This window comes from Cupriavidus sp. H19C3 (assembly GCF_049393815.1).
Taxonomy (GTDB): Bacteria; Pseudomonadota; Gammaproteobacteria; order Burkholderiales; family Burkholderiaceae; genus Cupriavidus.
The window spans coordinates 3,487,210-3,601,165 of record NZ_CP184985.1; the positions used below are offsets into that span (position 1 = coordinate 3,487,210).

The 113,956-nt window shown below is 66.4% G+C and carries 96 protein-coding genes, 3 tRNA genes and 3 rRNA genes (2 of these 102 running past the window's edge); 63 read left to right on the forward strand and 39 right to left on the reverse strand.

Annotation, left to right across the window (positions count from 1 at the left end):
* On the forward strand, window positions 1-500 hold the final stretch of the coding sequence (locus tag DFLDMN_RS16160) for a DUF4401 domain-containing protein (protein WP_423195890.1). The gene continues 619 nt to the left of window position 1, outside the view; 500 of the gene's 1,119 nt are visible here — the last part of the coding sequence; the start codon falls outside the window, past its left edge; it ends in the stop codon at window positions 498-500.
* Window positions 497-997 (forward strand): GDYXXLXY domain-containing protein, encoded by a 501-nt coding sequence (locus DFLDMN_RS16165; protein WP_423195891.1) that lies wholly within the window; start codon window positions 497-499, stop codon window positions 995-997. The genes DFLDMN_RS16160 and DFLDMN_RS16165 overlap by 4 nt, the downstream gene beginning before the upstream one ends.
* 122 nt (window positions 998-1,119) lie before the next feature.
* Here the strand turns inward: DFLDMN_RS16165 and ychF are convergent, their stop codons facing one another.
* The gene (ychF, locus tag DFLDMN_RS16170; RefSeq protein WP_423195892.1) at window positions 1,120-2,211 is read right to left on the reverse strand and encodes a redox-regulated ATPase YchF; all 1,092 of its coding nucleotides are present in this window, start codon (window positions 2,209-2,211) and stop codon (window positions 1,120-1,122) included.
* 149 nt (window positions 2,212-2,360) lie between these two features.
* On the opposite strand from ychF, the gene DFLDMN_RS16175 reads away from it, so the two are divergent.
* The 5 genes from DFLDMN_RS16175 to DFLDMN_RS16195 all read left to right on the forward strand — a co-directional run bounded on the left by DFLDMN_RS16175 (window position 2,361) and on the right by DFLDMN_RS16195 (window position 10,066).
* Window positions 2,361-3,641, forward strand: coding sequence for a UbiH/UbiF family hydroxylase (locus DFLDMN_RS16175; protein ID WP_423195893.1), 1,281 nt, complete (start codon window positions 2,361-2,363; stop codon window positions 3,639-3,641).
* Between the two features lie 129 nt (window positions 3,642-3,770).
* Window positions 3,771-4,529 (forward strand): DsbC family protein, encoded by a 759-nt coding sequence (locus DFLDMN_RS16180; protein WP_423195894.1) that lies wholly within the window; start codon window positions 3,771-3,773, stop codon window positions 4,527-4,529.
* 89 nt (window positions 4,530-4,618) lie between these two features.
* Window positions 4,619-5,620 carry an MDR family oxidoreductase gene (locus DFLDMN_RS16185; protein WP_423195895.1) on the forward strand — a complete coding sequence of 334 codons (1,002 nt, stop codon included), beginning with the start codon at window positions 4,619-4,621 and terminating at the stop codon, window positions 5,618-5,620.
* A gap of 123 nt (window positions 5,621-5,743) precedes the next feature.
* Window positions 5,744-7,549 (forward strand): M61 family metallopeptidase, encoded by a 1,806-nt coding sequence (locus tag DFLDMN_RS16190; protein ID WP_423195896.1) that lies wholly within the window; start codon window positions 5,744-5,746, stop codon window positions 7,547-7,549.
* A 30-nt stretch (window positions 7,550-7,579) separates the two neighbouring features.
* The gene (locus DFLDMN_RS16195) at window positions 7,580-10,066 is read left to right on the forward strand and encodes an FUSC family membrane protein (protein ID WP_423195897.1); all 2,487 of its coding nucleotides are present in this window, start codon (window positions 7,580-7,582) and stop codon (window positions 10,064-10,066) included.
* 159 nt (window positions 10,067-10,225) lie between these two features.
* Here the strand turns inward: DFLDMN_RS16195 and DFLDMN_RS16200 are convergent, their stop codons facing one another.
* Window positions 10,226-11,578 (reverse strand): nitrate/sulfonate/bicarbonate ABC transporter ATP-binding protein, encoded by a 1,353-nt coding sequence (locus DFLDMN_RS16200; RefSeq protein WP_423195898.1) that lies wholly within the window; start codon window positions 11,576-11,578, stop codon window positions 10,226-10,228.
* Window positions 11,579-11,597: 19 nt separating this feature from the next.
* Window positions 11,598-13,364 (reverse strand): ABC transporter permease, encoded by a 1,767-nt coding sequence (locus DFLDMN_RS16205; RefSeq protein ID WP_423195899.1) that lies wholly within the window; start codon window positions 13,362-13,364, stop codon window positions 11,598-11,600.
* 148 nt (window positions 13,365-13,512) lie between these two features.
* On the opposite strand from DFLDMN_RS16205, the gene DFLDMN_RS16210 reads away from it, so the two are divergent.
* Complete coding sequence (locus tag DFLDMN_RS16210) at window positions 13,513-13,791, forward strand: acylphosphatase (RefSeq protein WP_423195900.1); 279 nt, start codon at window positions 13,513-13,515, stop codon at window positions 13,789-13,791.
* 166 nt (window positions 13,792-13,957) lie between these two features.
* On the opposite strand, the gene DFLDMN_RS16215 is transcribed toward DFLDMN_RS16210, so the two are convergent.
* The 8 genes from DFLDMN_RS16215 to rpe all read right to left on the reverse strand — a co-directional run bounded on the left by DFLDMN_RS16215 (window position 13,958) and on the right by rpe (window position 21,722).
* Window positions 13,958-14,734, reverse strand: coding sequence for a uracil-DNA glycosylase (locus DFLDMN_RS16215; RefSeq protein ID WP_423195901.1), 777 nt, complete (start codon window positions 14,732-14,734; stop codon window positions 13,958-13,960).
* Between the two features lie 190 nt (window positions 14,735-14,924).
* Window positions 14,925-15,545, reverse strand: a complete 621-nt coding sequence (locus tag DFLDMN_RS16220; RefSeq protein ID WP_423195902.1) for a CYTH domain-containing protein — start codon at window positions 15,543-15,545, stop codon at window positions 14,925-14,927.
* An 18-nt stretch (window positions 15,546-15,563) separates the two neighbouring features.
* Window positions 15,564-16,367 carry an indole-3-glycerol phosphate synthase TrpC gene (trpC, locus tag DFLDMN_RS16225; RefSeq protein ID WP_423195903.1) on the reverse strand — a complete coding sequence of 268 codons (804 nt, stop codon included), beginning with the start codon at window positions 16,365-16,367 and terminating at the stop codon, window positions 15,564-15,566.
* Window positions 16,368-16,470: 103 nt separating this feature from the next.
* Window positions 16,471-17,499 carry an anthranilate phosphoribosyltransferase gene (gene trpD / locus DFLDMN_RS16230; RefSeq protein ID WP_423195904.1) on the reverse strand — a complete coding sequence of 343 codons (1,029 nt, stop codon included), beginning with the start codon at window positions 17,497-17,499 and terminating at the stop codon, window positions 16,471-16,473.
* Window positions 17,500-17,594: 95 nt separating this feature from the next.
* Window positions 17,595-18,188, reverse strand: coding sequence for an aminodeoxychorismate/anthranilate synthase component II (locus DFLDMN_RS16235; protein WP_423195905.1), 594 nt, complete (start codon window positions 18,186-18,188; stop codon window positions 17,595-17,597).
* 20 nt (window positions 18,189-18,208) lie between these two features.
* A complete protein-coding gene (locus tag DFLDMN_RS16240) occupies window positions 18,209-19,756 on the reverse strand; it encodes an anthranilate synthase component I family protein (RefSeq protein WP_423195906.1) in 1,548 nt (515 codons plus the stop codon).
* Window positions 19,757-20,283: 527 nt separating this feature from the next.
* The gene (gph, locus tag DFLDMN_RS16245; RefSeq protein ID WP_423195907.1) at window positions 20,284-21,012 is read right to left on the reverse strand and encodes a phosphoglycolate phosphatase; all 729 of its coding nucleotides are present in this window, start codon (window positions 21,010-21,012) and stop codon (window positions 20,284-20,286) included.
* Window positions 21,013-21,026: 14 nt separating this feature from the next.
* A complete protein-coding gene (gene rpe, locus DFLDMN_RS16250) occupies window positions 21,027-21,722 on the reverse strand; it encodes a ribulose-phosphate 3-epimerase (RefSeq protein WP_423195908.1) in 696 nt (231 codons plus the stop codon).
* A gap of 244 nt (window positions 21,723-21,966) precedes the next feature.
* Between rpe and apaG the strand changes: the two genes are divergently transcribed.
* Window positions 21,967-22,341 carry a Co2+/Mg2+ efflux protein ApaG gene (gene apaG / locus DFLDMN_RS16255; protein WP_423195909.1) on the forward strand — a complete coding sequence of 125 codons (375 nt, stop codon included), beginning with the start codon at window positions 21,967-21,969 and terminating at the stop codon, window positions 22,339-22,341.
* A 70-nt stretch (window positions 22,342-22,411) separates the two neighbouring features.
* Here the strand turns inward: apaG and DFLDMN_RS16260 are convergent, their stop codons facing one another.
* Complete coding sequence (locus tag DFLDMN_RS16260; protein ID WP_423195910.1) at window positions 22,412-22,609, reverse strand: hypothetical protein; 198 nt, start codon at window positions 22,607-22,609, stop codon at window positions 22,412-22,414.
* A gap of 89 nt (window positions 22,610-22,698) precedes the next feature.
* Here DFLDMN_RS16260 and DFLDMN_RS16265 point away from each other — a divergent pair, with 89 nt between their 5' ends.
* A complete protein-coding gene (locus DFLDMN_RS16265) occupies window positions 22,699-23,877 on the forward strand; it encodes a murein transglycosylase A (RefSeq protein WP_423195911.1) in 1,179 nt (392 codons plus the stop codon).
* Between the two features lie 14 nt (window positions 23,878-23,891).
* Here the strand turns inward: DFLDMN_RS16265 and paaK are convergent, their stop codons facing one another.
* The 4 genes from paaK to DFLDMN_RS16285 form a co-directional block, all read right to left on the reverse strand.
* On the reverse strand, window positions 23,892-25,196 hold the full coding sequence (gene paaK, locus DFLDMN_RS16270) for a phenylacetate--CoA ligase PaaK (RefSeq protein ID WP_423195912.1): 1,305 nt from the start codon (window positions 25,194-25,196) through the stop codon (window positions 23,892-23,894).
* Between the two features lie 21 nt (window positions 25,197-25,217).
* On the reverse strand, window positions 25,218-25,670 hold the full coding sequence (gene paaI / locus DFLDMN_RS16275) for a hydroxyphenylacetyl-CoA thioesterase PaaI (protein WP_423195913.1): 453 nt from the start codon (window positions 25,668-25,670) through the stop codon (window positions 25,218-25,220).
* A gap of 11 nt (window positions 25,671-25,681) precedes the next feature.
* The gene (gene paaG / locus DFLDMN_RS16280; protein WP_423195914.1) at window positions 25,682-26,515 is read right to left on the reverse strand and encodes a 2-(1,2-epoxy-1,2-dihydrophenyl)acetyl-CoA isomerase PaaG; all 834 of its coding nucleotides are present in this window, start codon (window positions 26,513-26,515) and stop codon (window positions 25,682-25,684) included.
* Window positions 26,516-26,637: 122 nt separating this feature from the next.
* Entirely contained in the window at window positions 26,638-26,892 is a 255-nt protein-coding gene (locus DFLDMN_RS16285; protein WP_423195915.1) for an RNA-binding protein, read from the reverse strand.
* 129 nt (window positions 26,893-27,021) lie between these two features.
* Here DFLDMN_RS16285 and DFLDMN_RS16290 point away from each other — a divergent pair, with 129 nt between their 5' ends.
* The gene (locus DFLDMN_RS16290) at window positions 27,022-27,798 is read left to right on the forward strand and encodes an enoyl-CoA hydratase (protein WP_423195916.1); all 777 of its coding nucleotides are present in this window, start codon (window positions 27,022-27,024) and stop codon (window positions 27,796-27,798) included.
* 182 nt (window positions 27,799-27,980) lie between these two features.
* On the opposite strand, the gene DFLDMN_RS16295 is transcribed toward DFLDMN_RS16290, so the two are convergent.
* A complete protein-coding gene (locus DFLDMN_RS16295; protein WP_423195917.1) occupies window positions 27,981-28,199 on the reverse strand; it encodes a hypothetical protein in 219 nt (72 codons plus the stop codon).
* 119 nt (window positions 28,200-28,318) lie between these two features.
* On the opposite strand from DFLDMN_RS16295, the gene DFLDMN_RS16300 reads away from it, so the two are divergent.
* From DFLDMN_RS16300 to DFLDMN_RS16325, 6 genes are all read left to right on the forward strand, one after another.
* Window positions 28,319-29,850, forward strand: a 16S ribosomal RNA gene (locus tag DFLDMN_RS16300).
* A gap of 63 nt (window positions 29,851-29,913) precedes the next feature.
* Window positions 29,914-29,990: transfer RNA gene (locus tag DFLDMN_RS16305), tRNA-Ile, on the forward strand.
* 10 nt (window positions 29,991-30,000) lie between these two features.
* Window positions 30,001-30,076: transfer RNA gene (locus DFLDMN_RS16310), tRNA-Ala, on the forward strand.
* Between the two features lie 296 nt (window positions 30,077-30,372).
* Window positions 30,373-33,251: ribosomal RNA gene (locus DFLDMN_RS16315) — 23S ribosomal RNA — on the forward strand.
* A gap of 149 nt (window positions 33,252-33,400) precedes the next feature.
* Window positions 33,401-33,514 (forward strand): 5S ribosomal RNA (rrf, locus tag DFLDMN_RS16320).
* Together the 16S, 23S and 5S rRNA genes with 2 tRNA genes alongside form the textbook arrangement of a ribosomal RNA operon.
* A gap of 209 nt (window positions 33,515-33,723) precedes the next feature.
* Window positions 33,724-34,764: a DUF3047 domain-containing protein gene (locus DFLDMN_RS16325; RefSeq protein WP_423195918.1), complete on the forward strand. Its 1,041-nt coding sequence runs from the start codon at window positions 33,724-33,726 to the stop codon at window positions 34,762-34,764.
* Between the two features lie 45 nt (window positions 34,765-34,809).
* Here the strand turns inward: DFLDMN_RS16325 and DFLDMN_RS16330 are convergent, their stop codons facing one another.
* Together DFLDMN_RS16330 and DFLDMN_RS16335 are read right to left on the reverse strand one after the other, a co-directional pair.
* Complete coding sequence (locus tag DFLDMN_RS16330) at window positions 34,810-35,850, reverse strand: DUF2891 domain-containing protein (protein WP_423195919.1); 1,041 nt, start codon at window positions 35,848-35,850, stop codon at window positions 34,810-34,812.
* 24 nt (window positions 35,851-35,874) lie between these two features.
* Window positions 35,875-37,068, reverse strand: a complete 1,194-nt coding sequence (locus tag DFLDMN_RS16335; protein WP_423198446.1) for a M20 aminoacylase family protein — start codon at window positions 37,066-37,068, stop codon at window positions 35,875-35,877.
* Window positions 37,069-37,506: 438 nt separating this feature from the next.
* Here DFLDMN_RS16335 and DFLDMN_RS16340 point away from each other — a divergent pair, with 438 nt between their 5' ends.
* From DFLDMN_RS16340 to DFLDMN_RS16360, 5 genes are all read left to right on the forward strand, one after another.
* Window positions 37,507-39,099: an ABC transporter substrate-binding protein gene (locus DFLDMN_RS16340; protein ID WP_423195920.1), complete on the forward strand. Its 1,593-nt coding sequence runs from the start codon at window positions 37,507-37,509 to the stop codon at window positions 39,097-39,099.
* 256 nt (window positions 39,100-39,355) lie between these two features.
* Complete coding sequence (locus DFLDMN_RS16345; RefSeq protein WP_423195921.1) at window positions 39,356-40,333, forward strand: ABC transporter permease; 978 nt, start codon at window positions 39,356-39,358, stop codon at window positions 40,331-40,333.
* 4 nt (window positions 40,334-40,337) lie between these two features.
* Window positions 40,338-41,282 (forward strand): ABC transporter permease, encoded by a 945-nt coding sequence (locus DFLDMN_RS16350; RefSeq protein WP_423195922.1) that lies wholly within the window; start codon window positions 40,338-40,340, stop codon window positions 41,280-41,282.
* A 16-nt stretch (window positions 41,283-41,298) separates the two neighbouring features.
* On the forward strand, window positions 41,299-42,297 hold the full coding sequence (locus tag DFLDMN_RS16355; protein WP_423195923.1) for an ABC transporter ATP-binding protein: 999 nt from the start codon (window positions 41,299-41,301) through the stop codon (window positions 42,295-42,297).
* Entirely contained in the window at window positions 42,294-43,358 is a 1,065-nt protein-coding gene (locus tag DFLDMN_RS16360; protein WP_423195924.1) for an ABC transporter ATP-binding protein, read from the forward strand. The genes DFLDMN_RS16355 and DFLDMN_RS16360 overlap by 4 nt, the downstream gene beginning before the upstream one ends.
* Before the next feature lie 78 nt (window positions 43,359-43,436).
* Here the strand turns inward: DFLDMN_RS16360 and DFLDMN_RS16365 are convergent, their stop codons facing one another.
* Window positions 43,437-44,633 carry an ABC transporter substrate-binding protein gene (locus DFLDMN_RS16365; RefSeq protein WP_423195925.1) on the reverse strand — a complete coding sequence of 399 codons (1,197 nt, stop codon included), beginning with the start codon at window positions 44,631-44,633 and terminating at the stop codon, window positions 43,437-43,439.
* Window positions 44,634-44,929: 296 nt separating this feature from the next.
* Between DFLDMN_RS16365 and DFLDMN_RS16370 the strand changes: the two genes are divergently transcribed.
* The 4 genes from DFLDMN_RS16370 (at window position 44,930) to DFLDMN_RS16385 (ending at window position 50,959) form a co-directional block, all read left to right on the forward strand.
* A complete protein-coding gene (locus DFLDMN_RS16370) occupies window positions 44,930-47,068 on the forward strand; it encodes a molybdopterin-containing oxidoreductase family protein (protein WP_423195926.1) in 2,139 nt (712 codons plus the stop codon).
* Entirely contained in the window at window positions 47,065-48,360 is a 1,296-nt protein-coding gene (locus tag DFLDMN_RS16375; RefSeq protein WP_423195927.1) for an aminopeptidase, read from the forward strand. The genes DFLDMN_RS16370 and DFLDMN_RS16375 overlap by 4 nt, the downstream gene beginning before the upstream one ends.
* 54 nt (window positions 48,361-48,414) lie before the next feature.
* Window positions 48,415-49,119 carry a TetR/AcrR family transcriptional regulator gene (locus DFLDMN_RS16380; protein WP_423195928.1) on the forward strand — a complete coding sequence of 235 codons (705 nt, stop codon included), beginning with the start codon at window positions 48,415-48,417 and terminating at the stop codon, window positions 49,117-49,119.
* 157 nt (window positions 49,120-49,276) lie between these two features.
* Complete coding sequence (locus DFLDMN_RS16385) at window positions 49,277-50,959, forward strand: long-chain fatty acid--CoA ligase (protein ID WP_423195929.1); 1,683 nt, start codon at window positions 49,277-49,279, stop codon at window positions 50,957-50,959.
* Window positions 50,960-50,975: 16 nt separating this feature from the next.
* On the opposite strand, the gene DFLDMN_RS16390 is transcribed toward DFLDMN_RS16385, so the two are convergent.
* From DFLDMN_RS16390 to DFLDMN_RS16405, 4 genes are all read right to left on the reverse strand, one after another.
* Window positions 50,976-51,470, reverse strand: a complete 495-nt coding sequence (locus DFLDMN_RS16390) for a hypothetical protein (protein ID WP_423195930.1) — start codon at window positions 51,468-51,470, stop codon at window positions 50,976-50,978.
* Entirely contained in the window at window positions 51,467-51,976 is a 510-nt protein-coding gene (locus tag DFLDMN_RS16395; RefSeq protein WP_423195931.1) for a MarR family winged helix-turn-helix transcriptional regulator, read from the reverse strand. The genes DFLDMN_RS16390 and DFLDMN_RS16395 overlap by 4 nt, the downstream gene beginning before the upstream one ends.
* 110 nt (window positions 51,977-52,086) lie before the next feature.
* On the reverse strand, window positions 52,087-53,094 hold the full coding sequence (locus DFLDMN_RS16400; protein WP_423195932.1) for a Bug family tripartite tricarboxylate transporter substrate binding protein: 1,008 nt from the start codon (window positions 53,092-53,094) through the stop codon (window positions 52,087-52,089).
* A gap of 192 nt (window positions 53,095-53,286) precedes the next feature.
* A complete protein-coding gene (locus DFLDMN_RS16405) occupies window positions 53,287-54,429 on the reverse strand; it encodes a porin (RefSeq protein WP_423195933.1) in 1,143 nt (380 codons plus the stop codon).
* 488 nt (window positions 54,430-54,917) lie between these two features.
* Here DFLDMN_RS16405 and coq7 point away from each other — a divergent pair, with 488 nt between their 5' ends.
* From coq7 to lpxC, 18 genes are all read left to right on the forward strand, one after another.
* Window positions 54,918-55,541 (forward strand): 2-polyprenyl-3-methyl-6-methoxy-1,4-benzoquinone monooxygenase, encoded by a 624-nt coding sequence (gene coq7 / locus DFLDMN_RS16410; protein WP_423195934.1) that lies wholly within the window; start codon window positions 54,918-54,920, stop codon window positions 55,539-55,541.
* A gap of 511 nt (window positions 55,542-56,052) precedes the next feature.
* The gene (mraZ, locus tag DFLDMN_RS16415; RefSeq protein WP_423195935.1) at window positions 56,053-56,481 is read left to right on the forward strand and encodes a division/cell wall cluster transcriptional repressor MraZ; all 429 of its coding nucleotides are present in this window, start codon (window positions 56,053-56,055) and stop codon (window positions 56,479-56,481) included.
* Window positions 56,482-56,488: 7 nt separating this feature from the next.
* Entirely contained in the window at window positions 56,489-57,472 is a 984-nt protein-coding gene (rsmH, locus tag DFLDMN_RS16420; RefSeq protein ID WP_423195936.1) for a 16S rRNA (cytosine(1402)-N(4))-methyltransferase, read from the forward strand.
* Window positions 57,469-57,792, forward strand: a complete 324-nt coding sequence (ftsL, locus tag DFLDMN_RS16425; RefSeq protein ID WP_423195937.1) for a cell division protein FtsL — start codon at window positions 57,469-57,471, stop codon at window positions 57,790-57,792. The genes rsmH and ftsL overlap by 4 nt, the downstream gene beginning before the upstream one ends.
* On the forward strand, window positions 57,789-59,612 hold the full coding sequence (locus DFLDMN_RS16430) for a peptidoglycan D,D-transpeptidase FtsI family protein (protein WP_423195938.1): 1,824 nt from the start codon (window positions 57,789-57,791) through the stop codon (window positions 59,610-59,612). The genes ftsL and DFLDMN_RS16430 overlap by 4 nt, the downstream gene beginning before the upstream one ends.
* A complete protein-coding gene (locus DFLDMN_RS16435; RefSeq protein ID WP_423198447.1) occupies window positions 59,609-61,168 on the forward strand; it encodes a UDP-N-acetylmuramoyl-L-alanyl-D-glutamate--2,6-diaminopimelate ligase in 1,560 nt (519 codons plus the stop codon). The genes DFLDMN_RS16430 and DFLDMN_RS16435 overlap by 4 nt, the downstream gene beginning before the upstream one ends.
* Entirely contained in the window at window positions 61,165-62,595 is a 1,431-nt protein-coding gene (locus DFLDMN_RS16440; protein WP_423195939.1) for a UDP-N-acetylmuramoyl-tripeptide--D-alanyl-D-alanine ligase, read from the forward strand. Before DFLDMN_RS16435 ends, DFLDMN_RS16440 begins: the two co-directional genes overlap by 4 nt.
* 14 nt (window positions 62,596-62,609) lie before the next feature.
* Window positions 62,610-63,779, forward strand: a complete 1,170-nt coding sequence (gene mraY / locus DFLDMN_RS16445) for a phospho-N-acetylmuramoyl-pentapeptide-transferase (protein ID WP_423195940.1) — start codon at window positions 62,610-62,612, stop codon at window positions 63,777-63,779.
* A 58-nt stretch (window positions 63,780-63,837) separates the two neighbouring features.
* Window positions 63,838-65,349: a UDP-N-acetylmuramoyl-L-alanine--D-glutamate ligase gene (murD, locus tag DFLDMN_RS16450; RefSeq protein ID WP_423195942.1), complete on the forward strand. Its 1,512-nt coding sequence runs from the start codon at window positions 63,838-63,840 to the stop codon at window positions 65,347-65,349.
* Entirely contained in the window at window positions 65,346-66,587 is a 1,242-nt protein-coding gene (ftsW, locus tag DFLDMN_RS16455) for a putative lipid II flippase FtsW (protein WP_423195943.1), read from the forward strand. Before murD ends, ftsW begins: the two co-directional genes overlap by 4 nt.
* 109 nt (window positions 66,588-66,696) lie before the next feature.
* Window positions 66,697-67,767 carry an undecaprenyldiphospho-muramoylpentapeptide beta-N-acetylglucosaminyltransferase gene (murG, locus tag DFLDMN_RS16460; protein WP_423195944.1) on the forward strand — a complete coding sequence of 357 codons (1,071 nt, stop codon included), beginning with the start codon at window positions 66,697-66,699 and terminating at the stop codon, window positions 67,765-67,767.
* A 13-nt stretch (window positions 67,768-67,780) separates the two neighbouring features.
* Window positions 67,781-69,202: a UDP-N-acetylmuramate--L-alanine ligase gene (gene murC / locus DFLDMN_RS16465; RefSeq protein ID WP_423195945.1), complete on the forward strand. Its 1,422-nt coding sequence runs from the start codon at window positions 67,781-67,783 to the stop codon at window positions 69,200-69,202.
* Window positions 69,199-70,182, forward strand: coding sequence for a D-alanine--D-alanine ligase (locus DFLDMN_RS16470; protein WP_423195946.1), 984 nt, complete (start codon window positions 69,199-69,201; stop codon window positions 70,180-70,182). The genes murC and DFLDMN_RS16470 overlap by 4 nt, the downstream gene beginning before the upstream one ends.
* A 21-nt stretch (window positions 70,183-70,203) precedes the next feature.
* Window positions 70,204-71,121, forward strand: a complete 918-nt coding sequence (locus tag DFLDMN_RS16475) for a cell division protein FtsQ/DivIB (protein WP_423195947.1) — start codon at window positions 70,204-70,206, stop codon at window positions 71,119-71,121.
* Window positions 71,118-72,350 (forward strand): cell division protein FtsA, encoded by a 1,233-nt coding sequence (gene ftsA / locus DFLDMN_RS16480; protein WP_017227546.1) that lies wholly within the window; start codon window positions 71,118-71,120, stop codon window positions 72,348-72,350. The genes DFLDMN_RS16475 and ftsA overlap by 4 nt, the downstream gene beginning before the upstream one ends.
* 194 nt (window positions 72,351-72,544) lie before the next feature.
* Window positions 72,545-73,738, forward strand: a complete 1,194-nt coding sequence (gene ftsZ / locus DFLDMN_RS16485) for a cell division protein FtsZ (protein WP_423195948.1) — start codon at window positions 72,545-72,547, stop codon at window positions 73,736-73,738.
* A gap of 389 nt (window positions 73,739-74,127) precedes the next feature.
* A complete protein-coding gene (locus DFLDMN_RS16490; protein WP_423195949.1) occupies window positions 74,128-74,634 on the forward strand; it encodes a peroxiredoxin in 507 nt (168 codons plus the stop codon).
* 154 nt (window positions 74,635-74,788) lie between these two features.
* On the forward strand, window positions 74,789-75,706 hold the full coding sequence (gene lpxC, locus DFLDMN_RS16495; RefSeq protein WP_423195950.1) for a UDP-3-O-acyl-N-acetylglucosamine deacetylase: 918 nt from the start codon (window positions 74,789-74,791) through the stop codon (window positions 75,704-75,706).
* 163 nt (window positions 75,707-75,869) lie between these two features.
* Here lpxC and DFLDMN_RS16500 read toward each other — a convergent pair whose 3' ends face one another.
* Window positions 75,870-76,376, reverse strand: a complete 507-nt coding sequence (locus tag DFLDMN_RS16500; protein WP_423195951.1) for a DciA family protein — start codon at window positions 76,374-76,376, stop codon at window positions 75,870-75,872.
* A gap of 110 nt (window positions 76,377-76,486) precedes the next feature.
* On the opposite strand from DFLDMN_RS16500, the gene DFLDMN_RS16505 reads away from it, so the two are divergent.
* The 6 genes from DFLDMN_RS16505 (at window position 76,487) to DFLDMN_RS16530 (ending at window position 85,467) form a co-directional block, all read left to right on the forward strand.
* A complete protein-coding gene (locus DFLDMN_RS16505; RefSeq protein WP_423195952.1) occupies window positions 76,487-77,458 on the forward strand; it encodes a M23 family metallopeptidase in 972 nt (323 codons plus the stop codon).
* 241 nt (window positions 77,459-77,699) lie between these two features.
* Window positions 77,700-80,492, forward strand: coding sequence for a preprotein translocase subunit SecA (gene secA / locus DFLDMN_RS16510; RefSeq protein WP_423195953.1), 2,793 nt, complete (start codon window positions 77,700-77,702; stop codon window positions 80,490-80,492).
* Between the two features lie 140 nt (window positions 80,493-80,632).
* Window positions 80,633-81,859, forward strand: coding sequence for a bifunctional glutamate N-acetyltransferase/amino-acid acetyltransferase ArgJ (gene argJ / locus DFLDMN_RS16515; RefSeq protein ID WP_423195954.1), 1,227 nt, complete (start codon window positions 80,633-80,635; stop codon window positions 81,857-81,859).
* 130 nt (window positions 81,860-81,989) lie between these two features.
* A complete protein-coding gene (locus DFLDMN_RS16520; protein WP_423195955.1) occupies window positions 81,990-82,892 on the forward strand; it encodes an ATP-binding protein in 903 nt (300 codons plus the stop codon).
* On the forward strand, window positions 82,889-83,338 hold the full coding sequence (locus DFLDMN_RS16525) for an NUDIX domain-containing protein (RefSeq protein ID WP_423195956.1): 450 nt from the start codon (window positions 82,889-82,891) through the stop codon (window positions 83,336-83,338). The genes DFLDMN_RS16520 and DFLDMN_RS16525 overlap by 4 nt, the downstream gene beginning before the upstream one ends.
* Before the next feature lie 47 nt (window positions 83,339-83,385).
* On the forward strand, window positions 83,386-85,467 hold the full coding sequence (locus DFLDMN_RS16530; RefSeq protein WP_423195957.1) for an OPT family oligopeptide transporter: 2,082 nt from the start codon (window positions 83,386-83,388) through the stop codon (window positions 85,465-85,467).
* Between the two features lie 85 nt (window positions 85,468-85,552).
* Here DFLDMN_RS16530 and DFLDMN_RS16535 read toward each other — a convergent pair whose 3' ends face one another.
* The 9 genes from DFLDMN_RS16535 to ltrA all read right to left on the reverse strand — a co-directional run bounded on the left by DFLDMN_RS16535 (window position 85,553) and on the right by ltrA (window position 94,866).
* Complete coding sequence (locus tag DFLDMN_RS16535) at window positions 85,553-85,747, reverse strand: DNA gyrase inhibitor YacG (RefSeq protein ID WP_423195958.1); 195 nt, start codon at window positions 85,745-85,747, stop codon at window positions 85,553-85,555.
* A gap of 31 nt (window positions 85,748-85,778) precedes the next feature.
* Window positions 85,779-86,537 carry a cell division protein ZapD gene (gene zapD / locus DFLDMN_RS16540; RefSeq protein ID WP_423195959.1) on the reverse strand — a complete coding sequence of 253 codons (759 nt, stop codon included), beginning with the start codon at window positions 86,535-86,537 and terminating at the stop codon, window positions 85,779-85,781.
* Between the two features lie 430 nt (window positions 86,538-86,967).
* Window positions 86,968-87,591 carry a dephospho-CoA kinase gene (gene coaE / locus DFLDMN_RS16545; RefSeq protein WP_423195960.1) on the reverse strand — a complete coding sequence of 208 codons (624 nt, stop codon included), beginning with the start codon at window positions 87,589-87,591 and terminating at the stop codon, window positions 86,968-86,970.
* A 76-nt stretch (window positions 87,592-87,667) separates the two neighbouring features.
* Window positions 87,668-88,534, reverse strand: a complete 867-nt coding sequence (locus DFLDMN_RS16550; RefSeq protein ID WP_423195961.1) for a prepilin peptidase — start codon at window positions 88,532-88,534, stop codon at window positions 87,668-87,670.
* A gap of 3 nt (window positions 88,535-88,537) precedes the next feature.
* Complete coding sequence (locus DFLDMN_RS16555; protein WP_423195962.1) at window positions 88,538-89,806, reverse strand: type II secretion system F family protein; 1,269 nt, start codon at window positions 89,804-89,806, stop codon at window positions 88,538-88,540.
* Window positions 89,807-89,833: 27 nt separating this feature from the next.
* Window positions 89,834-91,558: a type IV-A pilus assembly ATPase PilB gene (pilB, locus tag DFLDMN_RS16560; protein ID WP_423195963.1), complete on the reverse strand. Its 1,725-nt coding sequence runs from the start codon at window positions 91,556-91,558 to the stop codon at window positions 89,834-89,836.
* A gap of 325 nt (window positions 91,559-91,883) precedes the next feature.
* A tRNA-Pro gene (locus tag DFLDMN_RS16565) sits at window positions 91,884-91,960 on the reverse strand.
* 114 nt (window positions 91,961-92,074) lie between these two features.
* Entirely contained in the window at window positions 92,075-93,004 is a 930-nt protein-coding gene (ispB, locus tag DFLDMN_RS16570; protein WP_423198448.1) for an octaprenyl diphosphate synthase, read from the reverse strand.
* Window positions 93,005-93,165: 161 nt separating this feature from the next.
* On the reverse strand, window positions 93,166-94,866 hold the full coding sequence (gene ltrA / locus DFLDMN_RS16575; protein WP_150979519.1) for a group II intron reverse transcriptase/maturase: 1,701 nt from the start codon (window positions 94,864-94,866) through the stop codon (window positions 93,166-93,168).
* A gap of 1,661 nt (window positions 94,867-96,527) precedes the next feature.
* On the opposite strand from ltrA, the gene rplU reads away from it, so the two are divergent.
* The 4 genes from rplU (at window position 96,528) to proB (ending at window position 99,507) form a co-directional block, all read left to right on the forward strand.
* The gene (rplU, locus tag DFLDMN_RS16580) at window positions 96,528-96,839 is read left to right on the forward strand and encodes a 50S ribosomal protein L21 (RefSeq protein WP_109580057.1); all 312 of its coding nucleotides are present in this window, start codon (window positions 96,528-96,530) and stop codon (window positions 96,837-96,839) included.
* A 30-nt stretch (window positions 96,840-96,869) separates the two neighbouring features.
* Entirely contained in the window at window positions 96,870-97,130 is a 261-nt protein-coding gene (gene rpmA, locus DFLDMN_RS16585) for a 50S ribosomal protein L27 (RefSeq protein WP_019449572.1), read from the forward strand.
* A gap of 134 nt (window positions 97,131-97,264) precedes the next feature.
* Window positions 97,265-98,362, forward strand: a complete 1,098-nt coding sequence (gene obgE, locus DFLDMN_RS16590) for a GTPase ObgE (protein ID WP_423195964.1) — start codon at window positions 97,265-97,267, stop codon at window positions 98,360-98,362.
* 26 nt (window positions 98,363-98,388) lie between these two features.
* A complete protein-coding gene (gene proB / locus DFLDMN_RS16595) occupies window positions 98,389-99,507 on the forward strand; it encodes a glutamate 5-kinase (protein WP_423195965.1) in 1,119 nt (372 codons plus the stop codon).
* A 126-nt stretch (window positions 99,508-99,633) separates the two neighbouring features.
* Here the strand turns inward: proB and DFLDMN_RS16600 are convergent, their stop codons facing one another.
* Window positions 99,634-100,200: a CNP1-like family protein gene (locus tag DFLDMN_RS16600; RefSeq protein WP_423195966.1), complete on the reverse strand. Its 567-nt coding sequence runs from the start codon at window positions 100,198-100,200 to the stop codon at window positions 99,634-99,636.
* Window positions 100,200-100,871, reverse strand: coding sequence for an RNA pyrophosphohydrolase (locus DFLDMN_RS16605; protein ID WP_423195967.1), 672 nt, complete (start codon window positions 100,869-100,871; stop codon window positions 100,200-100,202). Before DFLDMN_RS16605 ends, DFLDMN_RS16600 begins: the two co-directional genes overlap by 1 nt.
* 162 nt (window positions 100,872-101,033) lie before the next feature.
* Between DFLDMN_RS16605 and DFLDMN_RS16610 the strand changes: the two genes are divergently transcribed.
* From DFLDMN_RS16610 to DFLDMN_RS16620, 3 genes are read left to right on the forward strand one after another with little or no spacing between them, the layout of a single operon-like run.
* Window positions 101,034-102,755, forward strand: a complete 1,722-nt coding sequence (locus DFLDMN_RS16610) for a proline--tRNA ligase (RefSeq protein WP_423195968.1) — start codon at window positions 101,034-101,036, stop codon at window positions 102,753-102,755.
* A gap of 5 nt (window positions 102,756-102,760) precedes the next feature.
* On the forward strand, window positions 102,761-103,498 hold the full coding sequence (locus DFLDMN_RS16615; RefSeq protein ID WP_423195969.1) for a lytic transglycosylase domain-containing protein: 738 nt from the start codon (window positions 102,761-102,763) through the stop codon (window positions 103,496-103,498).
* Window positions 103,495-104,385: a 2OG-Fe(II) oxygenase gene (locus DFLDMN_RS16620; protein WP_423195970.1), complete on the forward strand. Its 891-nt coding sequence runs from the start codon at window positions 103,495-103,497 to the stop codon at window positions 104,383-104,385. Before DFLDMN_RS16615 ends, DFLDMN_RS16620 begins: the two co-directional genes overlap by 4 nt.
* 127 nt (window positions 104,386-104,512) lie before the next feature.
* On the opposite strand, the gene DFLDMN_RS16625 is transcribed toward DFLDMN_RS16620, so the two are convergent.
* Complete coding sequence (locus tag DFLDMN_RS16625; protein ID WP_423195971.1) at window positions 104,513-105,415, reverse strand: SDR family NAD(P)-dependent oxidoreductase; 903 nt, start codon at window positions 105,413-105,415, stop codon at window positions 104,513-104,515.
* Between the two features lie 269 nt (window positions 105,416-105,684).
* On the opposite strand from DFLDMN_RS16625, the gene DFLDMN_RS16630 reads away from it, so the two are divergent.
* Entirely contained in the window at window positions 105,685-106,302 is a 618-nt protein-coding gene (locus DFLDMN_RS16630) for a LysE family translocator (protein ID WP_423195972.1), read from the forward strand.
* A 47-nt stretch (window positions 106,303-106,349) separates the two neighbouring features.
* Here the strand turns inward: DFLDMN_RS16630 and DFLDMN_RS16635 are convergent, their stop codons facing one another.
* The gene (locus tag DFLDMN_RS16635) at window positions 106,350-106,892 is read right to left on the reverse strand and encodes a hypoxanthine-guanine phosphoribosyltransferase (protein WP_423195973.1); all 543 of its coding nucleotides are present in this window, start codon (window positions 106,890-106,892) and stop codon (window positions 106,350-106,352) included.
* A 57-nt stretch (window positions 106,893-106,949) separates the two neighbouring features.
* The gene (gene ffh, locus DFLDMN_RS16640) at window positions 106,950-108,344 is read right to left on the reverse strand and encodes a signal recognition particle protein (protein WP_423195974.1); all 1,395 of its coding nucleotides are present in this window, start codon (window positions 108,342-108,344) and stop codon (window positions 106,950-106,952) included.
* Window positions 108,345-108,496: 152 nt separating this feature from the next.
* Here ffh and DFLDMN_RS16645 point away from each other — a divergent pair, with 152 nt between their 5' ends.
* The 5 genes in view from DFLDMN_RS16645 to ampD are tightly spaced (at most 51 nt apart) and all read left to right on the forward strand, a layout consistent with a single transcriptional unit that may run on beyond the window.
* Entirely contained in the window at window positions 108,497-109,465 is a 969-nt protein-coding gene (locus DFLDMN_RS16645) for a cytochrome C assembly family protein (RefSeq protein ID WP_423195975.1), read from the forward strand.
* A 20-nt stretch (window positions 109,466-109,485) separates the two neighbouring features.
* Window positions 109,486-109,761, forward strand: a complete 276-nt coding sequence (locus tag DFLDMN_RS16650) for a PP0621 family protein (protein WP_423195976.1) — start codon at window positions 109,486-109,488, stop codon at window positions 109,759-109,761.
* Window positions 109,758-111,866: an ATP-binding protein gene (locus tag DFLDMN_RS16655; RefSeq protein WP_423195977.1), complete on the forward strand. Its 2,109-nt coding sequence runs from the start codon at window positions 109,758-109,760 to the stop codon at window positions 111,864-111,866. Before DFLDMN_RS16650 ends, DFLDMN_RS16655 begins: the two co-directional genes overlap by 4 nt.
* A 51-nt stretch (window positions 111,867-111,917) precedes the next feature.
* On the forward strand, window positions 111,918-113,597 hold the full coding sequence (locus DFLDMN_RS16660; RefSeq protein ID WP_423195978.1) for a sigma-54-dependent transcriptional regulator: 1,680 nt from the start codon (window positions 111,918-111,920) through the stop codon (window positions 113,595-113,597).
* Window positions 113,590-113,956, forward strand: the 5' portion of a protein-coding gene (gene ampD / locus DFLDMN_RS16665; RefSeq protein ID WP_423195979.1) for a 1,6-anhydro-N-acetylmuramyl-L-alanine amidase AmpD. Its footprint extends 251 nt past the window's final position; only the first 367 of its 618 coding nucleotides appear in the window; its start codon is at window positions 113,590-113,592; its stop codon lies beyond the right edge, outside the window. The genes DFLDMN_RS16660 and ampD overlap by 8 nt, the downstream gene beginning before the upstream one ends.

A 113,956-nucleotide genomic window follows, 5' to 3' on the forward strand; every position in this document is an offset into this window, starting at 1 on the left:
CGTCCGGCCGGCATGGCATGTGGGCGCCGGCGGCCGACGCCTCGCTGCTGTTTGGCCTGGGCGCCGCGTTGACGGTGACCGGCATCGCGCATCCCGCCGCGATCCTGCTCGGCCCCGGCAACCCCTGGCCGGTGCCCGGGGCATGGACCGCAGGCGCGCTGCTCGGCGTCACGCTGGTGGCCTGCGCCGCGCTCGAATGCCGGCGCCTGGCCGTCACGGCCACAGCGACCATCGCGGTGCTCGCGGTGGCGGCCGCGTTCAGCGTGCTGATGATGCTCGCCCCCGCCGTCACCGCGGGCGTGCTGGCACTCGCCTATGCGTTGCGGCGCGGCTCCGCACCCTGGCTTGGACTCGCGATCACGACGTTGCTGCTGGGCTTCGCGTGGTACTACAGCACGCTGCAATGGACGTTGCTGGCCAAGTCCATCACGCTCGCCGTCGCCGGCGTGGTACTGCTCGCCGCGCGCAAGGCGCTGCCACGCGCAAGGAGGCTGCCATGAAGCGCTGGATCCTGGTGGGATGGCTGCTGACCCTCGCTATCGCCGCGGCGGTCATCGTCGGCAAGGAGCGCGTGCTGCGGCATGGCGACGTGCTGTACCTGCGCCTGGCGCCGGTGGACCCGCGCTCGCTGATGCAGGGCGACTACATGGCGCTGAACTTCAGCATCGGCATCGACATTACCGCCGCCCAACGCGTGCAACCGACCCGGGCGCGCCGCGAGGAAGTGGTCGTCGTCCGCCGCGACGCCAACCAGGAAGGCCACTTCGTGCGCCTGTACGACGGCAAGCCCCTGGCGCCGGACGAACACCTGCTACGCGTCCAGCACGTGCCCACGCGCTGGGGCAGCAACGCAGTGCAGGTCTCCACCGACGCCTGGTTCTTCCAGGAAGGGCAGGCCCAACGCTATGCCCGCGCGCAGTATGGCGAATTCCGCGTCGATGCGGACGGGCGCGCGTTGCTGGTGGGCATGCGGGGAGAGGGAATGACGCCGATGTGAGTGGCGCCGCCGCGGCGCCGACCGCATGCATGGTGCGGATCGATCAACAAAAAGGGCTTCCCACCGGAAGCCCTTTTTGTTTTGCCGCGGCAACCAGCCGGTGGCGCAGTGCGTCAGCCTGGTCAGACGTTGAACAGGAAGTTCATCACATCCCCGTCCTTCACCACGTATTCCTTGCCTTCCGCGCGCATCTTGCCCGCTTCCTTCGCGCCCTGTTCGCCCTTGTACGCGATGTAGTCCTCGTAGGCGATGGTCTGGGCGCGGATGAAGCCGCGTTCGAAGTCGGTGTGGATCACGCCGGCCGCCTTGGGTGCGGTGTCGCCCACGTGGATGGTCCAGGCGCGGACTTCCTTCACGCCGGCGGTGAAGTACGTCTGCAGGCCCAGCAGCTTGAAGCCGGCGCGGATCACACGGTCGAGACCCGGTTCTTCCATGCCGAGGTCGGCCAGGAATTCGGCCTTGTCGGCATCGTCCAGATCGGCAATCTCGGCCTCGATGGCGGCGCACACCGCGACCACGGGCGAATTGGTGGTGGCCGCGTAGCCGCGCACCGCATCGAGGTGCGGGTTGTTTTCGAAGCCAGTGTCCAGCACGTTGGCCACGTACATGGTCGGCTTGGCGGTGATCAGGCAGAACGGGCGCAGCGCGTCCCACTCCTCGGGCGACAGGTCGAGCGTGCGCACGGCCTTGGCCTGGTCGAGCACCGCCTGGGCTTTCTCCAGCACGGCCACCAGGCGTTGTGCTTCCTTGTCGCCGGCGCGGGCCGGCTTGACGTAGCGCGCGAGCGCCTTCTCGACCGTGGCCAGGTCGGCCAGCGCGAGTTCGGTGTTGATGACTTCGATATCCGACAGCGGATCGACCTTGCCGGCCACGTGGATCACGTTGGGATCTTCGAAGCAGCGCACCACGTGCGTAATGGCATCGGTCTCGCGGATATTGGCGAGGAACTGGTTACCCAGGCCTTCGCCCTTGGACGCGCCCGCCACCAGACCGGCGATATCGACGAACTCGACCGTCGCCGGCAGCACGCGCTCGGGTTTGACGATCTCGGCCAGCTTCGCGAGCCTCGGATCCGGCACTTCCACCACGCCCACATTGGGCTCGATGGTGCAGAACGGATAGTTTTCGGCGGCGATGCCGGCTTTCGTCAGGGCATTGAACAGCGTGGACTTGCCGACGTTGGGCAGGCCGACGATGCCGCATTTGAGGCTCATGGTGTCAGGCTGGAAATAGCAAAACCCGTATTCTAGCGGATGCCCGGCGCGCCCTTCGGCCACGGGACTCCGCCCGCCGGAAGCGTCCGCGTCACGTGGCTATAATCCCGACCATGACCAGACCCGCCCGGCCCACGTCGTCAACCTCCATGTCGTCAACCCGCATGTCGTCAGCCTCTGCCCCCTCTCGTTTCCAGATTGCCGTGGTCGGTGGCGGTATCGTCGGCAAGGCGTGTGCGTTGCTGCTGGCGCAGCAGGGCATGCAGGTGGCGCTGATCGCGCCGCGGCCGGCCAGCGACACGGCGCGTACGGGCGAGGACGACTGGGATAGCCGCATCTATGCGTTCTCCGCCAGTTCCCAGGCATTGCTGGAGCGGCTGCGCGTGTGGGAGGCACTGGACCCGGCGCGCATGCAGCCGGTGCGCGACATGCGCGTGTTCGGCGACGTGAGCGCCTGCGAGACCGATCCCTCGCCCCATGGCGACCTGCATTTCTCGGCTTATGCGGCCGCGGTGCCGCAGCTCGCGTGGATCATCGAGTCGGGCCATGTCGAGCGCGTGCTCGACACCGCGTTGCGCTTCCAGCATCAAGTGCAGTGGTTCGACGATACCGGCGAGACGCTGGAGCGCGATCTCGATGGCGTCACGATCGGGCTCGCCGGCGGTACCCGCGTGCGCACAGGCTGCGTGGTGGGCGCCGATGGCGCGCGCTCGTGGGTGCGCCAGCAATGCCATATCTCGACCACCACGCGTCGCTATCGCCAGCTTGGGGTGGTCGCCAATTTCCGTTGCGAGCTGCCGCACCAGGACACCGCCTGGCAATGGTTCCTCGGCTGCCCGGAAAAACTGATGGCCGACGAGGAACCCGCCAACGGCGAGATCCTCGCGATGCTGCCGCTGCCTGGCAACCGCGTCTCGATGGTGTGGTCGGCGGACGAGGCGCATGCGCGCGAGCTCGCGGCACTGTCGCCGGAGGCGCTGGCCCTGACCGTGATGCAGGCCGCCACCGGCGCAGTCGGCGCCCGCTTCGGCACATTGCGCTGCATCACCCCGGCGCAAGCCTTCCCGCTGGTCCTGCAGCGCGCCGAGCATTTCGTGCAGCCGCATGTGGTGCTGGTGGGCGATGCCGCGCATGTGGTGCACCCGCTCGCAGGCCAGGGCATGAACCTGGGCTTGCGCGATGTTGCGGAACTTGGCCGTGTGATGGCCGACAAAGAAGCGTTCCGCGCCGAGGGCGACCTGCGCCTGCTGCGCCGCTACGAGCGTGCCCGCGCCACCGACCTGTTGTCGCTGACGGCGGCGACCGATGGCCTGCACCGGCTGTTCTCGCTGCCGGGCAGTCCGGCCCGCGTGGTGCGCAATCTCGGCATGCGCGCGGTCGGCCGGCAAGCGCTGCTCAAGCAATTCCTGATTGGCCGCGCGCTGGGCTGAGCGCAGAATCCAGGCGCAGAATTCTCCCAACCAGGAATTCTCCCAGCCAGGAATTCTCCGAACCCAGACTTCCCCGAACCTCATTACCCGATCCGGAAGGGCGAGCGCCCACCGACACCTGGAGTCACAATGTTGCAAATGTTCCGCCTGAAATCGGTCCGCGCGACCGCGGCAATCGCCCTCGCCGGTGGCGTGGCCGCGGCGGGCTATGCCCTGCACGCGCTGGCCGCCGATGAGCCGGGCACCGATCGCATCCGGGCAACGATCGAGAAAATGGTCGGCGGCCGCGCCGAAGTGCGCAGCGTTACCAAGACGCCGATTCCGGGCCTGTACGAGGTCGCCGTCGGCAGCCAGGTGGTCTATACCGATGCCACCGGCCGCTACATCCTCAATGGCGAACTGCTCGACACCAAGACCAGCACGAACCTGACCGAGGAGCGCGTGGCCGAGCTGAACCGCATCAAGTGGTCGGACCTGCCGCTCGCGCGCGCCGTCAAATGGAGCAAGGGCGATGGCAGCCGCACCGTGGCGGTGTTCTCCGACCCCAATTGCCCCTACTGCAAGCGCATCGAGCAGACCTTCCAGCAGATGGACAACATCACGGTCTACACCTTCCTGTACCCGGTGCTGTCGCCCGATTCCACCACCAAGTCGAAGCAGATCTGGTGCGCGAGCGACCGTTCCAAGGCGTGGCGCGACTGGATGCTGAATCATGTGGCCCTGACCGGCAACGGCAACTGCAAGACGCCGATCGACGACAACCTCAAGCTCGGCCAGAGCATGAACGTCACCGGCACGCCGGCCATCTTCTTCACCGACGGCTCGCGCATTCCCGGCGCCGCCGATGTGGCCACGCTGGAGCGCAAGTTCGCCAGCCTGAAGAAATAATCGATCCCGCGGCGAGGGCGCCCGGCCTGCCGCACGGCAGCGGGCGCACACCGCGCGGCTGAACGGCCAGACCCGAACGAGGAGACACCATGACGTTCAAGGCGTTGCTGCTGACCCAGGCCGATGGCAAGACGCAGGCGGAAATCGCCGCGCTGGAAGACGACCAGTTGCCGCAGGACGGCGATGTACTGGTCGCCATCGACTACTCCACGATCAACTTCAAGGACGGCCTCGCCATCACGGGCCGCGCGCCGGTGGTGCGCAAGTGGCCGATGGTGGCCGGCATCGATGGTGCCGGCACGGTGGTGTCGTCGACCGATGCCAGATGGCAGGCCGGCGACAAGGTGGTGCTCAACGGCTTTGGCGTGGGCGAGACCCATTGGGGTTGTCTGGCCCAGCGCGCGCGCCTCAAGGGCGACTGGCTGGTGCGGCTGCCCGCAGCGTTCACCACGCGGCAGGCCATGGCCATCGGCACCGCCGGCTATACGGCGATGCTGTCGGTGCTCGCGTTGGAGCGCGGCGGCGTCGACGGTCCGGTCAAGCCGGGCGATGGCGACATCCTGGTGACCGGCGCCTCGGGCGGGGTCGGCTCGGTCGCGATTGCACTGCTGTCGAAGCTTGGCTATCGCGTGACGGCGTCCACCGGCAAGACCGCCGAGGCGGACTTCCTGCGCGCCCTGGGCGCGGCCGACATCATCGATCGCGCCGAACTGGGTGCACCGGGCAAGCCGCTGCAGAAGGAACGCTGGGCCGCGGTGATCGACTCGGTCGGCTCCCATACGCTGGTCAACGCCTGCGCCCAGGTGCGCTACGGTGGCGTGGTAACCGCGTGCGGCCTGGCGCAAGGCATGGATTTTCCGGCGTCGATGGCACCCTTTATCCTGCGCGGCGTCACGCTGGCCGGGGTGGACAGCGTGATGGCGGCCATGCCGTTGCGCGAACGGGCCTGGCAGCGGCTGGCGCAGGATCTCGCCCCCGACCGCCTGCAGGCCATTACGCGCGAGATCAAGCTGGCCGAGGCGATCGAGGCGGGACACCGCATCGTCGCAGGCGGCATGCGTGGCCGCGTCGTGGTCGACGTGAATGGCTGATGCGGCTGATGCCGCCGATGCTGCTGATGCCGCTGTTGCGGATGCGGACATCGCCGAGGCAGACCCGGGCGCACACGCGGCCGTCAGCACGCGGCGCGCCGGCGTAACGCTACAATCGTGCCCATGACGCCGATCCGCTACGCCATTGCCCCTCTCCATCCGGAAGCGCATCTCTTCGCCGTGACCGTCACGGTGGACGCACCGGATCCCGAAGGCCAGACCTTCTCGTTGCCTGCCTGGATTCCGGGCAGCTACATGATTCGCGAATTCGCGCGCAATATCGTCCGCATCCGTGCCGACGACGCGCGCGGCGAGGTCGCGCTGACCAAGCTCGACAAGCAAACCTGGCAGGCCGCGCCGTGCGACGGGCCGCTGGTGCTGCGCTACGAAGTCTATGCATGGGACTTGTCGGTGCGCAGCGCGCACCTCGATACCACGCACGGTTTCTTTAACGGCAGTTCGGTGTTCCTGCGCGTGGATGGCCAGGACGATCGCGCCTGTACCGTCGATATCGCGCCGCCCGCCGGCGAGGCCTATCGCAACTGGCGCGTCGCCACCGCGATGCCCGAGGCGCGCGGGCGCGAAGGCGCGCGCCGCTACGGCTTTGGCCGCTATCAGGTGGCCGACTACGACGAGCTGGTCGATCATCCCGTCGAAATGGGCGAGTTCGCGCTCGCGAGCTTCCGGGCCTGCGGCGCGCAGCACGACGTGGTGTTCACCGGCCGCGTACCCGGCCTGGACCTGCAGCGCGTCTGCCGCGACCTCAAGCAGATCTGCGAGGCGCAGATCCGCCTGTTCGAACCGCGCGCGGCGCGTGCGCCGTTCCTCGACAGCAACCGCCGCTATGTGTTCATGACGATGGTCACGACCGATGGCTACGGCGGCCTCGAACATCGCGCGAGTACCGCGCTGATGTGCGCGCGCGGCGATCTGCCGGTGCGTGGCGACAGCGAGACCAGCGAAGGTTACCGGACCTTCCTGGGGCTGTGCAGTCACGAGTATTTCCATACCTGGAACGTCAAGCGCATCAAGCCCGCGGCGTTCGTGCCGTACCGGCTCGGCGAGGAAACCTATACGCCGCTGCTGTGGCTGTTCGAAGGGTTCACGAGCTACTACGACGACCTGGTGCTCGCGCGCACCGGGCTGATCACGAGCAAGCAGTACATCGAGCTGATCACCAAGACGTGGAACGGCGTGCTGCGCGGCAATGGCCGCACCAAGCAGAGCGTCGCGGCCAGCTCGTTCGATGCCTGGACCAAGTACTACCGCCAGGACGAGAACGCGCCCAATGCCATCGTCAGTTACTACACCAAGGGGTCGCTGGTCGCGCTCGCGCTCGACCTGACGATTCGCGAGAAGACGGCCGGCCGCCGTTCGCTCGACGACATCATGCGCGCGCTGTGGCAACGCTATGGCCGGGACTTCTATGCGTCCGGTAGCGTCCAGCGTGGCGTGACCGAGGCCGAGGTCTACGCATTGTTCGATGAGGTGACCGGCCTGCGGCTCGGCAACCTGTTACCTACGCTGACCGAGGGGACTGGCGATATCGCGCTGGCGCCGCTGCTGCGCGCGTTCGGCGTCAAGGCCGAGGCACAGAAGCCGGGCAACGGCGCCGCGCTCGCTATCAAGACGCGCACCGAGGATGGCTGGATACGTGTCACGCAGGTGCTCGACGGTGGTGCGGGCCAGGCCGCCGGCGTGTCCGCGGGCGACCTGCTGGTGGCGCTCGACGGCCTGCGCCTCGCGCCCGGCCAGCTGGACAAGCTGCTGGCACGCTACCGCGCCGGCGATCGCGCCGAGCTGCACGTATTTCGCCGCGATGAGCTGCAGGTGCTGCCCGTGAAGCTCGGCCGCGAGCCCGCCACGCAGTACCGCGTCGCGCTGGAAGAAGGCCGGCACGCGCTGCGCGCACGCTGGCTCGGACAGTAAGGGGCCTGCCGCCGCCGATCGCCTCGTCCCATGGAATACGCGCACGACCCTCGCACGTTTCTCTTTTCGCACTACATTTATCGTGGCCTGCGGTCGGCCACGGGCGTGATCGGCGCCACGCTGCTGGCCATGCAGGTGATGGACCTGCCCAGCGCGATGGTGGTATCGATGGGCGCGCTGTGCACGAGCCTGATGGACCTGCCGAGCCCGTTGAACCACAAGTTCAACGAGATGCTGGCCAGCGTGCTGCTATGCACGGCGGTGACGCTGCTGGTGGCCATGGCCACGCCGTTCCCGCGCGTGATGCCGTTCGTGCTGGTGGCCGTCACGTTCTTTGCCGGCATGCTCACCGTGTACGGCAACAAGACCATGTCGCTGCAGTTCTCGGCGCTGTTCGTCATGACGCTGACGATCAACGAGGACTTCGTGGTGCGGCGCGCCCTGGAGCACGCCGCGCTGTTCGGCGCCGGCGCCACCGCCTACATGGTCTATGCGATGGCGGTCAGCTGGGTCATGGAGCGCCGCACGCGTCAGCAGATCCTGGCCGAGTCGTTGTACGAACTGGCCGGCTATCTCGAGATCAAGGCCGCGTTCTACGACGCCGGCAACGACTACGAGGAACAGTTCAACCATCTCGTACGCCAGCAGATCGTGGTGGCCGAGCGGCAGCAGGCCGCGCGCGACCTCGTGCTGCGCGGCAACCGGACCATGCACGACGGGCTGCTGGTGCAGGTGCACCTGCGCATGCTCGACCTGTACGAGTATGTGCTGTCGACCAACACCGATTACCAGATGCTGCGCCAGACCTTTGGCAGCACGCCGGTGCTCGACAATTTGCGCGACCTCGTGCGCAAGATGTCGCAGGACGTGGAAGAGATCGCGTTCGACGTGACGCGCGGCCGGCCGTCGTACGCAACGGTGGACTACGCGCCGGTCATCGCCGCGGTGGAGCGCGAGATCGCGCAGCTCAAGCACCACCATATTCCGGCGACCGCGATGACGGCGCTGGCCGACACGCTGGAAATGATCCGCGGCGCCATTGCGCTGATCGGCCAGGTGCACGAAGCCTCGCGCACGCCGGTGGAGCCGGCCAAGGTGCTGCCCGGCACGGACATGACGCCGTTCCTGACGCGGCAGAAGTACGAGTTCGGCGTGATCCGCGACAACCTCAGGTGGCGCTCGCCCGCGTTCCGCTTTGCGCTGCGCATCACGATGGCGGTGGCGGTCGGGCTCTGGATCGGCGAGCACCTGCCGTACGCCTCGCATGGCTACTGGATCCTGCTGACCATCATCGTCATCCTGAAACCGAACTACAGCATGACCAAGCAGCGCTACAACGATCGTCTGATCGGCACGCTGATCGGCTGCATCATCAGCGTGGCGGTGCTGCGCTTTGTTCACGAGCCGTTGCTGCTGCTGGGCGTGCTGTTCGTGGCGCTGGTGGCGAGCGCGGCCTTTGTCACCATCAAGTATCGCTATACGGCCATCGCGGCGTGCGTGCAGGTGCTGATCCAGATCAACCTGCTGGCACCGGGGAGCCAGACCGTGGTGGGCGAGCGCCTGATCGATACGGTGATCGGCGGCGTGGTGGCGTCGATCTTCAGCTTTGTGCTGCCGAGCTGGGAATATCGTGCCATTCCCAAGCTGGTGGAAGGCGTGCTGCTGGCCAATCGCCGCTATATCGCGGCCACGCGTGACCTGCTGTTGCGCAGGACCACCGACGACTTTGCCTATCGCGTGCAGCGCAAGCAGTTCATGGACAGCCTGTCGGCGCTGATCGCATCGTTCCAGCGCATGCTCGACGAACCGCGCAGCCGGCATCGCGCGGTGGACAATCTCAACCGCTTTATCGTGCAGAACTACCTGGTGGCCGCGCATATCGCCGCGGCGCGTATCCAGGTGCGCCAGCATTTTGGCGAACTCGATATGCCGGCCGCGGAGGCGGCGGTCGCACAGGCCACGGACGCGGCCACGCGCAGCCTGGAGCTGGCGAGCGAGCGCCTGGCGGGAGAGGAGCTCCACGGCGCGCGCGGTGTCGGCTTTATCCGCACGCCGGCCGAGGTGGCGGTGGCCGGACTCGCCGCCACCGAGGCGGGCGCGGGCGACGTGTTGATCGCCGGGGCGGATCTTGGGGCGGATGGCAGGGCGGATGGCAGGGCGGATGGCAGGGCGGAGGGCAGGGCGGAGGGCAGGGCGGAAGGCAAGGCGGAAGGCAAGGCGGTGGTCGAATCCGAGCTTGCGGCCAGGCAGGCCGACGATGCCGACGAACGGCGCGCGCGCATTGCCGACTCGGCCGACCGGCGCAAGGCCGAGGTACTGGTGCAGGCCGCCGCGTCGGGCGAGATGAGCGTGGGCGAGGGGCCGCGGTTCGCGCCCGATGGCGCCTCCACCGCAAGCTCCACGGGGCGCGCGGCCAATGCGCTGCTGGAGCGGCGCCTGCGCGCGCTGCGCGAGGACGCGGCCAAGATCGCCCTGCGCACGGGCGCCATCGGGCGCGCGATCCGGCGCGAAGACTAGCGTAAGCACGCAGGCGGCAATTGGCTATCTGCTACCCGCTACCCTGGCCGCACGCCACCCACCATCCGCTACCGGTTTGCCGTTATCCGCTCTTGACGGGGCGAGACGACCCCGAGGCGGGACGCGCCATGGTCGGGCCCGGTACGCGGCCGGCGCGGCTCAGCCGTCCTGACCGTCGCGCGGCGTCTCGCTGTCGGCTTCCGGCAGCGTCAGCATGCCGCGGTTGTACTGATACGCGTACACCTCGCCATAGCGGCCCCACGCAATCGCCACCGTCAGCACGCGTTCCGCCTCGTCGGGTTTGAGGAACGCCTCGAGCTCGCGCAGGATCTGCTCTTCGCCCACTTCGCCATCCTCGCTCGCCGCCAGCTCGCGATGGATATGCGCGGCCAGCGCGACGCGGTCCAGCAGCTGCTTGCCAAACAAGGCCTTGCGCTCGCCCGCCTCGGCCGCGTAGTAGGTGCGGCCGAGCGCGGTCGCCGTGATGTCGCCGCCTTCGAGCGTGGCCAGCTGCAGCAGCTGGAGGGCCTCGCAGGCTGGCAACAGCTCGTCGTCGGTCAGGCCGGCCTCGCCGGCAAGATGCGGCAGGTCGGCCCGGCCCTCGAACGGCGCTTCGAGCAGCAGGTCGAGAATGGCCTCCATCTGGCTGATATCCGCGTCGGGCAGGCGATAGCCGATCTGTTCGGCGGCCGCCATGGCCGGCACGCGCGGCCCCATCGCCGCGGGCGAGGTCATCAGCGCATAGACCTCGTCGATCAGCGCGCGCACCTGCACATCGTCGCGATTGCGCGGCCGCGCGAACGGCACGCGCACTTCCGCGCGTACGCGCCCGGGGTCGCTCGACAGGATGACGATGCGGTCCGCCATCATCACCGCCTCCTCGATGTTGTGCGACACGATCAGAATGCTGCGGATGTTGGCGCGCCCGGTCTCCCACAATTCGAGCATCTCGTCGCGCAGCGTCTCGCCGGTCAGCACGTCGAGCGCGGAGAAGGCCTCGTCCATCAGCAGCAGGTCCGGCTCGGTCACCAGCGCGCGGGCAATGCCCACGCGTTGCCGCATGCCGCCCGACAGCTCGCGTGGCAGGGCGCTGTTGAAGCCGGACAGGCCGATCATGTCGATGGCGGCCTCGGCCCGCCGCGCCCGTTCGGACTTGCCCACACCCTGCGCCTCCAGCCCGAGCTCCACATTTTGCTGCACCGACAGCCACGGAAACAGCGCAAACGACTGGAACACCATCGCGATGCCCTGCGCCGCACCGGTCAACTGCTGGCCGCGAAAGCGCACCTCGCCGCGGTCGGCCGCGACCAGGCCGGCCATGATGCGCAACAGCGTGGACTTGCCGGAGCCGGACTTGCCGAGCATGGCGACGATCTCGCCCTCGCGCAGGGTCAGGTCCACGCCTTCCAGCACCGCGCGGTCGGTGTGGTCGGCCGTGCGGAATACCTTGCCCACATGGCGCAGTTCGATCACGGGCGCAGCCGTGGCGATGGTTGGGTCTTGCATTGCCATTGCAGTCTTTCGTGGAGGCTCACAGCCGGTTGCGCGCCTGCGCAAGGTCATAGAGCCGGTTCCAGAGCAGCCGGTTGAAGCCGACCACGAACAGGGCCATCACGCCGATGCCGAGGGCGATGCGCGGAAAATCGCCGCGCGACGTCATCTCGGCGATATAGCTGCCGAGACCCGTGGCCACCACGGTCTTGTCGCCCCACGTCACGTACTCCGACACAATGCTCGCGTTCCATGACCCGCCTGCCGCCGTCACCAGGCCGGTCAGCAGGCTCGGGAAAACCGCGGGCACCAGGAAGCGGCGCCACATCAGCCAGCCGCGCAGGCCGAAATTGCGCGCCGCCAGCCGCAGCTCGGTAGGGATGCCCGAGGCACCCGCCACCACGTTGAAGAGGATGTACCACTGCGTGCCGAAGATCATCAGCGGACTGAGCCAGACCTCGGGATCGAGGCGAAACTTGACGATTGCCATCACCGCGAGGGGAAACATCAGGTTGGCCGGAAACGCGGCCAGGAACTGCGCCACCGGCTGCGCGATGCGTGCAATCGACGGATTGAGGCCGATGCGGATGCCGATCGGCACCCAGATCAGCGCCGCCAGCGCGATCAGCACGATCACGCGCGTCATGGTCAGCACGCCAAGCCAGAACACATGCGCCGCCTCGGCCCAGCCCACCTCGGTATGGACGAAATGAAAGACGCGATAGAGCGCGGCCAGCGCAATCAGCACGATCACGGCATCGCGCAGGCGCTCGAACCACGGCGCCAGCGGGTGCGAGCGTGCCGCCGCCGGCATGGGCGCCGTGCGATGGCGGCGCGCGCTCCACGCCAGCGTGTGCCCGGCCAGTGCGGCGCTGGTCTTGAGCAACGCATGGACCCACGCCGAGCGGCGCAGCAGGTCGAGCAGCCACGATTGCGGGGCGTCGTCCTGCGCCAGCGTTTCGAAGCGGAAGCGGTCCGCCCACGCCACCAGCGGGCGGAACAGCAACTGGTCGTAGATCACGATGCCGACCAGCATGGCCACGATGGCCCAGCCGATCGCGCCGAGGTCCTGCTGCTGGATGGCAAGGGCGATATACGAGCCGATGCCCGGCAGGCGGATATCGTGGCCGGATACCGAGATGGCTTCCGAGGCCACCACGAAGAACCAGCCGCCCGACATCGACATCATCATGTTCCACAGCAGGCCCGGCATGGCATACGGCACTTCGAGCCGCCAGAAGCGTTGCCAGCCCGAGAGCCGGAACATGGTGGCGGCTTCCAGCAGGTCGCCGGGAATCGTGCGGATCGACTGGTACAGGCTGAACGCCATGTTCCACGCCTGCGAGGTGAAGATGGCGAAGATGGCGGCGCATTCCACGCCGACCAGACTGCCCGGGAACAGCGCAATGAAGCCCGTCACCGTGATCGACAGGAAGCCCAGCACCGGGATCGACTGCAGGATGTCGAGCGCGGGCACCATCACCTTTTCCGCGGTGCGATTCTTCGAGGCGATGGCCGCAAACGCGAACGAGAACAGCAGCGAGGCACCGAGCGCGGCCAGCATGCGGATGCTGGTGCGCATCAGATAGTAGGGCAGGTACGCCACATCGAGCCGCACGTCGAGCGCCTCGCCGGGCTGGTACGGCACGTTCATCTGCTGCGCGGCATAGGCCACGATGACGATCGCGGCGAGCAGGATCGGCAACAGCGCGAGGTCGAAGCGGTTCGGAGGCGCCGTCAGCAGCGAGCCGACGTAGCCGGGAGAGTCGGCTGCGGGCGCCGGGGTAGCGTTGCGGTCGTTTTGCATGGCGGTGGAATGAGATGCGGACGGCGTTTTGCTATCCTCTGACGCAACACCTCTAACGCATGACCGGGTCCGGAAGCTGACCTGAGGACATACCGGAAGGCATGCCCCCGGGCCGATAACGACAACGCCCCCAACTTACCAGAACCCCATGACAACCGAAATCTGGCACCTGACCGCCCATGGCCTCGTCCAGGGCGTAGGCTACCGCGCCACCTGTCTGGACCGGGCCACCGCGCTTGGTCTGACCGGGTGGGTCCGCAACCGCGCCGATGGCACGGTCGAGGTCATGGCCGCCGGTCCGGTGGACAAGCTTCAGGCATTAAGGGAGTGGATGCAGGCCGGACCGCCCGCGGCGCGCGTATCGCGCGTGGAGACCGAGCCCGGCGACGGCAGTTTCAGCCGCTTCGAGTGGCTGCCCACGGCCTGAGCCAGGCGTCGACCCGCGGCGGGCCTTGGAGGGAGAGGCTGAGAGGGCTGGTCTCGGCGCGCGTTGCCACCCCAGTTGCCACCCCAGCCGCCATCCCGGTTGCCACCCCGGCCTGCACCGAGGCAGGCCGGCAATTGGCCGCGCGGCGGCGAGAGGACCTCGATCGTCAGGCGACCAGCCAGTCGATGCCGCCGCGCCCATGGCGCTCGAGCCAGTCATTGGCCGCGCGGAAATGGCCACAGCCGAGGAAGCCGCGGTGGGCGGACAGGGGCGAGGGATGCGGGGCCTCCAGCACGCAATGGTCTGCGCCGGCCAGCAGCGCGCGCTTGGCCTGAGCATGGCTGCCCCATAGCATGAAGACCAGATGCGGTCGCGCGGCCCCCAGCGCGTGGATCACGCAGTCGGTCACCGCCTCCCACCCGCGCCGTGCATGGCTCGCGGCCTGGCCCTGTTCCACCGTCAGCACGGTGTTCAGCAGCAGCACGCCCTGACGTGCCCAGCCCTCCAGATTGCCCGACGGGCGTGCGGGCTCGGCCCCGTACTCCGCCGCAATCTCCTTGAAGATATTGCGCAGGCTCGGCGGCACCTTGACGCCATCGGGCACCGAGAACGCCAGCCCGTGCGCCTGCGGGACTTCCACGCCGCCAACCATGCCGGTGCCATGGTAAGGGTCCTGGCCCAGGATCACCACCTTGACCGCGTCCGGCGGTGTCAGGTGCAGCGCGTGGAAGACCGTGTGCGGAAACACGGGCTTGCCGGCCGCACGCTCGCCATCGACAAAGCGCGCCAACGCTTCCCACGCCGGGCCGGTCAGGCATGGCGCCATCAGCGCGCGCCACGCGGCGGGCAGCGCATCGACCTGGGCCTGCAGCGGCGCGGCCGCGGAGGGCTCGGGCGCAGGGGCGGGCGCGGGCGTGGTGGGAGCGAAGAGGTCGGCTTGCATGCGAACGGGCCAGTAAAGGGAGTCAGTCAAGGGCAGTCAGAGACAGGCGTCCGCCCAGGCCGCGCAAAAAGGTCGCGGAAAGGTCGCGGAAAAAGGTCGCGGAAAAAGGTCGCGGAACAAGGTCGCGGAAAGAGGCGCGGAAAGAGGCGCGGAAAGGTCGCGGAAAGCCTGCCGGCGGCATTGGCGCGGATCAGGATTGGGCCAGCCGATAGCCGCGCGCGGCCTTGCTCAGGTCGAGCGGTGCCAGTGCTACCTCTGCGCACAGGCGCGCGCCGAAGGCCCGCAGCGCGGCCTCGGCCTGGGCTTCGTCGCCGGACAGGAACTCGAATTCGACTTCCTGGATGCGCTCGGAGCGATCGGTGCCTGGCACGCTGATCGCGCCGGTATCGAGCGCCGCCTCGATGCGCGCGCCATCCTGTTCGACCAGCCAGGTGCGGCGCACGAAGTCCGTACGGAACACAGGCACCAGCCGCGCCAGCAGCGGCTCCACCACGCTCCGCGCGGCGTCGGGAAAGCGCGCGGGCTCGATGGCCTCGCCCGCGACTTCGGTTTCCCATTCATGGCGCGCGGCCAGGCCGCCGGTGCTGCTAGCGCCGGCGTCGACGGTCTTGAGCGTCTGCAGCCATTGCGCGTCCTTGCGGCGCAGGCGCAAGGCGGCCCGCGCGCGGGCGAGGTCGCGCGCCGGCGTGTCGAGGTAGACGTTGAGCATGGTCACCTCGCCGCGAGCTTCGCCTTGCTGGTCGAGCCAATGCGCGACCGCCGCCAGCGCAGGGTCCGGTACCGCCAGCTTCAGCTCGATCTCGCGCGCCATGGGAGCTCCGGAAAACGTTCAGGCAAACAGCCGCGCCAGTTCCACGCCCGGCTCCGGCGCGCGCATAAAGGCCTCGCCCACGAGGAAGGCGTGCACATCGGCCTCGCGCATGCGCTTGACGTCGTCGGGTCCCAGGATGCCGGATTCGGTCACCACCAGGCGCTCGGCCGGCATGCGCGGCAGCAGGTCGATGGTGTTGTCGAGCGAAACCTCGAAGGTGCGCAGGTTGCGGTTGTTCACGCCGAGCAGCGGCGTCTTCAGGCGTAGCGCGCGGTCGAGTTCGTCGGGGCCGTGCACTTCCACCAGCACGTCCATGCCGAGTTCATGCGCGCAGGCCTCGAGTTCGGCCATCAGGCCCGGATCGAGCGCGGCCACGATCAGCAGGATGCAGTCGGCGCCCCAGGTGCGCGCTTCGTACACCTGGTAGGGGTCGATCATGAAGTCCTTGCGCAGGGCCGGCAGCGGGCATGCGCCGCGCGCGCGCTTCAGGTAATCGGCATGGCCCTGGAAGAAGTTCACGTCGGTCAGCACCGACAGGCAGGCCGCGCCATGCGTGGCATAGCTTTCGGCGATTGCTTCCGGCACGAAGTGTTCGCGCAGCACGCCCTTGGACGGCGAGGCCTTCTTGACCTCCGCGATCACGCCGGCGTGGCCAGCCGCGATCTTGTCGCGCAGCGCGCGTTCGAAGCCGCGCGGCGCCAGGCCCGCCTCGTGGCGCAGGCTCTCGGCCTCGCTGCGCAGGCTCGGCAGGTCGCGCTGCTTGCGCGCCGCATTCACTTCGTCGGCCTTCACGGCCAGGATTTTCTGCAGGATGTCTGACATGGCGATGCTCTCGATGATGCCCCCGCGATGCGCGGGAGCCCAGTTCGATTGGTGACGGACCGGGCCGCCGGGTTCCCGCGTCCTGTTGCGGGAACGACCGGACTTAGCGGAACTGCTGGGTGGCGCGCACGAACTGGTCGAGCTTCTCGCGCGCGGCACCGCTGGCAATGGCTTCGCGTGCCCGGCCGATGCCATCGGCGATGGAGCTCGCCACGTTGGCCGCGTACAGCGCCGTGCCCGCGTTGAGGGTAACGATCTCGCGCGGCGTACCGGCCACGTTGCCGAGCGCTTCGAGCACCATCTCCTTCGACTCGATCGCGTCGGCCACCTTGAGGCCGCGGTTCGAGATCATCGAAAGACCGAAGTCCTCGGGATGGATCTCGTACTCGCGCACTTCGCCATCCTTGAGTTCACCGACCATCGTGGCCGCGCCCAGCGATACCTCGTCCATGCCGTCCTTGCCGTACACCACGATGGCATGGCTGGCGCCCAGGCGCTCCATCACGCGCACCTGGATGCCGACCAGGTCGGGGTGGAACACGCCCATCAGGATGTTGGGCGCATCGGCCGGGTTGGTCAGCGGCCCGAGGATATTGAAGATGGTGCGCACGCCCATTTCCTTGCGGATCGGCGCCACGTTCTTCATGGCCGGATGGTGGGTCGGCGCAAACATGAAGCCGATGCCGGTCTGCGCGATGCACTCGCCCACCTGTTGCGGCGTCAGCATGATATTGACGCCGAACGCCTCCAGCACATCCGCGCTGCCCGACTTCGAGCTGACGCCGCGATTGCCGTGCTTGGCGATCCTGGCGCCCGCCGCGGCCGCGACGAACATCGACGCGGTGGAGATATTGAAAGTGTGCGAGCCGTCGCCGCCGGTGCCGACGATATCGATGAAGTGCTCGCGATCGGCCACGGTGACCTTGTTGGCGAACTCGCGCATCACCTGCGCGGCCGCCGAGATCTCGCCGATGGTTTCCTTCTTGACGCGCAGGCCGGTCAGGATGGCCGCGACCATCACCGGCGAAATCTGCGCCTGCATGATCTGCCGCATCAGGTGCAGCATTTCGTCATGAAAGATCTCGCGGTGTTCGATGCAGCGCGTCAGCGCTTCCTGCGGCGTGATGGACATGGCGCTCTCTCTGGCGATGGCTCTGGCAATTGCGGGCGCGGTTTCCCGTGCGCTCCCTGGATGCGGTGCGGCGAGGCCCGGCGTGTCGAGCCGCCTCACGACGGCACCTTCGGCGCGGCCTTGCCCGGCGCCTTGACGAAGTTGGCCAGCAGCGCATGGCCATGCTCGGACAGGATCGACTCCGGGTGGAACTGCACGCCCTCGACGTTCAGCGTCTTGTGGCGCACGCCCATGATCTCGCCGTCGGGCGTCCATGCGGTGACTTCGAGGCAGTCCGGCAGGGTTTCGCGTTCGATGGCCAGCGAATGATAGCGCGTCACGTCGAAGTGCTTCGGCAATCCGGCAAATACCCCGGTCTGGGTGGTCTCGATCGTGCTGACCTTGCCGTGCATGACCTGCTTGGCGCGGATGACCTTGCCGCCGAACGCATCGCCGATGGCCTGATGGCCCAGACACACGCCCAGCAGCGGCACCTTGCCGGCAAAGTGGCGCAGCACCTCGATCGAGATGCCGGCTTCGCGCGGGCTGCACGGGCCCGGCGACACGCAGATATGGTCGGGCTTGAGCGCCTCGATCTCGGCGATCGTGATCTCGTCGTTGCGGTATGTGCGCACGTCCTCGCCGAGTTCGCCGAAATACTGGACCAGGTTGTAGGTGAACGAATCGTAGTTGTCGATCATCAGCAGCATGGCAATTCTCCTGTGCGGTTTCAGAGGTCGCTGTCCAGGCCGTCCTGGACCTGCTCGGCGGCGCGGATCACGGCGCGCGCCTTCGCTTCGGTTTCCCTCCATTCGGACTCGGGATCCGAATCGGCGACGATGCCCGCCGCCGCCTGCACATAGAGATTGCCGTCCTTGATGATGCCGGTGCGGATGGCGATGGCGAGGTCCATCTCGCCGCCGAACGACAGGTAGCCCACCGCGCCGCCGTAGATGCCGCGCTTGCGCGGCTCCAGTTCGTCGATGATCTCCATCGCGCGTACCTTGGGCGCACCCGACAGCGTGCCGGCCGGAAAGGTCGCGCGCAGCACGTCGAGGTTGCTCATGCCTTCGCGCAGCGTACCTTCCACCGAGCTCACGATGTGCTGCACGTGCGAGTACTTCTCGATCACCATCTTGTCGGTCACCTTGACCGAGCCCGTTTCCGCGATGCGGCCGATATCGTTACGCGCGAGGTCGATCAGCATCACGTGCTCGGCGATCTCCTTCGGATCGTTGAGCAACTCGGTGGCCAGCTGGGCATCGCGCTCGGGCGTATTGCCGCGCGGCCGCGTGCCGGCCAGCGGACGGATGGTGACGATGCGCGAGGTACGGGTATCGGCGCTGCCGTTGGCGGCGGTGCCGTTGGCCGCGGGCGCGCCGATCTTGCGTGTTTCCTGCCGCACCAGGATCTCCGGCGAGGCGCCCACCACCTGGAAATCGCCGAAGTTGTAGAAGTACATGTACGGCGACGGGTTCAGCGAGCGCAGCGCGCGGTAAAGCGAGAGCGGCGCATCGCGATAGGGCTTCATCAGCCGCTGGCCGATCTGCACCTGCATCATGTCGCCGGCCATGATGTATTCCTTGGCCTTGTGCACCGCGGCCAGGTAGTCGGCCTTGTCGAATTCGCGGTATACCTCGGTCTGCACCGAGGGGCTCGTGACCGGCACGTCCACCGGCTGGCGCAGCTTCATGCGCAACTCACGCAGCCGTTGGCGCGCGCGCGAGTACGCCTCGGGCGTGTGCGGGTCCGCGTAGACGATCAGGTAGAGCTTGCCGGACAGGTTATCGATGACCGCCAGTTCCTCGCACAGCAGCAGCTGGATATCGGGCAGGCCCAGGTCGTCCGGCTTCTGCGTGCTGGCCAGCGTCTTCTCGATGTAGCGCACCGCGTCGTAGCCGAAGTAGCCGGCCAGGCCGCCGCAGAAGCGCGGCAGGCCCGGACGCAGCGCCACCTTGAAGCGCTGCTCGAAGGTGGCGATAAAGTCGAGCGGATTGCCCTCGTGCGTTTCCACCACCTTGCCGTCGGTGACCACTTCCACCCGCTGGCCGTAGGCGCGCAGCAGCGTACGGGCATGCAGGCCGATGAACGAATAGCGGCCAAAGCGTTCGCCGCCGACCACCGATTCCAGCAGGAAGGTGTTGACGCCGCGCGTCTGCGACTGGGCCAGCTTGAGGTACAGCGACAGCGGCGTTTCCAGGTCGGCGAGCGCCTCCGTCATGATGGGGATGCGGTTGTAGCCCTGGTCGGCCAGCGATTTGAATTCGAGTTCGGTCATGTCGATCCTCTGGTTGCGGCGGCCGCCATGGGAAGGGGCGCGACACCGCGATATCGGCTGGGGGCGGAAAACTGCGCGACCGCCCCGGGAGAGACCGTGGTGCGAAAGACTTGCGGACAAGACCGCACACGGCCGGGGGTGGCGTGTGGGGCGTTCCTGGAGCTAACCGTAGCACACGAAATGCGGGCTACCGGCTGGCCGGGGATCTGCTTCGGGGAGAGATCGCGGATCGGCAGGAGCTGCCGCCGCGGACCGTCAGGAGACTCGCGAACGCACCTTACGCCTGGATATAGGCGTGCCAGCGACGCCAGGGCCAAGCCTGCCGATCACTGCCAGAAGAGATGCGTTTGCGGTTGACGAACATTTGAAGGTTCAACGTTTCAGTGCTGTCGCCGGCGTTGGGTAAGGCAGGACCTTGAAGTCAGGACCCAGGACCTTAAAGTCAGAACCCCTAAGTCAGGCTCGAAACACAAGATCGAATCCTGGCTCGAACCGTAACCCCACTCCATGGCCAGCCAGCGTGCCAGCTAGCGTCGTGCCGCGGACAGGATGGCCGCGACGCGCGCAATGTCGGGGACTATACCATCGGCGTCGACGCCTTGTACAGGGTGGCCATGGTTGTAGCCGTACGGCATCAGCAGCACGCCCATGCCGGCGGCGCGCGCCGCGCGGGCATCGTTCTCCGAATCGCCGATGGCCAGCATCGCCGCCGGTGCCACGCGGAAGGCCTCGGCCACCTGCAGCAGCGGGTACGGATCGGGCTTGCGCAGCGCGAACGCGTCGCCCGGGTAGACCAGCTCGAAGAACGGCGCCAGGCCGGTCTTGGCCAGCAGCGGCTCGGTGAAATTACCGGGTTTGTTGGTCACGCAGGCCAGCCGCAGACCGAGCGCCTTGAGGGCCGCCAGGCCTTCGCGCACATTGGGGTAGAGCGACGAGAACTGACCGTTGATGCGTACGTATTCGCGATCGTAGTGATCGTAGGCCTGGTCGAACAACGCGGTGGCCTGCTGCGGAAAGCGGACTTCCAGCACGCGCCGGATCAGGTTTTCCGAGCCCTTGCCGACAAAACTCACGATCTCCTGCGCGGACATCGGCGCAACCGGGCCCAGCGCCGGGTGGGCATGGGCCAGCGCCAGCAGCATGGCGTTGATCGAGGCGTGGAAGTCGCCGGCGGTATCGACCATGGTGCCGTCCAGGTCGACGATCACCGCCTGGATACCGGTCCAGTCCGTGCGGCGCAGAATCTCGATGTTCATGGCGGCTCCCGCGGTTACTTGCCGACCGTGGCCAGCTCGCCGCGCAGCGCGCCGATGATGCCGCGGTAGCCGCCATCGGCGTCGGGCTTGCCGAACACGGCGGAGCCAGCCACAAAGGTATCGGCGCCGGCCGCGGCGATCTCCGCGATGTTGTCCACCTTCACGCCGCCATCGACCTCGAGCAGGATCTGGCGGCCGGTGCGTGCCGTGTAAGCGTCGATGCGGGCGCGCACCGCGCGCAGCTTGTTCAGCGTCTCCGGAATGAACGACTGGCCGCCGAAGCCCGGGTTGACCGACATCAGCAACACCACGTCGAGGCGGTCCATCACGTGGTCCAGGTGGTGCAGCGGCGTGGCCGGGTTGAACACCAGGCCGGCCTGGCAGCCGTGGTCGCGGATCAGCGCGAGCGAGCGGTCGACGTGGTCGCTCGCTTCCGGGTGGAACGTGATGATATTGGCGCCGGCCTTGGCAAAGTCCGGAATGATGCGGTCGACCGGGCGCACCATCAGGTGCACGTCGATGGGCGCGGTGACGTGCGGGCGGATTGCCTCGCACACCATCGGGCCCACGGTCAGGTTGGGCACGTAATGGTTGTCCATCACGTCAAAGTGGATCCAGTCGGCGCCGGCCTCGGTCACGCGGCGCACTTCCTCGCCCAGACGGGCAAAATCGGCGGACAGGATGGACGGGGCGATACGGTAGGTGGTCATGACGGTGAAGCCTTGTTGGGGCGTTGGCGCGGGGCGCCGGGGCGGGGGCCCGGTGCCGGACCGTCCGGCAGGCGCGCGCGCCAGGGGTGCTTTCGATTCGAAGCCGCATATTCTACGCCGGTCGGCCCGCTTGCCGCTGCCGGGCCCTTGTCGCACAATGCGGGACACCCGGGCCAGCGGCACCGGCCGCCGGCCGCCCTCCCACAAAACTTTCCGAGCCCTGCCGGCCCGTCGATCCGTCGATATGAGCGAGTATGCGTTTTCCGTGGCGGTACGTACCCAGTACCTGCCGGACCAGTCGGACCCCGAGCGGGGGCGCTATGCCTTCGCCTACACCATCAATATCCGCAACACCGGCGAGGTGGCCGCGCAGCTGATTTCGCGCCACTGGGTCATCACCGACAGCGACAACGCGTCGCAGGAAGTGGCGGGCCTCGGGGTGGTCGGTCACCAGCCCCTGCTCAAGCCGGGCGAGCATTTCGAATACACCAGCTGGGCCACCATCTCCACGCCGGTAGGATCGATGAAGGGCGAGTATTTCTGCGTGGCCGAGGATGGCCACCGGTTCGAGGTACCGATTCCCGAATTCGCGCTGGTGCTGCCGCGCATGCTGCACTGACGCGTGCCTGCGCGCCACGCTTCGGCAACCGGCCAGGCTGCAGGCCCCATCCGACCTCGGGCCTCAGGCCTCAGGCATCGCGCGGCGGGTCTTCCGTGCGCGGCGGCGCCTTGGCGCGCGAGGGATGGTCGTCCGGCGCGCGCGTCGGACGCGGATGCTTCTTCGCCGTTCCCATGGTCCAGATCACGATGAAGATCAGCAGGAACAGCGCCACGCCGGCTTCCAGCGCAAACAGCAGCATCGGGTGGTCTTCGAAAAACTGGCTCATGGGGGCACCGCGCGAAAGTGGTCGTCACCAGCCGCGATTGTAGGGGATGGGCCCGCGCCCAGGCACCCGATAACCGTAACGAACAAGAAATGGCAAATCTGGCATTGGCCGTGGCATCGCGCGGCACGGCAACTCGGATCCGGCAACTGGCCCGCCTGCCATCCGGCAACCCCGGCCGCCTTGGCTGGCTGCTGCTGGCCGGCGTGGCGATCTGGCTGGCCGGCTGTTCCAGCGGTCCCCCGCCGCGCGTACAGGGCCCGGGCGGGGCGCCTGGCGTGTCGACCCCGGCGCCCGCCGTATCCGGCGCGGCGGGGCGGCTGCAGCCGGTAACCTGGAACGACGTCGGCGGCTGGAGCCAGGACGATGTGCGCGCCGCCTGGCCCGCGCTGCTTGCCACGTGCCAGGCGCTCAAGAAGCGCCCGGACTGGAACCGCGTCTGCTCGGTCGGCATCATGGTCGACGCCGGCGACCTCGCCGCCATGCGCGAATACTTCGAGACCAATTTCCAGCCGTACCGGGTGATCAATGGCGATGGCACCGACAACGGCCTGATCACCGGCTATTACGAGCCGATCCTGCATGGCTCGCGCACGCGCCAGGGCCCGTACCAGGTGCCGCTCTATCGCCGGCCCGCCGCGCTCGGGCGCGGTGCGCTGCCGCCGCGCGCGGAGCTGATGCAGAACCCGGCCATGCGCGGCAATGAAATCGTCTGGGTCGACGACGCGGTGGAAGCCGCCTTCCTGCAGATCCAGGGCTCCGGCCGCATCCGCCTGCCGGACGGCACCATCATGCGCGTCGGCTTTGGCGGCACCAACGACCAGCCGTTCCGCTCGTTCGGCAAATGGCTGCTCGACCGGGGCGAGATCACCCCGGTGCAGGCGACCATGCAGGGCATCAAGGCGTGGGCGCGCGCCAACCCTGGCCGCGTCGAGGAGATGCTCAACGTCAATCCGCGCTTCGTGTTCTTCAAGGAATTGCCCCCCAATAACGATGGCCCGGTGGGCGCGCTCGGGGTGCCACTGACCGCGGAACGCTCGATCGCCGTCGACCCCGCCACCATCCCGCTCGGGGTGCCGGTGTTCCTGTCCACCACGCGGCCGCTCTCGACCGAACCGATTCAGCGCCTGATGTTTGCGCAGGACACCGGTTCCGCCATCAAGGGCGGCGTGCGCGCGGACTTCTTCTGGGGCGCCGGCGATGCCGCCGGCGAGACGGCCGGCCGCATGAAGCAGGGCGGCCGCATGTGGGTGCTGATGCCGCGCGGCTGAACCGCGCGGGCGGGCTAGCGGGGGCGCTGGTCGACGATGCGGCGCGCCTTGCCGACCGAGCGCTCGATGCCGCCTTCGCCCAGCAGCTCGATCGCGGCCGTCACGCCGATATACGCCTTGATGTCGTGTGCGAGCGCGGCCCGTGCGGTCGACGCCGCGGCGGCATCGGCGCCATGCCCGCATTCCACCCGCACGGTCAGCGTATCGAGCGGGCCTTCCTTGGCCAGCACGCACTGATAATGCGGCGCCAGGCCGGCATGCTTGAGGATCAGCTCCTCGATCTGCGACGGAAACACGTTGACGCCGCGGATGATCATCATGTCGTCGGCACGCCCCGTGATCTTCTCCATGCGACGGAAGGCCGGCCGCGCGGTGCCCGGCAGCAGTCGCGTCAGGTCACGCGTGCGATAGCGGATCACCGGCATCGCCTCCTTGGTGAGCGAGGTGAACACCAGCTCGCCGAATTCGCCGTCGGGCAGCACCGCGCCGGTCTCGGGATCGATGATCTCCGGATAGAAATGGTCTTCCCAGATGGTCGGGCCGTCCTTGGTTTCGGCGCACTCGTTGGCCACGCCCGGGCCCATCACCTCCGATAACCCATAGATATCGACCGCCGAAATGCCGAGACGCTTCTCGATGGCCACGCGCATTTCGGGCGTCCACGGCTCGGCGCCGAAGATGCCGATGCGCAGCGAGGTGGAGGCCGGATCGATGCCCTGGCGCTCGAGTTCGTCGGCGATCGCCAGCATGTAGCTCGGCGTGACCATGATGATCTCGGGCTTGAAGTCGAGAATCAGCTGCACCTGGCGCTCGGTCTGCCCGCCGCCGAACGGGATAGCGGTCAGGCCCGCGCGCTCCACGCCGTAGTGCGCGCCCAGCCCGCCCGTGAACAGCCCGTAGCCATAACTGATATGGACCTTGTCGCCGCGCCGCGCGCCCGAGGCCCGGATCGACCGCGCCATCACGTTGGACCAGGTCTCGATATCGCGCAGCGTGTAGCCCACCACGGTGGGTTTGCCGGTGGTGCCGGACGACGCATGGATGCGTGCCACCTGGTCCTGCGGCACCGCGAACATGCCAAACGGATAGTGATCGCGCAGGTCCTGCTTGGTGGTGAACGGAAAGCGCGCAAGGTCCGCCAGCGAGCGCAGCTGTTCCGGGTGCACGCCCGCGTCGTCAAACTTGCGCCGGTACACCGGGGAATTCGCATAGGCATGGTGCAGCGACCATTTCAGGCGCTCGAGCTGCAGTGCCTGCAATGCCTGCGGGCTGGCGGTCTCGATCGGCTCCAGCGGCAGGTCGGTGAGGGCGGGGCGCATGGGGTCTCCTGTCGAATCGGGTCAGGCGGCATCCGGGGGCGCCACCACGTTGCCCCGGATCTGGGCCGACTTGCCGCGGAACATCGCCACGGGCACGCCGGCACGGTTGGTTACGCGAATGTCGTAGATGCCGTGGCGACCCGCCAGCACCTGCTCCACGGCCTCCGCGGTCAGCACATCGCCGCCGTGCACCGGCTGCAGGAATTCGATGCTGCAGCCGGCCGCGACGGTATTGATGTTGTGGCTGTTGCAGGCAAACGCGAACGCGGAATCGGCGAGCGTGAACATCAGCCCGCCATGGCAGATGCCGTGCCCGTTGAGGAATTCGGCGCGCACCGGCATCGACAGCCGCGCATAGCCGGGTCGTACCGCTTCCACCACGATGCCGAGCCAGCGGCTGCAGGCATCGGCCTGGTACATGGCGCTGGCGGCGGCCTGCGCGAGCGCCTGGGCCTGGTCGCTGTGCTCGGACATGGCGCGGCTCCCTATGCGCCGGTAAAGCGCGGCGCGCGCTTCTCGAGGAACGCGTTGACCCCTTCGATGTAGTCGTGCGAGCGGCCCAGCTCGCGCTGCAGGTCGCGTTCGAGGTCGAGCTGGACCTCCAGGGTGCTGGTCGCGCTGGCGCGTATGGCGTGCTTGATCGCGGCCAGCGCGCGCGTGGGCTGCGCCGACAGATACGTGGCCAGTGCGAGGGCCTGCTCCGGCAGCAGCGGATCGTCCATGACTTCCCAGATCAGGCCCCATTTCTCGGCCTCGTCGGCGCTGAGCTTGTCGCCCGTCATCGCCAGGCCTAGCGCACGCGCCATGCCGATGCGCTTGGGCAGCAGCCATGTGCCACCGGAGTCCGGCACCAGCCCGATCTTGACGAAGGCCTGGATAAAACTGGCCGAACGTGCCGCCAGCACGATATCGCACGCCAGCGCCAGGTTCGCCCCGGCCCCGGCGGCGGTACCGTTGACGGCGGCGATCACCGGCAGCGGCATCGCCTGCAGGCGGCGCACCAGCGGGTTGAAGAAGCCGTCGATGATCTCGCCGAGGTCGGTCTGGCGGCCTGGCGTGAAGTCGAGGTCGGCGAGGTCCTGGCCGGCGCAGAAGCCGCGACCGGCACCGGTCAGCAGCAGCGCGCGCGCGCCGGCACCCTCGACCTGGTCGAGCGCGCTCCGCAATGCCTCGTGCATCGCCCGCGTAAAGCTGTTGAGCTTGTCTGGCCGGTTCAGCGTGACCACGGCCACGTCGCCATGCCATTGCAGCAGGATGGGACCGGAATCCAACGAGGAACGGCGGGCTGGCGACGAAGGCATAGGGGTCTCCCGTGGCATCGTGCTGAAATTAACCGACCACGCAGTCGGGAAATATTGGCACTATCCCCTAGGGCCGCCCCGGCGGGTCCCGCGCAGGCCCTGCGCAGGCCGTGGGCGGACGGGTAGCCCGGCGCCGGCGCTCAGGCAAAGCGGTCGTGCAGGACCTGTGCGGTCAGCTCGCGCATGTGCCAGTACATGTGGTGGATGCGCTCGGCGTACTTGTGCAGCGTCTCCGCATCGACGTCGTCGTAGGTGAGGACCACCGAAGGCTGCGAGCCGTCGCCCTCGAGCCGTTCGCAGGCATTGGAATCGGGCAGGCCGTATTTGTGCAGGAACGCGCGGATGTCGTTTTCGGATGCATCCGGATCGATGTTCGTCAACATCAGGCGTGACATGATGTCCTCCTGTCGTGCCAGGCAGGCACCGGCTCGATGTGCGCAACCATGAGTCTAGGTCGTCATGCCGCGAAATAACAGCGCGGTCTGGCTACACTTGGCAACCCCGATCCACAACAGGAGCAGACAATGTCGTACCAGAACATCCTCGTCGAGACGCGCGGTCGCGTCGGCATCGTGACCCTGAACCGTCCGAAGGCGCTCAATGCGCTCAATGACGCGCTGATGGACGAACTGGGCAGCGCGCTGACCGCCTTCGACCAGGACGAGGCGATCGGCTGCATCGTCATCACCGGTAGCGAGCGCGCATTTGCAGCGGGCGCCGATATCGGCATGATGGCCCAGTACTCCTTTATGGACGTCTATAAGGGGGACTACATCACGCGCAACTGGGAAACCATCCGCCGCATCCGCAAGCCGGTACTCGCCGCCGTGGCCGGTTACGCGCTCGGCGGCGGCTGCGAGCTGGCGATGATGTGCGACATCGTGATCGCCGCCGACAGCGCCAGGTTTGGGCAGCCCGAGGTCAAGCTCGGCACCATGCCCGGCGCGGGCGGCACGCAGCGGCTGCCGCGCGCGGTGTCCAAGGCCAAGGCCATGGACCTGTGCCTGACCGCCCGCATGATGGACGCCACCGAGGCCGAGCGCGCCGGGCTGGTGTCGCGCGTGGTGCCGGCCGACAAGCTGCTCGACGAAGCGGTCGCGGCGGCCGAGACCATCGCCGGCTTCTCGCTGCCGGTGGTCATGATGATCAAGGAGTCGGTCAACGCCGCCTACGAGACCAGCCTGGCCGAAGGCATCCACTTCGAGCGCCGCCTGTTCCACGCGACCTTCGCCACCGAGGACCAGAAGGAAGGCATGGCTGCGTTCGTCGAAAAACGCAGCCCGGACTTCCGCCATCGCTGAGACGGCGCAGAGGACGAATCAGGGAATACCCGAGGGCGGTGAAGGGGCTTTCACGCATGTGTTGCAGTGCTGTGAAATCGGGCTTAATATTCGCCCCCTCGCAACACAACGCCGAACGGAAACGACCAGACGGCGCGGGTTTGCGGGTGGTAGTAGAAGTAGAAGCAAGAGTCGGCGGAACGTCAGCGCAGCAAAATAAAACTGACGAAGCTGTTGACGAGTAGTGAAAAGCGCAGCATAATCTCGCTTCTGCGCTGCTGACGCAGAAACAAGCGCAGCAGCGGCGCGAACGGCAAAGCCGGAAGCGCAAGGTTCTTTAACAAACAAACAACCGATAAGTGTGGGCGCTTGATGACGGACGCACCGGAGTCTCGATCTGATCGAGGGTTCGGGAGCTTCAAAAGTTATCAGTGCTCGCACAGTAAAACATGTTGGTTCTGTCTTCGGACGGAGCCAGTCAGTTTTCTGAGAGTGAGCGACCGCTCGAAAGAGCGAGGTGCTTCGGCACCACACAGGTATTGAACTGAAGAGTTTGATCCTGGCTCAGATTGAACGCTGGCGGCATGCCTTACACATGCAAGTCGAACGGCAGCGCGGACTTCGGTCTGGCGGCGAGTGGCGAACGGGTGAGTAATACATCGGAACGTGCCCTGTTGTGGGGGATAACTAGTCGAAAGATTAGCTAATACCGCATACGACCTGAGGGTGAAAGCGGGGGACCGTAAGGCCTCGCGCAATAGGAGCGGCCGATGTCTGATTAGCTAGTTGGTGGGGTAAAGGCCCACCAAGGCGACGATCAGTAGCTGGTCTGAGAGGACGATCAGCCACACTGGGACTGAGACACGGCCCAGACTCCTACGGGAGGCAGCAGTGGGGAATTTTGGACAATGGGGGCAACCCTGATCCAGCAATGCCGCGTGTGTGAAGAAGGCCTTCGGGTTGTAAAGCACTTTTGTCCGGAAAGAAATCGCTCTGGCTAATACCTGGGGTGGATGACGGTACCGGAAGAATAAGCACCGGCTAACTACGTGCCAGCAGCCGCGGTAATACGTAGGGTGCGAGCGTTAATCGGAATTACTGGGCGTAAAGCGTGCGCAGGCGGTTTTGTAAGACAGGCGTGAAATCCCCGGGCTCAACCTGGGAATTGCGCTTGTGACTGCAAGGCTAGAGTGCGTCAGAGGGGGGTAGAATTCCACGTGTAGCAGTGAAATGCGTAGAGATGTGGAGGAATACCGATGGCGAAGGCAGCCCCCTGGGACGTGACTGACGCTCATGCACGAAAGCGTGGGGAGCAAACAGGATTAGATACCCTGGTAGTCCACGCCCTAAACGATGTCAACTAGTTGTTGGGGATTCATTTCTTCAGTAACGTAGCTAACGCGTGAAGTTGACCGCCTGGGGAGTACGGTCGCAAGATTAAAACTCAAAGGAATTGACGGGGACCCGCACAAGCGGTGGATGATGTGGATTAATTCGATGCAACGCGAAAAACCTTACCTACCCTTGACATGCCACTAACGAAGCAGAGATGCATCAGGTGCCCGAAAGGGAAAGTGGACACAGGTGCTGCATGGCTGTCGTCAGCTCGTGTCGTGAGATGTTGGGTTAAGTCCCGCAACGAGCGCAACCCTTGTCTTTAGTTGCTACGCAAGAGCACTCTAGAGAGACTGCCGGTGACAAACCGGAGGAAGGTGGGGATGACGTCAAGTCCTCATGGCCCTTATGGGTAGGGCTTCACACGTCATACAATGGTGCGTACAGAGGGTTGCCAACCCGCGAGGGGGAGCTAATCCCAGAAAACGCATCGTAGTCCGGATCGTAGTCTGCAACTCGACTACGTGAAGCTGGAATCGCTAGTAATCGCGGATCAGCATGCCGCGGTGAATACGTTCCCGGGTCTTGTACACACCGCCCGTCACACCATGGGAGTGGGTTTTGCCAGAAGTAGTTAGCCTAACCGCAAGGAGGGCGATTACCACGGCAGGGTTCATGACTGGGGTGAAGTCGTAACAAGGTAGCCGTATCGGAAGGTGCGGCTGGATCACCTCCTTTCCAGAGGCGCGTGTCCTGGAGTCAAGCGTTCACACTTATCGGTTTGTTTGCTGTTACAGCCAAGGGTCTGTAGCTCAGGTGGTTAGAGCACCGTCTTGATAAGGCGGGGGTCGTAGGTTCAAGTCCTACCAGACCCACCAAGTTATCGCGGGGGGATTAGCTCAGCTGGGAGAGCACCTGCTTTGCAAGCAGGGGGTCGTCGGTTCGATCCCGTCATCCTCCACCACTACCCTGGTAGTCCAAATGAAAGCGCTGCTTCGAGAAGCAAGAGAGAGCGCTTTCATTTGGCATTGCCAAGCAATCGCAAGATTGGCTGTTCTTTAACAATATGGGATGTAGTAAAGGTGTCGCGTGCGCATTGATGAGATGCGCGGCAGTATGCGCGATACCGGGTTGTGATTGTATCAACCAAAATGTAATCCAGTGATCGAAAGATGACTTGGAATACGGCACAAACGCGAGAACTCAGACCTGTAGTGAGCGTGTCGGAGGATGTAAATCCTGGAGACACACTTGTTATAGGGTCAAGCGAACAAGTGCATGTGGTGGATGCCTTGGCGATCACAGGCGATGAAGGACGCGGTAGCCTGCGAAAAGCTTCGGGGAGCTGGCAAACGAGCATTGATCCGAAGATATCCGAATGGGGAAACCCGGCCCGAATGGGTCATCCCTTGCTGAATACATAGGCAAGGGAAGCGAACGCGGCGAACTGAAACATCTAAGTAGCTGCAGGAACAGAAATCAACCGAGATTCCCAAAGTAGTGGCGAACGAAATGGGAAGAGCCTTGTACTCTTTAGCAGTGGTGTTAGCAGAACGGGATGGAAAGCCCGGCCATAGCAGGTGATAGCCCTGTATGCGAAAACACGATTGTGGAACTAGGTGTACGACAAGTAGGGCGGGACACGTGAAATCCTGTCTGAAGATGGGGGGACCATCCTCCAAGGCTAAATACTCGTGATCGACCGATAGTGAACCAGTACCGTGAGGGAAAGGCGAAAAGAACCCCGGGAGGGGAGTGAAATAGATCCTGAAACCGCATGCATACAAACAGTCGGAGCCCTTTCGGGGGTGACGGCGTACCTTTTGTATAATGGGTCAGCGACTTACATTCAGTGGCAAGCTTAACCGATTAGGGAAGGCGTAGCGAAAGCGAGTCCGAACAGGGCGTTGAGTCGCTGGGTGTAGACCCGAAACCAGATGATCTATCCATGGCCAGGTTGAAGGTGCGGTAACACGTACTGGAGGACCGAACCCACTAGTGTTGAAAAACTAGGGGATGAGCTGTGGATAGGGGTGAAAGGCTAAACAAATCTGGAAATAGCTGGTTCTCTCCGAAAACTATTTAGGTAGTGCCTCGTGTCTCACCTTCGGGGGTAGAGCACTGTCATGGTTGGGGGGTCTATTGCTGATTACCCCGCCATAGCAAACTCCGAATACCGAAGAGTGCAATCACGGGAGACAGACATCGGGTGCTAACGTCCGGTGTCAAGAGGGAAACAACCCAGACCGCCAGCTAAGGTCCCCAAGATTGGCTAAGTGGGAAACGAAGTGGGAAGGCTAAAACAGTCAGGAGGTTGGCTTAGAAGCAGCCACCCTTTAAAGAAAGCGTAATAGCTCACTGATCGAGTCGTCCTGCGCGGAAGATGTAACGGGGCTAAGCCAGTCACCGAAGCTGCGGACGCAAGCAATTGCGTGGTAGGAGAGCGTTCTGTAAGCCTGTGAAGGTGTCTTGTAAAGGATGCTGGAGGTATCAGAAGTGCGAATGCTGACATGAGTAGCGATAAAGGGGGTGAAAGGCCCCCTCGCCGTAAGCCCAAGGTTTCCTACGCAACGTTCATCGGCGTAGGGTGAGTCGGCCCCTAAGGCGAGGCAGAGATGCGTAGCTGATGGGAAGCAGGTTAATATTCCTGCACCGTCGTATGATGCGATGGGGGGACGGATCGCGGAAGGTTGTCCGGGTGTTGGAAGTCCCGGTCCCTGCATTGGAGAAGGCGCTCAGGCAAATCCGGGCGCGGAATTCAAGGATGTGGGGCGAGCGGCTTTATGCTGCGAAGCAATCGGAAGTGGTTCCAAGAAAAGCCTCTAAGCTTCAGTCATACGAGACCGTACCGCAAACCGACACAGGTGGGCGAGATGAGTATTCTAAGGCGCTTGAGAGAACTCGGGAGAAGGAACTCGGCAAATTGGTACCGTAACTTCGGGATAAGGTACGCCCTGGTAGCTTGACTGGCCTGCGCCAGAAGGGTGAAGGGGTTGCAATAAAATGGTGGCTGCGACTGTTTAATAAAAACACAGCACTCTGCAAACACGAAAGTGGACGTATAGGGTGTGACGCCTGCCCGGTGCCGGAAGATTAAATGATGGGGTGCAAGCTCTTGATTGAAGTCCCGGTAAACGGCGGCCGTAACTATAACGGTCCTAAGGTAGCGAAATTCCTTGTCGGGTAAGTTCCGACCTGCACGAATGGCGTAACGATGGCCACACTGTCTCCTCCCGAGACTCAGCGAAGTTGAAGTGTTTGTGATGATGCAATCTCCCCGCGGCTAGACGGAAAGACCCCATGAACCTTTACTGTAGCTTTGCATTGGACTTTGAACCGGTCTGTGTAGGATAGGTGGGAGGCTTTGAAGCGAGGACGCTAGTTCTCGTGGAGCCGTCCTTGAAATACCACCCTGGTTTGTTTGAGGTTCTAACCTTGGCCCGTGAATCCGGGTCGGGGACAGTGCATGGTAGGCAGTTTGACTGGGGCGGTCTCCTCCCAAAGTGTAACGGAGGAGTTCGAAGGTACGCTTGGTACGGTCGGACATCGTACCTAAAGTGCAATGGCAAAAGCGTGCTTAACTGCGAGACCGACAAGTCGAGCAGGTGCGAAAGCAGGACATAGTGATCCGGTGGTTCTGAATGGAAGGGCCATCGCTCAACGGATAAAAGGTACTCTGGGGATAACAGGCTGATACCGCCCAAGAGTTCATATCGACGGCGGTGTTTGGCACCTCGATGTCGGCTCATCTCATCCTGGGGCTGTAGCCGGTCCCAAGGGTATGGCTGTTCGCCATTTAAAGAGGTACGTGAGCTGGGTTTAAAACGTCGTGAGACAGTTTGGTCCCTATCTGCCGTGGGCGTTGGAATCTTGACGGGGGCTGCTCCTAGTACGAGAGGACCGGAGTGGACGTACCGCTGGTGTACCTGTTGTCTCGCCAGAGGCATCGCAGGGTAGCTATGTACGGAAGAGATAACCGCTGAAAGCATCTAAGCGGGAAACTCGCCTGAAGATGAGGATTCCCTGGAGGCTTGACCTCCTTGAAGGGTCGTTCGAGACCAGGACGTTGATAGGCTGGGTGTGGAAGCGCAGTAATGCGTTAAGCTAACCAGTACTAATTGCCCGTAAGGCTTGATCCTATAACTGGTGTGTCTTGCCCAGTGACGAGTTCAGCTGTGCCGCCTTGGCCAGTACAAGCACAACCCCAATACACAAGCAGTACCCAACCTTTACTACACCCCGATTCGCCGCGCTGACCGCCTTCGCGTCAGCCCGGCAACCCCTCATGCCTGGTGACCATAGCGAGTTGGAACCACCCCTTCCCATCCCGAACAGGACCGTGAAACAACTCCGCGCCGATGATAGTGCGGACTACCCGTGTGAAAGTAGGTCATCGCCAGGCTCTTATCCCCAGAACCCCCCAGCTTTACCGCTGGGGGGTTTTGTTTTTTTGCAACGCGAATTCGCTTCAGGGTCGCGGAGCATTCCTGCCGTCCCCACGCTTCTGATATTGTCGCCCCAAGTTCCGGCATCTGGTCATCGGAATGAAGCAGTCGGCAACAGCCAAGCCGCGCATCAGGTCAGCGGCAAAGGCATTCGGGGTGGGGTGAGATGGGGGTCAGGACGTTACAGCCAGCCTGGACTGGCGTGGCAGGCATGCTGTTGCTTGCCGGATGTGCATCGACGGCGATACCGCCGGATCCACCACCAGACCCCGCCAATCTCGCCGCGCTCTCCGCGATCGATTGCAAGACGTTCGCGGAAAAAGCCAGTCAGAACGCGGCCAATCCCGGCATTCTCGTTTCCCACCCTTCCGTTTCCAGTGCCGCCGGTCCGGCCTATGCCAAGGACCCGCTCGAGCTCGTCAATCGCACGGCACCAGTGGTATCGGCGGGCGCGGGACACGCGGACTCCGGCGCCGGTAGCGGCGATGGCAGCGATGCCGACGACGATGCCGAGGTGCCCGTCGTTCATCCGCTGCTGGACGCGCTGCCGCTGTTTTCCGAAGCGGTGCCTGTCGCCGCAATGCCGCCCGGTAGCGCGGCGCGCCTGCCGGCGGGCTGGCAGCCATGGACCATCAATCGCAACAAGGCGGCTACGCGTTATGCGCTGACCGAAGTCGACCAGCGCCTCGTGCTCCATGCCGAGGCGGACAGCTCAGCGTCCGGACTCTACGTGCCGCTGGCCCAGCGCAATGCAGGAGCTATCCGCTGGACATGGAAGACCCGCGATGTCATCCGCAATGCCGACAACAGCCAGAAGCAGCGCGAGGATGCGCCGCTGCGGCTGTTTGTCGCCTTCGACGGCGATCATTCCACGCTATCGCTGCGCGACCAGCTGATGTTGGAGATGGCCCGTATCACCACCGGCCGCGAGATGCCCTATGCCACGCTGATGTATATCTGGGGCGGCCGCCGCGCCGAGGGCACGGTGTTACCCAATCCATATACCGACCGTGTGCGCATGATCGTGGTCGACTCCGGCTCCCGTCACGCCAACCAGTGGCGTTGCCATGAGCGCGACCTGCGCGCGGATTATCGCAAGGCATTTGGCACGGAGCCCGGCAAGGTGATCGCGGTCGGTCTGATGACCGACACGGACAACACCCGCAGCCGGGTCGAGGCCTGGTACGGCGATATCGCGCTCGATTGAACGCATGGCATCGAGCGCGGGCCTGGCAGTCCTCCGCTCGCGCCCTTAGATGGAACACACCAGCGGTTCGGGCTTGTCCTCCAGCGCGAGCAGCGCGAACGACGCCAGCCAGTGCGTCGCCACATAGTGGCCGTCGACCGCCTGCGGCAACGATGCTTCCAGATGCGCGGCCCACGCGCGTTCCGCGAGCGGTTGCAGCGATTCAGGCAGGGCGGGGCCGAGCAGGCGCCAGCACCACGCGCGTGACAGGTTGAGCCCGTCGAGGTGCGAGAGCTTGGGATCGGTGCGATCGCTGACCAGCACCGGTGTCAGCCACGTAGCCAGATCGCTCTGCGCGGGCGCGAACATCTCCCACCATTCGCCGTAGTCGCAGCCGTCGAGCACATAGCGCATCAGCACGGCCTCGGTCATGCCGCCGGAGAGGAATTCGTCGCCGCCGGGCTCGTAGCGCGCCGGATAGCGCTGGTCGTGGCCGAACCACCGGTGCGCGCGCCGCACGATGGCCTTGCGCAGCGCCGGATGCGTGTCGGTATTGACGTAGCACCACGCCATGATCAGCGCGAAGGCGCTGTTGAAATGCGTGCCGGTGCGGATCGGGAAGTCGGCGATCTCCAGATAGTCGATCATCCGCTGCGCCAGGTGGCTCGCGAGCGGCGCGCAGGCGTCGGCCCAGCGTGCTGCCTGTGGATCGGTGGATGCCAGTGCACGCAACTCGGCCTGCAGGCGCAGCAGCCAGGCCCAGCCATAGGGCCGCTCGAACGTGCGCGAGCCGGCCAGTTCGAAATAGGCGAGCTCGGCGGCCAGTGCCTCGGGACGCAGTTGCGCATCGAGTGTGGCGCGGATCTCGCCGGCACAGTCCAGCGCGGGCCGTAGCGCGAGCAGGCGCACCAGCAGCCAGTGCATATGCACGCTCGAATGCCAGTCGTAGCTGCCGTAGAAGACAGGGTGCATGACTTCCGGCGCCACCAGGTCGTGCGGGCCGGTCATCAGGTGATCGACCTTGTACGGGTAGCGTCGCACGATATTGTCGAGCGCGACGCGTGCAAAGCGCGCGGCGGCGTGGTCGTCCAGCGATGGGTGTGCCATGGCGTGTCTAGGGGCGTACGCGCGTCAGGCCGGGGCCAGCCATTTTTCCACGAGCTTGACGAAGAACGTCGAGCCCACGGGCAGCAGGTCATCGTTGAAGTCGTAGCTGGGGTTATGCAGCATGCACGGACCCATGCCGTGCCCCGACTCGCGATGCTGGCCTTCGCCGTTGCCGATGAACAGGTAGCAACCCGGCCGCTCCTGCAGCATGAACGAGAAATCCTCGGCACCCATGGTCGGCTCGTAGTTGCCATCGACATTGGCCGCGCCCACCAGCTCGCTGGCCACGCCCACCGCGAATTCAGCTTCGGCGGCGCTATTGATGGTCGGCGGATAGTTGCGATGGAAATTGAACTCGATGGTGCAGTCGAACGCCTGCGCCACCGCGCGCGCCACTTCCTCCATGCGTCGCTCGATCAGGTCGAGCACGGGTACCGTGAACGTGCGCACGGTGCCGCCGATCCACGCCTCGTTCGGCACGATATTGGTGGCGTCGCCGGCGTGGAACTGCGTGACCGAGATCACCGCGGTGTCGATCGGGCGCTTGTTGCGCGTGATGATGCCCTGCAGCGCCGACACGATCTGCGCGCCGGTGAAGACCGGGTCGGAGCCATTGTGCGGCATGGCGGCATGCGCGCCCTTGCCGCGCACGACGATGCGGAACTCGTTGCTCGACGCCATGAACGGGCCCGTGCAGGTGCCGAACGAGCCGGCCGCCATGCCTGGCCAGTTGTGCATGCCGAACACGGCGTCGCACGGAAAGCGCTCGAACAGGCCGTCCTTGATCATTTCGCGCGCGCCGCCGCCACCTTCCTCGGCCGGCTGGAAGATCAGATGCACGGTGCCGTCGAACTGGCGATGCTCGGCCAGATAGCGCGCCGCGCCGAGCAGCATCGCGGTATGACCGTCATGGCCGCACGCGTGCATCTTGCCGGCGTGTTGCGAGGCATGGCCGAAGGTGTTGGCTTCCTGCAGCGGCAGGGCGTCCATGTCGGCACGCAGGCCGATTGTGCGCGGGCTGCTGCCGTTGCGAATCACGCCGACCAGGCCGGTGGTGCCCAGGCCGCGATGGACCTCGATGCCCCATGACTCGAGACTGCGCGCGACCAGGTCGGCAGTACGCTGTTCCTCGAAGCACAGCTCGGGATGGGCGTGGATGTCGCGGCGGATCTTCTGGATTTCGGCCTGGGCCTGAATGATTTCGGGGAGCAGTGTCATGGTGCCGGCGGAGATGCGGTCTTTGAAGACACTCATCATACGACGCCCGTTCGCAAAGCGCCAAAGGGTGCGCCGCCGGTCACGCGCCGATCACTGCCCCGACACGTATCGGCGATGTATCCACCAGGCGCCCACCAGGCGCCCATCAGGCTCCCATCAGGCTCCCATCAGGCGCGCCGTCGCGCATCGATCGATCGGGGTGACCGCCGCGGCCCCACGGCAACCGTTGCCATGTCCGGGCCGCGTCTGGCTGGCAGACATGGGCGGGTGGGTTTCCCCGCATGGCGCATGTGTTCGGCTGCTGGAACAGTTCATGCTTGAAGTGCCCGGCCAGCCGCGTGCCCGCTTCCGCGCGTCATGCGCCGCACCAAAATGCGGCGCGCGGCTGATTGTGATTGATCTGTCCGTTCACGTGTTTCCGATAGGGAGATTCGCGCGATGTTCCTCCGCAACGTCAAGCAGGCGCTGGGCAAGGTAGTCGGCGCCGTACTGCTTACCAGTGCCCTCGGGCTGGCCGCGCCGGCCCAGGCCGTTGACCTCCGGATTGCCATGAGTTCGCCGCCGACCTCCATGGATCCGCACTTCTATAACCTGTTTTCGAATATCAACGTGTCGGAGCACATGTTCGACACGCTTATCAAGCTCGATCCGGACAGCCGCGTGATTCCGGGCCTGGCCGAATCGTGGAAGCTGCTCAACGACACCACATGGGAATTCAAGATCCGCAAGGGCGTGAAGTTCCATGACGGCGCGGAGCTGACCACCGAGGACGTGGCGTGGTCGCTGGACCGCCCCGCCACGATCCAGAACAGCCCGGGCAAGTTCGACGTCTATACCAAGGCGATCGTGCAGAAGAAGATCGTCGACAAGTACACCATCCAGCTGATCACGGCGCAGCCGTATCCGCTGATGCTGAACGACCTGACGTCGGTCTTTATCGTGCAGAAGAAGGCCACCCAGGGTCTGTCGTCGGACGACTTTGCGCAGGGCAAGGGCATGATCGGCACGGGGCCGTTCAAGTTCGTCAGCTATGCGCGCGACGACCGCGTCGAACTGGTGCGCAACCCGGACTACTGGGGGCCGAAGCCGGCCTGGGACAAGGTGACGCTGCGCTTTATCCCGAACCCGGCCACGCGCCTGGCGGCCCTGCTGTCGGGTGATGTGCAGGCGATCGAGAACGTGCCGACGCCGGACCTGCCCAAGGTGCGCCAGGATCCGAAGCTGAACTTCTTCTCGAAGATCTCGCACCGCGTGATCTACCTGTATTTCGACACCAAGCGCGACAAGTCGCCGTTCGTGACGACCAAGGACGGCCAGCCGATGGACAAGAATCCGCTGAAGGACGTGCGCGTGCGCAACGCCATCAGCATGGCCATCAACCGTCAGGGCATCAAGGACCGCCTGATGGAAGGGCTGTCGGAGCCGACCAACAACCTGGTACCGCCCACGCTGTTCGGCTACAACCCCGCGCTCAAGACGGTCAAGTACGATCCCGAGGGCGCCAGGAAGCTGCTGGCGGAAGCCGGTTATCCGCAGGGTTTTGGCCTGACGCTGCATACGCCGAACAACCGCTACGTCAATGACGAGCGCATCGCGCAGACCATCGCGCAGAACCTCACACGCGTCGGCATCGTGACCAAGGTGGAAGGCATGCCGATGGCAACGTACGCATCCAAGGGCGGCAAGCACGAGTGGTCGTTTGGCCTGGTGGGCTGGGGCGCACAGACCGGCGAGGTCAGCTCGCCGCTGCGCGCGCTGCTGGCATGCGAGGACTCGAAGAAGGGCTTCGGCACCGTGAACTGGGGCGAGTACTGCAATCCGAAGATGGATGCCGTGCTGGAGAAGGCGCTGGCCACGGTGGACGACAACGAGCGCTCCAAGCTGTTGCAGGAAGCCACCGCGATCGGCATCAACGACGGCGGCATCATCCCGGTCCACCAGCAGGTGACGACCTGGGCCACGGTGAAGGGCATCAGTTACGTGCCGCGTACCGACGAACGTACCTATGCGCACAACTTCAAGCCGCAATAACGCGGCTGCGGGCGCCGCGCCGGACCGCGCGGCGCCCTGGGGTGTCAGGGTGCGCCAGGGCGCGCGGCATCACGCGCGCGCAAAAACGCGATAAGCTGGCAGATCATGATCGCGACCCGGGCCGGTACCTGCCGGCCCGGGCGGTTTGCCCGCGACCGATCCGTACCGCGCCGTTGGCATCGCGCGCGGCGGTCGCGCCAACGCGAACACGCGGGCGCCAATGGCGAACGTCCGCGAAAGGATAGTGTCCCCAACCATGCTGGTCTTCATCATCCGGCGCCTGATGCAGAGCGTGGTCGTGCTCCTCGTCATGTCGCTGCTCGTGTTTCTTGGCGTGTTCGCCATCGGCAATCCGGTCGATATCCTGATCAGCCCGCAGGCCGACCAGGAGGACATCCGCCGCACCGTGGCGGCGCTGGGCCTCGACAAGCCGTTGTGGGAGCAATACTGGATCTTTCTGCAGAACGCGCTGCACGGTAACCTCGGCACGTCGTTCGCCCATGGCACGCCGGCGCTCAAGCTGATCTTCGAACGCATGCCGGCCACGCTGGAACTGGCGGTCTGCGCGATCCTGCTGGCGATCTTCCTCGGCATTCCGCTGGGCCTGTGGGCCGGCCTGCGTCCCGACGGCCCGGCCGCCAAGACCATCATGACGGTCTCGATCCTCGGCTTTTCGCTGCCGACGTTCTGGGTGGGCCTGATGCTGATCATGGTGTTCGCGGTGCAGCTGGGCTGGCTGCCGTCGAACGGGCGCGGCGAGACCGTGTCGGTGCTCGGGGTGCCGCTGAGCTTCCTGACCCTCGACGGTCTCAGACACCTGATCCTGCCCGCCGTGACGCTGTCCCTGCTCAATATCGCCATGGTGATTCGCCTGACGCGTGCGGGCACGCAGGAGGCGATGCTGCAGGACTACGTGAAGTTCGCACGCGCCAAGGGCCTGTCCAACGCGCGCATCGTAGGCGTGCATGTGCTCAAGAACATCCTGATCCCGATCGTGACGGTAATCGCATTGCAGTTTGGTTCGATCATCGCGTTTGCGATCGTGACCGAGTCGATCTACGCGTGGCCCGGCATGGGCAAGCTGATCATCGACTCGATCCAGCTGCTGGACCGGCCCGTGATCGTCGCGTACCTGATGGTGGTCGTGACGCTGTTCATCCTGATCAACCTCGTGGTCGACATCGTCTACAGCATGCTCGACCCGCGCGTGCGCATCGCCGACAACAAGGGTTGACGCCATGAGCCTGACTACCGCACCCCAACCTGGACAGCCCACCGGCGCTTCCACTGTGACCACGCCGCCGCGCGAGCAGACGCCGTGGCGCCGCTTTGCCACGCAGTTCGTCGCGAGCCGGCTGGCCGTGGGCGGGCTGCTGATCCTGCTGGTGATCCTGCTGATCGCGCTGTTCGCGCCGCTGCTGTCGCCGCAGAATCCGTACGATCTGTCGGCGGTCAATATTCTCGACAACTTCCGCATGCCGGGCGAGCGCGGCGACGATGGCATGCTGTTCGTGCTCGGCACCGACGAGCAGGGCCGCGACGTGCTGTCGGCGGTGATGTACGGCCTGCGCATCAGCATCGCGGTGGGCGTGGCAAGCACGGTCATCGCGCTGATGGTCGGTGCCACGCTGGGCCTGCTGGCCGGCTTTCTGGGCGGGCGCACCGAAGCGCTGGTGATGCGCATCGCCGACCTGCAGCTGTCGTTTCCGCCGATCCTGCTGGCGCTGATCCTGCTCGCGCTGCTCGGCCGCGGCATCGGCAATATCGTGATTGCGCTGGTAGCGGTGCAATGGGCGTATTACGCGCGCACCACGCGCAGCGCGGCGCTGGTAGAGCGGCGCAAGGAGTATATCGAGGCCGCGACCTGCCTCGGCCTGCCGCCGGGGCGCATCATGTTCCGCCACCTGCTGCCCAACTGCCTGCCGCCGCTGATCGTGATCGCGGCGCTGCAGGTGGCGTCGGCCATCACGCTCGAGGCGACGCTGTCGTTCCTGGGGCTGGGCGTGCCGGTGACCGAGCCCTCGCTCGGTTCGCTGATCGCCAATGGCCAGCAGTTCCTGCTGTCCGGCAAATACTGGATCAGCGTCTTTCCCGGCATCGCACTCGTGGTGACGATCGTAGCCATGAACCTCGTCGCGGACCAGCTGCGCGACGTGCTGAACCCGCGTCTGCAGACGCAATGACCCCGGGAGCGCCAAGATGAGCCAGCCTACCCTGGTGGTGGAAAACCTGAAGACGCATTTCTTTACGCGGGCCGGCGTGGCGCGCGCGGTCGATGATGTTTCGTTCACGGTCGGACGTGGCGAGATCATGGGTCTGGTCGGCGAATCCGGCTCGGGCAAGTCGATGACCGGCTATTCGATCATGGGATTGATCGACCCGCCCGGCAAGGTGGTGGACGGCCGCATCGCGCTGACCAGCCGCGACGGCGTGACGCGCGACCTGCGCGCACTGACGCCGGCCCAGCAGCGCGACGTGCGCGGCAATCGCATCGCCATGATCTTCCAGGACCCGATGATGACGCTGAACCCGGTCCTGCGCATCGACACGCAGATGATCGAGGCGGTGCTCGCGCACGAGAAGGTCGGCAAGGCGGTGGCGCGCGAGCGCGCGCGCAACGCGCTGGCGCGTGTCGGCATTCCGTCGCCGGACGAGCGGCTGCAGGCGTATCCGCACCAGTTTTCGGGCGGCATGCGGCAACGCGTGGCGATTGCCATCGCGCTGCTCAACAAGCCGGACCTGATCATTGCCGACGAGCCCACCACCGCGCTCGACGTCACCATCCAGGGCCAGATCCTCTACGAAATGCAGACGCTGTGCCGCGAATCGGGAACCGCGCTGATCTGGATCACGCACGACCTCTCCGTGGTGGCCGGCCTGGCCGACAGCGTCTGCGTGATGTACGCGGGCCGCATCGTGGAGTCGGGCAGCGTGCGACAGGTGCTCGAACATCCGGGGCATCCCTACACCCATGGCCTGATCGGTTCGGCCCCGTCGCGCAATCCGCGCGGCGCGCCGTTGCGGCAGATTCCGGGCATGACGCCGTCGCTGCTGAACCTGCCCGCCGGCTGCGCGTTCCGCGAGCGCTGCCCGTACGCGACCGATATCTGCCGCACCGAGCCGCCGCTCGGACAGATGCCCGACGGCCGGCATCTGCGCTGCTTCCACCCGGTTGCCGTCCGTCAGGAGGCCGCATGAATACGCCCGTGATCGATACCGCGGGTGCGACCGCGCCCGCAACGCATGCCGCGGGTACCACGCCGGTGGCGCCGTTGCTGGAGCTGCGCGGCGTCTCCAAGCGCTTTGTCAAATCGCTCGATGCGGCAGCCAGGATCGCCAACGTACTGGGCGCACGCATGCGCGAGGAAGTGGTGCATGCGGTCGACCGTGTCGACCTGGCGATCCGCACCGGCGAGGTAGTGGGGCTGGTCGGGGAGTCCGGCTGCGGCAAGTCCACGCTCGGCCGGATGGCGGTGGGCCTGCATTCGCTGACCGAGGGCGAGCGGCTGTGGCGCGGCTCCGATCTCGACCGTCTGCCGCCGGACAAGAAGCGCGAGCGGCAACTGGCGATCCAGATGATCTTCCAGGATCCGTATGCCTCGCTGAATCCGCGTCTGCGCGTGCTCGATATCGTGGGCGAGGCGCCGGTCGTGCACGGCCTCGTGCCCAAGGCGCAGCAGAAGGCCTATGTGGAGGACATGCTGGTGCGCGTCGGGCTCGACCCCACCGTGCTGCGCCGCTTTCCGCACCAGTTCTCGGGCGGGCAGCGCGCGCGCATCGGCATTGCCCGCGCGCTCGCGGTCAGACCCGAATTCCTGGTATGCGACGAATCGGTGGCGGCGCTCGACGTCTCGATCCAGGCGCAGGTGCTGAACCTGTTCATGCGCCTGCGCGAAGAGCTGAACCTGACGTACCTGTTCATCAGCCACGACCTGGGCGTGGTCAAGCACATCAGCGACCGCGTGGTGATCATGTACCTGGGGCGCGTGGTGGAGTCCGCGCCGACCGAGGCGGTATTCGCCTCGCCCAACCATCCCTATACGCAGGCACTGCTGGCCGAGGCGCCGAAGCTGGAGGTCGCCAAGAAAACCTACGTGGCGATTCGCGGCGAGATTCCGTCACCGTTGCATCCGCCCACGGGATGCCACTTCCATCCGCGCTGTCCGCATGCGATGGAGCGGTGCAAGGCGGAGCAGCCGGCATTGAAGGAGATTGCGCCGGCGCGCTGGTCGGCGTGCCATCTCAACGATATGGCCTAGCCGGCGGGCTCGACGCCCGGGAGGGCAGGACCCTCTCCCGTCGGCGGGAGAGGGCGCGGCAGGGCCAGTGCCCCGCCTTCAGCGGATCACCACCCCACGCGAATTGATGATCGTCATCTCGACGAACTTCGAACCCACGTGGCTGTCCGGACCGAACTGGATGACAAAGCCGCCCAGGTCGACATTGCGCATGGTTTCGAGCGTGCTGACGAACTTCTCGCGCGTGAGGTCGCGGCCGGTCCGGCGCAGCCCCTCGACAAACGCCTTGGCGGCGATAAAGCCCTCGATGCTGGCGTAGTCGAATGCGTTCTGCCGGCCCGCCGCCTGCAGCAGGCGCAGGTACTCGCGCACCACCGGCAGCGTGGCATTGCCCGGGTGCGGCATGACCTGCGAGATGATCACGCCGCTACCTTGCGGACCCACTTCCTTGGCGAGCGCCTGCGTGCCGACAAACGAGACGTTGTAGAACTGGCCGCTGTAACCGCGGCGCAGCGCTTCCTTCACAAACGTGCCGACCGTGCGGTACGCGCTGACCAGCACCACGGCATCGGGTTTGGCCTTGAGCGTTTCCTGCATGGCATCGCCGATCTCGATCGTATTGCGCACCACGGTGGAGCGCGACACCAGTTGCACGCCGCTGTCCGCGGGCAGGTTCCTGATCGCGCGCTCCACGCCCTCCAGGCCGGACTTGCCATAGGCGTCGTCGTTGTAGACCACCGCCACGCGCTTGAGTCCGGTGGTGCGGATCTGGCGCACGATGGCCTGGGTCTCGTCGTCGTAGCCGGCGCGCACGTGGAATACATAGCGGCTGCGCGGCTCGCGCAGCGACTGCGCGCCGCTGAGCGGGGCGAAGAACGGCACGTGGGCCTGGTTGGCGAGCGGTACGGCAGCCTGCGAGGTGGGGGTGCCGACGTAGCCGAACAGCGCGAAGACGCGGCTGTCCTCGATCAGCTTCTTCGTATTCTTGACCGCTTCGTCCGGCTCGTAGCCGTCGTCGAGGACCTGCAGCTCGATCTTGCGTCCGAACACGCCGCCGGTCTGGTTGACGAAGTCGAAGTACAGGCGCGCGCCCGCATTCATTTCCTTGCCGAGCGTGGCGGTCGGACCGGTCAGTGCGGCCGACTGGCCGAGCAGGATGGTGTCGGCGGTGACGCCGATTTCCGCCGGTGCCGTGAGGGCGGCAGATGCGGCGCCAGGTACGCCGCAGGCGCCGATGGCGCACGCCACCAGCAGGCCGGCGAACTGCCGGCGCTTGACCCCTGATTGCAAAACCATTGTGATAGCCCCGTCAATCAAATGCTTCTTGTTGGAGGTGCGGCCCACCCCGGTCTGACGCCGGTACCAGGGGCCTCCGGTCATGCCGACCGGACATTTCGCGCGCTTTTGGGCCGCCGGGCGGAAACCGCCGGCCCGGCCCAAAAGCGCCGGGACATCATAATCGAATACAATCTCTGGCATACAATTTCCGCCGTTTTTGCCCTTGCGGGCGAGGTCGGCGCGCCACAGACATGTGGCCGGGTTCGGCCAGTTCCGGCTTTCCTGCTGATTCGTCTTTCTGCCCCCTCCGCCCCATGGCCACCACCGTCGTCCGCGCCGCCTGCCCCCACGATTGCCCCGATACCTGCGCCCTGCTCGTCACGGTCGAGGATGGCCGCGCCATCAAGGTCGCCGGCGATCCCGACCATCCGACCACGCAGGGCGTGCTTTGCACCAAGGTTTCCCGCTATACGGAGCGCACCTACCATCCGGACCGGCTGCTGACCCCGATGCGCCGCGTCGGCCGCAAGGGCGAGGGCAAGTTTGCGCCGATCTCGTGGGACGAGGCGCTCGACGAAGTGGCCAGCCGGCTCGGTGCGATCGCGGCGCGCGATCCGCAGGCTATCGTCCCTTACAGCTATGCGGGCACCATGGGCCTGGTGCAGGGCGAGAGCATGGCGGCACGGTTCTTTCACAAGCTCGGCGCCTCGCTGCTGGACCGCACCATCTGCGCCAATGCCGGCGCCACCGCGCTGCGCTATACCTATGGCGCCAGCGTCGGCATGGATATCGAGCATGTGCAGGACGCGAAGCTTGTCATCATCTGGGGCGGCAACCCGATCGCCTCCAACCTGCATTTCTGGATGCGCGCGCAGGAGGCCAAACGGCGCGGGGCCACGCTGGTGGCGATCGATCCCTACCGCTCGCTGACGGCGGAGAAGTGCCATCGGCATATCGCGCCGATGCCGGGTACCGACGGCGCACTCGCGCTGGCGATGATCCATGTGCTGGTGCGCGACGACCTGCTCGATCACGACTACATCGCACAGCATACGGTCGGCTTTGACGCGCTGTGCGCGCGCGCCGCCGAGTTTCCGCCCGCGCGCGCGGCGCAGATCTGCGGGGTGCCGGCCGAGGACATCGAGTGGCTGGCCGGCCTCTATGGCCGCACCGCCGTGCGCGAGCGCCAGCCGGTGGCGATCCGCCTGAACTACGGCATGCAGCGCGTCCACGGCGGCGGCCAGGCGGTGCGCGCGGCGGCGTGCCTGCCGTCGCTGGTGGGCGCGTGGCGCCACCCCGCTGGCGGCCTGCAACTGTCGACCTCGGGTTTCTTCCCGGTCGACAATGCCACCCTGCAGCGGCCCGACCTGCTGCCGCACTGGCCGCAAGTGCCGCGCACGGTGAACATGAGTACCATCGGCGATGCGCTGCTCAACGACGGCACCGGGGCCAATGGCCCGCGCATCGAGGCGCTGGTGGTGTACAACAGCAATCCGGTGGCGGTGGCGCCCGAATCCGCCAAGGTGGCGGCCGGCTTTGCCCGCGAGGACCTGTTCACGGTGGTGCTCGAGCATTTCCGCACCGATACCGCCGATTACGCCGATATCCTGCTGCCGGCCACGACCCAGCTCGAGCACGTGGACGTGCACAAGACCTATGGTCACGTCTACTTCCTCGCCAACAACCAGGCCGTGGCACCGCTCGGCGACGCCCTGCCGAACACCGAGATCTTCCGCCGGCTGGCCGCGCGCATGGGCTTTACGGAGCCGTGCTTCCAGGACAGCGACGATACGATCGCGGCGCAGGCGATCAAGCGCGACGATGCGCGTGCCGCCGGCATCGACTGGGAAGGACTGAAGGCCGATGGCTGGCGTCGTCTCAATCTTCCGGACGCGCCGTTCGCGGCAGGCGGTTTTCCCACGCCGTCGGGCAAATGCGAGTTCTATTCGGCGGCGATGGCGCGCGACGGCCTTGACCCGCTGCCGGCCTATGTGCCGCAGTACGAAGCCCCGGCCACCGCGCCGGACCTGGCGGCGCGCTATCCGCTCGCGATGATTTCGCCGCCCGCGCGCAACTTCCTCAACAGCTCGTTCGTCAACGTGGACAGCCTGCGTGCGACCGAGGGCGAGCCGCATCTCGATATCCATCCGGCCGACGCCGCCGCGCGCGGTATCGTCGATGGCGCCATGGTGCGCGCCTTCAACGATCGCGGCAGCCTGCGCGCCCGTGCCCGCGTGACCGATCGCGCGCGCCAGGGCCTGGTGGTGGGACTGTCGATCTGGTGGAAGAAGCTCGCGCCGGACGGCAAGAATGCCAACGAGCTGACCAGCCAGCGGCTGACCGACCTCGGGCGCGCGCCGGTGTTCTACGACTGCCTGGTCCAGGTGGAAGCCGCCGGCGCGGCGGCGGACAGCGAGCCCGGCGGGCGGCCAGCGGAGCCGCTCGCGTCATGAGCCGGTGGCCGGCTCCCTGGCGCCTGGGGCGGGTGGCGGCGATCGGCGCCGCACTCGTCACGGTGGTGCTGGCGGCCGGCTGCGATACGCTCGGTTACTACTATCAGTCGATCGGCGGCCATCTCGGCGTGATGGCGCAGGCCCAGCCCCTCGACGATGCCATCGCCGGCGCGCGCGGCGCCAACGATGCGCGGCTGGCGCAACGGCTGGCGCTGGCCGGCAAGATCCGCGACTTTGCCTCGCGCGAGCTGATGTTGCCCGACAACGGCAGCTATCGCCGCTATGCCAACCTGCATCGGCCCTACGTGGTGTGGAGCGTATTTGCCACGCCCGAACTGTCGATGGACCTGCGCAAGTGGTGTTTCCCGATCGTGGGCTGCATCTCGTACCGGGGCTACTATGCGCAGGCCGATGCCGAGCGCTATGCCGACGGCCTGCGCAAGGACGGCCTCGACGCCTATGTGGCCGGCATTCCCGCCTATTCGACGCTCGGCTATTTCGACGATCCGCTGCTGAACACCTTTGTCTACCTGCCCGAGGGCGAACTGGCGCGCCTGATCTTTCACGAACTCGCACACCAGGTGGTGTACGTGCGCAACGACACCGCGTTCAACGAGTCGTTTGCCACCGCCGTGGAGACCGCTGGCGTCGAGCGCTGGCTGGCCGAGGACGCTTCCGCCGACGCGCGCGCGAGCTATCGCAACTACGACGAGCGGCGCCGCGCGTTTCGCGCGATGCTGCTCGCCACGCGCGACCGCCTGGTCACGCTCTATCGCTCGCCTGTGGACGATGCCGCCAAGCGCCGCGGCAAGGCGCAGATCTTTGCCGACCTGCGCGCCGAGTACGGCCGGCTGCGCGCTTCGTGGGGCGGCTATAGCGGCTACGACCGCTGGTTCGACCAGCCCCTGACCAATGCACAGCTGGCCGCGGTAGCTACGTACCAGCAATGGGTGCCCGCCTTCACGGCGCTGCTGGCGCAGTGCCAGGGCGACTGGAAGTGCTTCTATGCGGCCGCCGCGCGCATTGGCGACCTGCCGGCCGACGCGCGCGATGCGGCGCTGCGCAAGCTGGCGCCGCCGGCGACCCAGTTGGCGCCGCTCAGCGCCGGCCTGGCCGAGCGTGCCGCGCAGGGCAGCAGTATTGACGGCGCTAATGGCAGCGGTAATGGCAGCAGTAACGGCGGCAGCAACGGCAGCGACCGCGACCACTACGACACCGACAACACCGACAACACCGACCGCGGCGACCGCAGTGGGCGCGGCGCCCAGGCCGCGCGCCCGGCCACGCCATAAACGCACGGCGATTGTCGTCCCGGCGCGCCGCGCGCGTGCGAGAATTGCGCCACCATGTCACACGCCCCGAAGAAATCGCACGCCGGGCCTCGCGCCGCCGAGGCCGTCACGCTCGCGGAGGAGGGCCCGGCGCGCACCCATGTGGCCGAGCGCCAGGAGGCCCGCCGCCGCCAGATCCTCGATGCCGCCGCGCAGCTCTTCTACACCAAGGGCTACCCCGGCATGACGATGAACGACCTGTGCCGCGCGCTGGGCGTGACCAAGCCCGCGGTGTATTACTACTTCACCGACAAGTACGAGATCTTCGACATCCTGTGCCGCGAATCGGCGCAGACCTGCCTGCCGGTGATCCGCGAGACCGCCGATCCGTCGCTGCCCGTGCGCGAGCGGTTGCAGACGTGCCTGCTGGAGCTGGCGCGCCGCTGCGTGAGCTGCCATATCGCGGCCACGCTGAGCTTTCGCGATAACCAGTACCTGCGGCCGGACACGGTGGCATGGCTCGAGAGCATGGCGCGCGAGTTCTATCGCGACCTCTATGCGCTGCTGGAGGAGGGCCGCGCGGCCGGCGTGTTTGCGTTTGGCGATGCGCGCGTGACCGCGCATGCGATCGGCAGCGTGATCGGCTTCATGTACACGTGGCACCAGCCTGGCCGCATGGATCCCGAGGCGCTGGCGCAGGAACTGGCCGCCAACATGATGAAGCTGGTGCTGCCCTGCGCCACGCTTGCACAATCGCACGACGGACCCGGCGCGGCCTAGGGTATTCCCTCGGCGTACCGCGCGCGGTGTCGCATAATCCACGATTTCCCCGAGTGGTGATATCGAGGAGTTCGTCTAACGTGTTGTCTTACCGCAGTCGCACGTTTAGCATTCCCCGAAAATCGAACGACCATTCAGAAATTCAGGAGACCGGCGCATGGAAAAACTGTGGCTGAAACACTATCCGGCAGGCGTCCCCGCGGAGATCGATGCCAGCCCGTACCGTTCGCTGGCCCAGTTGCTCGAGGAATCGTTCCGTACCTACGCAGACAAACGCGCGTTCGTCTGCATGGATGCGACCATGACCTACGGCGAACTCGACCGGCTCTCGCGTCAGTTCGGCGCGTGGCTTCAGTCGCGCGGCCTGCGCCCGGGCGCACGCGTGGCGATCATGATGCCGAACGTGCTGCAGTATCCGGTGGCGCTGGCCGCCGTGCTGCGCGCGGGCTTTGTGGTGGTCAACGTCAATCCGCTCTACACGCCGCGCGAGCTTGAGCATCAGCTCAAGGACAGCGGCGCCGAGGCCATCGTCATTCTGGAGAATTTTGCCGCCACGCTGCAGGCGGTGCTGCCCAACACGCCGGTCCGCCATGTGGTGGTGGCCAGCATGGGCGACATGCTCGGCACGGTGAAGGGCGCCGTCGTCAATTTCGTGGTGCGCAACGTCAAGAAGCTGGTGCCTGCGTGGGAGTTGCCGAACTGCGTGCGCTTCAACGACGTGCTGCGCGACGCGCGCGCCATGACGCTGCAGCCGGCCAGTACCGGACCGGACGATATCGCGTTCCTGCAATACACGGGCGGCACCACCGGTGTCTCGAAGGGCGCCGTGCTGCTGCACCGTAACGTGGTGGCCAACGTGCTGCAATCGGAGGCATGGATGCAGCCGGCGCTCAACAAGGGCGCGCATATCGACCAGGTGATCACGATCACGGCGCTGCCGCTGTATCACATCTTTGCGCTGACGGTCTGCTGCCTGCTGGGCATGCGCAATGGCGGCATGTCGGTGCTGATTCCCAACCCGCGCGATATCCCGGGCTTTATCAAGACGCTGCAGAAGTACCGCTTCCACATGTTTCCGGCCGTCAACACGCTCTACAACGCGCTGCTGAACCATCCCGATATCGGCAAGGTGGACTTCAGCGGCCTGCGCGTAGCCAATGGCGGCGGCATGGCGGTGCAGGAGGCGGTGGCGCGCCGCTGGCTCGAGAAGACCGGGTGCCCGATCATCGAGGGCTATGGCCTGTCGGAGACGTCGCCGTCGGCCACGTGCAATCCCACCGATACCGATGCCTTCTCGGGCACCATCGGGCTGCCGCTGCCGTCCACCGAGCTGACCATCCGCGACGACGACGGCAACGACCTGCCGCTGGGCCAGCCTGGCGAGATCTGCATCCGCGGGCCGCAGGTAATGGCCGGCTACTGGAACCGCCCGGACGAGACCGCCAAGGTCATGACGCCCGACGGCTTCTTCAAGACCGGCGATATCGGCGTGATGGACGAGCGCGGCTATACCCGCATCGTCGACCGCAAGAAGGACATGATCCTGGTGTCGGGCTTCAACGTGTATCCGAACGAGGTCGAGGGTGTGGTGGCCGAATGCCCGGGCGTGCTCGAAGTCGCGGCCGTCGGCGTGCCCGATGTGCATTCGGGCGAAGTCGTGAAGCTGTTTATCGTGCGCAAGGACCCGGCCCTGACCGAGGAGTCGGTGATCGCGTACTGCAAGGAGCGGCTGACCGGCTACAAGCGGCCCAAGTACATCGAATTCCGCACCGAGCTGCCCAAGACCAACGTCGGCAAGATCCTGCGTCGCGAGCTGCGCGACAGCCGCCAGGCCGCCTGAGCGCGCGGCCGGCGCGCTAGCACTCGTTGGACGGCGCGATGCGCGGCTGCGCGCCGCCGTCCGGATAGATCAGGCGCACGCACGCGCCGGGCTCCAGCGCCGGCAGGGCCGGGGCGTTGACGGTCGCGACCGTGCCGTCCTGGGCCTGCACCTTGTACTGGAACAGGTCGATCTGCGGTGGCGGCTGCTTGTTGAGCAGGCGCGACAGGTCCACCGAGAATCCCAGTCCGACCCCGCCTCCGCTGCCGCCACCCACGCCGGCGGCGCCGACGCCTACGCCGTAGCCGCCGTAGTTGGCACCGTAGTTGGCGCTATCGTTGACATCGACGCGCGACAGGAAGGTGCTCTCGGTGATGCGGCCCAGCTTGATGGTGGCCTGGATGGGCGTGACCTGCGGCGGCTGCGGCTGAGTGGCGCAGCCCGCCAGCAGGGTGGCGGCCAGCGCGGCCGGGAGAAGGACGGCACGAAGCCGCGCGCCGCAACACGGGAGGGCAGCGGGGCGTCGGGTCATGATGGCACCACGCTGGCCAGCAGGCTGGTCTTCATCCGCCCGAGCAGGCGGAACAAGGCGCGCCGGTCGGTTTCCGCCAGGCCCGCGAACAGTTGCTCGACCCAGGCCTCGTGGGCCTGCGCCATGCGCGAGAAAGCCTCGCGGCCGGCCGGCGTGAGGCGGATCAGGTAGGCACGGCGATCGGTCGGCAGCGCCTCGCGCGTGACCAGGCCTTCCTGCTGCAATTGATCGGTGATGCCGGTGACATTGCCGCCGGTCACCATCATGCGCCGCGACAGCTCGCCCATCTTGAGCCCTTCCGGGTGGCGGTCGAGTTGCGACATCAGGTCGAAGCGCGGCAAGGTGACCGAGAACTCCTGGCGCAGGCGCGAACGGATATCGGCTTCCACCAGGTTGGTGCAGGTGAGCAGCCGCAGCCAGAGCCGCAGCGCCTCATGGCTCGTGTCGCCGGCACGGGTTTCGAGATCGACGGGAGCGCTGTCGGCAGCGGCGGGAAGCGTGGGCATGGTGACGCGCGGCGTTGGTTGATACCTAAAGTATATGCCTGCGCGGTCGGTCTGCTTCGCCCGGGTCCGCCATGGCGATGCCGCCATGGCGGGACGGCTCTCGTGCGCGGTCAGTCCACCTTGGCGCCCGAGTCCTTTACCACCTTGGACCACTTGACGAGTTCGGAGCGGATCAGCGCGGCGAACTGCTCCGGCGTATTGCCCGACGGATCGGCTCCCTGCGCCAGCATGCGCTCGCGCACGGCCGGCGTGTTCAGGCTCTTGGCCACTTCCTGCTGGATCTTGTGGACGATGTCGCTCGGCGTGCCGGCCGGCGCCAGCAGGCCGAACCAGGAGCTGGCCTCGTAGTTGGGCAGCTTGGCGGCCTGTGCGATGGTCGGCAGGTCCGGCAGCGCGGGCGACGGCTTGGCGCTCGTCACCGCGAGGGCCTTGAGCTTGCCGGCCTTGATCAGCGCCATCGACGACGGCAGGTTGTCGAACATCACCTGCATGGTGCCGCCCGACAGGTCGGTCAGCGCCGGACCGCTGCCGCGATACGGGAAGTGAACCATGTAGGTCTTGGTCTGCGTCTTGAACAGCTCGCCGGCCAGGTGGATCGAGGTGCCATTACCGCTCGATGCCATATTGAGCTTGCCAGGATTGGCGCGCGCATAGGCGATCAGATCGTTGACGCTGTTGATATGGTTCTGCTGCGCGAAGGCCGGGTTGACCACCAGCACGTTGGGCACCGACGCCACCAGCGTGATCGGCGCGAAGTCCTTGACCGGATCGAACGACAGCTTGCTGTAGAGCGACTGGTTGATGCCGTGCGTGCCAACCGTGCCCATCAGCAGCGTATAGCCGTCCGGGGCGGCCTTGGCGACGAGGTCCGCGCCGATATTGCCGCCGGCGCCGGGGCGGTTGTCCACCACCATGGTCCAGCCCACCTGCTTGGACAGCTCCGCGGCCACGGCGCGCGCCAGGATGTCGGTGGTGCCGCCGGCCGCGAACGGCACGATCAGCCGGATCGGCTTGTTCGGGTACGGGTCCGCGGCGTTGGCCACGGGCGAGATCAGCGAGGCCAGCGGCAGCAGGGCCGTGGAAAGCAGCGCAAGAACGCGCCGGCGGGGGTGGTGCATGGGAAGTCTCCAGAGGGTGGCCGGGTTGAGATCCGGACTCGCGCCCATTCTATTGCTTGCGCGGCACACCGTGGATGAGGAAAAGACCTTAGCGCAGAGGGCGCTCAGGCAGGGGAGGCTTCGAATGTATGCACGCCTTGGGTAGCCCCTCTCCCGGGGCGGGAGAGGGGATTCACGCGGTCGGAGGCTGGCTCAGAACTTGTGGCGGATACCGACGGCCACGCCGATCATGGTGTTCTTGCCTTGCTGCGGGAAGTAACCATTGGCAAAGCTGACCGCCGAGGTATCGAAGTTCAGGCCCGAGTTCTTCGAGAAGCCCGTGGTCAGGTACACGTCCGTCCGCTTGGAGAAGTTGTAGTCGGCCACGAAGCTGACCTGCCAGGGGTTGGCCGGATTGTTCGACGGCGAGGTGAGGGTCGGACGCAACTGCTTGAGGTCGTCGTAGAAGTACGCGAGCGTCAGGCCCAGCGCGGGCGTGACCTGGTAGTTCAGGCCGGCCCAGTAGTAGTTGTCGCGCTGCAGCTCGCTGCCGTCGGGTGCCGTGATGCGGCCCCAGCGGTAGCCGAGCATGAGCTTGGCCGGGCCATAGGTGTAGCTGGCCGCGCCGCCGATCTTGCGCGAGCGGCCGGGGTCGTTGATGGTGGCCGTGGGGCGCCATTCGTCGTAGGCGACGGTCAGCCCGATCGGGCCCGACATGTACAGCACGCCGGCGCCGCCGCCGGCGTTGTTGTCGAAGTTGCCCGGGGTCTCGCCGGAGCCGCCGTTGGCGAGCGGATTCATGCCGATGGCGGCCACGCCGGTGCCGAAGCTCCAGTGGGCCTCGGCGGTGACGGGGCCCAGTACGGCGGTGTACTTGACGGTGTTGTCGGAGCGGAAGTTGGTGCCCAGCTGCGCCACCACCGGTTCATAGATCGTGGCGTAGCCGGTGGGCGAGAAGTTGGCGAACATGTCGAACATGGTCGTGTACTGCCGACCGAAGGTCAGGCGGCCGATCGAGTCGCTCTGCATGCCGACGTAGGCCTGGCGGCCGAACAGGCGGCCACCCTGCTGCGAGCGGCCGTCGTCGAGGCCGAAGCCCGACTCGAGCACGAACAGCGCCTTGAGGCCGCCACCCAGGTCCTCGGTGCCCCGCAGGCCCCAGCGCGAGCCGGAGAGGCCGCCGCCGGTCTGCAGGCCGACGCGGCTGCCGCCGCCAGGCTGGTTGAAACCCGGTGCCAGGTGGTTGTTGTATTCGATCGGCAGATCCACCACACCGTACAGCGTCACGCTCGTCTGCGCCGAGGCGGCGCCCGAGAACGCGCAACACGCGGCTAGCGCGAGAAGCGATTTCTTCATGCTCGGTTATCTCCGTATAAGAATTATTTGATGCGCCGGAAGAACCTCCTGTTACCTCTCTCTCATTCCTCCGGGCCCAACTTCGTGCGAAGTCGGAGAACACTCTAGCGCACGCCGGAAATCTATTGACCCTGAGGTAAACGTCTTGTCTTGTTTTCACAACTCAGGGTTTTTGAGTACCGGGGCCAGTGCTGGCGCGACGTGGCGGGGGGCGGACACGAACGGCCGGAGTACAATGCGGGAAATCCCGGACCGGTACCGATGCCACTTTTCGTAGAACGACGAGGTGACGCTGGAAAGCCCGCATTGCCGAGCCGCGCGAGGGCTGACCACCGCCTGTCTGTCCATCTGGTTGGCTCAGGTTGCCTGCTCAGGTTGCCTGCTCAGGTTGCCTGCTCAGGTCGTCTGCCCCGCTCGTCCGCCCATCGGGTCCGCCGATCTCGTCCGCTCGCCCATCGCTCAATCCATCGCTCAATCCATCGCACTCCATGGACTCCCTGATTCGAGAATTCGACGTGGCACTCCGCGCCATCGCCGGCGCGACGCGTGCAGCCCGCGACAATCCCGCCGACCGGCTCGCGCCGGACACGGCAGAACTGGGCGCCGACGAGCGCCGCCACGTGGCCGGACTCATGCGGATCAACCATGTGGGCGAGGTCTGCGCGCAGGCGCTCTACCAGGCGCAGAAGCTGACCGCGCGTAGCGGGCCGGTACGCGCGCAGATGGACGCGGCCGCGCGCGAGGAAGAGGACCACCTGGCCTGGTGCGCACAGCGTCTGCGCGAGCTGGGTGCGCGGCCCAGCCTGCTCAACCCGCTCTGGTATGCGGGCGCCTTTGCGATCGGCTGGCTGGCGGGCCGCGCCGGCGACCGCGTGAGTCTGGGCTTCGTCGCCGAGACCGAGCGGCAGGTGGAGCATCACCTCACCGGCCATCTCGATCGCCTGCCGCCCGCCGATGGGCGTTCGCGCGCGATCATCGAGCAGATGCGCGACGACGAGATGCGGCACGGCGACGCCGCGCGCGATGCCGGCGGCGTGCCGCTCCCCGCGCCGGTGCGTGGCCTGATGCGCGCCGCCTCGCGCGTGATGACCACCACCGCCTACCGCATCTGACCGGACCGCGACGCCACCGGCCGCTCGCGACAGCGAGGCGGCGGGGGCGTGCGTGTCGCGTGTATCGGGAGCCGGAAGTTTCACGGCGCGCCGGCCTGACTCCCGGGCCTGTGGAAAACCCGCGCGAGGCCTTGCGCGAACGGGGTCCGCGGGAAAACGTTGTATCCTTCGCAACGACGCGAAATCGTTGTGATTTGGCGCATGTCGCAATCTCCCCCGGGCAGTTCTCAGGTGTTTTCTCCGGTTTACTTCATAACGCCTTCATTTCATTGGATATTCCCAATCCTGGTGCGTGAACTTTGCGCGCTAAGTCTTTGTTCTGATTCAAAAAACCCCCTTTTCTCCTCCCTTGCCGAGCCTTGACCGGCCAAAGTGCTTACTCTAAAGTGGGAAATTGTGTGAGCAAGTGTGTTTTTGTGTGATTTTCGGGTGCATCCCTGCGATGATTCCCGAAAGCCAGGTGGGCGGATGAGGACCCGGCGCAAGCGTCGGGCGGAATCGGGGGAAGGATTTGTTCCAGGGAGCTTCGGCGCTCTCGCTCGATGCCAAGGGCCGGATGTCGATTCCGGCGCGGCATCGCGAGGCGCTGCATCAGCAGGCCGAGGGCCGGGTGACGCTGACCAAGCACCCGGACGGCTGCCTGTTGCTGTTTCCCCGCCCCGAATGGGAATCCTTTCGCGCCCGCATTGCGGCGCTGCCGATGGATGCGCACTGGTGGAAGCGCATCTTTCTGGGCAATGCCGCCGACGTGGACATGGACGGCGCCGGCCGCGTGCTGATTGCACCGGAGTTGCGCAGTGCCGCCACGCTCGACAAGGAAGTCATGCTGCTCGGCATGGGCAGCCATTTCGAAATCTGGGATGCCGCGACATACGCCGCCAAGGAACAGCAGGCGATGGCGCAGGGCATGCCGGAAGCATTGAAGCAATTCTCTTTCTGAAGAGGTCATGACCCCTACCGGAACGCCGGGGACCACCGCCCTGCGCCATCGCACCGTGTTGCTGGACGAAGCCGTCGAGGCGCTCGTCTGGCGGCCCGACGGCGCCTATGTGGACGGCACCTTCGGCAGGGGTGGACACAGCCGCGCCATCCTTGCGCGGCTGGGACCCGCCGGCAGCCTCGTCGCCTTCGACAAGGATCCGGCAGCAATCGCAGAAGCGGGCACCATCGGGGATGCCCGCTTCTCCATTGAGCACGCCAGCTTTTGCACGATGGGCGAACGCCTCGCCGGGCGTGCGCCGCTTGCGGGCGTACTGCTCGACCTGGGGATCAGCTCGCCCCAGATCGACGAAGCGGCGAGGGGGTTTTCCTTTCGTTTCGATGGCCCGCTGGACATGCGCATGGACACCACGCGCGGCATGACCGCGGCCGAATGGCTCGCGCAGGCTGACGAGCAGGACATTGCCAGGGTGATACGAGACTATGGGGAAGAACGGTTTGCTGTACAGATTGCAAAGGCGATTGTTGCTCGCCGGCGCGAACCCGGCGATGGCGGACCCATCGCCACTACTGCCGACCTTGCCGCGCTCGTGGCGAAAGCCGTCAAGACACGCGAGAAGGGTCAGGACCCTGCGACCCGCACCTTTCAGGCTCTACGGATTTACATCAATCAAGAGCTTGAGGACCTCGAAAGAGGCCTGAAGGCGGCGTACGAACTGCTCCAGGTCGGAGGCCGCCTCGTGGTGATCAGCTTTCACTCGCTCGAGGACCGCATCGTCAAGCGGTTCATGCAGGCGCACGCCCGTCCGCAGCAGGACGCCGACCCGGCCCTGCGGCGCGCGCCGCTGCGTGCCGCCGACCTGCCGCAGCCCACGCTCAGGCTGCTCGGCCGCTTCAAGCCCGGCGCCACCGAAGTGGCCGAGAACCCGCGCGCGCGCTCCGCGGTAATGCGCGTGGCCGAGAAGCTGGCCCCTGGGGCGTTCCCCGCATGAACCGCCTGGCCTTCTTCCTCCTCGCCGCGCTGGTGTTCTGCGCGCTCTCGCTGGTCGGGGCGCAGCACCAGGCGCGCACGCTGTTCGTCGCGCTCGAACGCGCGCAGGCGGAGGAGAAGCAGCTCGATATCGACTGGTCGCGCCTGCAGTACCAGCAGAGCGCGCTCGGCAAAAGCGCGCGCATCGCCGAGGCGGCGCGTACCCAGCTCAAGATGGCCGCGGTCATGCCCGGCCGTACCCAGTATCTGGCCGGCGTGGCCCTGCCCGGGCTGTCGACGCCGGCAGGCGCACCGGCCGCGGCGGCGGAGGCGAGCAAATGAGCCTGGCGCGCCCCTCCCTCGGATCCCGCGCCCGCGAGGCGCGCCGCGCCGGCGGCACCAGCCAGTCGCGTCCGCGTACCGGCCAGTTCTCCGCCAGTCCGGTGCTGGGCCTGCGTCTGCCGATGTGGCGCTCCAAGTTCGTGGTGTTCCTGATGTTCGCGGCGTTCGCGGCGCTGGCCGCCCGCGCGCTCTGGATCCAGGGACCCGGCAACCAGTTCTACGAGGCCGAGGGCAAGAAGCGCTTCCAGCGCACGCTGGAACTGCCGGCCACGCGCGGCAAGATCCTCGACCGCAATGGCCTGGTGCTGGCCACCAGCCTGCCGGTCAAGGCGGTGTGGGCGGTGCCGGAGGATGTACCGGGCAATCTCGAACCCGCGCGCGTGCGCCAGCTTGCCAAGCTGCTCGATATGTCCGAGAAGGAACTGCAGCGCAAGCTCGACGAGGACAAGAGCTTCGTCTACCTCAAGCGCCAGGTGCTGCCCGACGCGGCCGACAAGATCGCCGCGCTCAAGATCGAGGGCATCCACCAGACCCGCGAATACAAGCGCTTTTATCCCGAAGGCGAGGCGATGGCGCACATCGTCGGCTTTACCAACGTCGAGGACAAGGGCCAGGAGGGCGTGGAGCTGGCGCGCGAGGACGTGCTGGCCGGCCGCTCCGGCGCGCGCCAGGTGATCAAGGACCGGCTCGGCCGCGTGGTCGAGGACGTCGGCATTCTCAAGACGCCGCGCGACGGGCAGGACATGCAGTTGTCGATCGACGCCAAGATCCAGTACCTTGCCTACAACGAAGTCAAGGCCGCGGTGGAGCGCAGCAAGGCCAAGGCCGCCAGCGCGGTGGTGCTCGACGCGCAGACCGGCGAGGTGCTGGCGCTCGCCAACTGGCCGACCTACAACCCCAACGACCGCACGCGCCTGTCGGGCGAGCAGTTGCGCAACCGCGTGCTGACCGACACCTTCGAGCCGGGCTCGATGATGAAGCCGATCACGATCGGGCTGGCGCTGCAGTTGAAGCGCGTGACGCCGTCCACCGTGGTGGTGACCAACGGCAAGTACAACTTCGAGGGCGCGACCATCTCCGACACCCACAACTACGGCGCGCTGACCGTGGGCGGCGTGATCCAGAAGTCGAGCAACATCGGCACGACCAAGATCGCGATGATGCTCAAGCCGCAGGAAATGTGGGACATGTTTACCAGCGTCGGCCTCGGCCAGGCGCCCAAGATCGGCTTCCCCGGCGCGGTGGCCGGGCGCGTGCGGCCGTTCAAGAGCTGGCGCCCGATCGAGCAGGCCACGATGTCGTACGGCTACGGCCTGTCGGTCTCGCTGTTCCAGATGGCGCACGCCTATACGATCTTCGCGCACGATGGCGAACTGATGCCGGTGTCGATCTTCAAGACCAACGGCGCCGCCACCGGCGAGCGCATCCTCTCGCCGCAGGTGGCGCGCGACGTGCGCGCCATGCTCGAGACCGTGACCGCGCCCGGCGGCACCGCGCCGGAAGCGCAGGTGATGGGCTACCGCGTGGGCGGCAAGACCGGTACGGCCTACAAGCACGTCGGCCGCGGCTACGACCGCAGCAAGTACCGGGCGTCGTTTATCGGCCTGGCGCCGATGTCGAACCCGCGCGTGATCGTCGCCGTCAGCATCGACGAACCCACCGCGGGCAGCCACTATGGTGGCGCCGCCGCCGGGCCGGTGTTCTCGGCGATCATGGGGGGCACGCTACGTGCACTCAATGTCCAGCCCGATTCACCGATTCGCCAGCTGGTGGTGAGCGACAAGGTGCAGGAGAGCGAACCATGGGGCGCGACGCCATGACGGCCAAGCCGATGCTCCCCTCCGATGTCTCCGCACAGGCCAGCGACGCGCTGGCCTGGCTGCATGCGCGGGTCGCTTCCGGCGCGCGCCTGACCGGCGATACGCGCCGCCTGCGGGCCGGCGACGTGTTCCTTGCGTACGTGCTCGGCAACGCGCGGCTTGCCACCGACGGACGTCCGCATATCGACAAGGCCATCGCGGCCGGCGCGGCGGCGATCGTCCATGAGGCCGACGGGTTTGCGTGGAGCGCCGGCGAGGCCGTGCCTCACCTCGCCGTGTCCGGACTGCACCAGCTCGCCGGCCCGATTGCCGCCGGCTGGTATCGCCTGGCCACGCGCGATCTCGCCGTGACCGGCATTACCGGCACCAACGGCAAGACCTCGTGCGCGCAGTGGCTGGCGCGCGTACTGCAGGCCACGGGCACGCCGTGCGCGACCATCGGCACGCTCGGCACCGGCTTCCCGGACGCGCTGCGCATGACCGGCTTCACCACGCCCGACGCGGTACAGCTGCAGGAGAGCCTGGCCGACCTGCACGATGCGGGCGCGCGCGCGGTAACGATGGAAGTGTCGTCGCACGGCCTGGAGCAGGGCCGCGTGGCGGGCACGCGCTTCCGGGTGGCCGTGCTGACCAACCTCACGCAGGACCATCTCGACTATCACGGCACCATGGCCGAGTACGAGGCGGCCAAGCGTCTGCTGTTCCAGTGGCCCGATCTTGGCACCGCCGTGATCAATCGCGACGACGCCATGGGTCAGCGCCTGCTCGCCGCCGACGCGGCAGCCGTGTCGGCCGCGCGCGTGATCGAGTACGGCATTGGCGGTGCGGCCGCGCCCACCGCCGCGCGCGCGCACTGGCTGCGTGCCAGCGAGGTGCGCGCCACCGCCACCGGCACCGCGTTTCGCCTCGACGGCAGTGTCGATGGCCAGATGCGCAGCGCAGAGATGCTGACGCCGATGATCGGCCATTTCAACGTGAGCAATCTGCTGGCGGTGCTCGGTGCCGCGCTCGCCAACGGCGTGGCGTGGGAGGCGGCGCTCGCCGCGCTGCGCGCGCTCACGCCGGTGGATGGCCGCATGGAACTGTTCGGCGGCCAGGACGCGCCGCTTGCCGTGGTGGACTACGCGCATACGCCCGACGCGCTGGCGCAGACGCTGACCGCGCTGCGTCCCGTGGCCGCCGCGCGCCAGGGCCGGCTGTGGTGCGTATTTGGCTGCGGCGGCGACCGCGATGCCACCAAGCGCCCGTTGATGGGCGCGGTGGCCGAGCGGCTTGCCGACGACATCGTATTGACCAGCGACAACCCCCGTTCCGAGGACCCGCAGGACATTCTCGACGCCATCGCCGATGGCATGCAGGACCGCGCGCGCGGCCGCCAGATCGAGGACCGTGCCGCGGCCATTCTCTATGCCATCAAGCACGCCGCGCCCGCCGACGTGGTGCTCGTGGCAGGCAAGGGCCACGAGGCGACGCAGGAGATCCAGGGTCGCAAGCGGCCGTTCTCCGATCGCGAGCACGTGCGGCTGACGCTCGGTACCAGGGGGGTGTCCGCATGAACCCGAACCCGATGATGACTTCCTTGCAACAGGCCGCCGGCTGGATCGGCGGTGCGCGGGTGCTCGGCGATGCCACGCGTGCGTTTGCACGCGTGCATACCGACAGCCGCACGGTAGCGCCCGGCGACCTCTTTGTCGCGCTCAAGGGCGAACGTTTCGACGCCCACGATTTTCTCGCCGACGTGGTGGCCCGCGGTGCCGCCGCGGTACTGGTGGCGCACGACGTGGACGTGGGCGTGCCGGCGATCGTGGCCCCCGATACCCGCATTGCGCTGGGCGAGCTCGCCGCCGGCTGGCGCCGCGGATTCACGCCGCCGACCGTCGCCGTGACCGGCAGCAACGGCAAGACCACGGTCAAGGAAATGATCGCGGCGATCTTTGCCGCCGCGGTGGGCGAGGCCGACCGCCTCGCCACCGGCGGCAACCTGAACAACGATATCGGCCTGCCGCTGACGGTGCTGCGTCTACGCGCGCATCACCGGCTGGCCGTGCTCGAACTCGGCATGAACCATCCCGGCGAAACGGTGTATCTGGCGAAGATCGCGCAGCCGACCGTTGCCGTGATTACCAACGCGCAGCGCGAGCACCAGGAATTCATGGTGAGCGTGGAGGCGGTCGCGCACGAGCACGCGCACGCGATCGCGGCGCTGCCGGCGGACGGGGTGGCGGTGTTTCCGCTCGATGCCGCCAGCGGCGGCCAGCACGCCGGCATCTGGCGCCAGGCGGCGGGCGCGCGGCGCGTGCTGACGTTTGGCACCGATGTTGGCACCGATGTTGGCGCCGACCGTGGCACACCCGACGTGACCGCCACGGTGGCGCTCGACGACGGCGTACAGGTGCTGCGCGTGCGGGCGCCGGGGCAGCAGTTCGACGTGCGGCTGCAACTGCTGGGCACGCACAACGTGCGCAACGCGCTGGCGGCCACCGCCTGCGCGCTGGCGGCGGGCGTGGAGGTGGCGGCGATCCAGGCGGGACTGGGCGGCTTCAGCGCGGTCAAGGGGCGCCTGCAGGTCAAGCACACGCCCGGCGGCGTGGTGGTGGTCGACGACACCTACAACGCCAACCCCGATTCGGTGCGCGCGGCGATCGACGTGCTGGCCGGGTTTGCCGCGCCACGCGTGCTGGTGCTCGGCGATATGGGCGAGGTGGGCGACCAGGGCCCGGCGTTTCACGCCGAGATCGGCGCCTATGCGCGCGAGCGCGGCATCGACACGCTGTGGGCCGTGGGCGAGCTGGCCACCCATGCGGTACAGGCGTTCGGCGCCGCGGCGCGGCATTTCGCCAGCGCCGAGGCGCTCGCGCAGGCGTGCGGAGAAGACAGGAGCGGGACGGTGGCCGGCGCGGCCGCGGTGCTGGTAAAGGGATCGCGCTTCATGCGCATGGAACGGATCGTCGATGCGCTGGTCGCATCCACTTCCGTTCATTGACGAGCAGACGAACGATGTTACTTGCACTGGCCCAATGGCTGCAAAACGATTACAGCTTCCTGCGGGTCGTAAACTACCTGACGTTCCGCGCGGTGATGGCCAACCTCACCGCGCTCCTGATCGGGCTCGGGCTCGGTCCGTACGTCATTCGCCGCCTGACCGAGATGAAGATCGGCCAGGCCGTGCGCACCATCGGTCCGCAGACGCACCTGGTGAAATCGGGCACGCCGACCATGGGGGGCGTGCTCGTGCTGCTGTCCATCGCGATCTCGACGCTGCTCTGGTGCGACTGGGGCAACCGCTTTATCTGGGTGGTGATGCTGGTCACGCTGGGCTACGGCGCGGTGGGCTGGGTCGACGACTACCGCAAGGTGGTCTATCGCGATCCGCGCGGCATGTCGAGCCGCGAAAAGTTCTTCTGGCAGACGCTGATCGGGCTGGTGGCGGCAACCTATCTGGCGTTCTCGGTGTCCGAAGCCAGCAACGTGCGCGTGTGGACGCTGTTCCTGAGCTGGATCGAGGGCGGCTTCCTTGCTGACGTGCCCTACAAGACCAACCTGATCGTGCCCTTTTTCAAGGAGGTCAGCTATCCGCTCGGCGTGGCCGGCTTCATCGTGCTGACCTATTTCGTGATCGTCGGTTCGAGCAACGCGGTGAACCTGACCGACGGTCTCGACGGCCTCGTGATCATGCCGGTGGTGCTGGTGGGCGGTGCGCTCGGCGTGTTCGCCTATGTCACGGGCAGCGCGATCTACAGCAAATACCTGCTGTTTCCGCATATCCCCGGCGCGGGCGAGCTGCTGATCTTCTGTTCCGCGATGGCGGGGGCGGGGCTGGCGTTCCTCTGGTTCAACGCCCACCCGGCCAAGGTGTTCATGGGCGACGTCGGCGCGCTGGCGCTGGGCGGCGCGCTCGGCACGATCGCGGTGATCGTGCGGCAGGAAATCGTGCTGTTCGTGATGGGCGGCATCTTCGTGGTGGAAACGCTGTCGGTGATGCTGCAGGTGACGTGGTTCAAGCTGACCAAGCGCCGCTATGGCGAGGGACGCCGGCTGTTCCGCATGGCGCCGCTGCACCACCATTTCGAGCTCGGCGGCTGGAAGGAAACGCAGGTCACGGTGCGGTTCTGGATCATCACCATGCTGCTGGTGCTGATCGGGCTGTCGTCGCTGAAGTTGCGTTAAGCGGCGCTCGGCGTCGGTTTTTTTGTAGGCAGGAACAGGTCAATCGGAGTCTGGTGAAGTGTTTGGCGCGTTGCAGAAACCTCATGTGCTGGTATTGGGCCTCGGCGAGTCGGGGCTGGCCATGGCACGCTGGTGCGGCCGGAACGGCTGCCGCGTGCGCGTGGCCGACACGCGCGAGGCGCCCGCCAACCTGGCCACGCTGCAGGCCGAGGTAAGCGGCGCCAGTTTCGTGTCCGGCACGTTCGCGGAGGCGCTGCTCGACGATATCGCGCTGGTGGCGATCAGCCCGGGCCTGTCGCCGCTGGAGCCGCATACGCAGGCGCTGCTGGCGGCCGCGCAGGCGCGTGGCATACCGGTATGGGGCGAGATCGAGCTGTTCGCGCAGGCCCTCGGCTACCTGGAAGGGGTGTCCGGCTACGCGCCGCGCGTGCTCGCGATCACCGGCACCAACGGCAAGACCACCACCACCGCGTTGACCGGCCGGCTGGTGGAGCGCGCCGGCAAGACCGTGGCCGTGGCCGGCAATATCAGCCCGTCGGCGCTCGACAAGCTGTCGGCGTGCATTGCCGACGCCACGCTGCCGGAAGTGTGGGTGCTGGAGCTCTCCAGCTTCCAGCTGGAGTACACCTGCTCGCTGGCGCCGCACGCGGCCACCGTGCTCAACGTCACGCAGGACCACCTCGACTGGCACGGCACGATGGCCGCGTATGCGGCCGCCAAGGCGCGCATCTTCGGTCCGGCCGACAAGGGTTGCGTGCAGGTGCTGAACCGCAACGACCGCATGACCATGGACATGGCGCGCGCGGGCCAGGTGCCGGTGACGTTCGGCACCGATCTGCCTGAAGTGCCGGGCAGCTATGGCGTGCTGCGCGAGGGCGGCATGCCGTGGATCGTGCTGGCCGAGCCCGACAGCGAGGCCGAGAGCGACAGCAAGCCGCGCCGCCGCAAGGGCGCCGAGGCGGTGGAAGAAGCCGTGCCCGTGCGCCACAAGCGGCTGATGCCGGCCGACGCGCTGCATATCCGCGGCCTGCACAACGCCACCAACGCCATGGCGGCGCTGGCGCTGTGCCGCGCGATCGACCTGCCGATGTCGGCGCTGCTGCATGGCCTGCGCGAGTACCGCGGCGAGCCGCATCGCGTGGAGTGGGTGGCGACCATCGACGAAGTGGAGTACTTCGACGACAGCAAGGGCACCAATGTCGGTGCCACGGTGGCCGCGCTCAACGGCCTCGACAAGCGTGTGGTGCTGATCGCCGGCGGCGAGGGCAAGGGCCAGGATTTCTCGCCGCTGGCGGCGCCGGTGGCGCAGTACGCGCGCGCGGTGGTGCTGATCGGCAAGGATGCCGGCGAGTTGCGCGCGGCGCTGCAGGGCACAGGCGTCGCGCTGGTCGACGCCGCCACGCTGGAGGCCGCGGTCGAGCAAGCGGCCAGCCTGGCGCAGGCGGGTGACGTGGTGCTGCTGTCGCCGGCCTGCGCGAGTCTCGACATGTTCCGCAACTATATCCACCGGGCCGAGGTGTTCCGGGGTGCGGTGGAAGAACTGGCACTGTCCCGGGGGATCCTGCCATGAATGACGCACAGGTCAAGCGCAGCGGCTTCATTGGCGCCACCATCGGCAATGCGTGGGGTGGCCTGCGCGATGCCGTGTCCGGCGTCAAGCCGACCCGTTCGCGCATGATGGAATACGACCAGCCGCTGCTGTGGGTATCCATCGTGCTGCTGGCGTTTGGCCTGGTGATGGTTTATTCGGCCTCGATCGCGCTGCCCGATTCGCCGCGCTACGCCAATTACCGCGAGAGCCATTTCCTGCTGCGGCATGCGTTTGCGCTGCTGATCGGGCTGTCGGCGGCGCTGGTGGCGTTCCAGATTCCGGTCAAGGTGTGGGACCGCTACGCGCCCAAGCTGTTCGTGATCGCGCTGCTGCTGCTGATCGTGGTGCTGGTGCCGTTCGTCGGCAAGGGCGTCAACGGCGCGCGGCGCTGGATTCCGCTCGGCGTGATGAATTTCCAGCCGTCGGAGCTGATGAAGCTCGCGGTGGTGCTGTACGCGGCCAACTATACGGTGCGCAAGCAGGAGTGGATGCAGAACGTGTCAAAGGGCTTCCTGCCGATGGGCGTGGCGGTGGTGGTGGTGGGCATGCTGCTGCTGCTCGAGCCGGACATGGGCGCGTTCCTCGTAATCGCGGCGGTGGCCATGGGCATCCTCTTCCTGGGCGGCATCAACGGCAAGCTGTTTGCCGGCCTGGTGGGGGTGGCGATCGGCGCATTCGCCTTGCTGATCACCGCGTCGCCATGGCGGCGCGAGCGGATCTTTGCCTACCTGAATCCGTGGGAAGAGAACAACGCGCTCGGCAAGGCATACCAGCTGACGCACTCGCTGATCGCGTTCGGCCGCGGCGAATGGACCGGCGTCGGCCTTGGCGGCAGCATCGAGAAGCTCCACTACCTGCCGGAGGCGCATACCGACTTCATCCTGGCGGTGATCGGCGAGGAGTTCGGTTTTATCGGTGTGCTGGTGATGATCGTGCTGTTCTACTGGCTGGTGCGCCGCGCGTTCGGCATCGGCCGCACCGCGCTGCAGCTCGATCGCACCTTTGCCGGGCTGGTGGCCAAAGGCATGGGCGTGTGGATCGGCTGGCAGACCTTTATCAACATGGGCGTGAACCTGGGGCTGCTGCCGACCAAGGGGCTCACGCTGCCGCTGGTGAGCTACGGTGGCTCGGGCATTCTGATGAATTGCGTGGCGCTGGCAATCTTGCTGCGGATTGATTATGAAAATCGCGTTCTGATGCGTGGAGGGAAGGTATGACCGGAACGCAGCGGAACGCGATTTCGGCGCAGGCTAACTTCGTGCCCCGGCACGAAGTTAAGCGAAGCGGCCGCAGCCAAAATTCTTCATGCATGCGTGGAGGGAAGGTATGACCGGAACGCGCACGCTGCTCGTCATGGCTGGCGGCACCGGGGGCCACGTGTTCCCGGGGCTGGCGGTCGCGCGCGCGTTGCGCGACGAGGGCTGGCGTGTGGTCTGGCTGGGCAACCGCGCGGGCATGGAAGCCACGCTGGTGCCCAAGCACGATATCCCGATGGAGTTCATCCAGTTCGGCGGGCTGCGCGGCAAGGGCCTGATGACCAAGCTGCTGCTGCCGCTGAACCTCCTGCGCGCGTTCTGGCAAAGCCTGGGCGCGCTGCGCCGGGTGAAGCCCGACGTGGTGCTCGGCATGGGCGGCTATATCACCTTTCCGGCCGGCATGATGGCATCGCTGCTGGGCCGCCCGCTGGTGCTGCACGAGCAGAACTCCATCGCCGGCCTCGCCAACAAGGTGCTGGCCAAGGTGGCGGACCGCGTGCTGTGCGCGTTCCCGGACGCACTGCCGGGGAGCGAGTGGACCGGCAACCCGGTGCGCGATGAAGTCGCCCACCTGGCCGCGCCGGAGGCCCGCTACGACAGCCGCACCGGCCCGCTGCGCGTGCTGGTGGTGGGTGGCAGCCTCGGCGCCGCCGCGCTCAACGACGTCGTGCCCAAGGCCATCGCCATGTTGCCCGCCGCTCAGCGGCCCGTGGTGCGGCACCAGGCGGGCGCGAAGCAGATCGACGCGCTGCGCGCCAACTATGCAGCCGCCGGCGTGCAGGGCGACTGCGTGCCGTTTATCGACGACATGGCCGCGGCGTACGCCGAGGCCGACCTGGTCATCTGCCGCGCGGGTGCGATGACGGTATCGGAAGTGGCGGCCGCCGGCGTGGCGGCCCTGTTCGTGCCGTTCCCCCATGCGGTGGACGACCACCAGACCACCAACGCCGCGTTCCTGTCGAAGCAGGGCGCGGCGCTGCTGGTCCCCCAACATGAACTGACCGCGGCAGGGCTGGCACATACGCTGTCCACCCTGTCGCGGCCGCAACTGAAGGACATGGCGCGCGTGGCGCGCAGCCTGGCCAGACCGGAGGCAACCCGGCGCGTCGCCGAGATCTGCCGCCAGATGGCGCGGGCCTGACATAACGGAATCGATGAAGCATATCGTCAAGAACATCCACTTCGTAGGCATTGGCGGCGCCGGCATGAGCGGCATCGCCGAGGTCCTGCTGAACCTCGGGTACAAGGTCTCGGGGTCGGACGTGGGCAGCAACGCCGCCACCAGGCGGCTGGCGTCGCTGGGCGCGCGCGTGATGCACGGCCATGACGCCGCGCACGTGGAAGGCGCCAACGCGGTGGTGGTATCCACCGCCGTCTCCGGCGACAACCCCGAGGTGCTGGCCGCGCGTGCGCGTCGCATCCCGGTGGTGCCGCGCGCGGTGATGCTGGCCGAACTGATGCGCCTCAAGCAGGGCGTGGCCATCGCCGGCACCCACGGCAAGACCACCACCACCAGCCTGGTGGCGTCGGTGCTGGCCGAGGGCGGGCTCGACCCGACCTTCGTGATCGGCGGCCGCCTCAACTCGGCGGGCGCCAACGCGCGCCTCGGCACGGGCGACTTCATCGTGGCCGAGGCCGACGAATCGGACGCGTCGTTCCTGAACCTGTTTCCGGTGATGGAAGTCATCACCAATATCGACGCGGACCACATGGACACCTACGGGCACGACTTCGCCCGGCTCAAGCAGGCGTTCATCGAGTTCACCCAGCGCCTGCCGTTCTACGGCATCGCCGTGCTGTGCGTGGACGATCCCAACGTGCGCGAGATCCTGCCGTTCGTCTCCAAGCCCGTGGTGCGCTACGGCTTTGCCGAGGATGCCCAGGTGCGGGCGGTCAATGCGCGCGCGGTCGATGGCCAGATGCACTTCACGGTGCTGCGCCAGAACAATGGTCACAGCGAGCCTCCGCTCGACGTGGTGCTGAACCTGCCGGGCCTGCACAACGTGCAGAACGCCCTGGCGGCGATCGCCATCGCCACCGAGCTCGAGGTGCCGGACGCCGCTATCGTCAAGGCGCTGCGCGAGTTCCATGGGGTGGGCCGGCGCTTCCAGCGCTACGGCGAAGTGGCCACCGCCGATGGCACCGGCACCTTTACGCTGGTCGACGACTACGGCCACCACCCGGTGGAAATGGCGGCGACGCTCGCGGCCGCGCGCGGCGCCTTCCCCGACCGCCGGCTCGTGCTCGCGTTCCAGCCGCACCGCTTCACGCGCACGCGCGACTGCTTCGAGGACTTCATCAAGGTGCTCGGTACCGTCGATGCGCTGCTGCTGGCCGAGGTGTACGCCGCCGGCGAAGCGCCGATCGTGGCTGCCGACGGTCGCGCGCTGACGCGCGCGCTGCGCGTCGCCAGCAAGGTGGAGCCGGTGTTCGTCGAGCAGATCGATGAAATGCCGCAGGCGATCCTGGCCGCGGCGCGGCCCGGCGACGTCGTGGTGACCATGGGCGCCGGCTCGATCGGCGGCGTGCCGGGGCAACTGGTATCGCATCAGCAACAGGCAGGAGGCCAGGCATGAGCTTCGTCGCCCATCCCAATATCGATCCGAAATCGCTTGGCAAGGTCGGCGTGCTGCTGGGCGGGCGCTCGGCCGAGCGCGAGATCTCGCTGCTCTCGGGCAACGGCGTGCTGGCCGCGCTGCGCGCGCGCGGCGTGGACGCACACGGCTTCGACCCCGCGCTGCGCCCGTTGACGGACCTCGCCGCCGAGAAGTTCGACCGCGTCTTTATCGCGCTGCACGGCCGCTACGGCGAGGACGGCACCATGCAGGGCCTGCTCGAGCAGTTCGGCATTCCCTATACCGGCAGCGGCGTGCTGGCCTCCGCGCTGGCCATGGACAAGCAGGCCACCAAGCGCCTGTGGATGACACATGGCCTGCCGACGCCGCGCTTTGCCATGCTGCACGCGGACAGCGACTTTGCCGCAGTGGCGCTCGATCTGGGCCTGCCGCTGATCGTCAAGCCCGCGCGCGAGGGGTCGTCGATCGGCCTGACCAAGGTCACCGCCGCCGACCAGATGCGCGCCGCCTACGAGCGCGCCGCCGCGCTCGACCTCGACGTCATTGCCGAGAGTTTCATCGACGGTGCCGAGCTGACCTGCCCCGTGGTGGGCGAGGGCGCGAGCGCATCGGCGCTGCCGGTGATCAAGATCGTGGCGCCGGAGTCGAACTACGACTATCAAAATAAGTACTTTACTGACGATACCCAATACTTGTGCCCGTCGGGCTTGCCCGCCGCGCTCGAGCAGGAAGTGCAGCAGCTCGTGGTGGAAGCGTTCCGCGTGCTCGGCTGCCGCGGCTGGGCGCGTGCCGACGTGATGCTCACGCGCGACGGCAAGCCCTATCTGCTCGAGATGAATACTTCGCCAGGCATGACCGGCCATTCGCTGGTGCCGATGGCCGCGCGTGCGGCGGGCATCAGCTACGAGGACTTCGTGCTGCAGGTGGTCGCGCAGGCGACGCTCGACCTGCATCCGAACGAGCACTGGAAACCCGAATAACAAGCGATCGCACCCGACGACATGTGGCATAACGCGCGCCTGCTCAACCTCATCGCCTCCGCGCTCTACGCGCTGGTGGCGGTGATGGCGCTCGCCGCCGGCCTGCTGTGGCTGGCGCAGCGGCCGGTGTTCGCCATTACGCATGTCGACCTCGCGCCCATGGACGGCGGCACGCTGCGCCATGTGAACGGCCCGAGCGTGCGTGCCAACGCGCTCGGCAAGCTGTCCGGCAATTTCTTCACGCTGGACCTCAACGCCGCGCGTCAGGCCTTCGAGTCGGTACCGTGGGTGCGCCGCGCCAGCGTGCGCCGCGAATGGCCCAACGGGCTGGCGGTGGAGGTGGAAGAGCACGAGGCGCTCGGCACCTGGGGCGGGGCCGACAGCGGCCGCCTGATCAATACCTATGGCGAGGTGTTCGTCGCCAATACCGCCGAGGCGGAAGAGGATGCCCAGCTGCTGGCGCTTGACGGGCCGCCGGACAGCGAGGCCGATGTGGTCGAGAAGCTCGAGGTCATGCGCGCGTGGTTCAAGCCGCTGCGCGCGGAACCGCTGGCGGTGGCGCTGTCGTCGCGCTATGCATGGCGCGCGCGGCTGTCCAACGGCATGGTGGTGGAACTGGGCCGCGAGCAGACCGACGAAGACCGGGCCGCGATGGAGGCCCGGGTCAAGCGGTTCGTGATGGCGTGGCCGCAGGTCACGGAGCAATGGGGCAAGCAGATCGAGTACGCCGACCTGCGCTACCCCAACGGCTTTGCCATCCGTGCCGCCAACGTGCGTTTCCTGACCGATGCGCAGGCAGCGGCGGCAGCCAAGGCAGCCGCCAAGGCGGCGCAGCCGGCTGCCAAACCGGGTCCCAGGCCGGCGACGAAGCCTGCGGGCGACAGTCCCAACAACAATCCGACGCGACTCAAGAGCAAGAACGCGGAGAAAACTCGATGAGCAAGGAATACAAGGACCTTCTGGTCGGTCTAGACATCGGCACCTCGAAGGTGGCGGCGGTGGTCGCGGAACTGCGCCCCGACGGCAGCTACGAGGTGATCGGGATGGGCCAGTCCGAGTCCAAGGGGCTGAAGAAGGGGGTCGTGGTCAATATCGAGGCCACCGTGCAGTCGATCCAGCGCGCGCTGGAAGAGGCCGAGCTGATGGCCGACTGCAAGATCTCCGAGGTCTTCACCGGCATCGCCGGCAGCCATATCCGCAGCTTCAATTCGAGCGGCATGGTGGCGATCAAGGACAAGGAGGTCACGCAGACCGACGTGGCGCGCGTGATCGAGACCGCCAAGGCGGTCAATATCCCGACCGACCAGCAGATCCTGCACATCCTCACGCAGGAATTCATCATCGACGGCCAGGAGGACGTGCGCGAGCCGATCGGCATGAGCGGCATCCGGCTCGAGGTCAAGGTGCATATCGTCACCGGCGCGGTAAGCGCGGCGCAGAACATCGTCAAGTGCGTGCGCCGCTGCGGGCTGGAAGTGCACGACCTGATCCTGCAGCCGCTGGCGTCGAGCCTCGCGGTGCTGACCGAGGACGAGAAGGAACTCGGCGTGGTGCTGGTCGATATCGGCGGCGGCACCACCGACATCGCCATCTTCAGCGAGGGCGCGATCCGGCATACCGCGGTGATCCCGATCGCCGGCGACCAGATTACCAACGACATCGCCATGGCGCTGCGCACGCCGACGCCCGATGCCGAGGACATCAAGATCCAGTACGGCATTGCCAAGCAGGCGATCGCCGATCCGGAAGACATGATCGAGGTGCCCGGCGTGGGCGACCGCGGCACGCGCACGCTGTCGCGCCAGGCGCTGGCCGCGGTGATCGAGCCGCGTATCGAGGAACTGTATTCGCTCGTGCACCAGGTGGTGCGCGAGTCCGGCTATGAAGAGCTGCTGTCGTCGGGAGTGGTGATCACCGGCGGCACGGCGATGATGCCGGGCATGGTCGAACTGGGCGAGGACATCTTCCTCAAGCCCGTGCGCGTAGGGGTACCCGAGTATCGCGGCAACCTGCACGAGGTGGTCAAGAGCCCGCGCTATTCGACCGTGATGGGCCTGCTGCTGGAAGGCCGCGTGCAGCGCATGCGCGGCCGCAAGGTGGCGGTGCAGAGCGGGTCCGTGAAGCAGGTGTGGACGCGCATGAAGGAATGGTTCGTCGGGAATTTCTGACGGCAGGGACGCCCCCGGCGCCGATGCGGTCGCGGGGGCGGGCAAGACGGCATGACACGCCGTGGGCGGTCCACCGACCGGCCGTGCGGCACGTTGTAGAGCGGATTTCCTTTTCTTTGTTTTTTTGTTCAGGAACCAAGGGTTGTGGCGGGGAGGCTGCAGCGTTTGGGGACTGATTCTTCCCGGAGGCAGTGATGGACTTTGACATGATCGAAACGGAGATGCAGGACGGCACCATCATCAAGGTGGTTGGCGTGGGCGGTGCGGGCGGTAACGCCGTGCAGCACATGATCAGCCGCGGCGTGCAGGGTGTGGAATTCATCTGCATGAACACCGACGCGCAGGCGCTCAAGCGTTCGACCGCTTCGCGCGTGCTGCAGCTTGGCAATTCGGGCCTCGGCGCCGGTGCCAAGCCCGAGGTCGGCCGCAACTGCGCCGAACAGGCGCGCGAGCAGATCGCGGACGCCCTGCGCGGCGCGCACATGGTCTTCATCACTGCCGGCATGGGCGGCGGCACCGGTACCGGTGCCGCGCCGATCGTGGCGCAAGTGGCCAAGGACATGGGCATCCTGACCGTGGGCGTGGTCAGCAAGCCGTTCGAGTTCGAAGGGGCGCGCCGTGCCAAGGTGGCCGAGCACGGCTCGAGCGAACTGGAATCGTCGGTGGACTCGCTGATCGTTGTGCTCAACGAGAAGCTGTTCGAGGTGATGGGCGACGACGCCGAGATGGACAAGTGCTTCCAGTGCGCCGACGACGTGCTGCACAACGCGGTGGCCGGCATTGCCGAGATCATCAACGTGGACGGCCTGGTGAACGTCGACTTCGAGGACGTGAAGACGGTCATGGGCGAGCAGGGCAAGGCCATGATGGGTACCGCCACGGTGTCCGGCGTGGACCGCGCACGCCTGGCCGCCGAGCAGGCCGTGGCCAGCCCGTTGCTGGAAGGCGTGGACCTGTCGGGCGCGCGCGGCGTGCTGGTCAACATCACGGCCAGCCGCTCGCTCAAGCTGTCGGAAACCAAGGAAGTCATGAACACCATCCGCAGCTACGCCGCGGAAGATGCCACGGTGATCTTCGGCACGGTGTACGACGACTCCATGAGCGACGCGCTGCGCGTGACCGTGGTGGCGACGGGCCTGGGCCGCTCGGCCAAGAAGCAGCAGCCGATGACGCTGCTCAAGACCGGTACCGACAACAACCCGGTGCAGATGATGAACGGCATGGTTGCCGCCGCGCAGACGCATGCGTCGCCCGACTACAGCGGCCTGGACACGCCGGCGGTATGGCGTTCGTCGCGCGAATCCGCGTCGGCGCACGTGGCGGCGCTGCAGGAGAAGGGCGTCGATACGTACGACATCCCCGCGTTCCTGCGCAAGCAGGCGGACTGAGTCGGGTCGTGGCGGCGCCCCGGTGGCGGCCGCGCGCCCGGCAGGTCGAGTCACGCCCGGTCAGCGTGGCATGAGCGCTCCCCATCCGCTCATGTCGCGCGGGGACTGATTCGCCCTGCCTGCGCCGGTCCGCGCCACGCGCCCGCCAGGTACCTGCTCCGCCCGCATCCCGTTGCCGGGACAGGCGCGCCAGCGGCCGCCTCCCCGGACTGTTTCCCGCCTGTGCCGCGGCGGGATGTGCCGCCGTCCGCCCACGCGTTGCTGCCGACGCGTGGGCGGACGGCCTTTCCGAAAACGTGTTTCAATTGCCACCCGGCGCGGCCATGCCTTGGTCGTGGCCCCATCCGCCCCTATGATTGGGGGCAAGGTTTTTTTCCGAGAGGACTCCCATGATCGCCGTTGGAAATCGCGTGCCGGACGCCACGCTCTACGAATTCTTCGACACCGAGACCGGTGGCTGCGCGCTCGGTCCCAATGCGTTCAAGGTGGCCGACCTGGTCAAGGGTCGCAAGATCGTCGTGTTCGGCCTGCCGGGCGCTTATACGCCGACCTGCTCGGCCAAGCACGTACCGGGTTTTGTCGCCAACGCCGACCAGTTCCGCGCGCTCGGCGTGGACGAGATCTGGTGCCATTCGGTCAACGACGCCTTTGTCATGGGCGCCTGGGGCCGCGAGCAGCAGACCGAAGGCAAGGTCCGCATGATGGGCGACGGCGCCGCCGAATGGGCCCGTGCGCTGGGTCTCGACCAGGACCTGGGCGCGCGCGGCCTGGGCGTACGCGCCAAGCGCTATGCCATGGTGCTGGAAGATGGGGTGGTCAAGCACCTCGCCGTGGAAGCGCCGGGCGCATTCGAAGTCAGCAGTGCCGAGGCCGTCCTCGCCGCGTTGCGCGGCTGACACGGCTGCCTGCTGTATTGTGCTGCATGCGACATATATGACAGGTTTGCTAACACGTCGAAACAAAGTGGTGCAGCGCAATACACAGGGCGGTGGTAGTATCGCGTTATTGAAAAATTAACGCTAATAGATTTAGGCAATAGTTGAGGCTGTCATGCTCAAACAGCGCACCATCAAATCCTTGGTGAAGACCGTTGGCATCGGCTTGCACTCGGGTCGCAAGGTCACGTTGACCTTGCGTCCGGCGCCGGTGGACGCGGGTATCGTGTTCACCCGCGTCGATCTGCCCGAGCCGGTCGAGATTCCCGTGGCCGCGTCGGCCATCGGCGATACCCGCCTGGCCTCCGTGCTGCAGAAGAACGGCGCGCGGGTCTCCACGGTCGAGCACCTGATGTCCGCCTGTGCGGGCCTGGGCATCGACAACCTATACGTCGACGTGGACGCCGAGGAAATTCCGATCATGGACGGCAGTGCCGCGTCCTTCGTATTCCTGCTGCAATCGGCGGGCATCGAGGAGCAGTCGGCGGCCAAGCGCTTTATCCGCGTCAAGCGCGCGGTCGAAGTGCGCGAGGGTGACAAGCTGGCACGGCTGGAGCCGTTCTTCGGCTTCAAGCTCGCCTTCACCATCGACTTCCGCCACCCCGCGGTGGACAAGACCGGCCAGACCTTCTCGATCGACTTCGGCGATACCAGCTATGTGCGCGAGATCGCGCGGGCCCGTACCTTCGGTTTTGCGCACGAGGTAGAGGCGCTGCGTGAGATGGGCCTGGCCCGCGGCGGCAGCCTCGATAACGCGATCGTGCTCGACGAGCACCGCATGCTGAACAACGAGGAGCTGCGCTACGGCGACGAGTTCGTCCGCCACAAGATCCTCGATGCGATCGGCGACCTGTACGTCGTGGGTCATCCGCTGATTGGCGCCTACGTGGCGCACAAGTCCGGCCATGGTCTCAACAACCAGCTGCTGCGGGCGCTGCTGGCGGACCAGGAGGCGTACGAGATCGTGACGTTCGACAAGGTCGAGGACGCGCCTGCCGCGTTCCTGCCGCAGGTGCAACCGGCGTTCGCCTGATCTGATCTGGCCTGGCCAGGCCAGTCGCCGTTCAGCGGACGCCAGGCACATCAAGAAGGGCTCTCTCGCGAGAGCCCTTTTTTTATCGCGCCGCCGTCATCGTCGCCTCGTCATCGTCGCCCCGTCATTTGCGGCTTGCCGGCGCCCTGCCGTCAGATTCGGACTAGCGCGCGCCGCGCCGTGCCAGCAGTGCCTCCACGGCGGCTTTCAGCGGCGACTCGGGCAGGCTCCGCGCCAGTTCGTCCATGCTGGCCACGCCGGCCGAACTGAGCCCCGGCGGCGGCTTGCGCACGACCGGGCCGGTGTCCCAGTCGCCGCGTCCGGCCTCCGGTTGTACCCGTACCCGGATTGCGGTAACCTGCGAGCCCCGCTGCTGCAGCCGGGAGAGCAGGGTCGGCACCACCTGGCGCACGCGCGCCGCCGCCGCGCCATGCGCCGCCAGCAGCAGCAAGGTGTGCTCCGCCACGGGGCCGCGGTGGTCGTGCTTGATGCCGCCCACGGCGATGCCGGCGCGCAGGCCTTGCGGCAGCAGGGACAGGACTTCCGCCTCCAATGACGCCAGATCCCGCGCCGTCCGCATCAGGGACGACACCGGTCCGGCCTTTTCGAGCCAGTCGTTGAGCGGCTTGGCGGCCTGCGTCTGGAGTGCGTGGTGTGTGAACATTCGCATGCAGTGGATTCTAGCGTGCAATCCGCGGCCCACGAGAGCGGCGGAGCGCGCCTGCGTGCGTGCCCGAGGGACGTGTAGGGCCCTCCGGGCGCTTGTCGGAAGGGGTTGTCATGCAGGTCATCATGCTTCATCCGCGCGGAGCGCGCGTGGTGCAGTTCGAGTTGACGCGGCTGCGTGCCGTGCTGGGCCTCGGCCTGTTGTGCGCGCTGGTGGCCGGCGCGGCGTCCGGGCTGACCTGGCTGGTGGCCACCGGCACACCGGGCAGTACCGCCTCGGTGGCGCGCGACAACGCCTATCTGCGCGAAAACCTGGCCGTGCTGGCCGCGCGCGTGGGCGAACTCCAGGCGCGCATGGTGCGGCTCGACGCGCTCGGCGAGCGCGTGTCCGGGCTGGCCGGCATCGCCCCTCAAGATTTCGATTTCCGCCATGTGCCGCCGAGCGGCGGTCCCGAGCGGCCGCTGCGGCCAACGCGTCCGATGCCCGCCGACGGCCGCTCCGGCTCATCCGGCGCGCCCGGCTCATCCGGCACGGACCTCACCATGCCCGAACTCGGCGCCGAACTGCGGCGCCTGGGCGAAGACGCCGACCATCGCGCCGACTATTTCAATGTGATCGAGGCCGCGCTCACCGACCGCCAGCTCTCGGATCGCCGCATCCCGCGCGTGATGCCGGTGGCCGCCAGCTACAACGCATCGAGCTTCGGTGCCCGCATCGACCCGTTCTCCGGGCACCGCGTCCAGCACGACGGCGTGGATTTTGCCGCGCCGGCCGGCACTCCCATCGTGGCTGCCGCGGGCGGCGTGGTGGTGGCGCAGGAATGGCATCACGAATACGGCAACATGATCGACGTCGACCACGGCAACGGGCTCAAGACGCGCTATGCGCACGTGTCCCGGGCGCTGGTCAAGGTGGGCGACCTCGTCCGTGCCGGACAGACCATTGCGCAGGTGGGCAGCACCGGGCGCTCCACCGGGGCGCACCTGCACTTCGAAGTCCACGTCAACGGCGTGCCGCGCAATCCGGCCAGCTTTCTGATAGCCGCCGCCGCGCCGGCGCCGGCCGACCGCGTGGCGCAGCGCTAGGGCCGGACACCGGCGACCGGCCAGGTCCGCGATCCCGGGCCACGCCCGGCCCGGCCCGCGGGACCGGCGCTTTGAACCCGTCGCCCGGGCCCGCGTCAAACCGCCGGGGACTGCGCCGGCCACGCCACCGGCACATGATAAACTCGGCCTTTTGCGCCAACCTTCCCAGCGCCAACCTTCCAATGTTCTCGCGCCGTTGCCCCGATCCGCGTCCGGCAACGCGCGCAGGTGAAAGCACTCGATGATCACGGGCCTTCTCAAGAAAGTCTTCGGCAGCCGCAACGAACGGCTGATCAAACAATATCGCCGCACGGTCGCGCAGATCAACGCGCTCGAGCCGAAGTTCGAGAAGCTCTCGGACGACGAGCTGCGCGGCATGACCGAGACCTTCCGTCAGCGCCACGCCGGCGGCGAGTCGCTGCAGGCGCTGTTGCCCGAAGCCTTCGCCGTGTGCCGCGAGGCCAGCAAGCGCATCATGAAGATGCGCCACTTCGACGTGCAGCTGATCGGCGGCATGGTGCTCAACGACAACAAGATCGCCGAAATGCGCACCGGCGAGGGCAAGACGCTGACCGCGACGCTCGCCGTGTACCTCAATGCCATCACCGGCAAGGGCGTGCACGTGGTGACCGTCAACGATTATCTCGCGCAGCGCGATGCCGAGTGGATGGGCCGGCTGTACAACTTCCTGGGCCTGTCGGTGGGCGTCAACCTGTCGCAAATGCCGCACGATCTCAAGCAGGCTGCCTACGCCGCGGATATCACCTACGGCACCAACAACGAATTCGGCTTCGACTATCTGCGCGACAACATGGTCTACGACCCGTCGCAGCGCGTGCAGCGCCCGCTGAACTACGCGATCGTCGACGAAGTGGATTCGATCCTGATCGATGAAGCGCGCACGCCGCTGATCATCTCGGGCCAGGCCGAGAACCAGACCGACCTCTACCAGCGCATGAACGGCATTCCCGCGCTGCTGGAGCGCCAGATCGGCGAGGAAAAGGCCGACGGCACCGGCGTGGAAAAGCCCGGCGACTACTACGTGGACGAGAAGGGCCACCAGGTGTACCTGACCGAGGCGGGCCACGAGAAGGCCGAAGAGATCCTCTCGCAACTGGGCCTGATCGGCGAGGGCGAGTCGCTCTACGCCCCGCAGAACATCACGCTGATGCACCACCTCTACGCGGCCCTGCGCGCGTACAGCCTGTTCCACCGCGACCAGCATTACGTGGTGCAGAACGACGAGGTGATCATCGTCGACGAATTCACCGGCCGCCTGATGACGGGCCGCCGCTGGTCGGACGGCCTGCACCAGGCCGTGGAAGCCAAGGAAGGCGTGACCGTCCAGCAGGAAAACCAGACGCTGGCGACCATCACGTTCCAGAACTATTTCCGCATGTACGAGAAGCTGTCCGGCATGACCGGCACGGCCGATACGGAAGCCTACGAGTTCCAGGAAATCTACGGCCTCGAGGTGGTGGTGATCCCGACCAACCGCCAGGCCCAGCGCAAGGACCTGCAGGACCAGATCTACAAGACCTCGAAAGAACGCTACGACGCCGTGGTACGCGATATCCGCGACTGCTACGAGCGTGGCCAGCCGGTGCTGGTGGGCACCACCTCGATCGAGACCTCGGAGTACCTGTCCGACCTGCTGAACAAGGCCAAGCTGCCGCACCAGGTGCTCAATGCCAAGCAGCACGCGCGCGAGGCCGAGATCGTGGCGCAGGCGGGCCGTCCCAAGATGATCACGATCGCGACCAACATGGCTGGCCGCGGTACCGACATCGTGCTGGGGGGCAACGTCGAGAAACAGGCCGGCTTCATCGAGGCCGACGCCAGCCTGTCGGACGCCGAGAAGGCCGCGCGCATCGCGCAGCTCAAGGACGAATGGCAGTCGCTGCATGACCAGGTCAAGGCCGCGGGCGGCCTGCATATCGTCGGCACCGAACGCCATGAATCGCGCCGGATCGATAACCAGCTGCGCGGCCGTGCCGGCCGCCAGGGCGATCCGGGTTCGTCGCGCTTCTATCTGTCGCTCGACGACCAGCTGCTGCGCATCTTTGCGGGCGACCGCGTGCGCGCGATCATGGAACGGCTCAAGATGCCCGAGGGCGAGCCGATCGAGGCAGGCATCGTCACGCGCTCGATCGAATCGGCACAGCGCAAGGTCGAGGGCCGCAACTTCGATATCCGCAAGCAGCTGCTGCAGTACGACGACGTCGCCAACGACCAGCGCAAGGAAATCTACAAGCTGCGCAACGACGTGCTCGAGGCCACCGACGTGGGCGAGATGATCGCCAACCTGCGCGAAAGCGTGCTGGTGGAAATGTTCCGCGACCACGTGCCGGCCGAGTCGATGGAAGAGCAGTGGGACGTGGCCGGCCTGGAACAACGCCTGCGCGACGACTGGGGCCTGGAGGTGCCGCTCGCCGCCACCATCGAGGCGGCGCAGAGCATCGAGGACGAGGAGTTGCTGAACCTGGTCATGACCGCGGCGCGCGAACGCTACGAGGCCAAGGTCAATCAGGTGGGGCGCGAGGCGTTTGCCGGTTTCGAGCGCTCGGTCATGCTGCAGAGCATCGACACGCACTGGCGCGAGCACCTGGCCGCGCTCGACCACCTGCGCCAGGGCATCCACCTGCGCGGCTATGCGCAGAAGGATCCCAAGCAGGAGTACAAGCGCGAGTCGTTCGAACTGTTCGCGCGCCTGCTCGACGTGATTCGCGCCGAGGTCACGCGCGTGATCTTCAACGTGCAGATCCAGTCGCCGGAACAGCTTGAGCAGGCTTCCGAGCAGATCGAGGAGGGCCTCTCGCACCTTGAGAACATCCAGTACAAGCACGACGAATTCGCGGACGGCCACGAACCCGTGGAAGACGCCGCGATGGCCCGCCGCGGCACGGCGGCCGCTGCCGCCGCGGCGCTGGGCGGCGATGTTGCGCTGGCCGGCATGCCCAAGGTGGGCCGCAACGATCCGTGCCCGTGCGGCTCCGGCAAGAAGTTCAAGCAGTGCCACGGCCGGCTCAACTGAGGGGCACGCCTGCCGCGCACCGGTAGGGCTTGCAGGATGGTGGAAATGCCCGCTTCGCGCGGGCATGTTCGTCAGTAGCGTTAGAAGCTTCAGCAGCGTCACAGCATCAGGCACCAGATATTTCGCATCGAGGTACGTACATGGCCGTCAACCTTCCGCTGCCGCAGGCAGATCAACTGAAACCGGTCCCCGGGGTCGAGCTCGGCTGGGCCGAAGCGGGCATCCGCAAGGCCAACCGCAAGGACGTGCTGGTGGTGCGCGTGGCCGAGGGCAGCACGGTCGCCGGCGTCTTTACGCAGAATCGGTTCTGCGCCGCGCCGGTGCAGGTCTGCCGGGAGCACCTTGCCGCCGGCGCGGGCATCCGTGCGCTGGTGGTCAATACCGGCAACGCCAATGCGGGCACCGGCGAGCCCGGCCTGGTGGCGGCCCGTGCCACCTGCGACGCGGTGGCCGCGCAGCTCGGCATCGCGGCGCGGCAGGTGCTGCCGTTCTCGACCGGTGTCATCCTTGAGCCGCTGCCCGTCGATCGCCTGACCGCCGCGCTGCCGAGCGCCGTCGCCAACGCAAAGGCCGACAACTGGCTGGCGGCCGCCGAGTCGATCATGACCACCGACACGCAGCCCAAGGCTGCCTCGCGCACGGTGCAGATCGACGGCAAGACCGTCACGCTGTCGGGCATCAGCAAGGGCGCCGGCATGATCCGGCCAAACATGGCGACCATGCTCGGCTTTATCGCGATGGACGCGGGCGTGGCGCAGCCGGTGCTGCAGGCGCTGGTGTCGCACGCGGCCGACCATTCGTTCAACAGCATCACGATCGACGGCGATACCTCGACCAACGACTCGTTTGTGCTGATCGCCACCGGCCAGTCCGGCGCGCGCATCGATCGTGCCGAGGGCCCGGCCTTTACGGCGCTGCGCGACGCGGTGACCGCGCTTGCGCAGGAACTGGCACAGATGATCGTGCGCGATGGCGAGGGTGCCACCAAGCTGATGACGATCCATGTCGAAGGCGGCAACGACGTCGCCGAATGCCGCCAGATCGCCTATGCGGTCGCGCATTCGCCGCTGGTCAAGACCGCCTTCTATGCCTCCGATCCCAACCTCGGCCGCATTCTGGCCGCGATCGGCTATGCCGGCGTGGCGGACCTCGACGTCAATCGCGTCAACCTGTGGCTCGACGATGTCTGGGTGGCGCGCGACGGCGGCCGCAATCCGGCGTATCGTGAGGAAGACGGCCAGCGCGTGATGAAGCAGGCCGAGATCACCGTGCGCATTGCGCTCGGCCGCGGCAATGCCGAGGCGACGGTGTGGACCTGCGACCTGTCGCACGACTACGTCTCGATCAACGCCGACTATCGTTCCTGAGCAATGTGGGCGGCGGCGTCTGGTCCGCGGCATCGGGTTCCGCCCGCAGTGCCGTCCCCGCCGCCGCTGACACGCGGCTTGCCCCCGGTTCCGCATTTGTTGTCACACCCGTTGTCACCCTTGCCCCGCCATGTCTGATCTTGCCACCCGCCTCGACGCCTTTCTCGCCCGACTCGAACAATGGTTGCCTCCGCAGTTGACCGATGCGGACTGGCAGGAGGCGGTGGCGTTCCGCTGGCGCAAGCGACAGAGCCTGTTCGGCAATATCGGCTACCTGCAGGCCATCCGCCAGTTGCCGCCGATCCACCTCGATGACCTCAAGAACATCGAGCGCCAGAAAGAAGCGATCGTCGCCAATACGCGCCAGTTCGTGAAGCGACTGCCGGCCAACAACGTGCTCCTGACGGGCGCGCGCGGTACCGGCAAATCCTCGCTGATCAAGGCCTGTCTCAATGCCTACGTGGGCGAGGGCCTGCGCCTGGTGGAAGTGGACAAGGACGACCTTGGCGACCTTGGCGATATCGTCGAGCAACTGTCGCAACGCCCCGAGCGCTTCGTGATCTTCTGCGACGATCTGTCGTTCGAGGACGGCGAATCCGGCTACAAGTCGCTCAAGTCGGCGCTCGATGGCTCGGTCGCGGCGCAATCGGACAACGTGCTGATCTACGCCACGTCCAACCGCCGCCACCTGCTGCCCGAGTACATGAAGGACAACGAGACCTACCGGCACACCGACGATGGCGAGATCCATCCGGGCGAGGTGGTCGAGGAAAAGATCTCGCTGTCCGAGCGCTTCGGCCTGTGGCTGTCGTTCTACCCGCCCAAGCAGGATGAGTACCTGACCATCGTCGGTCATTGGCTGTCGCACTTCGGCTGCACGGAAGACGACATTGCCGCCGCGCGCGGCGACGCGCTGGTGTGGGCGCTCGAACGCGGCTCGCGCTCGGGCCGCGTGGCGTGGCAGTTTGCGCGCGACTGGGGTGGCCGGCACGGCAAGGCGTTCGTGGCCGACAGCGGGAATCCGGCGGCATGAGCGGCACCGCCGACACGGTGCGCGACGCCACCGGCCAGCCGCGCAAGGTGACCGAAGTCGCGGTCGGCGTCATGATCCAGTCCGACGGCCGCTTCTTGCTGGCACAGCGTCCGGCCGGCAAGCCCTACGAGGGCTACTGGGAATTTCCGGGCGGCAAGCTGGAGGCCGGCGAGACCGTCGAGGCTGCGCTGGCGCGCGAATTGCACGAGGAGCTCGGGCTCGACGTGACGCAGTGCGCGCGCTGGCGCGTGCTCGAACACGATTACCCGCACGCCTACGTGCGGTTGCACTTTTGCAAGGTCACGGCCTGGCGGGGGGAGCCCGTCGGACGCGAGGGCCAGGCGTTTTCGTGGCAAGCGGCGCCGGTCGCCGTGGGCCCGCTGCTGCCGGCCACCATTCCGGTGGTCGAATGGTTGAAGGAGGAAGCTGCAACCCCTGAACGATAAAGCGCGCCGGGCAGAGCGCGCCTTTGCAAAAAGGAATAGGAGCCTGCATGCAACGTGTCGAACGCGTCGCTGACAACGTATCCCTGCCTGAACTGACGGTGCGCGGCATCATCCTCGGCGCACTGATCACGGTGGTCTTCACGGCCTCCAACATCTACCTCGGCCTCAAGGTCGGCCTGACCTTCTCCTCGGCCATTCCGGCCGCCGTCATCTCGATGGCCGTGCTGCGGCTGTTTCCCGGCGCCAATATCCTCGAGAACAACATGGTGCAGACGCAGGCCTCGGCCGCCGGCACGCTGTCCTCGATCATCTTTATCCTGCCCGGGCTGGTCATGCTGGGCCACTGGCAAGGCTTTCCGTTCTGGCAGACGCTGGCGATCTGCGCGGCCGGCGGCATGCTCGGCGTGGTCTTCAGTATTCCGCTGCGCCATGCGATGGTCGTGCAGAGCGACTTGCCATATCCCGAAGGGGTGGCCGCCGCGGAGATCCTGCGCGTGGGCAGTGCCGCGCAGGCGGCCGGAGACCGGCAGGCGACGGGTCTGGCCGACCTGCTCGCCGGCGGCGTCGCGGCGGGCCTGTTCAGCTTTGCCGCGAGCGGCCTGCGCGTGCTGGCGGAGGGTGCCAACGCGTGGCTCGCGCTCGGGGCCTCGGTGGTGCGGCTGTCGATGGGCTTCTCGCTGGCACTCGTGGGCGCCGGCTACCTGGTCGGTATCGTCGGCGGGCTGGCGATGCTGCTCGGTCTGATCCTGACCTGGGGCATCGCGGTGCCATGGCTGACCGCGCTCACGCCGATGCCGGCCGGTGCCACGCTGGCGTCGTTCGGCACGGAGGTGTGGAGTACGCAGGCCCGCTTTATCGGCGCCGGCACCATCGCCATCGCCGCGATCTGGACGCTGGGCACGCTGTTCAAGCCGATGGTCGACGGGGTGCGCGCGTCGATGGGGGCGTCGCGGCCGACGTCAGGGGGGACACCGGCAGGCGCGACCTTCAGCGGGGCCGGCGCAGTCGAAGCTGGCGGCGCGCGCCCGCGCACCCAGCGCGATATGCCGGCGCTCTGGATCGGCATCCTGACCCTGGTGCTGATCGCGGTGCTGGCAGTCACGTTCGGCAGCTTCCTCGCGCCCGCGCCGCTGGCCGCGGGCCCGGCCTGGCGGCTGGTGGCCTGTGCGGTGCTGTTCGCCTTTGTGTTCGGCTTTCTGGTCGCGGCCGCGTGCGGCTACATGGCCGGCCTGGTCGGCTCGTCGGCCAGCCCGATCTCGGGCATCGGCATTATCGCGATCATCCTCGTGTCGCTGCTGATCCTCGGCATCGGCACGCTCGACGGACTGCTCGGCACCGCCGAGGGCGGCAAGTTTGCGATTGCGCTGGCCATCTTCACCACCTCGGCCGTGGTGGCGGTGGCATCGATCTCCAACGACAACCTGCAGGACCTCAAGACCGGTTGGCTGGTCGGCGCCACGCCGTGGCGGCAGCAGGTGGCGCTGCTGATCGGCTGCGCGGTAGGGGCGGCGGTGATTCCGCCCGTCCTGGAGCTGCTGTATCACGCCTACGGGTTTGCCGGCGCCTTGCCGCGCGCGGACATGGACCCCGGTCAGGCGCTCGCGGCGCCGCAGGCGACGCTGATGACCGCCATCGCCACCGGCATCTTCACGCGCCAGCTGAACTGGACCATGATCCTGACCGGCGTTGCGCTGGGCGCGGTGCTGATTGCGATCGACGAGATGCTGCGCCGCCGCCAGCAACGGCACGGCGGTGTGGCGCGCCTGCCGGTGCTCGCGGTCGGCATCGGCATCTACCTGCCGCCGACCATCAGTTCGGCGCTGGTGGTCGGTGCGGTGCTGTCGTGGTGGCTGTTGCGGACCGAGCGCCGCCGTGCGCAAGCGCGCGGCGACGACGTGGCGCTGGCAGTGGCGCACGCCGAACGGCGCGGCACCCTGCTGGCGTCGGGACTGATCGTCGGGGAGAGCCTGGTCGGTGTGGCGCTGGCGGCAGTGATCGGGCTGTCCGGCCACGATGCGCCGCTGGCCGTGGTCGGCGAAGGGTTTGCAGCGACGGCGCAATGGCTCGGGCTGGCCGTGTTCGTGGCGGTATGCGTAGCGTTCTGCCGGCGCATCCTGGCGGCGCGGTAGGGGGGCAGTAGGGGGCAGTAGGAGGCAGTAGGGGGGGCAGCAGGGGTGGCGCGGCAGGTCGCGCGCCCGGCGGCGCGCAGTGCGCTCAGTGATCCTCGGGATCCTCGGGCAGGTCCGGCGAGGGCGTCTCGTCGGGTTTGCCGCCGATCACGTACTTCTCGGCCGCCCAGGCGCCCAGGTCGATCTGTTTGCAGCGGTCCGAGCAGAACGGGCGAAACTTGTTGTCGGGGATCCACGCGACATCCTTGCCGCAGGTGGGGCATTTGACGACGGCAGGCATCAGCGTTCTCGACGTTCCGGAATCTGCGACTTCAGAAATTGCACAGCTTGAGCAGGAACGGGATATCGGCATCGACCGAGCGCGGACGCAGATCGCCATCCTGCTGGGTAAAGCGCACCCAGAGCATGTACTTGTTGGCGCTCATCTCGGGGATAAACGCCAGTAGCGATTCGTCCAGATGGACCTGCATCAGCTGGTAGCTGCGGCCCGACAGCATTTGCTGGTAGCTGCCGCCGGTGGCAATGACCTTGCCGCTCTGGCCCGACTCGCGCAACAGCCGCAGCACGATCCCCGCGCCCATGCGCAGCGACGCCAGCGGCCGTGCCCATTTGAGGATATCGGCGCGGCGATCCTCGCCTGGACGGTGTTGCCAGGCGTAGTAGGCGGGCAGGTCGAACTCGCAGGTGCCGCCGGGAATGATGGCGCGGCTGCGGATGCTGGTCAGCCATTCGTTGTCGGCGAGCAGCTGGCCCGCCTTGCCGAAGGTCTGGTTCAGCGCACCGATGCCCTGCTCGATCTCGGAAATCACGCTGACGAGCGCATCCTGGTCGATCTGGGGATTGGCCCGCAGCGGTGCCAGCGCCTGGCGCTGACGCTCCAGTTCCTTGATGAGATCGGTCTTCAGGTCCGCACGGCCCGCCACGTCGATAATCTCGAACAGCGTCGTGATCGCCACGTGGTGCTGCAGGGCATGTTCCTGCGCGAGGAAATAATCCAGCCGATCGAACAGGTCTTCCAGCCGCAGAAGCGTCCTGATTCGTTCGTTGAAAGGATATTCGTACAGGATCAAGTCTATGTCCGTGCTGCGCGCCGGGGTGCGGCGGTGGTCTGGCCAGGGTGCGGCTGCTGCGTCCCGCATCGGAGGGCGGGGACGCAGGCCGAAATTCGGCGATATGCGATATTTCCCGCTTGTTTTCAGCGCATTCTATGCGAGTCGGCGCGCAAGGACAAATCCAATTGTGTGGAGTGGTCTCTCGGTATGCACGCGGCGGGAAGCCCAGCGCTCGAGACGAGCACCCGAGGTATTGCTGGCAGAGCGGGCGTACATCGGCCCCGATGCCGCGCCCATGGCCAATCCGGGCCACGCCGGCACCTGTGCCGCGAAAGGGTGCGAAGGGCGCGAAGGGCGCGAAGGGCGCGAAGGGCGCGAAGGGCGCGAAGGGCCGCGACGGGGCTATCCCCGCGCAGCGGTGGTGCCGGCCCGTGGGGACGGCCCCCCGCTATCGTGCCGCCGCGCCATCGCGCAGGCTGCGGTACAGGGTATCGAGGCGCTCCACCTGTGCGTCGAGCGCTTCCGGCGGCCCGTCGTTGTCGATCACGTCGTCGGCTGCGGCCAGCCGCGCGGTGCGCGTGGCCTGCTTGCGCATGATGGCCTCCACTTGTTCGCGCGTGAAGCCATTACGCGCCATCACGCGCGCAATCTGCGTATCCTCGCGGCAATCGACCACCAGCACGCGGCCGACCCGGTGGCGCCACGTGCCCGATTCCACCAGCAAAGGCACGATGTAGATCAGGTACGGATGCTGCCCCGCCGCACGGATCTCGGCGGCGCGCGCTTCGGTGAGCGCACGGATGAGCGGATGGGTGATGGCTTCGAGCGTCAGCTTGGCCGACGGATCCGAGAACACGCGCGCACGCATCGCATCGCGGTCCATCGCGCCATCGGGACGCAGGCAGGCGGGGCCAAACGCGTCCACCAGCGCGGGAATGGCGGCGCCGCCGGGCGCCGTGATCTCATGCGCGAGGAGGTCGGTATCGATCAGGGCGGCGCCACGTGCCGCAAACATGTTGGCCACGCGGGTCTTGCCCGACCCGATGCCACCCGTGAGTCCGATTTCCAGCATGCGACAGGGAAGGTTGTTTGCCGATGCCGCCAAGATACCAGCTATCGCGGCGACGGCTGCGGCGCGCCCGGCGTCGTCAATGTCCGAGCGCGAGCTGCAGCGGCAACACGTCCGCGCCAAAGAACAGCACGATCAGACCCGCGCCGGCAATGAACGGACCAAACGGGAACGGCGTCTCGCGGCCCTGGCGGCGCGCCACCAGCATGACGATGCCGAACACCGCACCCACCACGGACGACAGCAGCACCAGTGCCGGCAGGGCCTGCCAGCCAAACCACGCGCCGAGCGCGCCCATCAGCTTGAAGTCGCCATAGCCCATGCCTTCCTTGCCACGCACGAGCTTGAACAGCCAGTACGCGCTCCATAGCACCAGGTAGCCGGCCGCGGCACCGATCACCGCATCGGTCAGCGGCACGAACAGTGTCTGCAGATTCAGCAGCAGACCGAGCCACAGCAGCGGCAGCGTGATCTGGTCCGGCAGCAGTTGCGTATCGGCATCGATCATGGTGAGCGCGATCAGTGCCCACACCATGACGATGGCGGCCAGCGCCTGCACGGTCGGGCCGTAGTGCCACATGGCCAGCGCGCTCAGCACCGCGCTCGTGAGTTCGACGAGCGGATAGCGCATGCCGATGGCGGTCTTGCATTGCGCACAGCGCCCGCGCAGGAACAGATAGCTGACGATGGGAATATTCTCCCATGCAGCAATCTGGTGCCCGCAGTGCGGGCACGCCGAACGCGGCACCATCAGGTCGTAACGGTCCGGGTGGGGCAGCGGCTCCTCGCGCAACTCGGCAATGTAGTTGGCCTCGTCGTTCGCCATCATGCGCGGCAGGCGGTGGATCACCACATTGAGGAAGCTGCCCACCATCAATCCGACCAGTCCGGCCGCCACCACGAGAAATACCGGCGGCAGCGCCGCCAGGACCGTTACCTGCTGCATGCGTTACACCACTTGTCCCAGCTTGAAGATCGGCAGGTACATCGCCACCACCATGCCGCCGATGACCACGCCGAGGATCACGATGATGATCGGCTCGATCAGGCTGGAAATGGCGGCCACGGCATCGTCGACCTCGCGTTCGTAGAATTCCGCCACCTTGAGCAGCATGTTGTCCAGCGCACCCGATTCCTCACCGATCTGCGTCATCTGGAGCACCATGTTGTCGAACACGTGCGTGGCCTGCATGGCGTTGGTCAGGCTGGTACCGATGCGCACCGCCTGCTCGATCTCGCGCGTGGCGTCGTAGTAGAGCCAGTTGCCGGCCGCGCCGGCCACCGATTCCATCGACTCCACCAGCGGCGTGCCGGCCGCGAACATGGTGGCGAGGGTACGGGTCCAGCGCGCGATCACGGCCTTGCGGAACAGGCTGCCGAAGATCGGCATGCGCAGCAGTGCCTTGTCGTGGAAGCGCTGCACCTTTTCCGAGCGCGAGCGCGAGCGCAGATACGCCACGATGGCCAGTATTGGCCCGAATACGATGAAGTACCAGTTGGAGACGAAGAAGTCGGAAATGCCGATCACCACCATGGTCGGCGCCGGCAGCGATGCGCCAAAGCTCGAGAACACGCTCTTGAAGGCCGGCACCACGAACAGCATCAGCACCACGGTCACGGCAAAGGCCACCGTCAGCACCGCGATCGGGTAGATCATCGCGGATTTGATCTGGCTCTTCAGCGCGATGGATTTCTCCATGTAGAGCGACAGCCGTTCCAGCAGCGCATCGAGAATACCGCCCTGTTCGCCGGCGTCGATGAGGTTGCAGTACAACGTGTCGAAGTAGCGCGGATGGCGGCGGAAGGCCGTGGCCATGCTGCTGCCGGCCTCGATGTCGAAGCGGATATCGGACAGCAGCTGGGTGAAGTTCGGATTGGCGTGGCCGCGCGCGATGATATCGATCGATTGCAGCAGCGGAATGCCCGCCTTGAGCATGGTCGACAGCTGGCGCGTGAAATACGCGATGTCCTTCTCCGTGATCTTGCGCCCGCGCGCCGCCTTGCGCTTCTTGAGCTTGACGACCGTCAGGCCCTGCTTGCGCAGCGTGGCGGTGACCTCCGCCGCGTTCTCGGCACGTTGTTCCCCGGTGAAGGACTTGCCCTTGCGGTCCTTGCCTTCCCACTCAAAGATGTACTGCGTGGGCGCCTTCCGCCCTCTGGCCCGCTGCGACGGCGCTGCCGTTGCCCGGGCGCCCGCCGCTGGTGCGCGCGTCGCCATGTTTTGACCCCCGACAAAAGTTTTTTATTACGTGTTGGTGGTGGCCAGCACTTCTTCGAGTGACGTGACCCCCTGCTTGACCTTGAGCAGGCCAGCCTCCCGCAACGATAGCACGCCGTCGCGACGCGCCTGCTCGGCGATCTGCAACGCCGTGCCGTGCGACAGGATGATCTGCTGCATGGCTTCCGTGATCGGCATGACCTGGTAGATGCCGCAACGTCCCTTGTAGCCGCTGCCGTTGCAGCGCTCGCAGCCGACCGGGTGGTACGGCTGCCAGCTGCCGTCGATATCGGCTTCCTGGAAGCCGGCGTCGATCAGCACCTCGCGCGACAGGTCGCCCGCGCGCTTGCAGGTGCAGAGCCGGCGCGCCAGGCGCTGCGCGGTGATCAGCAGCACGCTGGACGCGATATTGAAGGGCGCCACGCCCATGTTCATCAGGCGCGTGAGCGTGGTCGGCGCGTCGTTGGTGTGCAGCGTGGACAGGACCAGGTGGCCGGTCTGCGCGGCCTTGATCGAGATATCGGCGGTTTCCAGGTCGCGGATTTCGCCGACCATGATGATGTCCGGATCCTGCCGCAGGAACGACTTGAGCGCCGCGGCAAAGGTCAGGCCAGCCTTGTCGTTGACGTTGACCTGGTTGATGCCGGGCAGCTGGATTTCGGCCGGATCCTCGGCCGTGGAGATATTGATGTCGCCCTGGTTCAGCAGGTTGAGGAACGTGTAGAGCGACACGGTCTTGCCGCTGCCGGTCGGACCCGTCACCAGCACCATGCCGTACGGACGCTTGATCACGTCGAGCAGCAGTGCCTTCTGGTGCGGCTCGTAGCCAAGCTGGTCGATATCGAGCTTGTCGGACGAGGACTCCAGGATACGCATCACGATCTTCTCGCCGAACAGCGTGGGCAGCGTGGAGACGCGGAAGTCGATGGCCTTCTCGATGGTCTCCTTGCCGTCCTTGTCCTTGGGCAGCGTGAGCAGCAGCTTCATGCGGCCGTCCTGCGGCACGCGTTTCTCGGAAATATCCAGGCGCGACAGCACCTTGATACGCGTCGCGACCTTGTCGCGGATATCGAGCGGGGGCCGCGCCACCTCCTGCAACACGCCGTCCACGCGGAAGCGGACGCGATAGAAGAACTCGAAGGGCTCGAAGTGAAGGTCCGACGCGCCGCGCTGGAAGGCCTCGGTCAGCAGCTTCTGCAGGAAGCGCACCACCGGCGCGTCGTCGATGTCGTTGGCGGTGCCGGTCTTGCGCGCACCCGCCGCGGCGACCGGATCGTATTCGATCATCTTGGTGGGCGCGGCACCCACCGGCGAAATGTTCTTGAGCGTGCCGAGCGCCTCGCCGGCCGAGCGCACATGCTTCATCAGCTTGTCGTGCTCGACCACCACCGTTTCCACGGGCAGGTTGAACTTCTGCTTGATGGCATCCACGCCGGCCTGGTTGGCCGGGTCGGACAGCGCGACCACCAGGCGGTTCTCGCGGCGGCCGAGCGGCAGCAGCCGGTGCGCGTGGAATTCGCGATTGCCGGCCAGCGCGGGCGGCACGCGGCTGAGGTTGTACTGGGCGAGATCGAGCAGCGGCAACTGGTACTTGTCGGCGGCGAAGATCGCCACGTCGTGCGCGCTCATGGTTCCGCTCGCAATGATCTCGTCGATCAGTTGCGACTTCTTTTCCCGTGCCGACTGCTCCAGCTGGGCAAGCAGTGCGGGCGCGATCCGCCGGCTCTGGGCAAGCGCGAGGCCTAGTGTCATGGCAAGTAGGATGCGTTGACGTTGCGTTGGGACTACGGCGGGAGCGGCGGGGCGTACGTCCCGGATGCGGGGCAGTTTGCCGCCGGGGTCACTTTTTGTAAAGCGAGGCGGGCCGCGGCGTTGGCGTTTGCGCGACAGTGTGCAACCCTACTTGCGCGGGGGCGGACAGCGCGGGTCCGGCGGTGCGGGTGGAAAGGGCGAGCGAGGCGGCGTGCAGGACAACGGCAGGACAACGGCAGGGCACCGCGCCGCGGCAGAACGAGGCAGAGCGCCCCGGACGCGCAAATAAAAAAGCCGCACATTGCTGTGCGGCTTTTTTGGAATCTGGTCGGGGTGAGAGGATTCGAACCTCCGGCCTCTACGTCCCGAACGTAGCGCTCTACCAGGCTAAGCTACACCCCGATTCATCATTGCTTCGTTACTGCTTTAACCTCGTGCTTCAACCTCATGCGTCAACATCGTTTCCGATGTCGTTTGGCTTTGGTTTGCTTCGGTTTGCTTTTTCAGCGCCTCGCGTCAGGACTGACGTTGCAGCGAGAAAGCACATAAGTCTATCAGCGTTTCCTTCAATTGGGAAGGGGGAAATTGCATTGCCGCTTTCTCCGCCGCTTCCGCCTCGCGTTGCGCGGCGGCAAACGTCACGTCGAGCGCGCCGCTGGCGTGGATCGCCGCGAACACCGCGTCGAAGTGTTCGGTGCCGCCCTGCACGATCGCATCGCGCGCCAGCTCGCGCTGTTCGGGGGTGCCGTGCTCGAGCAGATGGAGCAGCGGCAGCGTGGGCTTGCCCTCGCGCAGGTCGTCGCCGGCGTTCTTGCCCATCTGCTCCGCGCTGGCCGTGTAGTCGAGCATGTCGTCGATCAGCTGGAACGCGGTGCCGATGCGGCGGCCATATTCCGCCGCGGCTTCTTCCATGGCGGCGTCCGCGCCCGCAAGCACCGCACCCAGTTGCGCGGAGGCTTCGAACAGCTTCGCCGTCTTGTAGCGGATGACCTGGAGGTAGCGCTCGACGGTCACGTCCGGGTCGTGCATGTTCAGCAGTTGCAGCACTTCACCCTCGGCAATCACGTTGGTCGCGTTGGAGAGGATCTCCATGATGCGCATGCTGCCGGCGTCGACCATCATCTGGAACGCGCGCGAATAGAGAAAGTCGCCCACCAGCACGCTGGCCGCGTTGCCGAACACGGCGTTGGCGGTCTCCCGTCCGCGCCGCAGTTCCGACTCGTCGACGACGTCGTCGTGCAGCAGCGTGGCCGTATGAATGAATTCGACCACCGCGGCAAGTTCATGATGGCGATGGCCGTCGTAGCCGAACGCGCGCGCGCTCAGCAGCAGGATGACGGGGCGCAGGCGTTTGCCGCCGGCGCTGATGATGTATTCGCCGATCTGCTCGATCAGCGGCACTTCCGAGGCCAGTCGATGCCGGATGACGGCGTCAACGGCGCGCATGTCGGCAGCGACCGGGGCAAGCAAGGCAGTGGCGGAAGACTGGGACAAGATGTTCACCGTTACGGGAGGGTAGGAGGAGCCCATTGCTAGACCCCTCCCCCCTAAGAACCGTACGTGCGAGTTTCCCCGCATACGGCTCAAGCCTCTACAAAATGTATGAGTTATTCAAACACCGGCTTCACTGCGACTCTTCCGTAGTGATGAACCTGGACATGGCAGTCGGGATGTACCAGTACACGATTGCTTAGAGCGTCGGACCCACCTACTACTCGGGGTTCGATGTGATGGTCATGCCACCCGGTCTCTTTGCTTATCGCGCTGTGACACACCGCGCACAAGCCTCGCTGGGACATGAACAGCTTTGCCCACTGCTTCCGGTACGCCATGCTTTCTGCCATGCGTTCCTGTCGCAGCGTTTCGCCATACATTTCCTGCGCTGGGTCGAAAGGGTTGTAGTCCCCCCGCACCTTCTTGTGCCTCCGGATTGGCGTACTCGGGATCGAATACAGTCCTTTCCAGTAGCGTTCGCCAGCCTTGTTCACTTCCGTGGAACCGAACACCCAATTCCGATCATCGATTGATGCGAAATATTTCTTTCGCACCCAGTCAACTTTCTTTCTTCGATGTCGCCGTTTTGCCCACCGCCACAGAGCCCTAAAAATCAGGTGCTCCATTCTGGTGAACGTCGCCTTCGCAACCACCGGGCTGTGATACTGCGCCCAGCCCCTAAGCATCGGGTTCAGCGTTTGGACCAGGTCCGCCTGCTTTCGCCCGCTGTGAGTACTGATGACCTCCTTCACCTTGCAATAAAACGTTTGTGCGTTCTTCTTGCTCGGTTTGATGAGCAGGGTTCCCGAGTACTTCCGGAAATTCCACCCAAGGAAGTCAAAGCCTTCAGCGATGTTGACGATTCGCGTTTTCTCCGTGGACAGCGAAAGCCCCCTTGTTGCTAGGAACTGTTCCACCCACGGCTTCACTTCGTTTTCTAGGACTTCCGGCGTGTAGCCGGTGATCACGAAGTCATCCGCATACCGTACGACATTCACTTTCAACTTCTTAGTGTTGGTTACTCCCAGCTTTGCCCGTAGGGACTCGACCAGTTGTTGTTCCAACCCATTCAGTGCCACGTTAGCCAAGGTCGGGGAAATGATGCCCCCCTGTGGTGTTCCAGCGTCGGTCGCCTGAAACTGGCCTTGAAATACCACGCCAGCTTTCAGCCACTTCCGCAGGATTGCTTTGTCCATAGGGACATTGCGTTCCAGCCAGTCGTGGCTGATATGGTCGAAACACCCTTTGATATCCGCTTCTAGGATCCATTGGGCCGAAGCCTTTCTGGATAAGTTGACGAATAGCTGGGACATGGCATCCGCCGTGGATCGATTGATCCGGAACCCATAGGAGTTCGGATCGCTCGTCCCTTCGGACACTGGTTCCAGCGCCAGCAGATACAACGCCTGCATGGCTCTGTCCAACATGGTCGGAATACCCAGAGGGCGTTCCTTCCCGTTGGCTTTGGGGATAAAGACCCGCCGTAATGGCATGGGCCGATACCCCCGGCGCTTCAACCGCCCAATGGCTTCCCATCGGGCCTCAGGCGATTTCCACTTTTCGCGGTCGACTCCTGCCGTCCGCGCACCTTGGTTCATCGCCACTCGCCTTACCGCCGATGCTTTGGCGGAAAACGAGCGGGTCAGGGATCGTTGCAAGGCTTTCACCCTGCGCCAGTCCCTTTCCTGTGTTGCCTTCGCAATTCGAATCTGCATTGCCCGAACATTCCGATCGACGCGGCGCCAATTGATGTCGCCCCATCGTTGCGGGATGCCGGAGGGCGCAGATTCATCCTCTCGGATCAATGCTTCCATGCTGCTCTCCTATCTTGAGGACTTCCCCAAACAGCAGAGACAACATGCCCCCTTGGGGGCATGTCACCCCCCAAGGGAAGAAAATTAAACAAGCGAGTTCAGTCAGCCGCCTTGCGACGAAAGACCAGTTGGAAGTCTGCTCGCTTTCGCGTGGGATGATGTTTCAACCCCTATCCGGACCATTACAGCCTGGCGTTCGCTTTCTCCAACCTCCCATGCCCGCACAGCCAACAGCGTTCCTTACGGTTCGCCTGCCTGAGTCAAACTGCACTCCGGCAGCCATACGGGCTTACCACGTTCCCTGCGCATTACACGACTGGGTTAGGGCCTGCCTCTCCGCCGGTGGTCATACTAGCGACGTGTCCCGAGTTTTGAGCGGGGCATCCGACCACGTACCTTTTGGTTAGTGCCTATCAGCAGCTTTGGCACCGCAATCCTTACGACGTTTATCAGCAGTTCACTGCGTTACCCATACCAGCCAGCCCGCACCTCGACCCCTTTGCTGCTTGGAGCCTTTACATCCCCGCCTCACGGCATGGACGCACCCTTACGGGGGCAGCGTTGTCAGAAGAGCTTCACACCCCACCGTTACCAGTGACGCATGTCTCCCTAGGCTACTGCTAGTCGCATAGCAGGTTCTCTATCGAGGCACCCTCGCGGGTGTATTCGACCGAACCATAACGCGCAGAGCTATACGCTCCGGGAAACCTCACTTCATTACTTCAGTGCCTCCGTGCTGGCAGGCGCTTGACAACAGACGGGCTCTTACGAGCGCATGGCCTGTGTCCCAAAGAACGTAGCGCCGACCCTATTGGGTCGGTTTAAATGCTATGTAGCGAACACGCAGCGAAACTGCCGCTGCATGTCCACCCGCACCCTCCGGGGAGAGCGCGTACTGCAAAGACACCTGCCCAAAGGCAAGCGTCCCCGCCTTTGGGCAATGGCTGGAAATCCATCCAGCAAATAGCAAGCTGCGAGTTAGCCGATACGCTGGCCTTCCCCGCAACACATGGACTCGCTCCAACCTTGCGGCTGGGCTTGTCAAAGCAAGAAATGGTTGAGATTGGACGGTTCAGGCCGAGGCTTTCCCCTTGTCTCAACGGAAGGTCGATGCTCCTTACGTTGGAGCTACCCGGACACGAGTGTGCGTGTCGCACCAAAACCGGTGGATTATATGCGATGGATGTGTGCATATGGCGGCCTGCGCGGCGACACGCAGACGCACCGCGTGGTGCGTGCGCGCACCGGACATGTCCCGATGCGCGCAGGGGACCGTGCTCACTATAATGCGAGGCATGGACAAGCCCCGCGCTCCTCGCCGGCAATCGCGACGCACCGTCTGGTGGATCGCATTCGCCGCGCTGGCCGGCTTTCTGCTGGCCGACCTGACCTGACGACCTGACATGGCGCGCCCGGCCGCCGTGTGCCGGATATGCCGCTGCCAGTCCCCGGCTGGCTATCTATTTGTTTTCTTTGCGCTTTTCTGCAAGCTGGTATAGAATTGCCGGTTCCTTCGGTCTCACCCGGCCCCAGTGGCCCGGGCGCGGCGTCAGCTGCAGGCTGCAACATGCAGACTCAACGTTGCAGGCCGTCGGAGATCATGGCGCAAGAAGCGACGCCTGGCAGCATTCCTCGCTTCATTCACATCGAGAGGTTCGACAATGTACGCGGTCGTAAAAACCGGCGGCAAGCAATACAAGGTTGCTGCTGGCGAAAAACTGAAAGTAGAACAGATACCGGCAGACATTGGCGCAGAAATCACGCTCGACCAGGTGCTCGCAGTGGGCGCCGGCGACCAAATCAAGTTTGGTACGCCGCTGGTGAGCGGGGCTTCCGTCAAGGCTACCGTGATCTCCCAGGGTCGTCACGACAAGGTGAAGATCTTCAAGATGCGCCGTCGCAAGCACTACCAGAAGCGTCAGGGCCATCGTCAGAATTACACCGAGCTGCGCATCGACACGATCGTTGCCTGATCGCGTTTCGGTCTAGACAGGAGTTAAGACATGGCACAGAAAAAAGGCGGCGGTTCCACGCGGAACGGCCGTGATTCGGAATCGAAGCGCCTGGGCGTGAAGGTGTACGGTGGCCAGGCCATCAACGCCGGCGGCATCATCGTTCGTCAACGCGGCACCCGCGTGCACGCTGGCGAAAACGTCGGTATCGGCAAGGACCACACGCTGTTCGCCCTGGTGGACGGTCATGTGCAGTTCGCCGTCAAGGGCGCTGCCAAGAAGCAGCAAGTCAGCGTCGTTCCGGCGGCCTGATACAGCCTTTGCAGCACGAAGGCCCCGCAACGCTTGCGGGGCTTTTTCATTTCTGGCGAAAATGTATGGTCCGATGCGTATCCGACGCGCAGCCTGACTGACGGCGCCAGCCGAGCTCCATACGGAAGATCATCATGAAGTTTATCGACGAAGCCCGAATCGAAGCGATTGCCGGCAATGGCGGCAACGGGAGCGCGTCGTTCCGGCGCGAGAAGTTTGTGCCGTTTGGTGGCCCCGATGGCGGTGACGGCGGCCGCGGCGGCAGCGTGTTCGCACAGGCGGACCGCAACATCAATACGCTGATCGACTTTCGCTACGCCAAGAAGCACGTGGCCAGGAACGGCGAGAACGGCCGTGGCGCCGACTGCTATGGCGCCGCCGGCGAGGACGTGACGCTGCGCATGCCGGTCGGCACGCTGATCACGGACATGGATACCGGCGAACTGATCGCCGACCTGACCGAGCACGGCCAGACCGTATGCCTGGCCGAAGGCGGCATGGGCGGCTGGGGCAATCTCCATTTCAAGTCGAGTACCAACCGCGCGCCGCGCCAGCAGGTGGACGGCAAGCCTGGCGAGCGCCGCATGCTCAAGCTCGAGCTGAAGGTGCTGGCCGATGTGGGCCTGCTCGGCATGCCCAATGCCGGCAAGTCGACCCTGATCTCGCATATTTCCAATGCGCGGCCGAAGGTGGCCGACTATCCGTTCACGACGCTCCATCCGAATCTCGGCGTGGTGCGCGTGGACCATGAGCAGTCGTTCGTGGTGGCCGATATTCCCGGACTGATCGAAGGCGCCGCGGAGGGCGCGGGCCTGGGTCATCAGTTCCTGCGCCACCTGCAACGGACGGGGCTGCTGCTGCATCTCGTGGACCTGGCCCCGTTCGACGAGAACGTCGATCCCGTGGCCGAGGCGCGCGCCATCGTCAACGAACTGAAGAAGTACGACGAGTCGCTCTACGACAAGCCGCGCTGGCTGGTGCTCAACAAGCTGGACATGGTGCCCGAAGACGAGCGCGAGGCGCGCGTCAAGGACTTCGTCAAGCGCTACAAGTGGAAGGGCCCGGTATTCCGGATCTCGGCGCTGACCGGCGACGGTTGCCGCGAACTGATCTACGCGATCAAGGACCACCTCGCGGCGCTCAAGGCGGAAGAGGCCGCGGCCCTGGCCGAACCCGATATCCGGCTCGACGAACGGCTCCACAATATCGACCGCGGCGGCGACGCCTCCTGATTTCGACATCTCCCGAGCTTCCCACCATGCAATCGGTCATCGCGCAGGCAAAACGCATCGTCGTCAAGGTGGGGTCGAGCCTTGTCACCAACGACGGCAAGGGGCTCGATCACGACGCCATCGCGCGCTGGGCCGCGCAGATCGCCAAGCTGCGCGCGGCGGGCAAGGAAGTGGTGCTGGTCAGCTCGGGCGCCATTGCCGAAGGCATGCAGCGGCTGGGCTGGGTGCGCCGCCCGAAGGAAATCCATGAACTGCAGGCCGCCGCGGCGGTCGGCCAGATGGGCCTGGCGCAGGTCTACGAAAGCCAGTTCGGCCACTACGGCATCCGCACCGCGCAGGTGCTGCTGACCCATGCCGATCTTGCCGACCGCGAACGCTATCTCAATGCCCGCTCGACGCTGCTGACACTGCTGTCGCTCGGCGTGGTACCGATCATCAACGAGAACGACACGGTCGTCACCGACGAAATCAAGTTCGGCGACAACGACACGCTGGGCGCACTGGTGACCAACCTGATCGAAGGCGATGTGCTGGTGATCCTGACCGATCAGCGCGGTCTCTATACCGCCGACCCGCGCAAGGATCCCGCCGCCGAGTTCGTGCACGAGGCCCTGGCCGGTACGCTGGAGCTGGAGGCAATGGCCGGCGGCGCCGGTTCCGCCATCGGCCGCGGTGGCATGCTGACCAAGATCCTGGCCGCCAAGCGCGCCGCCAAGTCGGGCGCGCATACCACCATTGCCTCGGGCCGCGAGCCCAACGTACTCGAGCGGCTGGCCCTGGGCGAGGCCATCGGCACGCAGCTGCTGGCACCGACCGGTCGCCTGACCGCGCGCAAGCAGTGGATGGCCGACCATCTGCAACTGCGCGGACGGGTGGTGATCGATGCCGGCGCGGTGGAGAAGCTGACCGGCGGCGGCAAGTCGTTGCTGCCGATCGGCGTGGTGGAAGTGCAGGGGGAATTTGCGCGCGGCGAGGTAATTGCCTGCGTCGATCCGGCCGGCCACGAGGTCGCGCGCGGCATTACCAACTACTCGAGCGCCGAGGCCAGGCTGATCGCGCGCAAGCCGTCGTCGGAGATCGAGACGGTGCTGGGCCATCTCAACGAACCGGAACTGATTCACCGGGACAACCTCGTCCTGGTGTAAAAAAGCCGCCGGCAGCGGTTGCTGCCGGCGGCTTTCTTGTCTCAACCCACCTCCCGCGCGCCTCAGGGCCTCAGGCGGCATCACCCGCCGTCAGGGGCAGACCAGTCCCGCGGCGCCGTCCCGCCCTCAGCGCCAGCTCGGCGCGTAGGCGCGCAGGTCGCGCACCAGCTGTTCGGGCTTGCCGGCCACGGTGCGGCCCTCGCAGAAGTAGTCGGTGGCCAGCGTGGCGGCATAGCTGTTGCGCTGGCGCGTCTGCATCCGTTGCCAGTCGTCCATGCCCCGGTTGGACACCCATTCCTTGGCGCCTTGCGGCATCACGGCGTAGATCTTGCGCTCGAACGCGTCGCAGCGCATGCCCTCGTAGCTCACGTTGCGCGCGCCGCTGGCGCTGGTAATGACCACGGTATAGCGCACCACGTTGTCGGCGCCCACGCTGATCGACCTGGCGTCGACGGCGAACTTGAAATTGCCCGAATCGCCGACCGTGAACGGAATCAGGTCGGCATCCCTGGGCGGCGCCGGTAGCGGGGCCTCGGCTTCCTTGAACGGCTTGGAATCGAACGGATCGAGCCAGGCGGCCTCGTCGGATTCGGCGCCGGCTGGCTTGGGAGCGGACTTGCAGCCTGCCAGCGCCAGGCAGGCCGCCACAAGCAGCAGCCCGGCGCGAGCGGCCGGGCCGGTAAAACGTTTCATCAGGACTCCGTTTGGTCAGTGGCCGCCGGGGTCGCCGGCGGGAGAGCGTCCGCCACGCCGTCGGCGGTGGGGGCGGTTGCGTTGGCGGCAGGCGCGCACGACGAGACGGCGGGCCGTGGCTGGCCGCCGCCGTGACGGCCCGGGTTACCGTGGCTGCCGTGATTACCGTGATTACCATAGGGGCTCAACGGTACGCGGCTGCGATGCAGAAAGCGTGACAATTCCGTCAGCGCCATCTGGTAGACATCGCGCTTGAATTCGATCACCGCCTCCAGCGGCACCCAGTACTGGCTCCAGCGCCAGGCGTCGAACTCCGGATGGTCGGTGGCGCGCAACTTGATGTCACAGTCGCGGCATACCATGCGCAACAGGAACCAGATCTGCTTCTGGCCCTTGTAATGGCCGCGGATCTCGCGGCGAATGAACTTGTCCGGCACCTCATAACGCAGCCAGTCACGCGTGCGACCGACGATCCTGACATGTTCCGGAAGCAGGCCGACTTCTTCTTGCAGTTCGCGGTACATGGCCTGTTCCGGCGTCTCGCCGTACTTGATGCCGCCCTGCGGAAACTGCCATGAATGTTCGCCGATTCGCTTGCCCCAGAATACCTCGTTGCGTGCGTTGATGAGGATGATGCCGACGTTCGGGCGAAAGCCTTCACGATCGAGCATGACTGCACCTCGAATCCTTTAGAATTACGTCGATTATAAAGGAAGCGCGCGGGTCGGCCCGGTGCGGGGGATGCTGGTTTTCCCCGAGCGGCAAGGGCAGTTTCAGGCGCGTCTTGTCACCTCGCAACCGACCGTACTCAGAGATCGCAGAGAAATCAACGGATGAAAGCCTCGCAATTCTTCATTTCCACGCTCAAGGAAGCGCCCGCCGACGCGGAAATCGTGTCGCACAAACTCATGATGCGCGCCGGCATGATCAAGAAGCTCGGTGCCGGCATCTACAGCTACATGCCAGTGGGCCTGCGCGTGATCCGCAAGGTGGAGAACATCGTCCGCGAGGAAATGAACCGCGCCGGCGCCGTCGAGCTGTCCATGCCCGTGGTCCAGCCGGCCGAGCTGTGGCAGGAAACCGGCCGCTGGGACAAGATGGGTCCGGAACTGCTGCGCCTGAAGGACCGCCACGAGCGCGACTTCGCGCTCCAGCCCACCTCCGAGGAAGTGGTGACCGATATCGCCCGCAGCGAAATCCGCAGCTACAAGCAGCTGCCGGTGAACTTCTATCAGATTCAGACCAAGTTCCGCGACGAGCGCCGGCCGCGCTTCGGCATCATGCGCGGCCGCGAATTCACCATGAAGGACGCGTATTCGTTCGATCGCGACCTCGACGGGCTGAAGGCCTCGTACCAGTCGATGTACGACGCCTACGTGCGCATCTTCAAGCGTTTCGGCCTGGAGTTCCGTGCCGTGGCGGCCGATAACGGCGCCATCGGCGGCTCGGGCTCGCACGAGTTCCACGTGATTGCCGATACCGGCGAGGACGCCATCGTCTATTGCCCGACCTCCGACTACGCGGCCAACATGGAGGCCGCCGAAGCGCTGCCGCTGCTGGCCAGCCGCGCGGCCCCCGCCGAGGCGCTGGTCAAGGCATCGACGCCGGGCAAGGCCAAGTGCGAGCAGGTGGCCGAGTTCCTCGGCATGCCGCTGACGCGCACGGTCAAGTCGATCGTGCTGGCCAAGGATACCGACGCTGGCACCGAGATCTGGCTGCTGCTGCTGCGCGGCGACCACGAGCTCAACGAGGTCAAGGCGTCGAAGGTGCCGGGCCTGGCCGACTTCCGCTTTGCCACCGAGAGCGAGATCGTCGACACGTTCGGTTCGCCTCCGGGCTACCTGGGCCCGCTCGGCGCCAGGAAGCCGTTCCAGCTGGTGGCTGACCGGACCGTGGCCAACATGAGCGATTTCTGCTGCGGCGCCAACGAACGCGACTATCACTACACCGGCGTCAACTGGGGCCGCGACCTGCCCGAGCCCCTGGTGGCCGATCTGCGCAACGTGGTGGCCGGCGATGCGTCGCCCGACGGCAACGGTACGCTGCAAATCTGCCGCGGGATCGAAGTCGGTCACGTGTTCATGCTCGGCACGCGCTATTCTGAAGCGATGAACGCGACCTTCCTCGACGAGAACGGCAAGACCCAGCCGATGCAGATGGGCTGCTACGGGATTGGCATCACGCGCATCCTGGGCGCGGCCATCGAGCAGAATTTCGACGAGCGCGGCATTATCTGGCCGGCGGCGATCGCGCCCTTCCAGGTGGTGGTGTGCCCGGTGGGGTACGACCGCTCGGAGGCTGTCAAGGCAGAAGCGGACCGCATCCATGCCGAGTTGCTGGCGGCCGGCGTCGACGTCATCCTCGACGACCGCGGCGAGCGTCCCGGCGTGATGTTTGCCGACTGGGAGCTGATCGGCGCGCCGCATCGCGTGGTGGTGGGAGACCGTGGCCTCAAGGAAGGCAAGGTCGAGTACCAGGGCCGCCGCGATGCCGAGGCCACGCCCGTGGCGGTGGCCGATGTGGTTGGCCACGTGCGCGCCAAGCTGGCGCAATGACGCCGATGCGCGCCCGCCTGCGGTCGTGCCTGCGCCAGTGGCTGACGGGCGGATTGCTGTTGACGCTCGCCGCCGGCGTGGCGCACGCGGGCGCGCAGAAGGAAGAAGCGCTGGCCGATTCGGTGCGCGGCGCACTGGCCGCGGCCATCGCCGACAACCGGCCGGTGCGGCCGGTGTTCGCCAGCGGCTCGGAGCGGCTCGGCTACCTCAAGTGGCTGGGCGAGATGTCGCGCCGGCTCGAGGTGAAGATCCCCGAGCCGCAGGTGCGCGTCGAGCTGATCGAGACGGTTTACTACGAGGCCAAGCGCGCCGGGCTGGAGCCCGCGCTGGTGCTCGGGCTGGTGCAGGTGGAGAGCGGCTTCCGCAAGTACGCGATCAGTTCCGCCGACGCGCGCGGGCTGATGCAGGTGATGCCATTCTGGGTGCGCAGCATCGGCGATGGCGACACACGCAAGCTGTTCCATCTGCAAAGCAACCTGCGCTACGGCTGCACGATCCTGCGCCACTACCTGGACCGCGAGAACGGCGACCTGTTCCTCGCGCTGGGGCGCTATAACGGCAGCCGCGGGCGCCCCGAATATCCCAACGCGGTACTGGCCGCGTGGAAGCGCTGGCAGTACTCGGAGGCGACGGTGACCATGGCGGGCGATCCCGAGACCGCCGCCCCGGCGCGCCGCAACCTGCGGCCCGAGGCCCCGGCGAACAATCCCTTCTCGCCGCAACGGATCACCAATCCATCATGAGCACGGAAACGAAAGGCGGCTACAGCACGTCGTCGCCCGAACTCGAACGCTGGCTCGCGCGCCATATCGAGCAGGGCTTCGGTGCCGAAGCGCTGGTCAATTCGATGTTGCGCTCCGGGTATGAGGCCGCCTTCGCGCGCGATACCGTGGCGGCGGCGCTGGGACTGCCGATGCCGCCTTCCGCGCCGGCGCCCATGGCACCGAAGGCGCGCAGCTCCGCGGCGCCCGACGCGGTGCAACCCGGCAGCAATGCGTTCCGCCATCTGGGGCATACCATCCAGATCCTGTTCGGACTGGAGTCGCCGCGCATCCTGCTGTTGCAGAACCTGCTGACCGAGGCCGAGTGCGATGCGCTGATCGCGCTGTCGCGCGGCCGGATGGAACGCTCGCCAGTGGTCAATCCCGATACCGGCGACGAGAACCTGATCGACGCGCGCACGAGCATGGGCGCGATGTTCCAGGTGGGCGAGCATGCGCTGATCGAGCGCATCGAGGCGCGCATTGCCGCGGTGACCGGCTTGCCGGTGGACCACGGCGAGGGGTTGCAGATCCTCAACTACAAGCCGGGCGGCGAGTATCAGCCGCACTTCGATTTCTTCAATCCGCAGCGTCCCGGCGAGGCGCGCCAGTTGCGCGTGGGCGGGCAGCGCGTGGCCACGCTGGTGATCTACCTGAACAGCCCGGTGGCGGGCGGCGCCACGGCGTTTCCCAAGCTCGGACTGGAGGTCGCGCCGGTCAAGGGCAATGCGGTCTTCTTCAGCTATCGCCTGCCGGACGGCGGCCTGGACGAGCGCACGCTGCATGCGGGACTGCCGGTCGAGTCCGGCGAGAAATGGATCGCCACGAAATGGCTGCGCGAACATCCTTACCGGAGTTCGGTCTCGTAAGCTGACGGAGGACCGTCGGCGCCCCGCTCCCGGCGGCGGGAGCAGGGCGCGCATCGTCCCGATGTGCGCTTTTACGACTTCACCGGCGACTTCACCGGCGACTTCACCGGCGGCTTCCCGCCCGCCGTCACGCGGCCGCCACGGGCGGCTTCAGCAGGTCGGACAGTCCCACCCGATGCAGCATCTCCGCGCGCAGCCGGTCCAGTACCGTGAAGCCGACGTCCGCGCCGTCCTGCGCCGGATCGACATGCACGCGGAACGGCCGCAGGCCGGACGGTCTGGCCACCACCTCGACGATGGCCTCGGCCACGGTGCCGGCATCGGCGTCCGCGGGCACGATGGCCGCAAAGGCCTGCTGGATCTGCGTGCCAAAGCCCGCATAGGGGCCTGCCTCGTACTCGGCGGCGCGCGCCGTATCGGCCGGCACGCCGGCATGGGCGAAGTGGTTGGTGCCGCTGGTGAACGCGCCCGGCACGATGATCGAGGTCTCGATCCCCCAGCGCGACAGCTCGCGCGCATACTGCACGGCAATTGCATCCATCGCCGCCTTGGCCGCGAAGTAGGGCGCCAGGTACGGCGGCGTGCCGCCGGCCGAGCTGCTGCTCGATACCCACACCACCAGGCCTTGCCCCTGACGACGCAGATGAGGCAGCACGGCGCGATTCACGCGCTGCGTGCCGAGCACGTTGACGTCGTACACCTGCGCGTACTGTTCGGGCGTGAACGACTCGGCCGGACCGAACACCATATGGCCGGCGTTATGCACGATCACGTCGATGCGGCCCGCTTCCGCCACAACCGTGGCGACGGCGGCATCGACCGATTCCTGCGACTGCACGTCCATGTCGACGGTGCGCAGATCCACGCCGTGGGTCCTGGCGAAGGCGGCCATCTGCGCGACCACGGCAGCGTTGCGCCCCGTGGTATGGCGCATCGAGGCGTAGACGATATTGCCGGCCCGGGCGAGAGCTTCGGCGGTGAGGCGGCCAAAGCCGCTGGAGGCGCCCGTGATCAGTACGGTCTTCTTCATGAGGTTGCTCCTGGATGCGAGAAGGATTCCCTGGCTGCACCTTGCAGCGCGGTGTGAGATCACTATGGACGGGCGCCCGCTGTAGATAATCGGTCGTGAATTGCCAGCACTGGTTCCACGAGAGAAACAATGGAGCGGGATGCACCGGCACACTCGACGGCGGCGACACCTGGGCTGTACCGGAACCTTTCAGATCAATCGTACCGGTACTGTATAGGTTGTCCGTCCTAGACTAGGGCCTTGCGTCTTTTCTTTCCTGGAACGCCCCCATGGCTCTGGCATCCCTCTCCGCAAGTTCGGGCATATTTGCCGCGTTCTGCGCCTTCGTCTTTGTCTCGTCGATCACGCCCGGACCCAACAACACGATGGTGCTCGCGTCGGGCGTCAATTTCGGCTTTATGCGCACGGTGCCCCATCTGCTCGGGATTACCGTGGGCGTCTCGATCATGGTGATCCTGGTCGATCTCGGCCTGGGCTCGATCTTTGCCGCGCTGCCGTGGACCTGGCAGGTGCTGCGCGTGGCCGCGGCCGGCTACCTGGTGTGGCTGGCGTGGCAGCTGGCGACGTCGGGCGGGTTGCAGGAGCGCGAGGTGGCGCGACCGATGACCTTTCTGCGCGCGGCGGCGTTCCAGTGGGTCAATCCGAAGGCGTGGGTGATGGTGGTGGGCGCGTGCAGTACCTATGTCCTGCACGGCAATGTCTGGCTCAACGTGCTGCTGATGGTCGCCGTGTTCGGCCTGGTCAACCTGCCGAGCGTGGCGGTGTGGGCCGTGTTCGGTTCGGCATTGCGCCGCTGGCTGGCCTCGCCGCGCGTGCTGCGGGTGTTCAACGTGACGATGGCCCTGCTGCTGCTGGCATCGCTCTGGCCGATCCTCGCCAGCCATTGACGGCGGCGGGGATGGCCGGGCGGCCGGGATAGCCCCGGCCCGGCGGATCAACGCAGCGCGCGGATGGCGCCGAGATTGCGCCAGTAGCCCTTGGCATCCATGCCGCAGCCAAACACGTAGCGGTCCGGCACCTGGAAGCCGCAGAAGTCCGGATGCATGGGCTTGGCTTTGGCCAGCGTCTTCTCGCACAGCACGGCGGCGCGGAATTCCCGGGCACCCATGTCCATGATGCGCGTGCGGATGGCGGCCATGGTTTCGCCCTCGTCCAGGATGTCGTCCAGCACCAGCACCACGCGGTCCTTGACCGATTCGCGTGGCGCCACGCGCCATTGCATCTCGCCGCCGACCGTCTTGTTGTTGTAGCGCGAGAGGTGGATATAGTCGAACTCCAGCGGGAATTGCAGCTTGGGCAGCAGCATGCCGGTAAAGACCACGGCGCCGCCCATGACCGACAGCACCAGCGGAAAGGCATCGCCCATGCTGGCGGTGATCTCGGCGGCCATGCGGTCGAGCGAGGCCTGCACCTCGGCCGCGCTGACGATTTCCTCGGAATTCGCCCACAGTTCGCGGGCCTGTTCGGCGCTCATCATGATGTGTTGTCCTTGTCTTTGCGGGGATGGGGGGCGGCGCACCCCGGTGGCCACACCTTAGCGGTTGAACAGGCCCTTCATGCCGCCCTTCATCGCGCCCATCTGGCGCATCATCTTCATCATGCCACCGCCCTTGAGCTTCTTCATCATGCCCTGCATCTGGTCGAACTGGTTCAGCAGGCGGTTGACCTCCTGCACCGGCACGCCGGCGCCGGCCGCGATGCGGCGCTTGCGGCTGGCCTTGATCAGTTCGGGCTTGGCGCGTTCCTGCGGCGTCATGCTGTTGATGATGCCTTCCATGCGGCGCACCTGCTTCTCGGCCTGATCCATGTTGGCGCCCTGGGCCTGCTGGGCAAACTGCGCGGGCAGCTTGTCCACGAGGCTGCCGAGCCCGCCCATCTTCTTCATCTGGCCGATCTGGGCCTTGAAGTCCTCGAGGTCGAAGCCGCCGGTCTTCTTGATCTTCTTGGCGAGCTTCTCGGCGGCTTCCATGTCCACGCCGCGTTGCGCTTCCTCGACCAGCGCGAGAATGTCGCCCATGCCGAGAATCCGCTGGGCCATGCGGTCCGCGTAGAAGGGCTCGAGGCCGTCGAGCTTTTCGCCGACGCCGACGAACTTGATCGGGCGCCCGGTGATATGGCGCACCGACAGCGCGGCACCGCCGCGCGCATCGCCATCGAGCTTGGTCAGCACCACGCCGGTCAGCGGCAGCGCGTCATTGAAGGCCTTGGCGGTATTGACGGCGTCCTGGCCGAGCATCGCGTCGACCACGAACAGCGTTTCGGCGGGTTTGAGTTCGGCGTGCAGCGCGGCGATTTCCTGCATCATCGCCTCGTCGATACCGAGCCGGCCGGCGGTATCGACGATCAGCACGTCGTGATAATGCTTGCGCGCCCAGTCCAGCGCCGCGCGCGCAATGTCGACGGGCTTCTGGTCCGGCTGCGACGGGAAAAACTCCGCGCCGACCTGCTCCGACACGGTCTTCAACTGGGCGATGGCGGCAGGGCGGTACACGTCGCACGAGACCGTCAGCACCTTTTTCTTCTTTTGTTCCTTGAGCCACTTGGACAGCTTGCCGACCGTGGTGGTCTTGCCGGCGCCCTGCAGGCCGGCCATCAGGATGATCGCGGGCGGCTGGACGTTGAGGTTGAGCTCGCCGCTCTGGTTGCCCGGGGTCACGGCTTCCTCGCCGCCGATCACCGCGGTCAGCTCGCGCTGGACCACGCCGACCAGGGCCTGGCCCGGCGTGAGGCTGGTGACCACCTCCTCGCCGAGCGCCTTCTCCTTGACGCGCGCAATGAATTCACGGACCACCGGCAGCGCGACGTCGGCCTCGAGCATGGCCAGGCGCACTTCGCGCAGCATTTCGGCGGTATTGGCCTCGGTCAGTCGGGCCTCGCCGCGCATGGTCTTGACGACCCGCGCCAGGCGTTGAGTGAGGTTGTCCAGCATGGCAAAGAAGGGGAACGATCCGGCTAGGAGTAGGGGGAACAGGGCGCCTGTGCCGACGCATGTCGGCGCCGTGTCGACGTATTACCGCGACGCGATGTCGCGACGCCATGAACGCGCATCCGACAATATGGGCACTAGGGTAAACTGCGCAAATGGTCATTGTACTGTATGCCCTGACGGCACTTCTCTATTGCGGCCTGGCCCTGCACGGCTGGGCCACGCGCCATCCGCGGCTGGCCGCGGCCGGCGGCGCGGCGGGCGATGCCCCCCTGGTTGGATCGCTGGGGGGGCCGCTGGGCGGGCCCGGCACCCCGGTGCTGGTGCCGCATGGTGTGCCGGGCGGCGGTGCCGCGGCGAGCGAAGCCCAGCCGCCCTGGTGGCACATCCTGATGCTGGCGGCGCTTGCCTGCCACGGCCTGCTGCTGCACGAGACGATTTTCCCCGCCGACCGCATGGTCTTCGGCTTTGCCTTCGCGCTCTCGGCCATGCTCTGGCTCGGCGTGGGCATCTACTGGATCGAAAGCTTCTTCTTCGCGCTGGCCGGGCTCGGGCTGATCGTGATTCCGGTCGCGCTGCTCGCCAGCCTGATGCCGCTGGCGTTTCCGGGCGCGCAGATCCTCGGTTACGCGGCGCGGCCGCTGTTCAAGCTTCATTTCATCATCGCCAACGTCGCCTACGGGCTCTTTACGCTGGCGGCGTTTCATGCGTTCCTGATGCTGCTGGCGGAGCGCCGCCTGCACGGCTTTACGCGGCCGCCGTCCGGCGAACGGGCGCCGGGCCAGTGGCTCGGGCGCTGGCTCGACCTGCTGCCGCCGCTGCTGACGCTCGAGAAACTGCTGTTCCGCCTGATCGCCGCCGGCTTCGTGCTGCTGACGCTGACCATCGTCTCGGGCTTCCTGTTCTCCGAGCAGTTGTTCGGGCGTGCCTTCCGCATGGACCACAAGACCGTGTTCGCGATCATCTCGTGGGCCATGTTCGGCGGCATCCTGATCGGCCGCCGCTTCCGCGGCTGGCGTGGCCGCACGGCCCTGCGCTGGGTCATCGCGTCGTTTGGCATCCTGCTGCTGGCCTACGTCGGCAGCCGGTTCGTGCTCGAAGTCATCCTGCACCGTCTCACCTGAGGCTCGTCCCCTCCCCCGTCATGGCAAGAATCCTGCTCCTGCTCGCCATCGTGCTGGGCATCTTCTGGTGGCTGCGCGATCGTGCCGGGGCGCGCCAGGCCGACGCCCGCGCCCGCCCGCCGGAGCCCGCCGCGCGGCGCCCGGCCGGGCCCGCCGACGAGACCCAGCCGATGGTCCAGTGCGCGCAATGCGGCGTGCACCTGCCGCGCGGCGAGGCGATCGGCTGGCAGGGCCTCCACTACTGCCGGCGCAGCCATCTGCCGGACGCCACCGAAGCCGGCGGCGGCCGCTCATGAGCCGGCCGGCCGCGTCCCGCACGCAGAAGGCGACCGCTTCCTCCCACGCCACGCCGGCGCCCGCCAGCGTGCTGCGGCAACTGTGGCAGCAGCCCGAGCCGCCTGAATTCCACTGGCGCCTGCTCCGTTATTTCTGCTGGACGCGGCTGGCCGTGGCGCTGCTGTTGCTCGGCTACGCCTGGGTGCCGCTCGAGCGCGGCTCGCGCGGGCTCTATGAAATCGAGGCCGAGACCGGCGCGCGCATGGCGGCGGCCATGCCGGCGGTGGTGCCCTACCTGGTCATCGCCGTGGTGCTGACGGTGGCGGCCTTCTGGCGCCGGCGCTTCCAGTTGCGCGTGCGCGCGGAGGTGCTGGTCGACCTGGTCATGCTCGCCTCGATCTTTACCGTGCTGACCAAGGGCAATCATGGCGAGGGCGTGGCCATGATCTTCCTGTTGCCGGCGCTCACGGCCGGTGCGCTGACCAGCCTGCCGTTCGCGCTGTTCACGGCGGCGGCGTCCGCGCTGGTGGTGATGAGCGAGCCGTTCGTGCATACGCTGCTGTCGCATCAGGCCGATGCCGACCTGCTCGGCTCCGGGCTGTTCAGTCTGGTATTCATGATCGCCGCGTTCGTGATGCACATGCTGGCCAATCGCCAGATCGCGCAGGAGCAGCTGGCGCTCGCGCGCGAGCACGAACTGCGCATGCAGCAACTGGTCAACCGTCTGCTGGTCAACGACATGCAGGACGGCGTGATGCTGGTGCGCGCCACCGGCGTGGTGGTGGCCGCCAACCCGGCCGCGATCGTGCTGCTCGGCGTGCAGCCGCACGAGCGCATCGGCGACGGCCAGGTGCGCGCCGGCGAGCGCGAGGGTGCGCTGTTCGACCTGCGCCGTATTCCGCGCCTGCAGCCGCTGATGGAGATGCTGCGCGACTGGCTGCGCACCAAGGACGATGTGCCGCGCATCCTGCAACTGCTGCCGTTGCCGTCGCGGCCATCCGCCACGGGATCGCCGATGCTGCATACGCGTCTGCGCCTGCGCTTTGTGCTGCCCGGTCTGGCCGGCGTGCGTTCGACGCTGTCGAATGCCTACACCGTGCCATCGTCGCTCGATACCGAAGGCTGGAACGAACTGTCGCCCGAGAGCGCGGCGCGCATGCGGCTGGCCATCGCGCAGACCGAAGCGATGGCGTGGAGCGCCGAGGACGAGACGCTGTTGCGCAGCGAGATGCGCGACACCCTGCTGGTCCATATCGAGAGCTGGGAGCGCATCGCGGAGCAGGTCCAGCAGGAAAAACTCGCGGCGATGGGGCGGCTGGTGGCCAGCGTGGCGCACCAGATCCGCAACCCGCTGGCGGCCATCAGCCAGGCCAACGAACTGCTGGCGGACTCGACGCGCCACGCCACGTACGGCGCGGGGAGCGGCCCGGATGGGGAGGGCGACGCGGGCGGCGAGAGCCAGGGCTTTGGCGGCGGCGATATCGATGCGCGTCTGCTGCGCATCATCAGCGACAACGTGCGCCGGCTCGACCAGGTGATATCGGACGTGCTGCAGCTGTCGCGCCGGCCGCGCACCGGCCATAGCGCGGTACAGCTGACGCAGGCATTGCCGGAGATCGTCGACCGGTGGCGGCTGGAGATGCGTTCGCGCGCGGGCTCGCGCGCGGACGTCAATGCCAACGCGATCCGCATTACGGTGGACCTGACGCGGCCGGTCATCTTCGATGCCGCGCAACTGCAGCAGGTGCTCGGCAACCTGCTCGACAACGCATGGCGGTATTGCAGCCGGCTACCGGGCGCAATCCGGCTGTTTGCGCATGCGTTGGATCAGCACCACGCCGAGCTGATCGTCTGGAACGACGGCGCCGAGGTGTCGCGCGAGCATCAGCGCAGCCTGTTCGAGCCGTTCTTCACCAGCAACGCGCAGGGCACGGGCCTGGGACTGTTCATGGCGCGCGAGCTGTGCGGCGCCAACGATGCGCAGGTGCGCTACGGCACCATCGCGCTGGAAACGTTGCTGGATCGCACAGGGCTGCTTACCCCCGGCGCTCGCGATACACTCCCGGCCAAAGCATTCGTATTGACCATGCGAATCGAGACCCCCGACCTGCCTGCCCAAGCGTAAGCCGGCGGCCGGGTGGATAGCACAGACAGAACCGCCAGATCAGAACGACCCATGCCCCCGAGACCGCCCGCCCTCGCTCCGATTCTCGTTATCGACGACGAGGCCGACCTGCGCGAGCTCCTGGAGATTTCACTGCGCCGCATGGGGCACGATGTCGTAATGGCTGGCTCTCTGGCAGAGGCCCGCCAGAAGCTGGCCGAGGGCCGCTATAGCCTGGTGCTGACCGATATGCGTCTGGGCGACGGCCTCGGCATCGAGATCGTGCGCCAGCTGTCGGCCGCGCCCGAGCGGGTGCCGGTGGCGGTGATCACGGCCTATGGCAGCGCCGACAATGCGGTGGACGCGCTCAAGGCCGGCGCCTTCGACTACATCGCCAAACCGGTTTCGCTCGACCAGCTGCGCACGCTGATCCTGAACGCGCTGGGCCGCAAGCAGCACGATGGCGGTGCGGTGGCCGCCGCCGATAGCGCCGAGGCCGTCGATCTGGCCGATCGCATGACCGGGCTGCTGCCGGGGCTGTCGCCGGCGATGCAGGAAGTCCGGCGCTCGCTGTCGCGGCTGGCGCGCAGCATGGCGCCGGTGGTGATCAGCGGCGAGTCGGGCAGCGGCAAGGAACGCGCCGCGCGCGCGATTCATGCGGTGAGCGCGCGGGCCGCGCATCCGTTCGTTGCGGTCAATTGCGGTGCGATTCCGGAAACGCTGATGGAGTCCGAGTTCTTCGGCTATGTGAAGGGCGCCTTCACGGGCGCCGATGCCGAACGCGGAGGCTTCTTCCAGGCGGCCAATGGCGGCACGCTGTTGCTCGACGAGGTGGCCGACCTGCCGCTGGCGATGCAGGTCAAGCTGCTGCGCGCGCTGCAGGAACGCCGGGTGCGCAAGATCGGCGCAAGCAAGGAAGACACGGTCGACGTGCGCGTCATGTGCGCGAGCCACAAGGACCTGGCCGCGATGGTGGCGGCGGGGTCGTTCCGGCAGGACTTGTACTACCGCCTTAACGTGCTGGAATTGCGCATGCCGACCCTGCGCGAGCGGGCCGAGGATGTGCCGGTGCTGGCGCGCGCGATTCTGGAGCACCTCGCGGTGCGTTATGGCGACGCGCATCCGCGCCGGCTCTCGCGCGCGGCGCTGGCCCGGCTGGCGACCTATCCGTTCCCGGGCAATGTGCGCGAGCTCGAAAACCTGCTCGAACGGGCCTACGCGTTTGCCGAGGGCGACGAGATCGATGTGGCCGACCTCGGGCCGCTCGACGCCGGCATGGAGCGCGCCACCCTGCTGCAGCCGCCGCCGATGCCGCCGGTCGTTTCCAACGCCTATCCGGTGTGGGGCACCGCGCCGGGCTGGGCCATGGCGCCCGCCAGCGCGATGCCGGTCGGCGTGCCGGAGCCCGCGCCCGACCCGGAACCGGAGTCGCCGCCGGCCGATGCACTGGTCGAAGCGCTTGGCGATATCACGTTCCCGATCGACCTGCCCGCGCGGCTGGAGGCGATCGAGCGCGAGCTGATCCTGCGCGCCTTGCGCCAGACCGGCTTCAACCGGACCGCGGCAGCGCCGCTGCTGGGTTTGAATTTCCGCCAGCTGCGCTATCGCATCCAGCAACTGGAGATCCGCGACGAGCGCGATGGCCGCGATGGCCGCGATGGCCGGGACGGTCGCGATGGCCGGGACGGGCGTGACGACAGTGACAGCGACAGCGCGGAGTCGCTGTCCGCGGACGAAAGCCGCGATGCCTGAGGCCGCGGACCGCCCGCCCGACCCGACGTACCTGCCCGACGCGGACGGCTGGGTGGCGGCCGCGCGCCGGGTGCCGTCGCCGAATTTCGACGCCCGTCCGGCCGGAATGCCGCTCGACCTCGTGGTCATCCACAACATCAGCCTGCCGCCGGGACAGTTCGGCACCGGCGATATCGAGGCCTTCTTTCAGAATCGCCTCGACATCGCGCGTCATCCGTTTTTCGAGGAGATTCGCGACGTACGGGTGTCCGCGCATTTCCTGATCGCGCGCACGGGCGAGCTCGTGCAGTTTGTCGCGTGCACGCAACGCGCCTGGCATGCGGGGCAGTCGGCGTTCTGCGGACGTCAGCGCTGCAACG

Excerpts from the sequence above, each read along its gene's own strand:
- DFLDMN_RS16535 (WP_423195958.1), bottom strand. The coding sequence starts at position 85,747 with ATGCCTGCCGTCGTCAAATGCCCCACCTGCGGCAAGGATGTCGCGTGG.
- DFLDMN_RS16265 (WP_423195911.1), top strand. The coding sequence starts at position 22,699 with ATGGCAAATCTGGCATTGGCCGTGGCATCGCGCGGCACGGCAACTCGG.
- DFLDMN_RS16350 (WP_423195922.1), top strand. The coding sequence starts at position 40,338 with ATGAGCCTGACTACCGCACCCCAACCTGGACAGCCCACCGGCGCTTCC.
- rplU (WP_109580057.1), top strand. The coding sequence starts at position 96,528 with ATGTACGCGGTCGTAAAAACCGGCGGCAAGCAATACAAGGTTGCTGCT.
- rpe (WP_423195908.1), bottom strand. The coding sequence starts at position 21,722 with ATGACCACCTACCGTATCGCCCCGTCCATCCTGTCCGCCGATTTTGCC.
- coq7 (WP_423195934.1), top strand. The coding sequence starts at position 54,918 with ATGGACTCCCTGATTCGAGAATTCGACGTGGCACTCCGCGCCATCGCC.
- ychF (WP_423195892.1), bottom strand. The coding sequence starts at position 2,211 with ATGAGCCTCAAATGCGGCATCGTCGGCCTGCCCAACGTCGGCAAGTCC.
- DFLDMN_RS16635 (WP_423195973.1), bottom strand. The coding sequence starts at position 106,892 with ATGATGAGCGCCGAACAGGCCCGCGAACTGTGGGCGAATTCCGAGGAA.
- DFLDMN_RS16165 (WP_423195891.1), top strand. The coding sequence starts at position 497 with ATGAAGCGCTGGATCCTGGTGGGATGGCTGCTGACCCTCGCTATCGCC.
- DFLDMN_RS16290 (WP_423195916.1), top strand. The coding sequence starts at position 27,022 with ATGTCGTACCAGAACATCCTCGTCGAGACGCGCGGTCGCGTCGGCATC.
- rpmA (WP_019449572.1), top strand. The coding sequence starts at position 96,870 with ATGGCACAGAAAAAAGGCGGCGGTTCCACGCGGAACGGCCGTGATTCG.
- DFLDMN_RS16500 (WP_423195951.1), bottom strand. The coding sequence starts at position 76,376 with ATGCGAATGTTCACACACCACGCACTCCAGACGCAGGCCGCCAAGCCG.
- DFLDMN_RS16195 (WP_423195897.1), top strand. The coding sequence starts at position 7,580 with ATGGAATACGCGCACGACCCTCGCACGTTTCTCTTTTCGCACTACATT.
- pilB (WP_423195963.1), bottom strand. The coding sequence starts at position 91,558 with ATGACACTAGGCCTCGCGCTTGCCCAGAGCCGGCGGATCGCGCCCGCA.
- DFLDMN_RS16395 (WP_423195931.1), bottom strand. The coding sequence starts at position 51,976 with ATGCCCACGCTTCCCGCCGCTGCCGACAGCGCTCCCGTCGATCTCGAA.
- argJ (WP_423195954.1), top strand. The coding sequence starts at position 80,633 with ATGGCCGTCAACCTTCCGCTGCCGCAGGCAGATCAACTGAAACCGGTC.
- DFLDMN_RS16600 (WP_423195966.1), bottom strand. The coding sequence starts at position 100,200 with ATGAAACGTTTTACCGGCCCGGCCGCTCGCGCCGGGCTGCTGCTTGTG.
- DFLDMN_RS16260 (WP_423195910.1), bottom strand. The coding sequence starts at position 22,609 with ATGAGCCAGTTTTTCGAAGACCACCCGATGCTGCTGTTTGCGCTGGAA.
- ispB (WP_423198448.1), bottom strand. The coding sequence starts at position 93,004 with ATGCGCGCCGTTGACGCCGTCATCCGGCATCGACTGGCCTCGGAAGTG.
- trpC (WP_423195903.1), bottom strand. The coding sequence starts at position 16,367 with ATGTCAGACATCCTGCAGAAAATCCTGGCCGTGAAGGCCGACGAAGTG.
- DFLDMN_RS16205 (WP_423195899.1), bottom strand. The coding sequence starts at position 13,364 with ATGCAAAACGACCGCAACGCTACCCCGGCGCCCGCAGCCGACTCTCCC.
- DFLDMN_RS16220 (WP_423195902.1), bottom strand. The coding sequence starts at position 15,545 with ATGGCGCGCGAGATCGAGCTGAAGCTGGCGGTACCGGACCCTGCGCTG.
- coaE (WP_423195960.1), bottom strand. The coding sequence starts at position 87,591 with ATGCTGGAAATCGGACTCACGGGTGGCATCGGGTCGGGCAAGACCCGC.
- DFLDMN_RS16605 (WP_423195967.1), bottom strand. The coding sequence starts at position 100,871 with ATGCTCGATCGTGAAGGCTTTCGCCCGAACGTCGGCATCATCCTCATC.
- DFLDMN_RS16625 (WP_423195971.1), bottom strand. The coding sequence starts at position 105,415 with ATGAAGAAGACCGTACTGATCACGGGCGCCTCCAGCGGCTTTGGCCGC.
- DFLDMN_RS16405 (WP_423195933.1), bottom strand. The coding sequence starts at position 54,429 with ATGAAGAAATCGCTTCTCGCGCTAGCCGCGTGTTGCGCGTTCTCGGGC.
- proB (WP_423195965.1), top strand. The coding sequence starts at position 98,389 with ATGCAATCGGTCATCGCGCAGGCAAAACGCATCGTCGTCAAGGTGGGG.
- ffh (WP_423195974.1), bottom strand. The coding sequence starts at position 108,344 with ATGCTGGACAACCTCACTCAACGCCTGGCGCGGGTCGTCAAGACCATG.
- DFLDMN_RS16555 (WP_423195962.1), bottom strand. The coding sequence starts at position 89,806 with ATGGCGACGCGCGCACCAGCGGCGGGCGCCCGGGCAACGGCAGCGCCG.
- DFLDMN_RS16400 (WP_423195932.1), bottom strand. The coding sequence starts at position 53,094 with ATGCACCACCCCCGCCGGCGCGTTCTTGCGCTGCTTTCCACGGCCCTG.
- DFLDMN_RS16645 (WP_423195975.1), top strand. The coding sequence starts at position 108,497 with ATGGTCATTGTACTGTATGCCCTGACGGCACTTCTCTATTGCGGCCTG.
- DFLDMN_RS16370 (WP_423195926.1), top strand. The coding sequence starts at position 44,930 with ATGGCCACCACCGTCGTCCGCGCCGCCTGCCCCCACGATTGCCCCGAT.
- DFLDMN_RS16345 (WP_423195921.1), top strand. The coding sequence starts at position 39,356 with ATGCTGGTCTTCATCATCCGGCGCCTGATGCAGAGCGTGGTCGTGCTC.
- DFLDMN_RS16610 (WP_423195968.1), top strand. The coding sequence starts at position 101,034 with ATGAAAGCCTCGCAATTCTTCATTTCCACGCTCAAGGAAGCGCCCGCC.
- DFLDMN_RS16375 (WP_423195927.1), top strand. The coding sequence starts at position 47,065 with ATGAGCCGGTGGCCGGCTCCCTGGCGCCTGGGGCGGGTGGCGGCGATC.
- DFLDMN_RS16385 (WP_423195929.1), top strand. The coding sequence starts at position 49,277 with ATGGAAAAACTGTGGCTGAAACACTATCCGGCAGGCGTCCCCGCGGAG.
- DFLDMN_RS16360 (WP_423195924.1), top strand. The coding sequence starts at position 42,294 with ATGAATACGCCCGTGATCGATACCGCGGGTGCGACCGCGCCCGCAACG.
- DFLDMN_RS16340 (WP_423195920.1), top strand. The coding sequence starts at position 37,507 with ATGTTCCTCCGCAACGTCAAGCAGGCGCTGGGCAAGGTAGTCGGCGCC.
- DFLDMN_RS16430 (WP_423195938.1), top strand. The coding sequence starts at position 57,789 with ATGAGCCTGGCGCGCCCCTCCCTCGGATCCCGCGCCCGCGAGGCGCGC.
- paaI (WP_423195913.1), bottom strand. The coding sequence starts at position 25,670 with ATGTCCGAGCACAGCGACCAGGCCCAGGCGCTCGCGCAGGCCGCCGCC.
- DFLDMN_RS16620 (WP_423195970.1), top strand. The coding sequence starts at position 103,495 with ATGAGCACGGAAACGAAAGGCGGCTACAGCACGTCGTCGCCCGAACTC.
- DFLDMN_RS16505 (WP_423195952.1), top strand. The coding sequence starts at position 76,487 with ATGCAGGTCATCATGCTTCATCCGCGCGGAGCGCGCGTGGTGCAGTTC.
- DFLDMN_RS16475 (WP_423195947.1), top strand. The coding sequence starts at position 70,204 with ATGTGGCATAACGCGCGCCTGCTCAACCTCATCGCCTCCGCGCTCTAC.
- DFLDMN_RS16175 (WP_423195893.1), top strand. The coding sequence starts at position 2,361 with ATGTCGTCAACCCGCATGTCGTCAGCCTCTGCCCCCTCTCGTTTCCAG.
- DFLDMN_RS16180 (WP_423195894.1), top strand. The coding sequence starts at position 3,771 with ATGTTGCAAATGTTCCGCCTGAAATCGGTCCGCGCGACCGCGGCAATC.
- DFLDMN_RS16520 (WP_423195955.1), top strand. The coding sequence starts at position 81,990 with ATGTCTGATCTTGCCACCCGCCTCGACGCCTTTCTCGCCCGACTCGAA.
- rsmH (WP_423195936.1), top strand. The coding sequence starts at position 56,489 with ATGACCCCTACCGGAACGCCGGGGACCACCGCCCTGCGCCATCGCACC.
- trpD (WP_423195904.1), bottom strand. The coding sequence starts at position 17,499 with ATGTCCATCACGCCGCAGGAAGCGCTGACGCGCTGCATCGAACACCGC.
- DFLDMN_RS16525 (WP_423195956.1), top strand. The coding sequence starts at position 82,889 with ATGAGCGGCACCGCCGACACGGTGCGCGACGCCACCGGCCAGCCGCGC.
- DFLDMN_RS16185 (WP_423195895.1), top strand. The coding sequence starts at position 4,619 with ATGACGTTCAAGGCGTTGCTGCTGACCCAGGCCGATGGCAAGACGCAG.
- apaG (WP_423195909.1), top strand. The coding sequence starts at position 21,967 with ATGAGCGAGTATGCGTTTTCCGTGGCGGTACGTACCCAGTACCTGCCG.
- lpxC (WP_423195950.1), top strand. The coding sequence starts at position 74,789 with ATGCTCAAACAGCGCACCATCAAATCCTTGGTGAAGACCGTTGGCATC.
- DFLDMN_RS16615 (WP_423195969.1), top strand. The coding sequence starts at position 102,761 with ATGCGCGCCCGCCTGCGGTCGTGCCTGCGCCAGTGGCTGACGGGCGGA.
- DFLDMN_RS16285 (WP_423195915.1), bottom strand. The coding sequence starts at position 26,892 with ATGTCACGCCTGATGTTGACGAACATCGATCCGGATGCATCCGAAAAC.
- ltrA (WP_150979519.1), bottom strand. The coding sequence starts at position 94,866 with ATGGAAGCATTGATCCGAGAGGATGAATCTGCGCCCTCCGGCATCCCG.
- ftsZ (WP_423195948.1), top strand. The coding sequence starts at position 72,545 with ATGGACTTTGACATGATCGAAACGGAGATGCAGGACGGCACCATCATC.
- ftsA (WP_017227546.1), top strand. The coding sequence starts at position 71,118 with ATGAGCAAGGAATACAAGGACCTTCTGGTCGGTCTAGACATCGGCACC.
- ftsL (WP_423195937.1), top strand. The coding sequence starts at position 57,469 with ATGAACCGCCTGGCCTTCTTCCTCCTCGCCGCGCTGGTGTTCTGCGCG.
- DFLDMN_RS16210 (WP_423195900.1), top strand. The coding sequence starts at position 13,513 with ATGACAACCGAAATCTGGCACCTGACCGCCCATGGCCTCGTCCAGGGC.
- DFLDMN_RS16325 (WP_423195918.1), top strand. The coding sequence starts at position 33,724 with ATGGGGGTCAGGACGTTACAGCCAGCCTGGACTGGCGTGGCAGGCATG.
- DFLDMN_RS16630 (WP_423195972.1), top strand. The coding sequence starts at position 105,685 with ATGGCTCTGGCATCCCTCTCCGCAAGTTCGGGCATATTTGCCGCGTTC.
- DFLDMN_RS16440 (WP_423195939.1), top strand. The coding sequence starts at position 61,165 with ATGAACCCGAACCCGATGATGACTTCCTTGCAACAGGCCGCCGGCTGG.
- paaK (WP_423195912.1), bottom strand. The coding sequence starts at position 25,196 with ATGCGCCCCGCCCTCACCGACCTGCCGCTGGAGCCGATCGAGACCGCC.
- ftsW (WP_423195943.1), top strand. The coding sequence starts at position 65,346 with ATGAATGACGCACAGGTCAAGCGCAGCGGCTTCATTGGCGCCACCATC.
- DFLDMN_RS16390 (WP_423195930.1), bottom strand. The coding sequence starts at position 51,470 with ATGACCCGACGCCCCGCTGCCCTCCCGTGTTGCGGCGCGCGGCTTCGT.
- murC (WP_423195945.1), top strand. The coding sequence starts at position 67,781 with ATGAAGCATATCGTCAAGAACATCCACTTCGTAGGCATTGGCGGCGCC.
- DFLDMN_RS16335 (WP_423198446.1), bottom strand. The coding sequence starts at position 37,068 with ATGACACTGCTCCCCGAAATCATTCAGGCCCAGGCCGAAATCCAGAAG.
- DFLDMN_RS16490 (WP_423195949.1), top strand. The coding sequence starts at position 74,128 with ATGATCGCCGTTGGAAATCGCGTGCCGGACGCCACGCTCTACGAATTC.
- DFLDMN_RS16235 (WP_423195905.1), bottom strand. The coding sequence starts at position 18,188 with ATGCTGCTGATGATCGACAACTACGATTCGTTCACCTACAACCTGGTC.
- DFLDMN_RS16660 (WP_423195978.1), top strand. The coding sequence starts at position 111,918 with ATGCCCCCGAGACCGCCCGCCCTCGCTCCGATTCTCGTTATCGACGAC.
- DFLDMN_RS16365 (WP_423195925.1), bottom strand. The coding sequence starts at position 44,633 with ATGGTTTTGCAATCAGGGGTCAAGCGCCGGCAGTTCGCCGGCCTGCTG.
- gph (WP_423195907.1), bottom strand. The coding sequence starts at position 21,012 with ATGAACATCGAGATTCTGCGCCGCACGGACTGGACCGGTATCCAGGCG.
- DFLDMN_RS16550 (WP_423195961.1), bottom strand. The coding sequence starts at position 88,534 with ATGCAGCAGGTAACGGTCCTGGCGGCGCTGCCGCCGGTATTTCTCGTG.
- obgE (WP_423195964.1), top strand. The coding sequence starts at position 97,265 with ATGAAGTTTATCGACGAAGCCCGAATCGAAGCGATTGCCGGCAATGGC.
- DFLDMN_RS16215 (WP_423195901.1), bottom strand. The coding sequence starts at position 14,734 with ATGCAAGCCGACCTCTTCGCTCCCACCACGCCCGCGCCCGCCCCTGCG.
- paaG (WP_423195914.1), bottom strand. The coding sequence starts at position 26,515 with ATGCCACGGGAGACCCCTATGCCTTCGTCGCCAGCCCGCCGTTCCTCG.
- DFLDMN_RS16650 (WP_423195976.1), top strand. The coding sequence starts at position 109,486 with ATGGCAAGAATCCTGCTCCTGCTCGCCATCGTGCTGGGCATCTTCTGG.
- DFLDMN_RS16530 (WP_423195957.1), top strand. The coding sequence starts at position 83,386 with ATGCAACGTGTCGAACGCGTCGCTGACAACGTATCCCTGCCTGAACTG.
- DFLDMN_RS16435 (WP_423198447.1), top strand. The coding sequence starts at position 59,609 with ATGACGGCCAAGCCGATGCTCCCCTCCGATGTCTCCGCACAGGCCAGC.
- DFLDMN_RS16355 (WP_423195923.1), top strand. The coding sequence starts at position 41,299 with ATGAGCCAGCCTACCCTGGTGGTGGAAAACCTGAAGACGCATTTCTTT.
- mraY (WP_423195940.1), top strand. The coding sequence starts at position 62,610 with ATGTTACTTGCACTGGCCCAATGGCTGCAAAACGATTACAGCTTCCTG.
- DFLDMN_RS16655 (WP_423195977.1), top strand. The coding sequence starts at position 109,758 with ATGAGCCGGCCGGCCGCGTCCCGCACGCAGAAGGCGACCGCTTCCTCC.
- DFLDMN_RS16380 (WP_423195928.1), top strand. The coding sequence starts at position 48,415 with ATGTCACACGCCCCGAAGAAATCGCACGCCGGGCCTCGCGCCGCCGAG.
- DFLDMN_RS16470 (WP_423195946.1), top strand. The coding sequence starts at position 69,199 with ATGAGCTTCGTCGCCCATCCCAATATCGATCCGAAATCGCTTGGCAAG.
- DFLDMN_RS16190 (WP_423195896.1), top strand. The coding sequence starts at position 5,744 with ATGACGCCGATCCGCTACGCCATTGCCCCTCTCCATCCGGAAGCGCAT.
- murG (WP_423195944.1), top strand. The coding sequence starts at position 66,697 with ATGACCGGAACGCGCACGCTGCTCGTCATGGCTGGCGGCACCGGGGGC.
- DFLDMN_RS16200 (WP_423195898.1), bottom strand. The coding sequence starts at position 11,578 with ATGGCAATGCAAGACCCAACCATCGCCACGGCTGCGCCCGTGATCGAA.
- DFLDMN_RS16240 (WP_423195906.1), bottom strand. The coding sequence starts at position 19,756 with ATGACCGAACTCGAATTCAAATCGCTGGCCGACCAGGGCTACAACCGC.
- DFLDMN_RS16330 (WP_423195919.1), bottom strand. The coding sequence starts at position 35,850 with ATGGCACACCCATCGCTGGACGACCACGCCGCCGCGCGCTTTGCACGC.
- secA (WP_423195953.1), top strand. The coding sequence starts at position 77,700 with ATGATCACGGGCCTTCTCAAGAAAGTCTTCGGCAGCCGCAACGAACGG.